Source organism: Streptomyces sp. NBC_01176 (genome assembly GCF_045039825.1).
Classification (GTDB): Bacteria; Actinomycetota; Actinomycetes; order Streptomycetales; family Streptomycetaceae; genus Streptomyces.
Genome location: NZ_CP108600.1, coordinates 9767462 through 9882804, shown reverse-complemented (window position 1 = coordinate 9882804; position 115343 = coordinate 9767462). Strand labels below are relative to the sequence as shown.

92 protein-coding genes and 3 pseudogenes (2 of these 95 running past the window's edge) are annotated in these 115343 nt (G+C 73.8%); 29 read left to right on the top strand and 66 right to left on the bottom strand.

From position 1 onward, the window contains the following. Window positions 1–56, bottom strand: partial view of an aminotransferase class V-fold PLP-dependent enzyme gene (locus tag OG199_RS43025; RefSeq protein WP_405827227.1) — the start only. Its footprint begins 1306 nt before the window's first position; 56 of the gene's 1362 nt are visible here — the first part of the coding sequence; it begins with the start codon at window positions 54–56; its stop codon lies off the left edge, out of view. A 393-nt stretch (window positions 57–449) separates the two neighbouring features. Here OG199_RS43025 and OG199_RS43020 point away from each other — a divergent pair, with 393 nt between their 5' ends. Both OG199_RS43020 and OG199_RS43015 read left to right on the top strand, forming a co-directional pair. Further along, window positions 450–851, top strand: a complete 402-nt coding sequence (locus OG199_RS43020) for a hypothetical protein (RefSeq protein WP_405827229.1) — start codon at window positions 450–452, stop codon at window positions 849–851. A gap of 239 nt (window positions 852–1090) precedes the next feature. Then, window positions 1091–1414 carry an acyl carrier protein gene (locus OG199_RS43015; RefSeq protein ID WP_351725100.1) on the top strand — a complete coding sequence of 108 codons (324 nt, stop codon included), beginning with the start codon at window positions 1091–1093 and terminating at the stop codon, window positions 1412–1414. Window positions 1415–1579: 165 nt separating this feature from the next. On the opposite strand, the gene OG199_RS43010 is transcribed toward OG199_RS43015, so the two are convergent. From OG199_RS43010 to OG199_RS42980, 7 genes are all read right to left on the bottom strand, one after another. Then, window positions 1580–2461 (bottom strand): aminoglycoside N(3)-acetyltransferase, encoded by an 882-nt coding sequence (locus OG199_RS43010; RefSeq protein ID WP_401808848.1) that lies wholly within the window; start codon window positions 2459–2461, stop codon window positions 1580–1582. 50 nt (window positions 2462–2511) lie between these two features. Next, a complete protein-coding gene (locus OG199_RS43005) occupies window positions 2512–3771 on the bottom strand; it encodes an MFS transporter (protein ID WP_405827231.1) in 1260 nt (419 codons plus the stop codon). Window positions 3772–3849: 78 nt separating this feature from the next. Further along, window positions 3850–4383, bottom strand: coding sequence for a GNAT family N-acetyltransferase (locus OG199_RS43000; RefSeq protein WP_405827233.1), 534 nt, complete (start codon window positions 4381–4383; stop codon window positions 3850–3852). Window positions 4384–4388: 5 nt separating this feature from the next. Continuing rightward, complete coding sequence (locus OG199_RS42995; RefSeq protein ID WP_401808843.1) at window positions 4389–5366, bottom strand: JmjC domain-containing protein; 978 nt, start codon at window positions 5364–5366, stop codon at window positions 4389–4391. Next, window positions 5363–6208 (bottom strand): JmjC domain-containing protein, encoded by an 846-nt coding sequence (locus OG199_RS42990; protein ID WP_401808840.1) that lies wholly within the window; start codon window positions 6206–6208, stop codon window positions 5363–5365. Before OG199_RS42990 ends, OG199_RS42995 begins: the two co-directional genes overlap by 4 nt. 112 nt (window positions 6209–6320) lie before the next feature. Beyond that, window positions 6321–6458 carry a hypothetical protein gene (locus OG199_RS42985; protein ID WP_168500444.1) on the bottom strand — a complete coding sequence of 46 codons (138 nt, stop codon included), beginning with the start codon at window positions 6456–6458 and terminating at the stop codon, window positions 6321–6323. 884 nt (window positions 6459–7342) lie between these two features. After that, window positions 7343–7954 (bottom strand): ATP-binding protein, encoded by a 612-nt coding sequence (locus OG199_RS42980; RefSeq protein ID WP_401808836.1) that lies wholly within the window; start codon window positions 7952–7954, stop codon window positions 7343–7345. 225 nt (window positions 7955–8179) lie between these two features. Between OG199_RS42980 and OG199_RS42975 the strand changes: the two genes are divergently transcribed. From OG199_RS42975 to rfbD, 7 genes are all read left to right on the top strand, one after another. Next, window positions 8180–8776 (top strand): TetR family transcriptional regulator, encoded by a 597-nt coding sequence (locus OG199_RS42975; protein ID WP_405827237.1) that lies wholly within the window; start codon window positions 8180–8182, stop codon window positions 8774–8776. A 463-nt stretch (window positions 8777–9239) separates the two neighbouring features. After that, window positions 9240–14624: an amino acid adenylation domain-containing protein gene (locus OG199_RS42970; protein WP_405827239.1), complete on the top strand. Its 5385-nt coding sequence runs from the start codon at window positions 9240–9242 to the stop codon at window positions 14622–14624. An 84-nt stretch (window positions 14625–14708) separates the two neighbouring features. Next, on the top strand, window positions 14709–15761 hold the full coding sequence (gene gntD / locus OG199_RS42965; protein WP_405827241.1) for a guanitoxin biosynthesis L-enduracididine beta-hydroxylase GntD: 1053 nt from the start codon (window positions 14709–14711) through the stop codon (window positions 15759–15761). 66 nt (window positions 15762–15827) lie between these two features. Further along, the gene (locus OG199_RS42960) at window positions 15828–17060 is read left to right on the top strand and encodes an ATP-dependent carboxylate-amine ligase (RefSeq protein ID WP_356803255.1); all 1233 of its coding nucleotides are present in this window, start codon (window positions 15828–15830) and stop codon (window positions 17058–17060) included. Next, a complete protein-coding gene (locus OG199_RS42955) occupies window positions 17057–19201 on the top strand; it encodes a hypothetical protein (protein ID WP_405827243.1) in 2145 nt (714 codons plus the stop codon). The genes OG199_RS42960 and OG199_RS42955 overlap by 4 nt, the downstream gene beginning before the upstream one ends. Before the next feature lie 10 nt (window positions 19202–19211). After that, window positions 19212–20531 carry an MFS transporter gene (locus OG199_RS42950; RefSeq protein WP_405827245.1) on the top strand — a complete coding sequence of 440 codons (1320 nt, stop codon included), beginning with the start codon at window positions 19212–19214 and terminating at the stop codon, window positions 20529–20531. Between the two features lie 385 nt (window positions 20532–20916). Further along, window positions 20917–21795: a dTDP-4-dehydrorhamnose reductase gene (gene rfbD, locus OG199_RS42945; protein WP_405827247.1), complete on the top strand. Its 879-nt coding sequence runs from the start codon at window positions 20917–20919 to the stop codon at window positions 21793–21795. A 75-nt stretch (window positions 21796–21870) separates the two neighbouring features. On the opposite strand, the gene OG199_RS42940 is transcribed toward rfbD, so the two are convergent. The 3 genes from OG199_RS42940 to OG199_RS42930 are packed head-to-tail and all read right to left on the bottom strand — an operon-like array spanning window position 21871 to window position 22774. After that, entirely contained in the window at window positions 21871–22404 is a 534-nt protein-coding gene (locus OG199_RS42940) for a hypothetical protein (protein ID WP_405827249.1), read from the bottom strand. Then, window positions 22398–22640 (bottom strand): hypothetical protein, encoded by a 243-nt coding sequence (locus OG199_RS42935; protein WP_356803246.1) that lies wholly within the window; start codon window positions 22638–22640, stop codon window positions 22398–22400. The genes OG199_RS42940 and OG199_RS42935 overlap by 7 nt, the downstream gene beginning before the upstream one ends. Continuing rightward, entirely contained in the window at window positions 22637–22774 is a 138-nt protein-coding gene (locus tag OG199_RS42930; RefSeq protein WP_168525281.1) for a hypothetical protein, read from the bottom strand. Before OG199_RS42930 ends, OG199_RS42935 begins: the two co-directional genes overlap by 4 nt. A gap of 197 nt (window positions 22775–22971) precedes the next feature. On the opposite strand from OG199_RS42930, the gene OG199_RS42925 reads away from it, so the two are divergent. Then, window positions 22972–23433: a DUF2871 domain-containing protein gene (locus OG199_RS42925; protein ID WP_266708779.1), complete on the top strand. Its 462-nt coding sequence runs from the start codon at window positions 22972–22974 to the stop codon at window positions 23431–23433. Window positions 23434–23605: 172 nt separating this feature from the next. Here OG199_RS42925 and OG199_RS42920 read toward each other — a convergent pair whose 3' ends face one another. Further along, complete coding sequence (locus OG199_RS42920; protein WP_405827252.1) at window positions 23606–24232, bottom strand: TetR/AcrR family transcriptional regulator; 627 nt, start codon at window positions 24230–24232, stop codon at window positions 23606–23608. A 184-nt stretch (window positions 24233–24416) separates the two neighbouring features. Here OG199_RS42920 and OG199_RS42915 point away from each other — a divergent pair, with 184 nt between their 5' ends. Further along, window positions 24417–26057, top strand: a complete 1641-nt coding sequence (locus OG199_RS42915; protein WP_405827254.1) for a condensation domain-containing protein — start codon at window positions 24417–24419, stop codon at window positions 26055–26057. 349 nt (window positions 26058–26406) lie between these two features. Here the strand turns inward: OG199_RS42915 and OG199_RS42910 are convergent, their stop codons facing one another. Then, a complete protein-coding gene (locus OG199_RS42910) occupies window positions 26407–27585 on the bottom strand; it encodes a nucleotide disphospho-sugar-binding domain-containing protein (RefSeq protein ID WP_356803241.1) in 1179 nt (392 codons plus the stop codon). Window positions 27586–27871: 286 nt separating this feature from the next. Between OG199_RS42910 and OG199_RS42905 the strand changes: the two genes are divergently transcribed. Together OG199_RS42905 and OG199_RS42900 are read left to right on the top strand one after the other, a co-directional pair. Further along, complete coding sequence (locus OG199_RS42905; RefSeq protein WP_405827256.1) at window positions 27872–29272, top strand: NDP-hexose 2,3-dehydratase family protein; 1401 nt, start codon at window positions 27872–27874, stop codon at window positions 29270–29272. Between the two features lie 17 nt (window positions 29273–29289). Next, window positions 29290–30258 (top strand): Gfo/Idh/MocA family protein, encoded by a 969-nt coding sequence (locus OG199_RS42900; protein WP_405827258.1) that lies wholly within the window; start codon window positions 29290–29292, stop codon window positions 30256–30258. Between the two features lie 152 nt (window positions 30259–30410). Here OG199_RS42900 and OG199_RS42895 read toward each other — a convergent pair whose 3' ends face one another. After that, window positions 30411–30830, bottom strand: a complete 420-nt coding sequence (locus OG199_RS42895) for an ester cyclase (RefSeq protein WP_405827260.1) — start codon at window positions 30828–30830, stop codon at window positions 30411–30413. 191 nt (window positions 30831–31021) lie between these two features. Here OG199_RS42895 and OG199_RS42890 point away from each other — a divergent pair, with 191 nt between their 5' ends. After that, complete coding sequence (locus OG199_RS42890) at window positions 31022–32089, top strand: glucose-1-phosphate thymidylyltransferase (protein WP_405827262.1); 1068 nt, start codon at window positions 31022–31024, stop codon at window positions 32087–32089. Then, window positions 32086–33078 (top strand): dTDP-glucose 4,6-dehydratase, encoded by a 993-nt coding sequence (rfbB, locus tag OG199_RS42885; protein ID WP_401808808.1) that lies wholly within the window; start codon window positions 32086–32088, stop codon window positions 33076–33078. The genes OG199_RS42890 and rfbB overlap by 4 nt, the downstream gene beginning before the upstream one ends. Before the next feature lie 586 nt (window positions 33079–33664). Here rfbB and OG199_RS42880 read toward each other — a convergent pair. The 20 genes from OG199_RS42880 to fabD form a co-directional block, all read right to left on the bottom strand. Next, entirely contained in the window at window positions 33665–34291 is a 627-nt protein-coding gene (locus tag OG199_RS42880; RefSeq protein ID WP_351726601.1) for a dTDP-4-dehydrorhamnose 3,5-epimerase, read from the bottom strand. A gap of 136 nt (window positions 34292–34427) precedes the next feature. Next, window positions 34428–35915 carry a DHA2 family efflux MFS transporter permease subunit gene (locus OG199_RS42875; RefSeq protein ID WP_405827265.1) on the bottom strand — a complete coding sequence of 496 codons (1488 nt, stop codon included), beginning with the start codon at window positions 35913–35915 and terminating at the stop codon, window positions 34428–34430. Window positions 35916–36156: 241 nt separating this feature from the next. Next, the gene (locus OG199_RS42870; RefSeq protein ID WP_356806408.1) at window positions 36157–36627 is read right to left on the bottom strand and encodes an ester cyclase; all 471 of its coding nucleotides are present in this window, start codon (window positions 36625–36627) and stop codon (window positions 36157–36159) included. Between the two features lie 114 nt (window positions 36628–36741). Then, on the bottom strand, window positions 36742–37311 hold the full coding sequence (locus tag OG199_RS42865; RefSeq protein WP_356806410.1) for a cupin domain-containing protein: 570 nt from the start codon (window positions 37309–37311) through the stop codon (window positions 36742–36744). 42 nt (window positions 37312–37353) lie between these two features. Next, window positions 37354–38841, bottom strand: coding sequence for an MFS transporter (locus OG199_RS42860; protein ID WP_401808801.1), 1488 nt, complete (start codon window positions 38839–38841; stop codon window positions 37354–37356). 82 nt (window positions 38842–38923) lie between these two features. Next, entirely contained in the window at window positions 38924–39832 is a 909-nt protein-coding gene (locus tag OG199_RS42855; RefSeq protein WP_356806413.1) for a TauD/TfdA family dioxygenase, read from the bottom strand. After that, window positions 39829–41448, bottom strand: coding sequence for an AMP-binding protein (locus OG199_RS42850; protein ID WP_405827269.1), 1620 nt, complete (start codon window positions 41446–41448; stop codon window positions 39829–39831). Before OG199_RS42850 ends, OG199_RS42855 begins: the two co-directional genes overlap by 4 nt. Next, window positions 41438–42094 carry a thermostable hemolysin gene (locus OG199_RS42845; protein WP_356806417.1) on the bottom strand — a complete coding sequence of 219 codons (657 nt, stop codon included), beginning with the start codon at window positions 42092–42094 and terminating at the stop codon, window positions 41438–41440. Before OG199_RS42845 ends, OG199_RS42850 begins: the two co-directional genes overlap by 11 nt. Before the next feature lie 43 nt (window positions 42095–42137). After that, window positions 42138–43334 carry an FAD-dependent oxidoreductase gene (locus OG199_RS42840; RefSeq protein ID WP_356806418.1) on the bottom strand — a complete coding sequence of 399 codons (1197 nt, stop codon included), beginning with the start codon at window positions 43332–43334 and terminating at the stop codon, window positions 42138–42140. 31 nt (window positions 43335–43365) lie between these two features. Next, window positions 43366–44358 (bottom strand): aldo/keto reductase, encoded by a 993-nt coding sequence (locus OG199_RS42835; protein ID WP_356806425.1) that lies wholly within the window; start codon window positions 44356–44358, stop codon window positions 43366–43368. Window positions 44359–45590: 1232 nt separating this feature from the next. Next, the gene (locus tag OG199_RS42830) at window positions 45591–46460 is read right to left on the bottom strand and encodes an ester cyclase (RefSeq protein WP_401808796.1); all 870 of its coding nucleotides are present in this window, start codon (window positions 46458–46460) and stop codon (window positions 45591–45593) included. Between the two features lie 69 nt (window positions 46461–46529). After that, the gene (locus tag OG199_RS42825; RefSeq protein ID WP_356806422.1) at window positions 46530–47660 is read right to left on the bottom strand and encodes a 3-oxoacyl-[acyl-carrier-protein] synthase III C-terminal domain-containing protein; all 1131 of its coding nucleotides are present in this window, start codon (window positions 47658–47660) and stop codon (window positions 46530–46532) included. Between the two features lie 2 nt (window positions 47661–47662). Further along, on the bottom strand, window positions 47663–50023 hold the full coding sequence (locus tag OG199_RS42820; protein ID WP_356806424.1) for a beta-ketoacyl-[acyl-carrier-protein] synthase family protein: 2361 nt from the start codon (window positions 50021–50023) through the stop codon (window positions 47663–47665). Window positions 50024–50238: 215 nt separating this feature from the next. Beyond that, window positions 50239–51528 (bottom strand): beta-ketoacyl-[acyl-carrier-protein] synthase family protein, encoded by a 1290-nt coding sequence (locus OG199_RS42815; RefSeq protein WP_356807815.1) that lies wholly within the window; start codon window positions 51526–51528, stop codon window positions 50239–50241. After that, on the bottom strand, window positions 51525–52013 hold the full coding sequence (locus OG199_RS42810; protein ID WP_401808792.1) for a 3-hydroxyacyl-ACP dehydratase FabZ family protein: 489 nt from the start codon (window positions 52011–52013) through the stop codon (window positions 51525–51527). Before OG199_RS42810 ends, OG199_RS42815 begins: the two co-directional genes overlap by 4 nt. Further along, a complete protein-coding gene (locus tag OG199_RS42805) occupies window positions 52010–53287 on the bottom strand; it encodes a beta-ketoacyl-[acyl-carrier-protein] synthase family protein (protein WP_356807819.1) in 1278 nt (425 codons plus the stop codon). The genes OG199_RS42810 and OG199_RS42805 overlap by 4 nt, the downstream gene beginning before the upstream one ends. Next, on the bottom strand, window positions 53284–53736 hold the full coding sequence (locus OG199_RS42800; protein ID WP_356807821.1) for a 3-hydroxylacyl-ACP dehydratase: 453 nt from the start codon (window positions 53734–53736) through the stop codon (window positions 53284–53286). The genes OG199_RS42805 and OG199_RS42800 overlap by 4 nt, the downstream gene beginning before the upstream one ends. Before the next feature lie 32 nt (window positions 53737–53768). After that, window positions 53769–54536 carry an SDR family NAD(P)-dependent oxidoreductase gene (locus tag OG199_RS42795; protein ID WP_266708833.1) on the bottom strand — a complete coding sequence of 256 codons (768 nt, stop codon included), beginning with the start codon at window positions 54534–54536 and terminating at the stop codon, window positions 53769–53771. 189 nt (window positions 54537–54725) lie between these two features. Continuing rightward, a complete protein-coding gene (locus OG199_RS42790; RefSeq protein ID WP_401808788.1) occupies window positions 54726–55148 on the bottom strand; it encodes an acyl carrier protein in 423 nt (140 codons plus the stop codon). A gap of 207 nt (window positions 55149–55355) precedes the next feature. Beyond that, a complete protein-coding gene (gene fabD, locus OG199_RS42785) occupies window positions 55356–56324 on the bottom strand; it encodes an ACP S-malonyltransferase (protein ID WP_401808785.1) in 969 nt (322 codons plus the stop codon). A 285-nt stretch (window positions 56325–56609) separates the two neighbouring features. Here fabD and OG199_RS42780 point away from each other — a divergent pair, with 285 nt between their 5' ends. After that, window positions 56610–57203: a TetR/AcrR family transcriptional regulator gene (locus OG199_RS42780; RefSeq protein ID WP_356807823.1), complete on the top strand. Its 594-nt coding sequence runs from the start codon at window positions 56610–56612 to the stop codon at window positions 57201–57203. Between the two features lie 887 nt (window positions 57204–58090). On the opposite strand, the gene OG199_RS42775 is transcribed toward OG199_RS42780, so the two are convergent. Further along, entirely contained in the window at window positions 58091–59314 is a 1224-nt protein-coding gene (locus OG199_RS42775; RefSeq protein WP_405827276.1) for an FAD-dependent monooxygenase, read from the bottom strand. Between the two features lie 233 nt (window positions 59315–59547). Here OG199_RS42775 and OG199_RS42770 point away from each other — a divergent pair, with 233 nt between their 5' ends. Next, window positions 59548–60021, top strand: coding sequence for a DUF1772 domain-containing protein (locus tag OG199_RS42770; protein ID WP_356807827.1), 474 nt, complete (start codon window positions 59548–59550; stop codon window positions 60019–60021). 123 nt (window positions 60022–60144) lie between these two features. Here the strand turns inward: OG199_RS42770 and OG199_RS42765 are convergent, their stop codons facing one another. Both OG199_RS42765 and OG199_RS42760 read right to left on the bottom strand, forming a co-directional pair. Next, window positions 60145–60321, bottom strand: coding sequence for a hypothetical protein (locus tag OG199_RS42765; protein WP_356807828.1), 177 nt, complete (start codon window positions 60319–60321; stop codon window positions 60145–60147). A 347-nt stretch (window positions 60322–60668) separates the two neighbouring features. Further along, on the bottom strand, window positions 60669–61880 hold the full coding sequence (locus OG199_RS42760) for a helix-turn-helix domain-containing protein (protein ID WP_401808781.1): 1212 nt from the start codon (window positions 61878–61880) through the stop codon (window positions 60669–60671). 626 nt (window positions 61881–62506) lie between these two features. Between OG199_RS42760 and OG199_RS42755 the strand changes: the two genes are divergently transcribed. Continuing rightward, window positions 62507–62710, top strand: a complete 204-nt coding sequence (locus tag OG199_RS42755) for a DUF817 family protein (RefSeq protein ID WP_405827279.1) — start codon at window positions 62507–62509, stop codon at window positions 62708–62710. A gap of 345 nt (window positions 62711–63055) precedes the next feature. Here OG199_RS42755 and OG199_RS42750 read toward each other — a convergent pair whose 3' ends face one another. The 8 genes from OG199_RS42750 to OG199_RS42715 form a co-directional block, all read right to left on the bottom strand. Next, window positions 63056–63799: a response regulator transcription factor gene (locus OG199_RS42750; protein ID WP_356807332.1), complete on the bottom strand. Its 744-nt coding sequence runs from the start codon at window positions 63797–63799 to the stop codon at window positions 63056–63058. A 546-nt stretch (window positions 63800–64345) separates the two neighbouring features. Continuing rightward, complete coding sequence (locus tag OG199_RS42745; RefSeq protein ID WP_405827281.1) at window positions 64346–66130, bottom strand: class I adenylate-forming enzyme family protein; 1785 nt, start codon at window positions 66128–66130, stop codon at window positions 64346–64348. A 120-nt stretch (window positions 66131–66250) separates the two neighbouring features. Then, window positions 66251–67195 carry a 4'-phosphopantetheinyl transferase family protein gene (locus tag OG199_RS42740; RefSeq protein ID WP_405827283.1) on the bottom strand — a complete coding sequence of 315 codons (945 nt, stop codon included), beginning with the start codon at window positions 67193–67195 and terminating at the stop codon, window positions 66251–66253. Further along, window positions 67192–69420, bottom strand: a complete 2229-nt coding sequence (locus OG199_RS42735; RefSeq protein WP_405827285.1) for a beta-ketoacyl synthase N-terminal-like domain-containing protein — start codon at window positions 69418–69420, stop codon at window positions 67192–67194. The genes OG199_RS42740 and OG199_RS42735 overlap by 4 nt, the downstream gene beginning before the upstream one ends. 18 nt (window positions 69421–69438) lie before the next feature. Continuing rightward, on the bottom strand, window positions 69439–70293 hold the full coding sequence (locus tag OG199_RS42730; protein WP_405827287.1) for a phosphopantetheine-binding protein: 855 nt from the start codon (window positions 70291–70293) through the stop codon (window positions 69439–69441). 706 nt (window positions 70294–70999) lie between these two features. Further along, window positions 71000–71824 carry an AfsR/SARP family transcriptional regulator gene (locus tag OG199_RS42725; protein WP_356807323.1) on the bottom strand — a complete coding sequence of 275 codons (825 nt, stop codon included), beginning with the start codon at window positions 71822–71824 and terminating at the stop codon, window positions 71000–71002. 396 nt (window positions 71825–72220) lie between these two features. Continuing rightward, on the bottom strand, window positions 72221–73807 hold the full coding sequence (locus OG199_RS42720; RefSeq protein ID WP_405834378.1) for an acyl-CoA carboxylase subunit beta: 1587 nt from the start codon (window positions 73805–73807) through the stop codon (window positions 72221–72223). Window positions 73808–73842: 35 nt separating this feature from the next. Continuing rightward, on the bottom strand, window positions 73843–74040 hold the full coding sequence (locus OG199_RS42715) for an acyl-CoA carboxylase subunit epsilon (RefSeq protein ID WP_356365402.1): 198 nt from the start codon (window positions 74038–74040) through the stop codon (window positions 73843–73845). 689 nt (window positions 74041–74729) lie between these two features. Between OG199_RS42715 and OG199_RS42710 the strand changes: the two genes are divergently transcribed. Next, window positions 74730–75551, top strand: coding sequence for an AfsR/SARP family transcriptional regulator (locus tag OG199_RS42710; RefSeq protein WP_168525349.1), 822 nt, complete (start codon window positions 74730–74732; stop codon window positions 75549–75551). 805 nt (window positions 75552–76356) lie between these two features. Here the strand turns inward: OG199_RS42710 and OG199_RS42705 are convergent. The 8 genes from OG199_RS42705 to OG199_RS42670 form a co-directional block, all read right to left on the bottom strand. Then, window positions 76357–78567 carry a condensation domain-containing protein gene (locus OG199_RS42705; RefSeq protein ID WP_405827290.1) on the bottom strand — a complete coding sequence of 737 codons (2211 nt, stop codon included), beginning with the start codon at window positions 78565–78567 and terminating at the stop codon, window positions 76357–76359. A gap of 357 nt (window positions 78568–78924) precedes the next feature. After that, on the bottom strand, window positions 78925–80082 hold the full coding sequence (locus OG199_RS42700; protein ID WP_405827292.1) for a 4'-phosphopantetheinyl transferase superfamily protein: 1158 nt from the start codon (window positions 80080–80082) through the stop codon (window positions 78925–78927). Beyond that, a complete protein-coding gene (locus OG199_RS42695; RefSeq protein ID WP_405827294.1) occupies window positions 80076–81638 on the bottom strand; it encodes a hypothetical protein in 1563 nt (520 codons plus the stop codon). Before OG199_RS42695 ends, OG199_RS42700 begins: the two co-directional genes overlap by 7 nt. Window positions 81639–81660: 22 nt before the next feature. Then, window positions 81661–82638, bottom strand: a complete 978-nt coding sequence (locus OG199_RS42690; RefSeq protein WP_405827296.1) for an SRPBCC family protein — start codon at window positions 82636–82638, stop codon at window positions 81661–81663. A gap of 674 nt (window positions 82639–83312) precedes the next feature. After that, a complete protein-coding gene (locus OG199_RS42685; protein WP_405827298.1) occupies window positions 83313–84191 on the bottom strand; it encodes a BTAD domain-containing putative transcriptional regulator in 879 nt (292 codons plus the stop codon). Between the two features lie 731 nt (window positions 84192–84922). After that, window positions 84923–85600 (bottom strand): ScbR family autoregulator-binding transcription factor, encoded by a 678-nt coding sequence (locus OG199_RS42680; RefSeq protein ID WP_405827300.1) that lies wholly within the window; start codon window positions 85598–85600, stop codon window positions 84923–84925. Window positions 85601–86209: 609 nt separating this feature from the next. Continuing rightward, on the bottom strand, window positions 86210–86896 hold the full coding sequence (locus tag OG199_RS42675; protein ID WP_381240001.1) for a ScbR family autoregulator-binding transcription factor: 687 nt from the start codon (window positions 86894–86896) through the stop codon (window positions 86210–86212). Between the two features lie 1729 nt (window positions 86897–88625). After that, window positions 88626–89867: a cytochrome P450 gene (locus tag OG199_RS42670; RefSeq protein ID WP_405827303.1), complete on the bottom strand. Its 1242-nt coding sequence runs from the start codon at window positions 89865–89867 to the stop codon at window positions 88626–88628. Between the two features lie 1468 nt (window positions 89868–91335). Here OG199_RS42670 and OG199_RS42665 point away from each other — a divergent pair. Together OG199_RS42665 and OG199_RS42660 are read left to right on the top strand one after the other, a co-directional pair. Beyond that, window positions 91336–92469, top strand: a complete 1134-nt coding sequence (locus OG199_RS42665) for a ScbA/BarX family gamma-butyrolactone biosynthesis protein (protein WP_405834359.1) — start codon at window positions 91336–91338, stop codon at window positions 92467–92469. A 774-nt stretch (window positions 92470–93243) separates the two neighbouring features. After that, the gene (locus OG199_RS42660) at window positions 93244–93963 is read left to right on the top strand and encodes an SDR family oxidoreductase (RefSeq protein WP_405834358.1); all 720 of its coding nucleotides are present in this window, start codon (window positions 93244–93246) and stop codon (window positions 93961–93963) included. 149 nt (window positions 93964–94112) lie between these two features. Here OG199_RS42660 and OG199_RS42655 read toward each other — a convergent pair whose 3' ends face one another. Beyond that, a complete protein-coding gene (locus OG199_RS42655; protein WP_405834852.1) occupies window positions 94113–94706 on the bottom strand; it encodes an NADPH-dependent FMN reductase in 594 nt (197 codons plus the stop codon). A gap of 113 nt (window positions 94707–94819) precedes the next feature. On the opposite strand from OG199_RS42655, the gene OG199_RS42650 reads away from it, so the two are divergent. Further along, a complete protein-coding gene (locus OG199_RS42650; RefSeq protein WP_405834356.1) occupies window positions 94820–95656 on the top strand; it encodes a helix-turn-helix domain-containing protein in 837 nt (278 codons plus the stop codon). Between the two features lie 101 nt (window positions 95657–95757). Here OG199_RS42650 and OG199_RS42645 read toward each other — a convergent pair whose 3' ends face one another. Continuing rightward, window positions 95758–96747 carry a helix-turn-helix transcriptional regulator gene (locus OG199_RS42645; protein ID WP_401808061.1) on the bottom strand — a complete coding sequence of 330 codons (990 nt, stop codon included), beginning with the start codon at window positions 96745–96747 and terminating at the stop codon, window positions 95758–95760. A 90-nt stretch (window positions 96748–96837) separates the two neighbouring features. Between OG199_RS42645 and OG199_RS42640 the strand changes: the two genes are divergently transcribed. After that, window positions 96838–97236, top strand: a complete 399-nt coding sequence (locus OG199_RS42640; RefSeq protein ID WP_405834354.1) for a VOC family protein — start codon at window positions 96838–96840, stop codon at window positions 97234–97236. A gap of 163 nt (window positions 97237–97399) precedes the next feature. On the opposite strand, the gene OG199_RS42635 is transcribed toward OG199_RS42640, so the two are convergent. Further along, on the bottom strand, window positions 97400–99619 hold the full coding sequence (locus tag OG199_RS42635) for an MMPL family transporter (protein WP_356807956.1): 2220 nt from the start codon (window positions 99617–99619) through the stop codon (window positions 97400–97402). A 231-nt stretch (window positions 99620–99850) separates the two neighbouring features. Between OG199_RS42635 and OG199_RS42630 the strand changes: the two genes are divergently transcribed. Then, a complete protein-coding gene (locus OG199_RS42630; RefSeq protein WP_405834353.1) occupies window positions 99851–100642 on the top strand; it encodes a TetR/AcrR family transcriptional regulator in 792 nt (263 codons plus the stop codon). Between the two features lie 106 nt (window positions 100643–100748). On the opposite strand, the pseudogene OG199_RS42625 reads toward OG199_RS42630, so the two are convergent. Beyond that, a pseudogene (locus OG199_RS42625) lies at window positions 100749–101914 on the bottom strand (epoxide hydrolase family protein). A 483-nt stretch (window positions 101915–102397) separates the two neighbouring features. On the opposite strand from OG199_RS42625, the gene OG199_RS42620 reads away from it, so the two are divergent. Both OG199_RS42620 and OG199_RS42615 read left to right on the top strand, forming a co-directional pair. Further along, window positions 102398–103225 (top strand): SAM-dependent methyltransferase, encoded by an 828-nt coding sequence (locus tag OG199_RS42620; RefSeq protein WP_405834351.1) that lies wholly within the window; start codon window positions 102398–102400, stop codon window positions 103223–103225. Window positions 103226–103804: 579 nt separating this feature from the next. After that, window positions 103805–104143, top strand: a complete 339-nt coding sequence (locus OG199_RS42615) for a thioredoxin family protein (RefSeq protein ID WP_401808075.1) — start codon at window positions 103805–103807, stop codon at window positions 104141–104143. Window positions 104144–104270: 127 nt separating this feature from the next. Here the strand turns inward: OG199_RS42615 and OG199_RS42610 are convergent, their stop codons facing one another. From OG199_RS42610 to OG199_RS42600, 3 genes are all read right to left on the bottom strand, one after another. Beyond that, the gene (locus tag OG199_RS42610) at window positions 104271–104843 is read right to left on the bottom strand and encodes a hypothetical protein (RefSeq protein WP_405834349.1); all 573 of its coding nucleotides are present in this window, start codon (window positions 104841–104843) and stop codon (window positions 104271–104273) included. After that, window positions 104843–107365 (bottom strand): DnaB-like helicase C-terminal domain-containing protein, encoded by a 2523-nt coding sequence (locus OG199_RS42605; RefSeq protein ID WP_405834347.1) that lies wholly within the window; start codon window positions 107363–107365, stop codon window positions 104843–104845. Before OG199_RS42605 ends, OG199_RS42610 begins: the two co-directional genes overlap by 1 nt. A gap of 496 nt (window positions 107366–107861) precedes the next feature. Continuing rightward, complete coding sequence (locus tag OG199_RS42600) at window positions 107862–108572, bottom strand: hypothetical protein (protein WP_405834345.1); 711 nt, start codon at window positions 108570–108572, stop codon at window positions 107862–107864. A 74-nt stretch (window positions 108573–108646) separates the two neighbouring features. Between OG199_RS42600 and OG199_RS42595 the strand changes: the two are divergent. After that, a pseudogene (locus OG199_RS42595) lies at window positions 108647–108739 on the top strand (HNH endonuclease); the annotation flags it as partial. Window positions 108740–108777: 38 nt separating this feature from the next. Continuing rightward, entirely contained in the window at window positions 108778–109062 is a 285-nt protein-coding gene (locus OG199_RS42590; RefSeq protein WP_405834343.1) for a hypothetical protein, read from the top strand. Window positions 109063–109219: 157 nt separating this feature from the next. Here the strand turns inward: OG199_RS42590 and OG199_RS42585 are convergent, their stop codons facing one another. Further along, entirely contained in the window at window positions 109220–110689 is a 1470-nt protein-coding gene (locus OG199_RS42585) for an oxygenase MpaB family protein (protein ID WP_405834341.1), read from the bottom strand. After that, a complete protein-coding gene (gene uppS, locus OG199_RS42580; RefSeq protein ID WP_405834850.1) occupies window positions 110686–111372 on the bottom strand; it encodes a polyprenyl diphosphate synthase in 687 nt (228 codons plus the stop codon). The genes OG199_RS42585 and uppS overlap by 4 nt, the downstream gene beginning before the upstream one ends. A gap of 776 nt (window positions 111373–112148) precedes the next feature. On the opposite strand from uppS, the gene OG199_RS42575 reads away from it, so the two are divergent. Continuing rightward, window positions 112149–112637 (top strand): hypothetical protein, encoded by a 489-nt coding sequence (locus OG199_RS42575; RefSeq protein ID WP_405834339.1) that lies wholly within the window; start codon window positions 112149–112151, stop codon window positions 112635–112637. Between the two features lie 333 nt (window positions 112638–112970). Here the strand turns inward: OG199_RS42575 and OG199_RS42570 are convergent. The 4 genes and pseudogenes from OG199_RS42570 to OG199_RS42555 form a co-directional block, all read right to left on the bottom strand. Beyond that, window positions 112971–113263: pseudogene (locus tag OG199_RS42570) on the bottom strand (DUF1330 domain-containing protein). 33 nt (window positions 113264–113296) lie between these two features. After that, window positions 113297–114730 carry an MFS transporter gene (locus tag OG199_RS42565; protein ID WP_405834337.1) on the bottom strand — a complete coding sequence of 478 codons (1434 nt, stop codon included), beginning with the start codon at window positions 114728–114730 and terminating at the stop codon, window positions 113297–113299. Further along, entirely contained in the window at window positions 114727–115089 is a 363-nt protein-coding gene (locus OG199_RS42560) for a MarR family transcriptional regulator (protein ID WP_356798038.1), read from the bottom strand. The genes OG199_RS42565 and OG199_RS42560 overlap by 4 nt, the downstream gene beginning before the upstream one ends. A gap of 120 nt (window positions 115090–115209) precedes the next feature. Next, window positions 115210–115343: the 3' portion of a hypothetical protein gene (locus tag OG199_RS42555; RefSeq protein ID WP_405834336.1), read on the bottom strand. It continues 112 nt past the right edge of the window; 134 of the gene's 246 nt are visible here — the last part of the coding sequence; its start codon lies beyond the right edge, outside the window; it ends in the stop codon at window positions 115210–115212.

The following is a 115343-nucleotide window of genomic DNA, read 5'->3' as shown; positions in this document are numbered from 1 at the left end:
GTGGGCGTGCAGTCCCTTCGGTCCTTCTGATCCGTGGATGACGGCGTCGCGTTCATTTCCGGGGCCTCCCCCCGCTGTCGGGGCCATCGGCTGCCAGGACGCGGGGGCCGCTGTGCGCGAACCCCACGAGCAAGCATTGCCAACGTGCTTGGCAATATGTTGCCTAGCGGGGGGTCGTGGTGGCAACGTCGGCTCCGGCGGCGCTCTAGTGAAGGGGCCGCGAAAGGGCCGCGAAAGCGCTGTTCACCCCTTCGGAACCGGGCCCGACCAGGCCCGGAAACAGGGCCGTTGACAAACTTTGCCAGGCATCCGTGCAGGCAGGTCCCCCTCTCTCGTCGGTCTCCAGCTCATCTCCAGCGAATGCCGAGCGGATCCCGAGTTCGCGTTGCCAAGCTTCTTGGCAAGAAGTTACCAACGCAGATTCGCTTCATTGCCACGGAGGAGCCGTCATGAAGAACCTCGCCCGCATCGCCGTCACCACCGCCGCCGTCGCCTCCGCCGTCCTCACCGTCGGCGGCGTCAGCAGCGCCGCGCAGAGCATCGGCCGGCCGCAGTCGGCGGGCACCACGGTCTCCTCCGCCATCGGGTGGCCGGCCGCCGCCGTCACCTACGCCGACAACACCGACATCGGCTGGCCCAAGACGGCGACCGTCGCGGCCGACTCCGCGGACAACACCGACATCGGCTGGCCCAAGGCGGTCACCGTCGCGGCCGACGACACCAACATCGGCTGGCCCAAGGCCACCTACGCCACCGCCACGGGCGACATCGGCTGGCCCAAGGCGGACACCGTCGCGGCCGACGACACCAACATCGGCTGGCCCAAGGCGGACACCGTCGCGGCCGTCTGACGGGCACGGATGCCGTATCCGACCACAGGTCCGCCGCAACCCGGCGCACCCACCGAGCCCACCGAACCAACCGAGTCTTGAGGCCCCCGCCGGCAGCGCCGTGGCGGGGGCTTCGGTCGTGTGCCGGGCGATCGCGGCGGCCGGCCTGAGCAGGCGTCCACGGCGGCTCGAGCGGGATCCGGCACGGTGCTGCTCGGAGCACCGCTCCCCCTCTCCCGTGTCCGGAAGGAAGTCGCCCGATGGCCCACGTACCGTGGAACGCGAAATTCGAGGACGTACTGCGCCAGGGCCTGCCGGGGCTCGGCAAGGACAAGGAGCCCGCGGCCGACGTTCCGATGGAGGCCTACGGGCTGGACTCGATGGCACTCATCGGCATCGTCGGCGCACTGGAGTCGGCGTTCCGGGTCAGTCTGGCCGGCCAGGTCGTCATCCCCGTGCACACCCTGACCGCCGGTCAGCTGTGGGGCATCCTCTCCGCCGCGCTGCAGCCGGCCTGGGACGAGAGCCGGCCCTCGGCAGCCGGTCGGCGTACACGGGACCTGGGTCCCTGGGCCGTCGCCTGACCGTTGCCGCACACCCCGGCGCCGGCCGCAGCACCACTCCCCCGGACACTCCCGAGGACATGTGCGGCGGCCCCTTCGACAGCACTTCCGCCCTCGACAGCGTCCCGGCGCCGGTGACGGTGCCGGGAACAGCCGGGAACAGCCGGAATACCAGGCCCCCGCCGGTCACAGTGCCGTGGCGGGGGCCTCCCGTACGCCGGTCATGTTCGGTGCCACGCCCCAGGCGCTCAGGTCGCGGTGCCGCTCCAGCCAGCCGCAGGCCAGGTCCACGAGGTCGGCGACCGGGCACAACAGGGCGCGGGCGGCGGCGAGGGGGCCCTCCCGGACCAGACCGGCGCGGGCGGCCCGGTCGCCGATGCGCGCGTAGTCACCCTCGTACATGACGAGTTGGTCGCTGCCCTGCCAGACGGTGGCCCCGTCGTGTCCCGCGCGGGGCACCCGCATGCGGTGGACGCGGCGCCCCGGGTAGGGGGTGAGGTGTTCGGCCAGGTGCAGGACGGTGCACTTGTCCCAGCCCACCCCGATCAGCAGGACCTTCGCGGCCGCACCGCCCAGCGCGCTCAGCGGGCTGCGCGCGCCCAGGCCGTAGGGCAGCGGGTGGGCGGCGAGCAGGGCGGGCGCGGCGGGGCCGGAGGCGGCCAGCGAGTAGAGCGGGTGCGTGGAGCGGTGGACGCCGGGCAGGGTCCGTACGAACTCGGGGAAGCGGCCAAGGCGTGGCTGGACGGGGTGCACGTCCGGGTCGAACGGGGGCAGGGACGCCCTGATGTGGGGCCACCACGTGGGGGGCACGGGCCGCTGGACCCAGGTCGCCGGGTCGGTCAGGTAGGTGGTGAAGGCGGGCACCACGAGGGTTCCCGACGCCCCGACGGCCTCCCGCAGGGCCCGCAGGAGGGCGACGGGCCCGCCCACCGTCCAGCCCAGGGCGCTCAGCGAGGTGTGGACCATGACGACGTCACCGCGCTCGACGCCCAGGGCCCGCAGGTCCCGGGCCAGTTCGCGGCCGTCGTAGGGGCCGGGGGTGCGGGCATCGGCGGCGGGGTGCAGCATCCGTGCCTCCGGTATCTGCGGTGTCTTTGACCTCTTCGGTCTCTTCGGGGTCAGTCCAGGGCGGGCTGGTCCGCGGTGGGCCGGGGTGCCGGCGCTTCGGCGGCTGAGGCGGCAGCGGCGGCAGCGGCGGCGGCGCGTACGGCGGGCTGGACGAGGAGGGCCGCGGCGGTGAACAGGACCGCGGCCGCCGTCCAGCCGAGCCCGGAGCCGTGGCCGATGAACGCGGTCAGGATCAGCGGGCCGAGGATCGACTGCAGGCCGTGGTGGAGCTGGAAGGCGCCGAGGTACTCGCCGCGCCGGTCCTCGGGGGCCAGGCCGATGCCGATGCCGAAGGACCCGGCCGCGTGCCACAGTTCGGCGCCGGTCATCACCACGAAGGCGGCGCACACCAGGAACCCGGCGGTGAGGGTGTCGAGATGGCCGGTGGGGATCAGGAGCAGGCAGGACGCGGCCCCGGCGAGGCCCGCGCGGCGGGCGAGGCGGGCGGCGCCGGGCAGGTCGTCGCTGCCCCTGGCCGCCCGGACCTGGAGCAGTACGCACAGCACGGTGTTGAGTCCGATGAGCAGGGGGGTGAGCACGGTGGGCAGACCGGTGCCGACGACGATCCACAGCGGGATGGCCACCGCCAGCACGGAGTCGTGCAGCGACAGCGCCGCGTTGACCGCGACGACCCGCAGGAACGGCCCGTCGCGCAGCGCCGTGAAGCGTCCCGCGGCGGGCGGGGCGGGGCGGGCGGCGGCCGCGGGCAGCCGGTGCACCAGCAGGCCCGCCACCAGGAACGTGACGCCGTTGGCGAGCGGGATGACCTGGAGGGCGCCACGGGTGCCGACGGCGAGCAGGACCGCGGCGGCCAGGGTGCCCAGGCCCATGCTGGCGTTGCCGACGGAGCGGATGGCGGCGCGCGCGTTCACCCGGTCCTGGCCGGGGGCGAGTTCGGCGATCAGGGACATGAAGGAGGGGCCGGTGCCGAACTGCAGGGCGCCCACCGCCACCGCCAGGACGACGAACTGCCAGGCCGCGTGCACGGCGGGCAGTGCGAGGTAGCCGCAGCCCAGCCCGATCAGCAGCCAGGTCAGCAGCGGGCGTGCCCCGGTGCGGTCGGCGACCATGCCGAACAGCACCGAGGCCAGCAGCCCGGTCAGTCCGGCGGCGGACAGCGCCATGCCGATCTGGGCCGGGCTCAGGCCGGTGACCTGGGTGAGGTAGACCGCGGAGCCGGACATGTACAGGCCCACGCCGATGCCGTCGATGCCGTGCAGGACGGCGAGCTGCCGTGCGGGGCCTTGCAGACTGGCCGGGAACAGGGGCATGCGCGCTCTCCGCTCGGTCGTACGGCTACGGCTACGGCTACAGCTGCAGCTACGGGGTCGGGGTCGGGCGGTGGAAGGTCAGGGGGCGGGCGGGCCGAGGGGGCGCAGGACGGAGTAGAGGAGCTGGTCGTGCCAGGTGCCGGCGCGCCACTGGGCGCGGCGGACCCGGCCCTCCAGTGCGAAGCCGGCCTTCTCGGCGGCGCGTTGTTCGGCGAGGTTGCCGGCGTCGGTGCACACCTGGACGCGTTCGGCCCGGGTGTGGGTGAAGAGGTAGTCCACGAGCAGGCGCTGCGCCTGGGTTCCGATGCCCTGGCCGCGGTGGGCGGCGAACAGGCCGATCGCGATCTCCCAGCAGGCGGAGGTCTCCACGCGTCCCCACGCGCGGCGGAACCACTCGACGCGTCCGGCGAGGGTGTCGTCGACGGTGACGGACAGCATGTTCTCGTCACCGCCGAGCAGGCCTCGCTCGTCGAGCAGTCGGCGCAGCCGCAGGGTCGGCGTGTGCCCGAACCACTGGTAGGGGCCCGGTCCGTCGGGCCCGGCGAACTCCGTGTCGAACCGGTCGAGGTCCGCGGAGGTCACCGGGCGCAGCACGGTCGCCGGGCGCAGCACCGGTCTCATCCGAGGTGCCCGGCCTTGAGGCGTACGGCCTGTTTGAGCACCTGGGTCCCGTCCGCCGCGTCGAGGGTGCGGGTGAGCAGGGCGCGCAGCCGGGTGAGGCGTTCGGCCAGGGACAGTTCGTGGTGGTGCCGGGTGAGGGCCTCGAACTCGGGCAGGCCGAGGAGTTCGGCGAGGAGGACGTTGGCGAGGTCCTGGGGGGTGGGTTCCTCGATGGTGACGGCGATGTGGAGGGAGGTGCCGATGCGGGCGGTGGCGGAGTGCGGGGTGCCGTGCGGCATGTAGAGCACGTCGCCGGGGCGCAGGGTGACCTCCATGCGCCGGTCGTACGGGATGACGCCGCCGGTGTAGCGGTCGGAGTCGCTGGTCGAGGTCTCGTCGAGCCGGCCCACCACCCAGTCCTTGACGCCGGCGATCTGCAGGACGAGGACGTGGGAGCCGTCCATGTGGGCGGCGATGGCGGTCTTGCCGGGTGGGCTGAGGAAGACGAACGACTCGAGTTCGGCGCGGAATTCGGGTGCCAGTGCCTGGACGAGGGCGCGCAGGCGGGGGTGCCAGTGTTCGGGCTGGCTGAACTTGAAGGTGCCGCCGGCGGCGAAGTCCGCCTTGATCTGGGCGGGGTTGATGTAGCCGGGGACGTGGTGGCCGACGATGGTGCGTGAGCGTGTCATCTCGGAGACGGCGGTGCGCACGCCTTCGTCGAAGGCGGTGAAGTAGGGGCGGATCAGCAGCCCGCAGTCCACCTCCTCCCACATCTCCTGCTCGGTGATCAGGCCGGTCAGGTCGGCCGAGGCGCGGAAGACGGCGGGCTGGGTGGCCCAGTGGTCGCGGAAGAACGCGTCGGTGTCGCCGACCAGGTCCTTGAGGGTGATCCGGGTGGCCGGGGCGTCCGGTGCGGACGAAGTGGTCTGTGCGGCCCGGGTGTTGGGGGTGCTGGTGGCGTCGGGGGTGTGCTGGCTCTTCTGGGTGGTGGTCATCCTGTCACCTCCCGCATGGCGGTGAGGGCGGCGTGGGCCCAGGTGTCGTCGTCGAGGTGGCGGGTGTGCGCGAGCAGGGCGGTGCGGACCTGCTCGGTGCGCTGTTCGAGGGTGGTGGTGTGGAAGCGGTGGGCCAGGTCGGAGTCCGCGTCCAGGAGGTGGCGGCCGAGTGCTTCGAGGAGGTCGTCGGGGGTGGGTTCGGTGAGGGTGAAGGTGAGGTGGAGGGAGTCGCCGTCGCGGGCGATGGCGTCGTGGGGCCAGCCGTGCGGCAGGTAGAGCACGTCACCGGGTTCCAGGACGAAGGTGTGGGTGGGGTGGGCGGCGTCGACGTCGAGGCCCGCGTCGGCACGGACCTGCTGCGAGCCGGCGTACAGCTGCCATTCCTTGCGGCCTTCGAGCTGGAGGGCCACGACGTGGGAGGCGTCGCGGTGCGGGAGCATGCCGCGGCTCTCGGGCGGGGTCCAGAAGACGTAGGAGGCCACCGCGACCGGGGCGGCGGCCTGGAGCTGTTCGACGACGGTGCGGGTGGGGCGGTGCCAGTCGGAGAGCTGGTTGAGCTTGAGGGTGCCGCCGGCCGACATCAGCCGGCGGACGGCCGCGGCGTCGGGGAAGCCGGGTCGCTGGTGCCCGATGACGTCCCGGGAGCGGGTGTAGGCGCTTTCCGGCGGTACGGCTCCGTGGCGCAGCACCGAGAAGTAGGGCCAGCGCAGCAGGCTGGCGTCCAGCTTCTGTTCGATGAAGGCGGAGGAGAGGTGGTCGGCGGGATCGACCGCGCCGCGGAGGATCCTGAATTCCTTGTTCCATGCGTCGGCGAAGATTCCCTCGCCGCGCAGAGTGTCCACGAGCGACGTGTTCAACCCGACCCCCAGGGCTCTGGTGTCTTCGGTGTCCGGGCGCCGGCCGGAGCGCTCGGCTGAGTGCGGGCGTTCCGGCCGGGCAGAGCCGTCTGGCGTGTCAGGCGTTGGAGATCTGGTTCATGATCGTCTTCGGGGAGTCGAAGGCGTCCTCCTCCTCGGCGCTGATGTTCGTCTGCGCCAGCTCCTCCGGGTTCTCGGAGTTGTCGATCGCGTTCTTCGTGTCGCGGATACCCATGTCAGCCTCCACAGGCGGCGGGGTTCTCACCGCGGTGGTGCGGTGAGCTGCCCTGGAGCATGCCAGCGGGGCCTCGCGCGGTCCTTGACCGCGCTCGGGTGCGACGGTCGAGCCCCGCCGGGGCGGGCGGGGCGGGGGCGGGGCGTTGGCGAACGGGGGCCGGTGAGCGGCGAGTTGAGGGGAGGGGGTTCGCGGGGGCGGGACTGCGGATCGGGGATCCCGGGCGGAGCAGTGACGAACAGGGGCCGGTGAGCGGTGGGTTGAGGGGAGGGGGCACGCAGGGAGGGGGGTCTGCGGGTCGGGGATCGCGGGCGGGGCGGTGAGCGAACGGAGGCCGGTGGACACGGAGTTGCGGGGCGAGGGTTCGCATGGGCGAGGCCGCGGGTCACGGACCGGTCCGTCGGCGAACAGAGGCTGGTGGAAACCGAGTTCACGGGTGGGGGTTCGCGGGAGCGGGGCCGCGGATCGGGGGATCGCGGGCCGGTCCGTGGGCGAACGGAGGTTGGTGGACGTCGAGTTGAGGGGCGGGGGCGCGCGGGGAGTCAGGGGCCGCGGATCGGGGATCCAGGGCCGGTCCGTGGGCGAACGGAGGCTGGTGGACGCCGAGTTGACGGGCGGAGGTTCGGGAGCGGGGTCGGGGATCGCGCGGCTTGCGGCGTCATGGCCGTGTGGACGCACCGTGCCGGGGGCTGCCGCAGAATTGCACGAGAACGGCTCGAGACGGGGCCCGGACCGGGGGCGATGACGGAAAGCACCCGGTGCGGCCGACACGATGCGGCCGCTGCCGGTGTGCGGTGGGCACGGTCACGCGCCTCCTTGCGTTGCCCGGGTCCGTTCCCCGGCGGCGGCCCGGAGGCGTGCGGCGACGCGCGGTGCCCCCTGGGTCAGAGCGTCTGCGTGGGCATCTCGAACCACATGGTCTTGCCGGTGGCCGTACGGGTGCTGCCCCAGCTCTCGGTGAGCAGATCGAGCAGTTCGGTACCGCGTCCGCCCTCCGCGTCGGCGTCGACGAAGCGGCGTACGGGGCCGGTGGGGTCGGTGTCCTCCACTTCGCACCGCAGGTGGGAGCCGCGTGCGTACAGGTTGAGCCGCAGCGGGCCGCGCGTGTGCCGCAGGGCGTTGGTGACCAGCTCGCTGACCAGGAGTTCCGCGGTGTCGGCCAGGTCCTCCAGATCCCATTCGCTCAGCTGGGCGGTCGCCAGGCGCCGGGCCCGGCGGACCGAGGTCAGCTCCCTCGGCAGGGGCCAGGAGGCGTCCCAGGCAGTGGCCCGGGCGCGCGGCGCGTCGAGCGGCCGCAGGGGCTCCAGGGAGCGCGACCACAGGGCCTGGCTCCGGGTGATCCACGAGGAGGTGGGTGCGCCCTTCTCGGACCGGTCCTCGTCCTGAGCGTGGTCCGCGGCAGCCTTCCGCCCGGGCCCCTCCGTCCGACCGCGGGAGAACCAGGCGAGGCACCCCCGTCGTGAGATCGAGGCGAGGTCGATGGCCCAGGCGGCCATGGGAATCAGTCCCTTCCGTACTGCCGGCGACGATGACCGTCGGGAACGGCGGAGGTCCGACGTCCGGGGCGGCCTGCGCCAGGTCCCACATTCACATTCACGTAGCGGTCGCTACGCCAATAAATATACATGTAGCGAGTGCTACGGTAAATACCTGGACGAAGATTAATGAATCGGACATGCTGGGTTCGTTCGGCCCCGCATCACTGCAGGTAGGAGCCCTTCATGTCACGGCCGCCCGACCCGGCCAAACGACGCGACCTCCTGGAGCAGGTCCGCAAATACATGATCGACAACGGTGTGGCCGACCTGTCCCTGCGCCCGCTCGCCCGGGCCCTGGGGACCAGCGACCGCATGCTCCTGTACTACTTCGGGACCAAGGAACGCATGATCGCCGAGGCGCTCACCGTGTACGAGAGGCGACCGCTCCTGCGCGCCCGGAGCCTGCTCGACCCCGCCGGCTCCCCCCGGGACGCGGCGGGGGTGCGCCGCTTCATGGAGGAGACCTGGCAGCAGTTCAGCAACCCCGACCTGCGCGCCACACTCCCCCTCTATCTCGAGGTCATGGCCGCCGGCCTGCTCCACCCCGAGCGGTACGGGCCCGTCATGCGCGACGTGCTGAGCGGGTGGACCGGCCTGCTCACCTCCGTCTTCCGCGACCTGGGCATGGCCGAGGCCCGGGCCGGGACGGAGGCCTCCCTCCTGGTCGACGCCTCCTTCGGCCTGCTCCTCGCACCCCTGACCGACGGCGACTGGGACCGGGCCGGCGCGGCCTTCCACACCCTCCTCGACCGCCTCGAAGCCGGCTGGCGGGACGTCTAGGCGGTCACCGGAGAGGGTCCGCCGCCCCGCTCCGCCTCGCGGCCCGGGACGGGACGCACGCGGGCAGTGCCGTGGGCGGCGGCGCCCGGTCACCGGCGCGTGCCGCGCGGGCAGTACACATCGGCCGACGGGGGGCGGGGGAGGCATGTCGCCGCCCGGACGCCTGAGGCACTGCGCCACCTGTCACTGAGCACCGTGCCGGCCCATGAGCACCGGCCCGGCCGAGCGGTCCGGATCAAGGCCGGTCCAGATGACGGTCCTGGTCCGGCCGGGCACAGGGGCCCTTGCCGCCGGGCCCGCCAACCGCCCCCGCCCAAGCGCCCGTCGGCCGTCGCCCGCGGCTCCAGCGGTGCTCCAGCGGTGCGAGACGCACTCTCAAGATCCTGTTGCCAACATCTTGGCAAGGTTTTGCCAAGGCGGAGTCGTCCGTCCTTCCGAGCCGCTGTCGAAGGAGCGAGCCCGTATGTCACTCTCCGGCCTGATCGAGCAGCACGTCCGTACGCGGCCCGAGGCGACCGCCGTCACCTACCCCTCGGCCGGCGGCCGCGACGTCTCGCTGACCTACCGGGAGCTGAGCGGGGCCGCCAACCGTCTCGCCGCCCATCTGCGGGCGCTGGGGGTCGGTCCCGGGGACCGGGTGGTGACCGCGCTCGGGCCGGGCCCGGGTCTGGTGACCGCCTTCCTGGCCGTGGTGCGGGCCGGTGCGGCGTACGTGCCGGTGGACCCGGCCCATCCGGGCCTGCGCCGCCGGCTGATCGTGCGGGACAGCGCGGCCCGCGCCGTGCTGACCGAGGGGGCCGGGGCCGGGGAGTACGCGGGACTGGACGCGGTGGCCGTCGACCTGGACGCGGACGCCGCCCTGATCGCGGCCCGGCCCGGGAGCCTGCCGGCCGTGCGGCCGGGGCCCGAGGACGCGGCCTACGTCTGCTACACCTCCGGGACCACCGGCACCCCCAAGGGCGTCGTCGTCCCGCACCGCGCCGTCCTGGACCTCGTCGCCTCCACCGACTACGTGCGTCTGACACCGGACGACGTGGTCGCCCAGGCCGCCAACCCCGCCTTCGACGCGGTCACCTTCGAGATCTGGTCCGCTCTCGCCGCCGGTGCCCGTCTGGTCGGGCTGGCCAAGGACACCGTCATCGATCCGGCCCGCTTCGCCGCCGCGGTCCGCGAGCACGGCGTGAGCACCGTCTTCCTGACCACCGCGCTGTTCCACCAGATCGCCCGCGAGCGGCCCGACGCCTTCGCCCCGCTGCGCACCGTCCTGTTCGGCGGCGAGGCCTGCGACCCGCGCCGGGTACGGCAGGTCCTGGCGGCGGGCGGGCCCGAGCGGCTGCTGCACGTGTACGGGCCCACCGAGACCACCACGTTCGCCACCTGGCACGAGGTGACCGCGGTCGCGAAGGACGCGCGGACCGTGCCGATCGGACGGCCGCTGGGTGCCACCGTCGCCGTCGTGGTGGCCGCGGACGGCCGGCCGGCCGCGCCGGGCGGCAGCGGTGAACTCCTGCTGGGCGGGCCGGGACTGGCCACCGGCTACCTGGACCGGCCCGAGCTGACCGCGCAGCGGTTCGTCGAGGACCGCTTCACCCCCGGCGGGGGCCGGCTGTACCGCACGGGCGACCTGGTGCGGCTGCGCGAGGACGGGGCGATGGAGTTCACCGGCCGGGTCGACAACCAGATCAAGCTGCGCGGCTTCCGCATCGAGCTCGGCGAGATCGAGTCCGTGCTGACCGCGCATCCGGCGGTGTCCGAGGCGGTCGTGTCGGTGCACACCACCGCTGACAACAACGACCACAACGACGGCAACGACGGCAACGGCGCGGGCGGGGAGCGGCGTCTGGTGGCGCACGTGGTGCCGGCCGCGCACCGGGCCGCGGCGCGGGAGAGCGAGCAGCTCACCGAGTGGAAGGAGATCTACGAGACGCTCTACGACGACGCCGCCGGGGCCGCGTACGGGGAGAACTTCGCGGGCTGGAACAGCAGTTACGACGCCCGGCCCATCCCGCTGGAGCAGATGCGGCAGTGGCGGGCGGCGACGGTGGAGCGCATCCGTGAGCTCGGCGGGCGGCGCATCCTGGAGATCGGTGTCGGCACCGGTCTGCTCATGGCGCAGCTGGCCGGCGCGCCGGAGTGCGAGGAGTACTGGGCGACCGACTTCTCCGCCTCCGTCATCGAGGCGCTGCGCGCGCAGACCGGGGCGGACGAGCGGCTGCGCGGCAAGGTGCGGCTGAGCTGCCGGGGCGCCGACGACCTGGACGGCCTGCCGGCCGGGCACTTCGACACCGTCGTCGTCAACTCGGTGGTCCAGTACTTTCCCCATCTCGCCTATCTGCGTTCCGTCGTCGAGGGTGTGCTGCCGCTGCTCGCGCCCGGCGGCTCGGTCCTCCTGGGTGATGTGCGCAACCTCGACCTGGCGTCCTGCCTGCAGACCGGGGTCGAACTCGCCGCCCGCGCCGGGCAGCCGGAGCCGGGCGACGGCGCGGACGTGTGGCGCGCGGTCGAGCAGCGGGGGGCGCTGGAGACCGAACTGCTGCTGTCTCCGGACCTGTTCGCCGCCTGGGCGCGTGAACTGCCCGCCGTGCGCGCGGTGGACGTGCGGGTCAAGCGCGGCGGCGCGCACAACGAACTGACCCGTTACCGCTACGAGGCGGTGCTGTCCACCGCCGCTCCCGTCCTGGACCTCTCCCCCGCCTCCCGTGTGGTGTGGGGCCGTGACGCCGCCTCCCCGGCCGGTGTGGAGGCGTACCTGCGTGCGCGGCGGCCCGCCGCCGTGCGGCTGGCCGGGGTGCCCAACCGGCGGGTGCACGGCGAGTGGACGGCGATGCGCGCCCTGCGGGACGGCACGGCGGGCCCGGCCGGCGCGGTGGCCCTTCTGTCCGACGGCGGGAGCGCGCCCGACCCGGAGGAGCTGTGCGCGGCCGGGGAACGCGCCGGCTACCGGGCCCTGCCGACCTGGTCGGCCGAGGAGGGCCGGCTCCTGGACATCGTCTTCGTCGACCCCGTACAGGTGCCCGCCGGTCCCCTGACCGGTGTGTACGCGGGCCCCGAGGTGCCCGCCGAGGCCTGCGCCAACACGCCGACCGCGTTCGGAAGCACCGTCGACACCGAGGTCGTCCTGCGGGCCTATCTGCAGGAGCAGTTGCCGGACTACATGATCCCGTCGGCGCTGATGACCCTCGCGGCGCTGCCGCTGAACGCCAACGGCAAGGTGGACCGTGCCGCGCTGCCCGTGCCCGCGTTCAGCGCCGACCGGCCCGGCACGCCGCCCGGCACCCCGCTGCAGGAGATCGTCCGTGATCTGTTCGCCGAGGTGATCGGTGTGCCGCGGCGCACCGTCCACGCCGATTCCGACTTCTTCCGGATCGGCGGGCACTCGCTGGCCGCGGCCCGGCTGCTGGCCCGGGCGCGGGCGGTGCTGGGCGCCGATCCGGGCAGCCGTGCCCTGTACGAGGCGCCCACTCCCGCGCTGTTCGCCGCTCTCGCCGGTGACCGGCCGGCCGCTGCCACCGGTCCGGGCCGGGCCTGCGCCGGGGAGGGCTGCGCGGTGCTGCCGCTGCGACTGCGCGGTGCGCTGAGCGTACGGGCGCTGGAGGAGGCGCTCGGAGACCTCGGGCGGCGTCACGAGGCGCTGCGCAACAGCCGGCTGGGGTCGGCGGGCACCCGGCTGCGTACCCTGGCCGCCGACGACCATCTGCTGGAGCTCACGGTGCCCGCCGGCCTGGTCGACCTGTGGTCGCACACCCCGCTGGCCGCCGAACTCGCCCTGGCCTACGGGGCGCGGGCCACCGGTGACGCCCCGCACCGGGACGGCGGCGTGCCGGAGGCGGCTCCCCGGGCGGCGGCCGGTGATCTTTCGCCCACGGTGCTGCCGGGCAGCGGGCCGTCCCCGGCCGGCGGCCGGGACGGCGGCCGGCTCGACCTCGACTGGGACGCGGGCCTGCACGAGCGGCTGGTCCGGCTGGCCGCCGAGCAGGGCACCACCCTGTTCATGGTGGTGCACGCGGCGCTCGCGGCCCTGCTCGCCCGGCTCGGCGCGGGAGACGTCATCACCCTGGCCGCGCCGGTGCCGGCCCGCGACAGCGCCGCCCTGCGCCGCGCCGTGGGACCCTACGGGCGGGTGCTGGCGCTGTCCGTGGACACCTCCGGCGACCCGGCCTTCACCGACCTGCTGCGGCGGGTGCGCACCGCCGACCTGGCCGCCTACCGCTCCGGCGGCGCGGCCCTGGCCCGGCCCGGCGGCATCGCCCTGAGCGTCCTGGCGGAGAGCTGCGGCGAGTACGAGGCGGCCGGGCTCACCGTGCAGGCGGCCCCGCCGCAGCTCCCGGCGCAGGACGCCGACCTCGGCCTGACCCTGACCGAACGCCACACCCCCGCCGGTGCGCCGGCCGGCATCACCGTCAGCGCCGCCTTCGATCACGAGAGCGTCGGTGAGACGGCCGCCGCCCATCTGACCGGCCTGCTGACCGCGCTGCTCGAGGCCGCTCTGGACGCTCCCGCCACCGTCCTGAGCAGGCTGCGCACCGCGCCCGAATCCCTCGCCGGCGGTACGCGGCGGTGGGCGGGGCCGGCGCTGGAGCTGCCCGAAGAGGGGGTCGCCGCCCTGTTCGCCGCGCAGGCCGCCCGGGCCCCCGGCGCACCGGCCCTGGCAGGTATGGACTACGCCGAACTGGACGCCCGTTCCGACCTGCTCGCCCACGCCCTGCTCGCCCACCGGGCCGGCCCCGGCACCGCGGTGGCCACCGCGATCGCCTCACCGACCGGCTTCGCGGTCGCCGTCCTCGCCATCGCCAAGACCGGCGCGGCCTGCCTGCCCCTCGACCCGGCCCGCGCCCTGCCCGCCTCCGCCCGGCCCGCCGTACTGCTCCTCGACGAGGCCGCCGACCGCGCTCTGCCGCCCGTACCCGAAGCCGCCCGCCTGGTCCGCGACCCGGCCGCCGACCTGCTGCCCGCCATCCCCGCCCGGCCCGTCCGCCCACCGCACCCCGCGCACCCCGCGCACCCGGTGGTCCTGGCCCCCGCCACACCGGACACCACCGGCACGCCGGACACCACCACTACGGCGGACGTGGCCGCGGCGGCGGGCCCGCTGGTGGAGATCGGCTCCGAGGCCGTCGCCGCCGCCACCCTCGCCCCGGCCGCCGACGCGGCCTGGCTGAGCGCCGGTTACCCGGACGCGGACACCGCCCTCGGCCTGCTCGCCGCCCTCGTCCGCGGCGCCCGTGTCCATCTGCCCGCCGGCCCCCTGGAGGGTGCCGCACCCGCCGCCGTCCTGGACTGGCTGCGCGGCTGCGGCGCGAGCGTGCTGCTGGGCGCCGCGGGCGAGGCGCTCCTGGCCCGCGCCGCCGCCGAGCACCTCACCCTGAGCGTGCCCGGCGGCTGGCCGGAGGGCCGGCTGCGGATCGAACACACCCCCGCCGGGCCCCGGCCCGCCCCGGGCCACCGCGCCTACGTCCTGGACGCGCAGCTGCGGCCCGCCGCGGCCGGCCGCACCGGAAGCCTCTACATCGCGGGCGCCGGCGTCGCCCACGGCTACGCCGGCCGGCCCGCCGCCACCGGCGAGCGTTTCCTGCCCGACCCGCTGGCCGGCCCCGGCGAGCAGACCGCCCTCATGTGGCGCACCGGCCGGGCCGCCCGCATCGACGCCGACGGCCGGCTGACCGTGCTGGGCCCGCCCCCGGCCGACGACCCCTTCGCCGACGAGTACGGCACCTTCGTCGTCCTGTCCGACGCCCGCGACCGCCACGCCCTGTGGCCGGCCTCCGTACCCGCCCCCGAGGGCTGGCACGAGACCCACGCCGAGGACCTGTACGAGCTGTGCCTGGACCACCTGCAGACCACCCGCTGACCCGGCCCCGCGCCCGTCGGCGCCCACCGCACCGGCATTCGCACCCGCACCCGCACCCTCTCCTGTAGCCGTAAGGGACCCGCCATGACCGTCATCGCCCCCGCCCGCCCCACGAGTTCCGCCCGCCCGGCCGCCGCCGCGGGGCCCCTGCCCGCCCCGGAGCCGGCCGGCGACCCCCGCCACCACGTGCTCGACCTGACCGCCCGCGAGGCCCGCGCGGCGCACGCCCTGGCCGCGTCCTGCGCGCGGACGTTCAAGGCCGCCGACGACCCCCGGTTCGTCGACGAGGCCCCGGTGATCGCCCACGAACTGCCGCTCGCGGTGCGCCGCCACCTCAACTCCGCCCGCCGCGACGAGAACACCCACGCCACCCTGGTCCGCGGCCACCTCGTCGACCAGGCGGCCCTGGGGCCCACCCCCGGCCACTGGAGCGCGGCCGACACCGAGGCGAGCCAGGTCCACGGCTGCCTGCTGGTGCTGTACGCGGCGCTGCTCGGCGACATCACCGGCTGGGCCACCCAGCAGGCCGGCCGGCTGGTGACCGACGTTCTGCCCAGCAAGGGCTACGAACACAGCCTCGTCTCCGCCTCCAGCGAACTGGAACTGGCCTGGCACACCGAGGACGCCTTCTCCCCCCACCGGGCGGACTGGGTGGGCCTGTTCGCGCTCCGCAACCCGGGCCGGGTGCCCACCACCGTGGCCCACGTCGACGTGCGCCAGGTGCCCGCGGACGTGCGCGAGGTGCTGGCCCGGCCCCGGTTCGCCGCCCTGCCCGACACCTCCCACGAGTTCGCCGCCGACACTCCCCCGGCCGAGCCGGTCGCCGTCCTGTCGGGCCACCGCGACCTGCCGGTGCTCCGCATCGACCGGGACTTCTTCACCGCGCTGCCCGGCGACCGGGAGGCCGAACGGGCCCTGGCCTGGCTGGTGGCGCACCTGGACGCCAACCTCACCGACGTGCTGGTGCCCACCGGCGCCGTCTGCTTCCTCGACAACCGCAACGTGGTGCACGGACGGCGCCCCTTCAGCGCCGGCTTCGACGGATCCGACCGCTGGCTCAAACGCGTCAACCTCGTCCGCGACCTGCGGCGCACCCGGCCCGGCCGCCTCGACGGCGCCACCCGGGTCATCGGCTGACACCCCCGCCCGCACGGCCCCGCCCCCCGCCCGCCCCGCCGGCCCGCCCGACCTCTGGAGACCGCCATGCCCAGCACGCCCTCCCGTCCCGCCGTCCTGCTCGTCGAAAGCCGCCGGGCCACCTTCACCGACAGCGTCCTGGCCCGCGACGACGTGGACGTCGTCCTGCTGCGCTTCGACTCCGTGCCGCTGAGCGAGGACTACCTCCGGCGCACCGCGCACCTGCCCACGTTCACCCTGCGCACCGCCGCCCCCCTGCACGAGGAGGCCGCCCGCTACCTGCGCTGGATGAAGGGCACCCGGGGCCTGCCCCGGCCGCGGTTCTTCTGCAACCCCAACGAGGCGCTGCAGGAGCGCGCCCAGCGCTTCGCCGCCCTCGTCGACCTGCCGCACCTGACGCCCCGGCAGGTCGCCTGGGTGCGCAACAAGAAGACCATGAAGGACCGCTACGCCGAGCTCGGCATCCCGCACGCCGCCTACCGCGCCGTGCACAGCCTCGACGACGTCGCCGCGTTCGGCGACACCCACGGCTGGCCGGTCGTCCTCAAGCCCGTCGACTCCGACTCCTGCCTGCACACCTACCGCGTCGACTCCCCCGCCGCCCTCGCCGCGATCCCGCCGCTCGACCCCGGCCTGGACTGGATGGCCGAAGAGTTCGTCCGCGGCCGCGAGTTCCAGCTGTGCGCCGTCGTCGCCCGCGGCCGGGTCGTGGACGCCTACCTGTCGAAGAACCCCCGCCCGATCCTGGAGGTCCTCGACGGCGCGATCAACGCCAACATCACCTACGCGCCCGGCGAACACCTTCCCGTCGACGCGCGGGCCCTGGCCCAGCGGCTCACCGACGGCCTGGACCTGCCCTTCGGCTACCTGCACGGCGAGTTCTTCCTCACCGACGACGGCTCCTTCCGCATGAGCGAGGTCGCCGCCCGCCTCAGCGGCTGCGAAGTCCCCGTGAACCACTCCCTCGCCTACGGCTTCGACTTCCTGCACGTCATCCTCGACACCTACCTCGACCGGGTCCCGCACCCCGTCTACACCCGCGACCGGGCCGTCGGCGACCTGCTCCTGCCCACCCGGCCCGGCCGCGTCGTCCACATCAGCTCCGAGGAGGAACTGCTGCGGCTGCCCGGCGTGATCGGCGCCCACCTGGACGCCGCCCCCGGCGACGTCCTCGACCCGCCCCGCGCCTCCCACGCCTCCACCGGCTACGTCCACGTCGAGGGCGCCACCGCCGACGAGGTCGAACAGCGCATGCACGCCGTCCTCGACCACTTCGAGCTGAAGGTGGACCACCCGTGAACGCCGTGAGCACCCCCACCGCCCCGGCCGTCATGAGCACTTCAGCCGCCGTGAACACCCCCGCCGTCACGAGCCCCGCGAACACCCCGGCCGCCACAAGGACTTCGGCCACCGCGGACACCGGCCCCGGTACCGGGCGGCCGCCGCTGTTCGCCCCGTACACCTCGCTCGGCGACTACACGCGGGCCGTGGCCGGCGGCCGGGGCCCCCTGCCGGTGTTCACCGGCCCCCGCACGGACCTGCTGGACGGCATCGCCCTGGCCGAAGAGGTCTACAGCGGCCTGCGCACCCCCGAACCCTGCGACACCGGCGTCGTGGCCGGCGGCCCGCTGCCCGCCGCGCTGAACGCGCTGATCCGCCCGCTGGCCCGCCACTGGGTGGACGACCCCCACGACCTGCCGGACACCGGATCCGTGCTGCTGGTCGGCACATACGCCCACCTGCGCGCCGACGCCGTGCAGCACACCCTCGACGCCGCCCACGCCACCGGGCGCCCCCTGTCCCTGCTGACCGGCCGCGACGTGCACAGCCTCAGCTGGATGGCGGCCAAGCAGTACGCCCGCGTCACCGCGAACGCCCCGGTGGGTGTCCTGTCCGAACTCGACACCGCCGCCCCCGCACCGCAGGCCGACGTATGGCTCGGCGCCGGCGACGTCCACCGCCTCGACGTCCAGCAGATCGCGCTGGGCCGGGTGTGGCGGCGGGTCCTCTTCCACGGCAACGGCAAGGACGACCAGCTCAACCTCGGCCAGTTCACCCTGTGCGGAGCGAGCCCCGCCGCGGCCGCACCCGCAGGGCCCGGTCCCCGCTGCGCCTACGGCCTGGGCTGCACCAAACCGCAGGACAAACTCATCCCCGCCCGCGGCATCCGGGCCGCCGAACTGGTACTGGCCAACTGCTTCAGCGGCGCCCTCGCCGGCCACGCGATGTACGACCCGAAATACCTCATCCTCCTCAACGCGCTCGACGGGCCCGCGCAGACCGTCGTCGCCACCCTCACCGCCTGCGACGGACAGCGCCCCGAGAACCTGGCCTGGCTCACCGCCACCACGGCCGCCGGCAGCGCGGCCCTCGCCATGAACCGGCAACTGCGCGACATCAACCCCTACCCCGCGTTCGTCCAGGCCGGCCTGCAGTCCTCCGGCCTCGAACCGTCCCACCCCCACCCCCACTCCCCCGCCGGCACCGACGCCTTCGGACCCTCCGATTCCCCCAGCCCCCTCAACTCCACCGGCTCCACCGGCTCTTCCGGGTTCGCGGAACCCTCCGGCCCGGACCCGGCGGTCTCGGCGGACACGGCGGGCGGCGCCCGGGACGGGGCCGTGGACACGCACGCGGACACGCACGCGGACACGCACGCGGACGGGACCGGGAGCGGGGAGGAAGGCCCGGCTGCCCCGTACCCGCCGCTGCACCGGCTCGGCGCCCGCCTGTCGGGCCTGCTCGACAGCGGGCTGCTGGGCCCCGACTACCCCCTGCGCCCCCGGCTGCGGGCGCTGGCGGACACCGTGCTGCGCGACGCGGTGCGCACCGTGGCCCGGTCCGCACCGGACGCCGGCCCGGCACTGGCCGCGATCGCCGCCGAGACCAAGTCCCTCGACCTCGCACTGGCCCACCGCTTCGCCAAGCACCACGACGACCCCGCCCTCGCCTTCCCCACCTACTTCGGCGAGCGCAGCACCGCCGCAGCGCCCGTCGCGCTCGACACCCCGTGCGCCTGCGGCCGGCCGCTGCGCTCCTACCGCCGCCACGGCCGGGTACCGGCGATCGCCGACACCGTCCAGACGGTGTGCGCGCGCTGCGGCGACGTCGCCAACGCCCACACCGGCGCCGTCGAACTGCACGTGAAGGCACCCGCCGAGGCCGCCGCGGGCGGCACCCTGCACGTGGTGGTGGAGGCGGTGGCACCCCGCGACGGCACCCTCAATCTGGGCATCGTGCTGCCGCTCTACCTCGACGCCCGGGTGGGCCCCGTGCTGCGCCGCGTCGAGGCGGTCGCCGGACAGCGCGCCCACGCCGAGTTCACCCTCGACCTGGCCCCCCGAGCCGCCCCGCAGGCCTACTACTTCTGCCCCTTCGCCGTACAGGACCTGGGCATGAGCGTCTCCCGGGTGCACTTCACCGTCCTGCCCCGTCCGTAGGGAGCCCGCCATGAACCCCGCCACCGCCGCGCCCGGGCACGCCCCGCGTCTGCGCGGTCCGCTCGGCCACCGCTCGTTCCGCCGGCTGGCCGCCGGACGGGCGCTGGTGTACTGCGCCAACGCGATGGCCCCCGTGGTCCTGGCCTTCGCCGTCCTCGACGCCTCCGGCTCGACCACCGCCCTGGGCCTGGTCGTCGGGGCACGCTCGGTGGCCAACGTGGCGCTGCTGCTGGCCGGCGGGGTCGTCGCCGACCGGATACGGCGCACCCTGGTCGTACGGGGTTCCGCGCTGGCCGCGTGCGGAGCGCAGACGGCGATCGCGCTGAGCGTCCTGCTGGGTCTCACCTCGCTTCCCCTGCTGACCGCGCTCAGCGTCCTCAACGGCGCGCTGGCCGCACTGTCGCTGCCCGCCTCCGCCGCCCTGACCCCGCAGACGGTGCCGGCCGGCCTGATCCGCCCGGCCGGTGCGCTGATGCGGATGGGCACCAACCTCGGCATGATCGCCGGTGTGTCGCTGGGCGGCGCGGTCGCGGCCGGATGCGGGGCCGGCTGGGGACTGGCCTGCAGCGCGGCGGCGTTCGGCGCGGCGGCCTGGTGCTTCCTGGGAGTGCGCACCGCGCCCGCCGACACGCCCGGCCCCCCGCCCGGCCGCACGCATCCGCTGCGGGAACTGCGGGCGGGCTGGCGGGAGTTCACCGCGCGCCGCTGGGTGTGGATCGTGGTGGGGCAGTTCATGGTGGTCAACGCCGTCGTCGCGGGCGGCATCCAGGTGCTGGGACCGGCCGTCGCCGATGCCACGTTCGGGCGCGGTGTGTGGGGCGCGGTGCTGGCCGCGCAGATGGCCGGGGCGCTGCTGGGCGGTGTCCTCGCCGCCCGCTCCCAGGCCCGGCGGATCCTGCTGGTGGGCGTGGCGGCGGTGGCGGTGGAGGCGCTGCCGCTGGTGGTGCTGGCCCAGGGCGGCGGGGCGCTGCTGCTGGGCGCGGCGATGTTCGCCAACGGCATCGCGCTGGAACAGTTCGGAGTGGCCTGGGACGTGTCGCTGCAGGAGAACGTTCCCGCCGACCGGCTGGCGCGCGTGTACTCCTACGACGCGCTGGGCTCGTTCGTGGCCCTGCCGGTGGGCGAGATGGCCGCGGGTCCGATCGCCGCGCACACCGGGACGAGCGGCGCGCTGCTGGGCGGGGCCGCGCTGGTGGTGTGCGCGACCGCGGCGGCGCTGTGCAGCGCCCAGGTGCGCTCGCTGACCGCCGCCCCGGTTGTGGCGCACTCCGCCGGGCCCGACCAGTCCCCCCAGTCCGCCCAGTCCGCCCAACCCGCCCGGTCCGCCTAGCCCGTTGGCCTCCTGGCCCGTTGGGCCGCCGGGCCCGTTGGTCCGCCTGGCCCGCGCGGGCCGCCGCACGGCCCGTGTCCGGACGTCGCGGGTGTGCGGTGCGGGAAGTCGTGGCCGCCGGTGTGCCGGCGGGCCGGGTGCGGGAAGGTGTGGGCCGTGCGGCGGTGCCCGACGCGGGCCCGGGAACGCGGCCGAACATGCGAAACGTGCGGGACGTGCGGGACGTGCGGGACGGGCCGAACATGCGGGACGTGCGGGTCGGCCCGTGCGGGCGGCGCGCGCCGGACGCGGGGGCGGTGCGCCGTGCCGCCGCACGCCCTGGGCGCGGGACGTGTGTGTTTCCTCCCCGGCCCGGTGGCCGGGCCTTCCACGCGAGGAGCGGTCGATGACGCGCTGGCTGGTCACCGGGAGCGGCGGGGCGCTGGGCCGCGAGGTGCGGGCGCGGCTGGCCGGCGGACAGGTCACCGCGCTCGACCGGGCCGGCCTCGACATCACCGACCCGCGGGCCGTGCGGGCCGCGGTCGCCGGCCACGACGTGGTGGTCAACTGCGCCGCCTGGACGGACGTCGACGGCGCCGAGAGGGCCGAGGCCGCCGCGACCGCCGTCAACGGGACGGGCGTACGTCACCTGGCCCTCGCCTGCCGCCGCACCGGCGCCCGGCTGCTGCACGTCTCCAGCGACTATGTGCTGCCCGGAGACGGCACCGAGCCCTACCCCGAGTCGGCCCCGACCGGCCCGGTCAACGCCTACGGCCGCGGCAAACTGGCGGGCGAACGGGCGGTCACCGAACTCCTGCCCGACACCGGCTACATCGTGCGCACCGCCTGGCTGTACGGCGAACACGGGCAGAACTTCGTCGCCACCGTCCTCGGTCTCGCCGCCCGCAGGGACACCGTCGACGTCGTCGACGACCAGCACGGACAGCCCACCTGGTCCTACGACCTGGCCGGGCTGCTGGTCGCGCTCGGCCGGGCCGGCGGCGCCCCGCCGGGCGTCTACCACGCCACCGCCGCCGGCCGCACCACCTGGTACGGCCTGGCCCGGGCCGCGTACGAACTCAGTGGGCTGGATCCCGACCGGGTGCGCCCGACCACCTCGGCGGCCTTCGCCCGCCCGGCGCGCCGGCCCGCGTTCAGCGTCCTGGGCCACGCCCGCTGGGCCACGGCGGGGCTGCCCGCTCTCCCCCACTGGCGCACGTCGCTCGCCGAGGCACTGCGCCGGCCCGCCTTCACCGCCCTCACCACCTGCGACGTCCCCTCCTGAGCCGGGCCGGCCGGGGGCGCGGCGCAAGGCCCGGCGAACCAGGGCGCGGCGAACGAGGGCGCGGCGGACGGGTGTTCAGTCCTGGCGGGCGGCGGTCCAGGCGGCGAGCTGTTCGGGGGTGACGTCCGGGTCGGCGACCAGGGTGGCCAGTTCGTCGTCCGCGGGGTGGCGGGTGGCCAGTGCCGGGCAGCGCCGGCAGGCGTCGACCCCGGCCTGTGCCCACCACTGGCAGCCGGCCCGCAGATGGCAGCGCGGCACGGTGCCGCCCGCCGGCACCGGGTAGGCCGCCACCATCCGCTCCACCAGGGTGCAGTCACCGCCCCGGCGGTTGGCGCAGTCGGCGACGCAGTGCGAGGCGAACCGCAGGATCCGGCGCGGTTCGATGTCCGCGGGGATCTGGTCGAGCACCGCGGCGGCCGGGACCGCCTCGGCGAGGTACGTCACCTGTCCGTCGAGGCCGGAGCGCACGCCCAGGACCAGCGACTCCGGCGCGTGCGCCGCACCGCTGGGGCACCAGCTCGCAGGGGTGCCGGCCCCGGCGCCGGCCGGGCGCGCTGGCTCCCGGCCGGCGGCGGCCGCGTCCGGGCGCGCGGGGTCGCGCGTCAGCACGGCAGTACGGAGGAGACGTCGACGCTCATGCCCCGGGCCGCCGGGGACAACGGCACGCTCACGGCGGCCTGTTCCCGGGCCACGGCCCCGGCGATGCTGCGGGCCAGCTGCGCCCGTGAGGTGATGCGCTCCGGCCCGGCCGGTGTCTGCGCGGGTGCCGCGCCGGCGGCGGCCAGGACGAGTCCGGTGGCCGCGACGGCCGCCGCGACGCCCGTGACACTGCGGGGGTGCTTCATACCGCCTCCTCCGTGTCCCGGGGCGACGGCGGGGTGACGGGTCCGGGCGTGACCTGGGCGCTCGCCGCGCCCGCGGCGGCCAGGACCAGTCCGGTGACCGCGGCGACGGCCGCGACCGTACGGGAGTGCCTCATGCGGATGCCTCTCGTTGTGCGGGGACGAACCTCGACGCCCCAGCGTGGCCCGGAACTTCACAGAGGCCCTCGAGGCCCGCTGGAGGCCGGCTCGAACGATCTTGGGAAACGGGCGAAGGGTTCACGCCGGAGTGCTTCAATGGCCCCCGTGAAGGCCTGAATTGACCAGCAATGACCAGCAGGGAGCGGGCACGGGGATGCGGAAGTCGTATTACGCGGCACACGTCTACATGATCCTGGGAGTGATCTCCGGGCTGTATTACCGGGAGTTCACCAAAGCCAAAGATTTCGACGGTGAAACCCAGCTGGCGCTCATGCACACCCACCTGCTCGCGCTGGGCATGATGGGCTTCCTCATCGTCCTCGCCCTGGACAAGCAGTTCGCGCTGTCCGGGACGAAACTGTTCACGTACTTCTTCTGGTTCTACAACGCGGGCATCGCGATCACCGTCGCCATGATGTTCGTGCACGGCACCGAGACCGTGCTCGGCGACCATGTGCCCGAGGCGGTACCGCTCACCGCGGGTCTGGGGCACACCCTGCTCACGGTCGGGCTCATCCTGCTGTTCGTGCTGATCGGCAAGCGCCTGAACGAGCCCGCCGGGACCGGACCCGCCGAGCCGGAGCAGCAGGCCGAGACGGCCAGGACCCCGGTCTGAACCACCGGGCCCCCACCGCACCGCCTGCGGACCGGCCGGCATGCCCCCGGGCCACCGGCCCTGGAGCCACCACGCCCTGGAGCCACCACGCCTTGGAGCACCGAGCCTTGGAGCCACGGGGTGTCCGAGGCCGCGCGCGTGCGGCCCCGTGGGCCGGTTCGCCGTCGATTCGTCAGGCGGGCTGGGCCGCGGGGCCGAGCAGGACCTCGGTCAGCGCGGCCAGCCGCCGGCCGGTGAGGCCGGGACGCAGACGGCGGCCCCCGGTGAGGACGGCCAGGCCGTGCCAGGCGCTCCACAGGACCTCGGCCAGCAGTGCGCCGTCGCGGCCGGCCGCGAGGGGCGCGACGGCGAGGCCGATCTCGGCGAGGACGTCCGCGAGCGGCGCCGGCGTCTCCCCGGACGTGCCCCGCGGAGTGTCGTCGGGGGCGTCGTCGGGGGCGTCGTCGCCTCCCGGGTCGAGGGTGAGCATGGCCTGGTAGAGGACCGGCCCGCGTTCGGCGAAGTCGACGTAGGCGCGGGCCACCGCGTCCAGTGCGCCGCGCGGCTCCGCCTTGCCCAGGCGGGCGGCGCGCAGGGCGGCGGCGAGTTCGGCGAAGCCCTCCAGGGCGACCGCGTGGACGATGGCGTCCTTGTTCTTGAAGTGCTGGTACAGCACGGGCTGGCTGTATTCGATACGGTCCGCGAGACGCCGCGTGGTGACGTGGTCCCAGCCTTCGGCCTCGGCCATCTCGCGGGCCGTGGTGAGGATCAGGCGGTGGCGCTGGGCCTGCTCGCGCAGGCGTCGTTCTCGGAGCGTCATGGACCGACTTTAGCACTTTCAGCGATAATCGAGCTGTCAGTGATAGGCTTTCTGCCTTTGAAATTCGGGGGGTTGCCGTCCTGTCGTGCGGCGGGGCGGGTGCCGTCGTGCGGCCGCGTTCGAGCGGCCTTCGAGGCGCGGGCGCCAGCATCGGGGCACGACTGCCCACAGAGAGGGCCCGCCCATGCTGACGCCGACTCCCCTGGAGGAGCTGCTCGACCTGGCCGCGGACGTCATCGGCTGCGACCGGCGCGTCCTGCCGGCCGCGGCGGCGGGGTCCCCCTTCATCACGCTGGGCGGCGGCCTCGGGCAGGCCGTACGGCTCCAGGCGCGCGCCGAGCAGCAGTTGGGCCTGGCCGTGGACCTGGCGCAGCTGCTGGGGCCCGCCCCCCTCGCGGACGTACTGGCCCGGGCGCGTCCGGCGCCGGTGCGGGCGCCGGGGCCGGCCGCGGGCGGCGGGGGCGTACGGGCGCTGCTGCCGGGGCAGTCGGCGGCGCTCGCCGCCGAGCGGGTCGCCGGTGCCGGTGCGGTGGCCCGGATCGTCAGCGCCGAGCTGTCCGGCCCGCTGGACGCGGGCGCGCTGCGCCGTGCGCTGGCCGCGCTGGGTGCGCGGCACGAGGGCCTGCGGACCGCTTTCGCCACCACCCCGCGCGGCCCTGTGCGGCGGGTGCTCGCCGTCTGTCCCCCGCCGCTGGTCATGCTGGAGCCGCTGGCCGCGGGTCCGGGCGAGGACCTGGTGGCGGCGGCGCACGCGCGGCTGGCGGTGCGGGCGGGGCGGCTGGTGGGCCGGCCCGGCCTGCCGCCGCTGGTCTTCGCGCTGACGCCGCTGGCGGCCGGTGCGCAGCTGCTGTCGTTCGTCCACCACGACGCCGTGGCGGACAGCCGGTCGGCCGCCCTGCTGTGGCAGGAACTGCTCGCCGACTACGACCGCGCCGTCCGCCGCCGCCCGCTGGACCACACGCCCCGCCCCGGCCCGGACGCGCCGCACCGCACCCGGCCGGCCGCCCGGCCCGGCCCGGCCCGGGTGCTGCCGGCCGAACGCGCCGAGCAACTGCGCTCCCTGGCAGGCGGCCTGGACCTGGCGCCCGCGGCGCGGCCGGCGGCCGCCTTCGACTACCGCGGCGAGCAGCTGCTGTTCGGCCTCGGCACGCGGCTGCGGGACGCGGCCGACGCGACGGCCCGGCGGGCCGGTGTGCCGCACGGCACGGTGCTGCTGGCGGCCTGGGCACTGGCGGTGGGCCGGCGCGCGGGCCGCGAACGGCTGCTGGTGGGCACCGAGATGCCGCGCCGGCCCACCGCGGAGCTGCTGCGCACCGTCGTGCCCTGCTCCGCGACGGTGCCGGTGGCCTGCGAACTGGCGGGCGGCGTCGACTACTTCCTGCGCGGCATCGCCTGCGCGTTCAGCGAGGCCCTCCAGTACGCGGATGTCGACGACGCCGATACGGCGCGCGCCGCGGGGGTGCCCGTAGACCGCTTCCGCGCCGCCCTGACGCAGGTGACGTTCGCGGCCCGCGACGAGCTGCTGCCCGAGAGCATGCGGGCGGGCGGGCTGAGCGCGCGCTTCCATCACGGGCACCCGGGCGCCGTCACCGCGGACGCCGCCCTGACGGTGCTGCGCTGGCGCGAACACCCCCTGCTGAGCCTGGAGTTCGCCTCCGCACAGCTCACCCGTGCGCAGGCCGCACAGCTCGCCCGCGCGCTGCGCGCCGCCCTGACGGCACTGGTGACCTCACCCCCGCACACACCGGTCGAGGACCTGCCGGACACCCCGGCCGCGCGCGACGAGACGCCCGCCGGCCGCCCTCTCGCCCTCCCCCTGCCCTGACCCGCCCACCTCTTCCGCACTCCCCCACTCCGGCTCGCGGGCCCCGAACTCCGGCTTGCGGACTGCGGGTTGCGGACTGCGGGTTGCGGACTGCGGTTTGCGGACTGCCGGGCGGGCGCCTTCACCGCACGGCGGGAGGTCGTGGCGTGCGGCCGGGCAGGAGACGCGGGGGACGCAGGCGCGCACCGGCGTCGTACGGCAGGGAGGCGAGGGTGCCCCACGGCGGACGGGGGCATCCGGTGCGCGCGTACCGGGGGAGTGCACGCGCGCACCGGAGCCGGGGACCGGGCGGCCGGCGGATCGGCACCCGGAGGCGAACAGACCGAACAGGCCGGGCGGGTCGGGCCGGTCAGGCGGTGAACTGCGGGAGGCGGGCCGCGGTTTCGGCGGGGTCGGGCATCGCGGCGATCTCGGCGGCGACCTTGCGGGCCGCGTCCCGGTAGCTCTCGTCGCCCAGGATGCGGCGGGCCTGTTCGGTGACCGCGTCGGCCGACAGGTCACCGGCGAGGATCACCTCGCCGGCGCCCGCGTCGCGCACGGCGGTGCCGTTGGCGGGGCCGTCGGCGCCCTGCGGCAGGATCAGCTGGGGCAGGGCGGCCGCCAGTGCGGCCAGGGTGGTGCCCGCGCCGCCGTGCTGCACCACCAGCGCCGCCCGCTTCAGTGCCTCGGGCTGGGCCACCCACTCCACCGCCACCACGCGCTCGGGCAGTTCACCCAGGTCGGCGACGGCCACCACGGGTCCGGTCGCCACCAGGACCGGCACCTGGAGCGGCAGCAGCCCGTCGATGACCGTGCGCAGCACGTCCACCGAGCCCAGTGCGGTGCCCAGGGTCAGGTAGACGAACGGGCCGTCCGCGTCGCGGATGCCCGCGGGCAGTTCACCCGGCTCGCCGTAGGCGACGGGGCGCTGTTCGATGCGGGGCAGCGGGGCGGCCAGGAAGCCGGCGTCCTGCAGCGACGGCGGGCAGATGTCGATGTACGTGGCGGCGAGCGCCAGCAGCCGGCCGTAGGGCACGCTCACCCCGAGGTCGGCCGCGGTGGCCAGCAACTCCTCCTGGATCCGGGCCTCTTCGGGGCCCATCGCCATCACCCCGACGCCGTGCGCGACGGCGGGCACACCCGCCAGCCGTGCGGCGAAGGCGGCGCCCGGGTTCATCGCCTCGTAGACGACGAGGTCGGGGCGCCGGTCGGCGAGGACGGGCGCGAGGTCGGCGGCCACCCAGCGGGGCAGCACCGAACCGAACACCTTCACATGCAGGTCCGCCAGCACCTCCGGCGGCACGTCCTGGGCGCCCAGGTCGGCGCCGTCGTGCTCGAGGGAGGCACTACCGCGCACTGCTTCCATGAACGCCTCGGGGACCGAGCGGCCCGCCGCCACCGGCTCCAGGCCGGCGGCCCGCAGGGCCGGGTGGAGCTGCTCGCCGGTGGCGAACACCACCTCGTGGCCCGCGGCGCGCGCGGCCTTCGCCAAGGGAAGCAGGGGATAGACGTGCCCGAAGTTGCCCGCGCTGGCAAAGAGGATTCTCATACCGCCTCAGCGTAGGGACGCCTCACCCCTTTGTCTAGCAGTGACAATAAATCTAGCATTGAAAGAAACCGGGAAGGGGCGGCGGGAGGGGCGGCTGCTCCGAGCGGGCCGTCCCACGTGGGCGGCCCTCTCCGCCCCTCCCCCGGGCCGGGTGCCGGGGGATGCCTCGAGCGGGCGTGCGGGGCGTTTCGAGGCGCCCTCCAGCAACGGCCGATCGCCCTGCCGGATGGTCGTGGGCGGCGGCCTGGCCCTGGGCGCGCGGGACACGGCGAAGGAGTCATGTTTTATGACCATCACCCAAGCGGTGCCCCCGGGCGCCCTCACCGGCCTCGGGCGGCGCTTCACGCTGTCGGCCCAGACCCTGGACAGCCCGGTGACACCCAATCCGGTCTTCCGTGAGTGGTTCGCCGAGCAGCGCCGCACCAACCGCTACGAGGTGCGGCGCATCCCCTTCCGCGAGCTGGTCGGCTGGCGCTTCCAGGGCGCCACCGGGAACCTGGTGCACGACAGCGGCCGGTTCTTCTCCGTCGAGGGCCTGCACGTGCGCACCGAGTGGAACGGGCACGCCGCGTCCTGGTCGCAGCCGATCATCAACCAGCCGGAGATCGGCATCCTGGGCATCGTCGTCAAGGAGTTCGACGGCGTCCTGCACTGCCTGATGCAGGCCAAGATGGAACCCGGCAACATCGAGACCGTCCAGCTGTCCCCCACTGTGCAGGCCACCCGCAGCAACTACACCGGGGTGCACCGGGGCGCCCCCGTGAACCACATCGAGTACTTCGCGCCGCCGCGGACCGCCTCACGGGTGCTGTTCGACTCCCTCCAGTCCGAACAGGGCTCCTGGTTCCTGCGCAAGCGCAACCGGAACATGGTGGTGGAGGCGCTCGGCCACGTCCCCGAGCACGAGGACTTCGTGTGGCTGACGCTCGGCCAGATCCACCAGCTGCTGCACGAGTCGAACGTGGTCAACATGGACGCCCGTACCGTGCTGTCGCTGATCCCGTCCTTCGCCGACGAGGGACCCCCGCTGCACTCCATGGAGCACCTCCTCAACCGGCTCACCGAGATCAAGGCGCACCGGGAGCTGGTGCAGACCAGCATGCCGCTGTCGGCCGTACGGCACTGGCGGCGCACCGAGGACGGGATCTCCCACGACAGCGGCCACCACTTCACCGTCATCGCCGCGTCCGTGGCCGCCGCCAACCGCGAGGTCACCCGCTGGACCCAGCCGCTGCTCGCGCCGGCCGAACAGGGCCTGTCCGCGTTCCTGGTGCGCCGCATCGGCGGCGTGCCGCACCTGCTGGCGCACGCCCGCTCCGAGGCGGGCGTGCTGGACGTGGCGGAGCTCGGCCCCACCGTGCAGTGCCAGCCGGGCCGCGCGCTGACGCTGCCCGCACCGCGCCGGCCGCGGTTCCTGGACCTGGTCCTGCGGGCCGAGGCCGGCTCACTGCTGTACGACACCGTGCAGTCCGAGGAGGGCGGGCGCTTCCACCACGCGGGCAACCGCTACGTCCTGATGGAGGTGGGCGGCGACTTCCCCGTCGACGTGCCCGAGGACTTCCTGTGGGTGACGGTGGACCAGATGTCCGCGCTGCTGCGGCACAGCAACTACCTGAACATCGAGGCCCGTACGCTGCTGACCGGGCTGCGCGCGGCCTGGGCGCGCGGCGGGGCGTACGCCCGGTGAGCGCGCCGGGAGGACCCGTGCTGCGCGTCGGCGTGCTGGGCTGCGCGGACATCGCCGGACGGCGCATGCTGCCCTCGATGGCCCGCCAGCCGCTCATCCGGGTGAGCGCCGTGGCCAGCCGCAGCCTCGCCAGGGCGCGGACGTTCACCGACCGGTTCGGCGGCACGCCGGTGGCCGGCTACGCGCGGCTGCTGGAGCGCGAGGACGTGGACGCGGTGTACGTGCCGCTGCCGCCCGAGCTGCACACGGAGTGGACGCTGCGGGCGCTGGCGGCCGGCAAGCACGTGCTGTGCGAGAAGCCGTTCGCGCTGCGGCAGGCCGACGCGGACAAGGCGGTCGCTCTCGCCCGCGAGCGCGGCCTGCTGCTGATGGAGAGTTTCATGTTCCTGCACCACTCCCAGCACGCCCGCGTCCGCCGGCTCCTCGACGACGGGCTGATCGGCGAACTGCAGCTGTTCGGCTCCGAGTTCGGCATCCCGCTGCGCCGCGACGGCGACGGCGCCCTGCGGCGCGCCAGCACCCTGCCCGAGGTCGCCGCCTACCCGCTGCGCGCCGCGCAGCTCTTCCTCGGCCCCGGCCTGCGGGTGGCCGGCGCCCATGTGCGCCCGGCCGGCCCGCACGGGCCCGCTCCCGCGGGCGGCGCGCTGCTGACGGCCCCGTCCGGGGCGGCGGCCCAGCTCGCCTACGGTGTCGAGCACGCCTACCGCAGCGGTTACGACCTGTGGGGCAGCCAGGGGCGGCTGCGGCTGGACCGCGCCTTCAGCACCCCCGACGAGCACGTCCCGGTGCTGCACGTCGAACGCGGCGGCGCCGTCGAGGAGATCCGCCTCGCGCCGGACGCCCACTTCACCAACATCGCGGGCGTCTTCGCCCGCGCCGTCCTCGACGGCGAGGACTTCACCCCGCACACCGAGGCCGTCCTGGCCCACGCCCGGCTCGTGGACGAGGTGGAACAGGCCGCCGCCACCCGGCCGCCCGCCCCCTGACCGACCCCTCCCCCGCCCCCCCGGCCGGCCGCCACCTGACCGGCGGCCGTCGCCGCGACGGAAGCCGGGGGCGGGATGGGGTCGGGGGTATGCGGGCGGCCCGGCGCGCACCGCGTGCACGCCGGGCCGCCCGCCACCCGCCGGGGGCGCGGTTACGCGTCCTGGCCGACGTGGATGTCGACGCCGAGCTGACGGAAGAGGCCGGCCATGTCCAGCTGGTCCCAGTGCTCGGCCAGCAGGCCGTCCTCGACCCGCCAGAAGTCGATCGACTGGAAGCTGAGCGGACGCCCGGTGGCCTCGACCCCGAAGAAGGTGCCCCGGTGGGTGCCGGAGTACTCGAAGCGGCCGGCGATCCGGTCCCCCTCCACGACCACATCGTGGGTGACGACCTTGACGTCGGGGAACGCGGCGAAGATCTGCTCCCAGAACGCCGTGTTGGCCTCGATGCCGTCCTCGACGACCGGGTTGTGGTCGATGTGCCCGGGCGCGGTGTGCGCGCTCATGGTGCTCACGTCATGACTGTTGATCATGTCGACGAAGCGCTGGACGAGTTCACGGTGGTTGTCTGCCATGTCTGTGTGCCTCTCTGGGCTCGCGTCACTGGACGGGCGGGCGAAGGGGCCCCGCGGGTCCCCCCGCGAAGCTCGCCACCGGCCGCCGCCCACCGAGGATCCCCACCGCCTCTGGAGCCGCTCTGGAGGGCGCCTGTGGGCGCGGCCCATCCCCGATCCCGGCTCAAGTGCCCGCTCCTAGCGTCGAAGCCATGAAGGCTCTCGTACTCTCCGGCGGGGCCGGAACCCGCCTGCGCCCCCTCACCCACACATCCGCCAAGCAGCTGGTGCCCGTGGCCAACAAGCCGGTTCTCTTCTACGGCCTGGAAGCGATCGCGGACGCGGGCATCACCGAGGTCGGCATCATCGTCGGGGACACCGCCGACGAGATCATGCAAGCCGTCGGCGACGGCTCCAAGTTCGGCCTCGCCGTCACCTACATCCCCCAGTCCGCTCCCCTGGGACTGGCCCACGCCGTCCTCATCGCCCGCGAGTTCCTCGCCGACGACGACTTCGTCATGTACCTCGGCGACAACTTCATCGTGGGCGGCATCTCCGACCTGGTCGACGCCTTCCGCGCGCAGCGGCCCGCCGCCCAGATCCTGCTCACCCAGGTCTCCGACCCGCAGCAGTTCGGGGTCGCCGAATTCGGCCCCGGCGGACGGATCGTGGGCCTGGAGGAGAAACCGGAGCACCCCAAGAGCGACCTCGCGCTGGTCGGCGTCTACCTGTTCACCGACGCCGTGCACGAGGCCGTCCGCGCCATCAAGCCGTCCTGGCGCGGCGAACTGGAGATCACCCACGCCCTGCAGTGGCTGATCGACCAGGACCGCGACGTCCGCTCCACCACGATCTCCGGGTACTGGAAGGACACCGGCAACGTCGGCGACATGCTCGAGGTCAACCGGTCCGTCCTGGAACACGCCGAACCCCGCATCGAGGGCGACGTCGACGACACCAGCGAGATCATCGGCCGGGTGCGGATCGACGAGGGCGCCCGCGTCACCGGCTCACGCATCGTGGGCCCGGCCGTCATCGGCGCCGGCAGCGTGATCACCGGCTCCTACGTCGGCCCGTTCACCTCCATCGCCGCCGACTGCCGCATCACCGACAGCGAGATCGAGTTCTCCATCGTCCTGGACGGCTCCTCGGTGCACGGCGCCCGCCGTGTGGAGGCCTCCATCATCGGACGCAACGTGGAGGTGACCCCCGCCCCGCGGATCCCCGCCGCCCACCGGCTCATCCTCGGCGACCACAGCAAGGTGCAGATATCCTCATGACCACCACACGCATCCTCGTCACCGGCGGCGCGGGGTTCATCGGCTCGCACTACGTGCGCACCCTGCTCGGCCCGGCCGGCCCCGGCGACGTCCACGTCACCGTCCTCGACAAGCTCACCTACGCGGGCAACCCCGCCAACCTCGACCCGGTCCGCCACCACCCCGGCTTCCGCTTCGTGCACGGCGACATCTGCGACACCCGCCTGGTGGCCGAACTGGTCGCCGGACACGAGCAGATCGTGCACTTCGCCGCCGAGTCCCACGTCGACCGCTCCATCCTCGGCGCCGCCGAGTTCATCACCACCAACGTGCTGGGCACCCAGACCCTGCTCGACGCGGCGCTGCGCCGGCCCGGCCACCCCGCCCGCTTCCTGCACGTGTCCACCGACGAGGTCTACGGTTCCCTCGCCGAGGGATCCTGGCCGGAGAGCGACCCGCTGCGGCCCAACTCCCCCTACGCCGCCTCCAAGGCCTCCTCCGACCTGGTGGCCCTGTCCTACCACCGCACCCACGGCCTGGACGTACGGGTGACGCGCTGCTCCAACAACTACGGCCACCACCACTTCCCCGAGAAGGTCATCCCGCTGTTCGTCACCAACCTCCTCGACGGACACCGCGTCCCGCTCTACGGGGAGGGACTGAACGTACGGGACTGGCTGCACATCGACGACCATGTGCGGGGCCTGGAACTGGTGCGCACCGGCGGCCGGCCGGGCGAGGTCTACAACATCGGCGGCGGCACCGAGCTGAGCAACAAGGAACTGACCACGCTGCTGCTGGACCTGGCCGGAGCGGGCTGGGACAGCGTCGAGCACGTGCCCGACCGGCTCGGCCACGACCTGCGCTACTCGGTCGACTGCGGCAAGATCTCCCGCGAGCTGGGCTACCGGCCCCGCAAGGACTTCACCCAGGGCCTGGCGGAGACCTTCGCCTGGTACCGCGACAACCGTTCCTGGTGGGAACCGCTCAAGCACAGGGCCGCCCTGTGAGCGGGTGAGCCCCCGGCGGCCCGCACGCTCCCTAACGGTGCCCCGGAGACCTGTACGGGTCTTCGGGGCACCGGTGTGCCGGGCCGCCCGCGGACGACGGCACGGGGCGCGCCGCGGGCGGTGGCGAAAGGGAGGGTCGCGCACCTCGGGGCCGTCTGCTCCGCCGAGCGCGCCGCACCCGGGCGACCGCGACGACGCCGGCGGCCTCGCGAGGAACTCCCGGTGGGCGGTGGGGCGCTCCGCGACGGCACGGGGCGCACCGGGCGCCGCGGCCGGACGGAGGAGGAGGAGGAGGCTTCACCGGAGGACGGAGGGGGCCTCGCCGGAGGGCGGCCGGGACGCCCGGGCGGAGCCGGTACGGCCGGAGCCCCGCGCGGTGGGGACCGGCGGGGTGATGACGGCAACGGCCGGAGTCCGGCGCGGCGCGGCGGGGCCCGGCGGGGTGATGACCGGCGCGGCGGGGGCCGGTGTGGTGATGGCCCGCGCGGTGGCCGGGGCCGGGTGCGGTGTCCGGTGTCCCGGGTGCCCTGCCCAGGCGGTCACCGTGGTGCCGGGCGCGGTGCTGCCGCCGGGCCGCCGGGGGCGTTCAGCGGCCGAGGTGCTGGGGGTGCGGGAGCTGCCAGGAGGGGCCGTAGGAGGTGAGTGCCTCCTCGTAGGTGGGCAGCAGGCCGCGTGCGACGGCCTCGGACAGGCTCGGGGCGGCGGCGTCCTTCTCGGAGCGGATCAGGGAGGTGGTGGTGGGCCAGGGGATGCCGATGGCCGGGTCGAGGGCCTGGATGTCGACCATGGTGCCGGGGACGTACTCCTCGGAGCACAGGTAGTTCATGCAGGTGTCGTCGGTCAGGGCCAGGAAGGCGTGGCCGAGGCCGTCGGCGAGGTAGACGCCGATGCCGGAGCCGGCCTCCTGCAGGGTGGTGTCGAACATGCCGAACGTCGGGGAGCCGACGCGCAGGTCGACCACCACGTCCAGGGCGGCGCCGCGGACGCAGGTCACCAGTTTCGCCTGGCCGGGCGGCAGGGTGGTGCCGTGGATGCCGCGCAGGGTGTTGCGGTGGGAGACCGAGAAGTTGACCTGGCGGACGGTGAACGGCTGGCCGCTGCTTCCGGTCAGCTCACCCAGGCGCCAGGCCTCGAAGAACCGGCCCCGGTTGTCCGGCAGTTGCGACGGCGTGATCCGGAAGGCGTCGCGGACCTTCATCTCCTCAATGGCCATGCTTCCTCGGTTCGGGTCGTCGGGTCGTGGGATCGTCCGGTCGTGGCTGACGAGCCGCCGATGCACCGGTGCGTGGGTGGTGAGGGGTGCGGGGTCCGCGGCCGTCGGCGCCGCGGACCCCGGGTGGGTGTGCGGGTCAGTGCAGCGGGGCGGGGGTGCTCTCCCCCGCCGGTGTGTGCTGCCCGGCCGGGGCGGGCTGCGCGGCCGGGGCGCGGGTGGGCGCGGCGGCGGGGCGGCGGGAGGGGGCGAGCAGCATGGAGAAGGTCGCCAGGGCCACCGCGACGGCGCCGACCCACATGGCGGGGACGAGGCCGTCGACGAAGTTGCGGGGTGAGGCGTAGCCGCCGTTGGCGCTGAAGATGGAGGCGAGCAGGGCGACGCCGAGGGCGGCGCCGACCTCGCGGGTGGCGGCGGTGACGCCGGAGGCGATGCCCTGTTCGTGTTCGGCGACCGAGCCCATGGTGAGGTTCATCAGCGGGGCGTAGAACAGGGCCATGCCGGCGCCGCAGATCATCAGGGAGGGCAGCTGGGCGGCGTAGGAGACGTCCGGTTCGAGGACGAAGGCCCAATAGACCATGCCGGCGGTCATCATGGCGAGGCCGAGGGTGACCACGGGTTTGCCGCCGATGCGGTCGGAGACCATGCCGCCGATGGGGGCGACGACCATCGGCATGGCGGTCCAGGCCAGCAGGCGGACGCCGGCCTGCATGGCGGTGTAGCCCTGGATGTTCTGCAGGAACTGGGTCATCAGGAAGATCGCGCCGAACATGCCGACCGACATCAGGGCGCCGGCCAGGTTGATCGCGGTGAAGGCGCGGTTGCGGAACATGCGCATCGGCACCATCGGGTGTTCGGTGCGGTTCTCCCAGACGACGAACAGGGCCATCACGGCGGTGCCGCCGATCAGTGCGCCCAGGACCTGCGGGGACGTCCAGCCGTCTCCGTGGCCCTTGATGAGGCCGAGGACGATGCCGAACAGGCCGAGGCTGGCCAGGGCGGTGCCGACGGCGTCGAGGCGGGAGTGGGCGATACGGCTCTCGGCGAGCTTGCGGAAGGACAGCGGGGCCAGGGCCAGGCCGATCGGCACGTTCAGCCAGAAGATCCACTGCCAGGACAGGTGCTCGACGATGGCGCCGCCCACCAGCGGGCCGGCGGCGATGGACAGTCCGTTGACGGCGCCCCAGATGCCCAGGGCCGCGCCGCGTTTCTCGGCGGGCACGGCGGCGGTCAGCAGGGTCACCGACAGCGGCATGATGATGGCCGCGCCGATGCCCTGGACGGCGCGGGCGGCGACGAGTTCGTTGATGCCGGGCGCGAGGGCCGCGGCCGCGGAGGCGGCGGTGAACAGCAGCAGGCCCAGGCTGAAGACCTTGCGGCGGCCGAAGCGGTCGCCGAGGGCGGCGCCGAACATCATCAGGACCGCGAAGGACAGGGTGTAGGCGTTGACCGTCCATTCCAGGTCGGTGAGGCTGCCGCCGAGTTTCTCCCGGATGGTGGGCAGCGCCGTGATGATGACGAGGTTGTCCAGTCCCGCCATGAACGAGGCGAGGCTGGTGGTGAGAATGGCCCAGAAGACCACCCTCTTGGTTTCACCGCCCGGGGATGGGGGGTTGACGGTGCTCATCGAGCATCCTTTCTGGAGGCTGGTCAGTGCGAGATGCTCTTCGCCGTGACCTGTCCGGCCTGCGCCGGCGCACCCGTCGCCACCGGGCCGGTCCGGCGCCGACGACGCTACGGACGCGTACTCGACTCCTCCTCGAGCCCCGGTGGGCGCCGGTGCGGGGTGCGGGCACGGCGGCGCCGCGGGGCCCGCGTACCGGTGTCGGCAGGCGGGCGCCGCGGCGTGCGGGCGGCGGTGGGCCCGGTCAGGCGAGCTGGCGCTGGAAGGTGGCGATGTCGAAGTAGAGGGTCTCGTCGACGAGGACGTCGCCGTCGAAGTGGAAGAAGACGGCGACGGGGGCGTCGATGGACTTGCCGCGGTTGGGTATGCCGCGCCAGTCCGCGTGCTGCTTGCCGCGGGCCTGGGCCTCCAGGATCACCGCGGTGGGGGTGTGGTGCACGTGGTGCAGGTCGTGCTCCAGGTCGGGGAAGGCCGCCTTGAGGTCGGCGAAGTAGCCCTTCTTGATGGCTTCTTCGCCGATCAGCGGGCCCTCTTCGAAGGCCTGGATGCGGTAGACGCCGCCGCGCGGGAAGGTGGCCAGCACGCCGTCGATGTCCCAGGCGATCTCGGCGACCGTGTGCTGCAGGACGACCGCCTCGCGCTTCTTGCGCAGTTCGGCGTCGGGCTGCGGGAGATCCGCGCCGGGCAGAGTGAACTCGTGTGCTTCGGTGGCCATGACCATTCCTCCACGCATCGGCCTGTTCGGTTGCCGCCGACGCTAGGGCGGCGCGCTCGCTCGGCCCTCGTTTCCGGCTCGAACCGCCGGGCCCGGGGCGGGTGGTGGGGGTTGTCAGGCGGTGGGCTGCAGGCGGGCGGTGTCCTGGGGCGGGCGGTAGGTGGGGCGGTAGCCGCAGGCCAGGCCGAGCGGGGCGAGCAGCAGGCACAGGCCCATGTCGAGGGGGAAGGGGCGGCCGGTGACGACGCGGTACTCGTCGCGGAAGGCGAGGGCGAGCAGGGGCATCTGCAGGCGGGGGGTGCCGTCGGGGCGCAGCCGGCCTTCGTTGGTCAGTCCCCACAGGGTCTCGAAGACGGTTTCGGTCTGGTAGGCGGGGGTAGTGCGCCAGATGACCCGGGTGGTTTCGGGGCCGGGGTTCCACATGGAGTGGACGGCGCCCGGGGGGATGTGGAAGTCGGCGCCCTGGTCGTACTCGTGGAGGGTGCCGTCGAGCTGGAGGCTCAGGCGGCCGCTTTCCAGGCGCATGTGTTCGGTCTGGCGGGGGTGGTAGTGCTGGGGCGGTTTGATGACGGCGGGCGCGTATTCGACGGCGACCTCGACGTAGGCGCCGTCGGTCTCGGCGGCGGTGGTCAGGAAGGTGAGGGTGTCTTTTCCGAGGCGGAGGGTGTCTCCGGGGCGGGCCATCGGGTGCCTCTTCTCGTCCGGTGAGGGGGGTGGCGGGGTGGGTCAGGCGGTGCGGGTGCCGGCGGGGGTGGTGCGGTGGCGGGGCAGTCCGAAGTAGGCGGTGAGGAGGTTGAGGACGCCGATGCCGGCGGCGATCCAGAAGCCCAGGTGGAGGCCGTCCAGCCAGGCCAGGGCGGGGTCGGTGCGGGCGGTGAGTTCGCTGGTGGTGCGGGTCAGGGCGCTGGTGGCGACGGTGGCGACGCCCAGTGAGGCGCCGACCTGGAAGGCGGCGACCAGGACGCCGGAGGCGATGCCCTGCTGGTGGGGCGGGATGTCGGAGACGCCGTGCACGTTGACGGGGATGCCGCAGCACTGCATGGAGGCGCCCAGGATGAGCAGGGCGGGCAGCAGGTGCCGCAGGTAGTCGCCGTCGGCGGGGGCCTGGGTGAGCAGGAGCAGGCCCAGCAGGGAGCCGGCGGCGCCGGCCAGGTAGACGGGGCGGGGGCCGGCGCGGTGCATGACGCGGGTGGCGGGGGCGGTGACCAGGATGGCGACGATGCCCAGGGGCAGGAACGCGAAGCCGGACTTGAGGGTGGAGTAGCCCAGGGTGCGTTGCAGGTAGTAGCTGCACAGGAAGAGGACGGAGGCCTGGACGCCGCTGGTCAGGACGCGGCCGAGGCCGGCGGTGGCCAGGGAGCGGGTGGCGAACAGGTGCAGCGGCATCAGCGGGTCGGCGGCGCGGCGTTCGATGAGGACGAACGCGGCCAGCAGGACGAGGGCGGCGGCGGCCGGGGCGAGGACGTAGGGCGGTGAACCGGCGCCGTGGTCCTGGATGTTGACGATGGCGTAGACGAGGGCGGCCAGGCCCGCGGTGACGGTGGCGGCGCCGGCCAGGTCGGGGCGGGAGCCGCGGACGGCGGTGTCGGGGCGGCCGCGGGAGAGCAGCAGGACGCCGGCGACGGCGACGGCGCCGAAGGGGAGGTTGATGTAGAAGATCCAGCGCCAGCTGAGGCTGTCGGTGATCAGGCCGCCGGCGATGACGCCGAGGGTGCCGCCGAGGCCGGCCAGGGCGGCCCACACGGCGAGGGCGGTGGTGCGTTCGCGTCCGCGCGGGAAGGTGGTGGTGACCAGGGACATCGCGGCGGGTGAGAGGAAGGCGGCGCCGCAGCCCTGCAGGGCGCGGGCGGCGATGAGCAGGCCGGCGTCGCCGGACAGGCCGCACAGCAGGGAGGCGGCGGTGAACAGCAGCGCGCCGAGCAGGAAGGTGCGTCGCCTGCCCCAGCGGTCGGCGGTGCGGCCGCCGAGCAGCATGAGGCCGCCGAAGCACAGGATGTAGGAGGTCAGTACCCATTCGATGGCGGTGGGGCCGGCGCCGAGGTCGCTCTGGATGGCGGGCAGGGCGAGGTTCACCACGGTGGTGTCCAGGAGCACCATGAACTGGGCGAGGGCGACGAAGACGAGCAGGCGCCAGCGGCGCGGGTCGGCCGCGGCGCCGTCGGCGTCGGGTGTGCGGTTCCTGGTGCGGGCGGCGGCGGGGTGGTCGGTGGTCATGGCTCCCTCTCGGACAGGTCTGCCTCCCGCCCCCTTCCCGGCGCCGCCCTTGGGGCGGGTGGCCGGGAAGGGGGCGGCCCGGTCAGGCGGCGGGTGCCTCGATGTAGCTGAGGGCGTTGTAGATGGTGCGGTCGGGGTCGGTGATGGCGCGCCGGCCGTGCATGACGCGGGTGTTGTCGATGACGGCGGCGTCGCCGTCCTGCCAGTCGAGGTTCTCGGTGAGGCGGGCGGTGACCTCTTCGACCTCGGCGAGCAGGGGTGCGGGCAGTTCGGTGGTGTCGGCGAAGGTGATGGTGGGCTTCTCGTAGTTGAAGGAGGGGCCCAGGATGCTGTTGGCGAAGGAGGGGCGGGGGCCGAAGACGGTGGGGCCGGCCGCGGGGGTGCGGAAGGAGTAGCGCACGCCGCCGTCGTCCTGGGGGGTGATCTCGGTGCCGGGCAGTTGTCCGGCCAGGGCGAGGAGTTCGGCCACCTGGATCTGGTCGGCGGGCTTGGTGCGGCCCAGCAGGTGGTGGGCCATGGCCCGCCACTGCGGTTCGGCGACGTAGCGGCTGTAGACGATGTCCTGGGCGGCGAACGCGGTGCGGGCCTGGTCGCTGAGGGCGTCCCAGACGCGGTAGCCGTCGCAGACGGTGGTCTGGGAGCCGGCGGAGGCGGCCTTCTCGCAGAAGAACCAGGCGAGGTGGGAGCGGAAGGGGCTGTTGCCGTTCTCGGTGTGCAGGCCGACCTCGTCGAAGCCGGCGTCGACCTTCTGGGCGACCTCGGAGTAGAAGTCGCGGGCGGGGTCGAGGGTGGTGGAGGTGGAGGTGTTCTGGACGAGGGCGGTGAAGGCGTCCATGTCGGCGCCGAAGCCGCGCAGCAGCAGGAAGCCGGCCTGGGCGATGAGGTCGCGCAGTTCCTTGGGGTCGATGCCGTCGAGGCCGCCGGGGCCCGCGGGCTGGACCAGCAGGCCGCTGCCGGTGCCGTAGGGCGTGGTCTGCACAGCCGTACTCATGCCTTCTCCTTGGTCTGCTGGGGTGCCGCGGCCGCGGCGGGGGGCTGGTTGAGGACGTGGTGGCGGATGACGTCGCGGCGGGGGCGTCCGGTGACGGTGAAGCAGGTGGCGTAGGCGGGGTCGTCCTCGGACATGAGGTGGACGACGGCGGCGCGTTCGATGCCGGAGAGTTTGTGCCTGCCGAATTCGGTGATGCGGCTGCGGGCGGTGTCGGGGTCGAGGCCGGCGTCGATGACGAACAGGCCGTGCACGTGGTCGAGGCCGTCGGCGATGACGGCGGCCTCGCGGATGAAGCCGAGTTCGCGGTAGCGGGCCTCGACCCATTCGGGGGCGACGTTGCGGCCGCCGGCGGTGATGACGAGGTTCTTCTTGCGTCCGGTGATGCGCAGGTAGCCGTCGTCGTCGATCTCGGCGAGGTCGCCGGTGTGCAGGCGGCCCTGGTCGTCGACGACGACGCTGGAGGGGTCCTCGCGGGTGTAGCCGGCGAACAGGGAGGTGCTGCGGATGAGGAGTTCGCCGTCGTCGGCGAGTTCGGCGTGGACGTGGTCCAGGGGGCGGCCGACGGTGCCGAAGCGGACTTCGCCGGGGAAGTTCCAGGACACCACGGAGGAGTTCTCGCTCAGTCCGTAGCCCTCGTGGACGGTCAGTCCGTGGGCGTGCAGGCGCTGGAGGATCTCGGGCGGGACGGGGGCGCCGCCGCAGGCGATGAAGACGGGGCCGTCGTGTCCGAAGATCCGCCGGTGGCGTTCGGTGACGCTCTCGGCGGGCTGCTGGTCGCACAGGGCGAGGAAGAGGCCGGCGACGGTGGGCGGGACGACCAGGGCGGTGGGGCGGGCCTGGCGCAGCAGGGTGAGCATGCGGGGTGCGGCGTCGGCGGCGGTGCCGACCAGGGCGGTGCCGGGGGGCAGGAAGGACACCGAGCCGCCGGCGAGGAAGGGCATGTAGAGGCCGGCGACCTGTTCGATGAGCAGGCTGAGGGGGACGATGGACAGGTACCGCTCGAAGATCGCCGGGCGGGTGCGGGTGCGCAGCGAGGTGAGCAGGGCGTCCAGGCCGTGCCGGCGGATCTGCACGCCTTTGGGGGCGGAGGTGGTGCCGGAGGTGTGGATGACCTTGACGACGGCGTCGTGGTCGGGGACGGGCGGGTGGGGGGCGGGGGGCCGGGCGAGCAGGGCGGGCAGGTCGAGGGCGGTGGTGGGGCAGCCCGCGGGCAGGACGGGGTCGGGGGTGGTGGCCGTCCAGCGGGCCAGCGCCGCGCTGCCGGCGGTGTCGGTCAGGCACAGGTCGGCCGTCTCCAGGAGGGAGGCGGCCTGTTGGGCGGTGAAGGCGGTGGGTACGGGGATCTCGACGGCGCCGGCGAACAGGGCGGCGAGGTCGGCGGCGACCCATTCGGGGGAGTTCTCGGCGAGCAGTCCCACCCGGGCGGGCCGGCCCAGGGTGCGGGCCAGGTCGGTGAGGTCGGCGGCCAGGGCCAGGGCGGTGCGGATGAGGTCGCGGTAGCCGAAGGCGGTGCCCTCGCCGCCGTCGGCGGCCAGGACGCGGACCATGACGGCGTCGCTGTCGGCCTGCTGGAGCAGTCCGCGGGCCAGGGACAGGGGTGTGGTGTCAGGCGGCACGGGTGAGCACCCCCTGCCGGTCGGGGCGGTTGCTCAGCAGCCGCATGTCGACCGAGGTGAAGCAGTAGCGGCCGATGGCGGCCAGCAGCAGGGTGGACTGTTCGGCGGCCTCGGCGTAGCCGACGACGGGCCGGGTGTCGTAGTAGGTGCCCCAGGCGGCGCGTTCGTCGACGGGCAGGCGTTCGAGGGAGGCGTCGGCGAGGGGGTGGAAGACGCAGCCGAGGCGCTGCATGAGCGCGGCGAGCCGGCCGGTCATGGTCATGACGGCGTAGGGGCGGCCCAGGCAGGCCATGATCAGCGGGATCGCTTTGATGATCTCGGCGCCGGCGGCGGCCCGCACCGAGGCGATGGAGCCGATCTGCAGGACCTGGGAGCGTTTGACGGGGGTGCCGACGGCCTGGGTGATGACGTCTTCGACGGGAGCGTCGAGATAGCGTTCCAGCAGGATGGTCTCTTCCTCGGGGAAGGACAGGCCGGCGCAGGCGAGGACTTCCTCCTGGCCGTCGGCGGTGTCCTCGAAGAAGGCGAGGAAGCCGTCCGGGTCGGGGGTGATGCTGGCCCGGTACTGCTTGGCGAACACCAGCCGGGCCAGGTCCGCGGCGGTCTGCCAGTCCGGGGTGCCGCGCTCGGACAGGGTGATTCTCATGTGCTGCGCTCCCTAACGGGGTGGGGTGGGACGCGGGGCGGACTCATCGCCCGAGCACCGCGGAGCGGTGCGCGGCCGGCCGGGCGCTGAGGGCGAGTTCCGCGGCCCGCAGGGCGCTGTTGATGGAGGTCTCGGCGAGGATGCCGGGGGCGGCGACGCTGTCGCCGGCCAGGAACACCCCGTCCCCGCGGTCGACGGCGGGCCGGTCGCGCCAGCTGAGGCCGGGCAGGTCGAGGGCGCCGGTGCGGCCCCGGGAGACGCCTTCGCGGCGCCACAGGATGCGCTGCTGCCAGCCCGGTGTGGTCAGGTCGAAGAGTTTCTCCAGCCGGGCCAGCGCGTCGGCCTTCGACTCGCCGGGCCTGATCGGCATCTGTCCCTGGAACAGGGCCTGGCCTTCGGGGGCGAGGGAGGGGTCGTGGTCGGAGTACTGGGAGGTGAAGCCGCCCTCGTCCATGTCGAAGGAGACGTTGCCGTCCTTCTTGGAGTGGGTGACGGCCATGTCGAGCAGGGCGGCGGTGCCGCTGGGCCACTGCAGGGAGTCGTCGCCGAGCAGGCTGCGGGCGGAGGCCAGCGAGGTCGCGACGATGACCGGTCCGCCGGTGGGCAGTTCGGTCAGCCGGGAGCCTGTTTCGATGACCACGCCGCGGGCGCGGGCGACGCGTTGCATGCGCTCGATCAACGCGCCCCAGCCGCCCATGAAGTAGCGGCTGGGCAGCGGGAAGCGGGGGGTGCCCACGCGCAGCAGGCGTTCCCACACGAAGGCCGCCGAGAGGCGTCCGGGGTCGCCGTCGAAGAGGATCGGGCCGAGGAAGCCGAGGGCCTCGTCGACGGTCTGCTGGGCGAAGCGTTCGCTCGCCCAGTCCTGGAAGGAGCGGTCGACGGGGACGTCGATGCCGCGGTGCATCCAGGTCATCCTCATGTAGCCGCCGGGCAGCGTCATCCGCAGCCGGCCCTGGTGGCGGAAGCGCATCCGGGTCCACTCGTGGAAGGACAGCCGTACGTAGCGGCCGGCCAGTCCGCGCTGCAGCAGCCAGTGCCAGGCGTCGCCGTTGTCGAAGAAGGTGTGCGGCCCGTCGTTGGTGACGTAGGGGCCGGAGGCGGAGCGGGCGCGGCCGCCCGCGTGGGAGTGGGCCTCGTGGACGGTGACGCGGGCGCCCTGTTCGGCGGCGGAGATCGCCGCGGTCAGGCCGGCCAGTCCGCCGCCGATGATCGTGATGTTCGCCATGGTTGTCGCTCTCACTCGCCTTCGAAGGTCCGCGGCCGGTCTGGTCTCAGCCGTCGAGCGTGGCCATGGCGCCGACGGGATAGCGGTCCCCCACCGTGGAGCCGTGGGGGGCGATCTCGTCGAGCGCCGTGAGGTCGTCCGCACTCAGGACCACGTCGCTCGCGGCGAGGTTCTCCTGGAGGTACGGGACGCGCTTGGTGCCGGGGATGGCGACCACGTCGTCGCCCTGGGCGAGCACCCAGGCCAGGGCGAGCTGCCCGGCGGTGATGCCCTTGGCCGCGGCCAGGTGCTGCAGCCGTTCGACGACGTGCAGGTTCTGGTCGAGGTTGCCCTGCTGGAAGCGGGGCGCGATGCGGCGGAAGTCGTGTTCGGCCAGCCCGTCGAGGCTGCGGATGCGGCCGGTGAGCAGGCCGCGGCCCAGCGGGCTGTAGCCGACGAAGCCGATGCCCAGTTCACGGACGGTGGCGAGGACTCCGTTGACCTCGACGTCGCGGGTGGACAGGGAGTACTCGGTCTGTACGGCGGCCAGGGGGTGCACGGCGTGGGCGCGGCGGATGGTGGCGGCGGACGCCTCGCAGACGCCGAGGTGGCGCACCTTGCCGGCCTCGACCAGTTCGGCCAGGGCGCCGACGGACTCCTCGATGGGCACGGCGGGGTCGACGCGGTGCAGGTAGTACAGGTCGAGGTGGTCGGTGCCCAGCCGGCGCAGGGTGCCCTCGACGGCGGTGCGGATGTAGTCGGGGCGGTTGTTGAGGCGGCCGGTGATGGTGCCGTCCTCGGTGATCTCGTTGCCGACCTTGGAGGAGACGACGACGTCCTCGCGGCGGCCGGCGATGACGCGGGCGACGAACTCCTCGTTGCTGTGCGGGCCGTAGAAGTCGGCGGTGTCGAGGAGGGTGACGCCCAGCTCGAGTGCCCGGTGCGCGGTGCGCAGGGCCTCCTGGTCGTCGGCGGGGCCGTAGGCGAAGGTCATGCCCATGCAGCCGAGTCCCTGTTCGGAGACCGCCGGCCCCTGGCTGCCGAGTGTTCGTTGCCGCATCATCGGTTCCTTCCTGAGCCGTGCGCGCGGTTGTCGTCCCCGGGGGTGGCCGGTGCCGGCACCACCCGGGAATTAGCAGTGACAGTATTGATGCCCCTGCTAGAGAAGTACTGGGGCCGCGCTTCGCCGGCCGGCCCACGCCCCGTTCACCGGCGCCGACTCCGCCGGACGGCAGGCCCGTTCACAGGGGTTCGCTCCCCTGGGCCGGGGCCCGTACGCGGGGGGTGCTCTCCCGGGCCGGGGGCCGGGGGGCCGCTGCGCGGGGCAACTCTCGTGGGCCGGGGCCCCTACGCGGGGGGGTGCTCTCCCGGGCCGGGGGCCCGTACATGGAGCAGCAACTCCCGTACGTTGAGGGCTGGTTCAAGGCTCCGACTCCGGGCCCGTACACCTTGGCCCCGTACACCTTGGGACCGTTCACGGGTCCGGCCCCCCGTACGCCTTCGGCCCGTTCGCCGGCGCCGGCGCGCACGTGGGCCGCGAGCTCGTACGCGGGGTCGACTCCCCCGGGATGCGCAGGCCTGCGTCCGCAGCAACGCCCTTGCGGCGGGGGCCCGTTCACCAGGTTGCCGCGGGGCCGGAAGTCCCTCGTCCGCGGGGGCGCTCCCCTGGGCCGGAGGCCCGTGCACGGGTGTCGACGCCCGCGGGCCGGGGGTGCGCTCGTCGGCGTCGTTCCCGGACCGGAAACCCGTTCACCGACAGCGCCCCCTGGGCCGCAAGCCCGTTCCCGGTGCCGGCTCCGGCACGGACCCAGGCCTGTTCGCGGTGACAACGCCCCCGAGCCGCAGGCCCGTTCACCGGTGCCGGATCCGGCACGGACCGGAGGCCTGTTCGCGGTGACAACGCCCCCGAGCCACGGGCCCGTTCACCGACGCCGGCTCCGGCACGGACCGAGGCCCGTTCGCGGTGCCAACGCCCCCGAGCCGCAGGCCCGTTCACCGGCGTTGGCTCCGGCACGGACCGGAGGCCTGTTCGCGGTGACAACGCCCCCGAGCCACGGGCTCGTTCACCGGTGCCGGCTCCCTGGGTCCGAACCGTCGTCCACCGGTGTCGGCGCCTGTGGGCCCGTGCGCGGGCGTCAACGCCCCCCGGGCCGCAGACCCGTTCGCCGCCGGCCCTCGGCCGGTTCGCGGGGGCCGGCATGCGACCGGTTCGCGGGGGCCGGCCGGCGGCTCGTTCGTGAGGGGCGCCGGTCACCGGGCGCGCCGGGCGGCGGGCGGCGGGCGGTTCGCGGGTCAGCCGGCGGTAGCCAGTTCGCTGGTGACGGAGGCCCAGGTGTGGCCCGTGCCGGCGGTTGCGCTCTCGGCCAGGCGGGTCCACGGGTCGGTGCCGAGGACCTCGGTGGCCTGTTCGCGCAGCCACTGGTCGAAGGGGTCGGCGGAGGTGAGCAGGCGGCGGGCGGCGGCCTGCGGGTCGCGGGCCTCGATCTGGTGGACCAGGACGTCCTGGCCGTCGAGGGGGCGCAGGTCGAAGGACTCCTGGAGGATGCCGGCGCGGCGCCGGGAGGCCTCGTAGGCGTGCAGCCGCGGTCCGGCGAGCTCGGCCTGCAGGCGGCGCCAGCCCTCGGCCGCGCCGCCGGTCAGGGGCAGCAGGGCGCAGGCGCCGGTGACCGCCCGGCGGGCGGCGGCGCGGGCGGCGGTGCGGGCGGCGGGGGCCAGCCGGCGCAGGCCGAGCACGGCCAGCATGTTGGACTCCACGCCGATGCCCCAGCGTTCGGCGATCAGGCCGTTGTCCAGCAGCCGCCACACCACGACGCCGGTGAACTCGATGACCTGTCCGGTGGGGGCGGCGCCCAGGAAGTCGCCCAGGTGGGTGCCGCGCCAGGTGTTGTGGATGACGACGTGGTCGCCGTGGGCGCTCATGTCCTCGATGGTCACGTGCAGGTCGGGGAAGCCCTCGCGCAGGCCGGCGATGGTGTAGCGGACTCCTTCGAGTCCTTCGGGGGCTCCGGGCAGCGGCTGGTGGTCGACCATGTCGGGGCTGTAGATCTCGTCCACGACCGAGAAGTCGCCCTGGTTGACGAAGGCGTCGAAGACCCGGCGGATGGTCTTCTTGTTGCGCTCCTCCACGCTCTGTGCGGTGCGCACCGTCTCTTGTATCGACACGTTCCATCCTTATGGCGTCGGCGCCCGCGAGGGGGCGGGTCGGGGCGGGCGGGGGCGGGCGGGGGCCCGTCACCGGCCGGGGAAGGGGGCGTCCCAGGTGAGGGTGAGGCCCGCGTACACGTAGCGGCTGGCCTCGATGGCGAGCAGCAGGACGGTGTCGCCGGGGGTGATGCGGCCCTCGCTCCAGCCGGCGTCCAGGGCCAGCGGTACGGCGGCGGAGCCGGTGGCGCCGACGTCGGTGAGGTTTTCCACGATGGTCTTGCTGAGGGTGGTCTGGTCGGCGGCGGACAGTCCGGCGGTGCCGTACTCGCTGGCGAAGTACTCGGCGTTGCCCTCGGGCAGGACGCAGGCGTCGATGTCGTCGAGGGTGAGGCCGGAGCGGTGGAGCATGTCGTGGATGCCTTCGACGAAGACGCGGGGGCCGAAGCGGGCGGTGCCGGGGATGTCGAGGCGGATGTCCATGAGGCGGGGGCGGCGCTGCTGTTCGGCGAGGGGGGCGTCGGTGCCGCCGCCGATGATGTGCATGCCGGGTTTGCGGGTGCCGCCCAGGGAGCGGGTGGCGAAGACGGGGCGGGGGCGGCCGGCGGCGGAGCCTTCCTCGCCGGCGCGCAGCACCATGGCGCCGGCGCCGTCGCCGAAGGTGTAGACGGTCAGGCGGTCGCGCATCCGTACGCGTTCGGGTTCGCGGCCCAGGAAGACGGGGGCGAGCAGGGGGGAGACGGCTTCCGCGCCGATGACCAGGGCGGTGGTGTAGGTGCCGTCGGCGAGCAGGCGGCGGGCGATGTCGAGGGCCTGGACGGCGCCGACGCAGCCGGCGCGGACCTCGATGACGGCGCAGCGTTCCAGGCCGAGTTGTTCCTGGACGTAGGTGGCGGCGACGGGCAGCAGGTAGTCGGGGCTGGCGGTGGAGACGACGATCAGGTCGATCTCGTCGGGCGTGACGCCGGCCCGGTCGAGGGCCTGGCGGGCGGCGGCGGTGGCCATGGCGGAGGTGCTGGTGGTGTGGGCGCCGGTGGCGGGGTCGACCATCCAGTGCCGGCGCTCGACCTGGATGCCGTCCAGGACGTCGTCGGGCAGCGGTCCGCAGACGCGGGCGAGGGCGTCGTTGTCGAGGGCCTCGCCGGGCAGGTGGGCGCCGGTGGCCAGGACGGACACGTGGCGTTCGGCGGGTGCGGGGGGCGGGGCGGGGGTGTGGGGCATGGTCAGTTCTCCGTTGCGGGACGCAGGACGAGGCTGATGTGGGTGCCGCCGAGGGAGGAGCTGTTGATGAGGACCGGGCCGGCGGGGGTGCCTTCCTGCCAGCCGGTGACGGCGAGCAGGGCGGCGAGCTGCGCGCCGGCGCCGACGGGTTCGCCGAGGGTCTGCTTGGGGGTGTGCACGGGGCAGCCGGACTCGGCGGCGAGCCGGCCGGTGGCCCGTGCCTCGGGGGCGTCGGCGCGGGTGAGGCCGGCGGCGTTGGCGAAGATCGCGGTGACCTCGCCGGGGTGCACTCCGGCGTGGCCGAGGGCGGCGTGCATGGCGCGTTCGACGCCTTCGCCCCTCTCGTCCCAGCGGCCGACGCCGGCCGCGTCGCCGGCGGTGCCGTGGCCGGCGAACTCGGCCAGGATGCGGGCGCCGCGGGCGCGGGCGCTCGACTCGCGTTCCAGGACCAGGGTGATGCCGGCCTCGGCGAGGGTGTAGCCGGTGTCGGTGAACAGGGGCAGGCCGCGGTAGGCGGTCAGGACGCCCGGGGAGAGGTCTTCGACGGCCGGGCACAGGACGGCGTCGGCGCGGTGCTGGAGCAGCAGGTCGTGGGCGACGGTCAGGGCGGAGGCGCCGGCGGCGTGGCCGGTGGTGACGGTGGAGGTGGGGCCCTTGGCGCCGACGTGCATGGCGACCTGGCCGGCGGCGGCGTTGAAGACGGTGTTGGGGAAGACCGCCGGGCTGCCCTCGGCGGGGCAGCCGTCCAGGACGGGCAGCAGGAAGTCCTCGATGCTGCGCATGGGGCCGAGGCCGGTGCCCAGGACGACGCCGGTGTGCTCGTCCGCGTCCAGGCCGGCGTGGGCGAGGGCGGCGCGGCAGGAGGCGACGGCGAGCTGGGAGAGGCGGTCCATGCGGCGGCGGTCGCGGGCGCCGATGTGTGCGGCGGGGTCGAAGTCGGCGCGGGCGACGTGCAGGCCGTCCTCCTCGGCGCCCAGCCGTCCGCCGTGCCGCCAGGCCTCCCACAGTGCTTCCAGGCCTTCGCCGGCCGCCGTGATGGCGGCGCCGCCGGTGATGACGACCTTCTCCGCGGCGGGCGGGGCCGGTACGGAGAAGCGGCGGCCGGAGGGCCAGCCGAAGGCGACGCAGGCGTTGGCGCCGGCGAAGGCGAAGTTGTTGGACAGGGCGGCGTTCATGGCCAGTTCACGGCCGGTGTCGGGGACGGCGTCGAGTCCGCATTTGGGGTCGGTGCCGGTGAAGTTGGCGGTCGGCGGGGCGGTCTGTTCCACCAGGGCCTGGACGGTGACGATGGCCTCGACCGCGCCGGCCGCGCCGAGCAGGTGGCCGATCATCGACTTGGAGCTGCTGAGCGCGGTCTTGTCGGCGGCCTCGCCGAACGCGGCGCGCACCGCGTTGGACTCGGCGGAGTCGTTCTTGGGGGTGCCGGTGCCGTGGCCGTTGATGTAGCCGACGTCCTGCGGGGTGATGCCGGCGGCCTTCAGGGCGCCGCGGATGGCGCGGGCGGCGCCCTCGCCCTCGGGGTGCGGGGCGGTGGCGTGGTAGCCGTCGGCGGACAGGCCGTAGCCGAGGACCTCGGCGAGGATGGGGGCGCCGGCGGCGCGCGCCACGGACTCCTCGGCGAGGACCAGCATGCCGGCGCCCTCGCCGAGCGAGAGTCCGTCGCGGTCCTTGGAGTAGGGGGCGGCGGGCTTGGTGGACAGGGACTGCAGGCTGGTGAAGCCGGCGAACGCGGTCTCGGTGAAGGCGTCGCTGCCGCCGGCGAGCATCGCGTCCGCGCGGCCGGCGGAGATCGCCTCGGCGGCGTGCGCGATGGCGTGGGCGCCGGAGGCGCAGGCGGTGTTGACGCTCAGCGCGGGGCCCTTGAGACGGAAGGCGCTGCTGAGTGCCTCGGCGATGGCCTGCGGGGGGACCAGCAGGTAGTGCCGGCCGTCGTCGGGGGGCGCGGTGCCCTCGCGGCTGCGGCGGGCGAGTTTCTCGGCGGTGCGCAGGCCGCCGTTGCAGGAGCCGAAGGCGACGCCCCAGCGTTCGGCGGGCAGCGTGCCGAGGCCCGCGCCGGCCATCGCCTCCTGGGCGGCGGTCAGCGCGAAGTCCATCGCCGGTTCGCGCTCGCGGCCGCCGAAGGAGGCCAGGTAGTCGTAGGCGGGCCGGGAGGGGTTGGGCACCTCGCCGCCGATGGCCGTGCCGTAGCCGTCCATCGGCATGCCGCGGACCGGGCCGATGGCGGAATGCCCGGCCCGGATGCCCTCCCACAGCGCCGTGGCGCCCTCGCCCTGGGCGGTCACGGCGCCGACGCCGCAGACCACCACGGTCCGGGGCCGGGCCGCGGCGTCCGGCCGGGTGTCGTGGTCGTAGACGTCGGTCATGGCCGCACTCCTTTCGGGGATGCCGTGTGTTGCGGGCATTCCAGCTGCTGCGGGTATCGCGGGTATGGCGGGTGAACCGGGTGCTGCTGATGTGCCGGGCGTGTTGGGCGTGTTGGGCGTGTTGGGCGTGTTGGGCATGGTCGGCGTGCCGGGTGTGTCGGGCGGGCCGGGTGCGTCTGGTGTGCGGGGTATGGCGGGTGTGTCGGGCTGCCGGGTCACGAGGGCCGTCCCAGGGCGACGGCGACGGCCTGCCCCTCCAGGCCGCGGGCCAGGGCCAGGGCGCTGTCGGGGCGGGTGTGGCGGGGGCTGAGCGGGACGTAGTCGAGGTCGCACTCGGGGGCGGGGTGGTGCAGGTTGAGGGTGGCGGGCACGGTGCCGCTGTCCAGGGCGAGCGCGGCGACGGCCGCGTTCAGTGCGCCGGCGCCGCCGACCAGGTGCCCGGTCTGTGGTTTGACGCTGCTGATCTGGGCGGACTTGGCGGCGGTGCCGAGCGCGTCGTGCAGGGCGACGGTCTCGCTGGCGTCGCCCTGCAGGGTGGCGCAGCCGTGTGCGGCGATGTAGCCGCCGTCGGGGAAGGGGCGTTCGGCGTCGCGCAGGGCGCGGGTGATCGCGCGGGCCAGGCCGCGGGCGCGGGGCTGGGGGCTGGGCGGGCGGACGCAGTCGTTGCCGGCGCCGAATCCGGTGACTTCGGCGTAGCAGTGGGCGCCGCGGGCCAGGGCGTGGGCGCGTTCCTCCAGGACGAGCAGGGCGGCGCCCTCGCCGAAGACGGAGCCGGAGCGGTCGCGGTCGAAGGGGCGGAAGGCCTCCTGGCCGAGGTCGGTGCGGGTGCTCAGGACGCCGAGGCCGTCCATCTTGGACATCGCCCACCAGCCGGTGGCGTCGTCGTAGCCGCCGGCGAGGACCACGTCGGCCTCGCCGCGGCGTACGGTGCGCATGGCCCGGCCGATCGCCATCGCGCCGGAGTCGGCGGTGCCGGCGAAGTAGGCGTTGGCGCCGCGGATGCCGTACTTCTCGGAGATGTGGAAGGCGGCGGCGGGCTGCAGTCCCTCGACGAAGAACAGCGGGGCGATGACCGAGGAGGCGGTGCGTCCGAGGCGGTGCAGGTCGGGGGTGCCGTCGTCGGCGCGGACGGCCTGGAGCTGGGCGATGAGTTCGTCCATGCGGGGCATTTCCTTGTTGCTGCCGAGGAAGAGCCCGGTGCGCTGTCCCAGGTCGCTCTCGCCGTCCAGGCCCGCGTCGCGCAGGGCGAGGGTGGCGCCGGCCAGGGCCAGTTGGTCGCCGCGGCACAGCATGCGCAGGGTGCGCCGGCCGGCCCACCGGGTGGGGTCGAAGCCGTGGATCTCGGCGCCGATGCCGGTGCGCAGCGGGGCCGGGTCGTAGGCGCGCAGCGGGCCGATGCCGCAGCGGCCCTCCAGCAGGCTGTCCCAGGTCTCGGCGGCGCTCTGGCCGATCGCGGTCATCAGACCGATGCCGGTGACCATCACGCGGCGGCGCTGCTCGCTCATGCTGTGCCCTCCCGGGTCGTCGTGGCGCTGAGCAGGGTCAGGGCGCGGACGGTGGCGACCACCCGGCCCTCGACCCGGGCGGTGGCCCGGCATTCGGTGCGCTGCCGGCTGTGCCGGCTCACCTCGACGGTGAGGTGCACCTGGTCGCCGGGTCCGACGAAGTGCTTGAAGCGCACCCCGCGCACGCCGGCCAGGCGCCAGGCGCCCGGGCCGGCGGCGGTGCGGGCCAGGGCGGCCAGGCTCTCCAGCAGCAGCACGCCGGGCAGGACGGGGTGGCGCGGGAAGTGGGCGGTGAAGCACTCCAGGGTGGCCGGCACGTTGCGCACGGCCACGGCCCGTTCGCCCTCGGCGAGTTCCAGCAGCCGGTCGAAGGCCGGCAGTCCCCCGGTGCCGGCCGGCGCCTGCGCGACGGCGGCGGCCTGCGGGACGGTGGTGGCGGCGGGCTGCGGGACGGTGGTGGCGGCCTGCGGGGCGGTGGTGGTCATGTGTCCTCCCGCGGGGCGCCGATGACGAGGCTGGTGTTGCTGCCGCCGAACGCGAACGCGTTGATGAGGGCCGCGTCCACCGGCATCGGGCGGGCGGTGTGCGGCACGTAGTCGAGGTCGAGACCGCGGTCGGGCCGGTCGAGGTTGACGGTGGGCGGGACCAGGCGGTGGCGGATCGCGCCGAGTGCGGCCAGCACGCCCAGGCCCAGGCTGGCCGAGGTGAGGTGGCCGGCCATCGACTTGGGGGCGCTGACGACCAGGCGGTGGGCGTCGTCGGCGAACACCTTCTTGATGGCGACGGTCTCGGACTGGTCGTTGCCGTGGGTGCTGGTGCCGTGCGCGACGACGTAGTCGATGCCGCCGGTGCCCACGCCCGACTCGGCCAGGGCCGCCTGCATGGCCTGGATCGCGCCGGAGCCGTCGGGCGGCGAGTCGGTGATGCGCCAGGCGTTGAGGGTGGAGCCGTAGCCGAGGACCTCGCCGAGGACGGGTGCGCCGCGTTCGCGGGCGGCGTCCAGGTCCTCCAGGACGACGGCGACGGCGCCCTCGCCGACCACGAAGCCGGAGCGGTCGGCGTCGAAGGGCCGTGAGGCGTGCTCGGGGTCGTCGTTGTGACGGTCGGTCAGCGCGCCCAGCAGGCTGAAGCCGAGCAGGTCGAGCCAGGTGGTCAGGGAGTCGTAGCCGCCGGCGACCATCAGCTGGGCGTCGCCCTCCTGGATGGCGCGGAAGGCCTCCCCGATGGCGTGCCCGGATCCGGAGCAGGCGGTGGAGATGCCGATCATCGGGCCGGTCGCGGACATCATCCGGGCCATGGCGCTCAGCGGTACGTTCTGGTCGTCGGTCAGGGTGACGGCCGGCGGGTGGCACAGGAAGGCGTCCGGGCGGCCGGTGGTGGCGCGCAGGTGGCCGACGTCGAGGAGGGCCTGCAGTTCGGGCCGGCCGACGCTGGCGCCCATGGCGACACCGCGCTCGTCGAAGGGGTACACGTCCTCGCCGAGCTCGTCGGCGCCCGCGTCGCGCAGTGCCTCCCAGGCGGCCGCGACGCCGAACTGGCCGACCCGGGAGAGGTGTTTGCGTCCCACCCGGGCCGGGATCGCCGTGGCCGCGTCGAAGTCCTTGACCTGGGCGGCGATACGCACCGGGAAGCCGGAGGCGTCGAAGGTGGTGAGCGGGCCGACGCCGCTGCGTCCGGCGGCCAGCGACTGCCAGGTGCTCTCGGCGTCGTTGCCGAGCGGGGTGACGGCCCCCACTCCGGTGATGGCTACACGGGTCATCCCACCGGCCCTCCGCCCTGCAACTGGTGCGCCATGCGCCGGGTGTCGGCCGGGTCGTCGAGGCGCTCGGCGTCGATGAGCGCGCACAGGATGCCGCTCGCGCTCAGGACGTCCTCGCCGTCCGCGGTCACGGTGCCGTCCAGGAGGGCGGCCTCCTCGGTCATCGACTCGATGGTGGCCCGCATGCGCAGTACCTCCCCGGGGCGTACGGCGCGGTGCGCGGTGGCCTCGCCGACGGCGAGGAGCGCGGCACGCAGCCGGTGGTCGGTGGAGAGCATGATCAGCCAGGTCGCCGACTGGCACAGCGCCTCCAGGGCCAGCCCGAAGGGCAGTGCCGGTCCGCTCCCGGTGTCCTGCCAGTAGGTCTCGTCGACGGAGGTGACCTTGCGCGCGGTGATGTCCTCGCGCGGCGTCCAGGTCTCGATCCGGTCGATCAGATGGAATCGCATCGTCGTCTCTTCTTCCGTTCCCTCACGGTCCGTTACGGACGGCCGATGCCCAGCTGGGCGGAGAACCCGCCGTCGACGCAGAGCAGTTCGCCGGTGGTGTAGCCGGAGTCGGGTCCGGCCAGGAACACCGCTGCCGCGGCGACCTGCTCGACGGTGGCGAAGCGGCGCAGCGGTATCTGCCGCTTGATGCTGCGGCCGCCGTCGCGCTGCATCACCCCGTCCACCAGGTCGGTCGGGGTGAACCCGGCCAGGACCGCGTTGACCCGCACGCCGAAGCGGGCGAGTTCGATCGCCGCGCAGCGGGTGAAGGAGTTCAGCGCGCCCTTGGACGCCGAGTAGTTGGCCTGGCCGATCCAGCCGCGCTCGCCCATGGCCGAGGAGATGTTGACGATCGTGGCGTCGCCGTGGGCCATGAACTGCTCCATGACGGCGTGCGTGCAGTGGTACGCGCCGCCGAAGTTGACCTTCATGACGTTCAGCCAGGCGTCCGGCGGCGCGTCGTAGATGAGGCCGTCGTCGCTGGTGCCCGCGTTGTTGACGAGGACGTCGAGGGAGCCGAGGAGGCGGGTGGCCTCCTGCACCAGGCGGGCGGCCTGCTGCGGGTCGGCGACGTCGGCGCCGATCGCCACGGCCCGGCCGCCCGCGGTCTCGATCTCCTTGACGACCGCGGCGGCGTCCTCCTGCCGGGAGCGGTAGTTGACGGCGACGGCCGCCCCCTGCTCGGCCAGGGCCAGGGCGATGGCCCGGCCGATGCCGCGTGAGGCACCGGTGACCAGGGCGGTGCGGTCCTTCAGCTTCATCTGTCTCTTCCCGTTTCTGCTACGAGGCGGGCGGCGGCTGCCGGGCCCGCGCGGACAGGGGCCGCACCCGGCCGGCCGTCCGGCCGCCCGTGGGGCGGGCGGCCGGCCGGCCGCGGGTGGGCGAGGGGGCGGGAGGCACCAGGTGGTGCGCGGGACGCCGCCTGCCCGCACACCACCGGCCGGGTGGGGTCAGGCGGCGTTCTGTGCCGCGGCCCGCTCCGTCAGCAGGTCGGTGAGGTTCTGCACGGTGAACAGGCCCAGCACGCCCTCGGCGGTCAGCGGCTCGGCGAGCTGGCTGCGGTCGAACTGCGGCAGGACCTTCTCCAGGTGGGTGAGGCCGGTGTCGTTGACGACCTCGTTCTCGTCACCGAACTCCTCGTCGGGGATGCCGCCCTGGAGCAGCGCGGCGATGTCGGCCACGGTGATCTTCACCTTGGTGGCGCGCTCGATGCGGAAGAGGATGTCGAGCAGGTCGATCGACTCGGCGCCCAGCTGCCCGAGCAGGGTCGCCTCGGCAACCGCCTCGGACTCGTCGATGCCGAGGGCGTCGGCGATGGCGGCCTGGACCGCGTAGAAGTAGTCGGTCGAGGTGGAAGTCAGGGTTTCGGACACCGTTGGCTGCCTTTCGGATGGGTCGTTCTCCGGTGCCGGCGCCAAAGGCCGGCACCGCACGGACGGGAACGGGAGAGGGAAGAAGGAGAAGAGGGAACAGGACGGGAGGAACACGAACAGCACGGACGGGACGGACGGCGGGAGCAGGTGCGGGGGGCGGGAGGCGGGGCGGGGGCCCGTGGGACGGGGGCCGCCCCGCGCGGCGGGTCAGGCGGCGGCGTCAGGGGCGGACTCCTGCCTCAGCTCGCGCAGCAGCGCGGTGATGCGGCGCGCGTCGTGGGTGCTGCGCACCACGGAGTGGACGCCGGTGCGGTTGGCGAAGCCGCTCAGCACCCGGCCGGGGCCGGCCTCGAGGCAGCCGCCCGTCCCGTGCGCTCCCGCGGCGCCCAGCACGTCCACCCAGCGCACCGGCCCGGCCAGCTGACGGCGCAGCAGGTCACGGGCGTGGGCGCCGTCGCGCACCAGGGTGCCGGTGACCGAGCTGATCACGGGCAGCCGGGGCGCGGCGAAGGTGACGCGCTCCAGTTCGGCGGCGAACTCGTCCTCGATCGCCCGCATCAGCGAGCAGTGGAAGGGCGCCGAGACCTTCAGCGCCACCACCCGTTCGGCGCCGGCCGCCAGCGCGAGGCGGGCGGCCTCCTCGACCGCCGCGCGCTGCCCGGAGATCACCGTCTGGCCCGGCTCGTTGTAGTTGGCGATCTCCACCACGCCCAGCGGGGCGCAGCCCGCGCAGATCTCCTCGATCCGGGCGGGGCCGAGGCCCAGTACGGCCGTCATCGCCCCGCCGGCCCGGCGCGAGACGCCGGCCATCAGCTCGCCGCGGCGGCGTACCAGCCGCAGCGCCTCGTCGGCGCCCAGCACCCCGGCGGCGACCAGCGCCGTGTACTCGCCCAGGCTGTGCCCGGCCACCACGGCCGGCACGAACCCGGCCTCCTCGCGCAGCACTTCGAGCACCGCGAGGCTGGTGGCGACGATGGCGGGCTGGGCGATCTCGGTCGGGGCCAGCTCCTCCTCCCCCGCCGTGCTGCACAGCGCGGTCAGCGGCAGGCCGGTGGCGTCCTGCGCGCGCGCCAGGACGCGTCCGGCGGTGCGGGGGTGCTCACGCAGCAGATGCCCGGCCATGCCCGCGCGCTGCGAGCCCTGCCCGGGAAACATCGTGAAGAAATTGTCGATCATCCCCGTTCCTGCCTCACTGAGTTGACGAAAGCGCCGGAGAAAGGTCATCGAGCCGTCGGCGAGCGGATCTCGATTCTGTGAATCTGGCACGGAGTTCTGGCGCATTCCTCGAATGCGTCTGGACCGGCACCACCACGCTGGATTTCCTCCACCGGATTCCCCCCGTCCCGGCGGCGTCCTTTCCGCCCGGGGTCCGCCGGGATTCCACCCGGATTCCACCCGGGCCGGGCTTTTCCCGCCCCGCCCCCCTTGACCAAGTTAGTGATCAACCACTAACTTGCGGTCATGGTGAGGATGAGTGCAGACGAGCGGCGCGAGAGCGTCATCCGCGCGGCCCTGAGCGAGTTCGCCCGGGGCGGGTACGACGGCACCTCCACCGAGGCCGTCGCCCGGCGCGCGGGGGTGTCGCAGCCGTACCTCTTCCGCCTCTTCGCGGGCAAGCGGGCGCTGTTCCTCGCGGCGGCGCGGCGCTGCCTGGCCGACACCACGCGGCTGTTCGCCGAGGCGACCGAGGGGCTGACGGGCGAGGAGGCGCTGGGCGCGATGGCCAACGCGTACACCCGCGTCATCCTCAAGGAGCCGGAACGGCTGCTGATGCAGATGCAGGTGTACGTCGCGGTGGCGGCGTGCGAGGCGCAGGGCGACGCCGGGTTCGGCGAGGCGGTCCGCGCCGAGTGGCAGCGGCTGTGGGACACCGTCCATCTCCCGCTCGGCGCGGACACCGGCCGGACCACCACGTTCATGGCGTACGGGATGCTGGTCAACGTCCTGGTCTCCCTGGGGTTTCCGCCCGACCACCCGGTCTGGGACGGGCTGTACCCGGCGGCACGGGCCGGGGTGCGGCCGGGGGCGCTGCGGCGGGCGGCTCCGCCGGGCTGACCCGGGGGTGGGTGGGTGCGGAAGGTTCGGCCGGGGGTGTTTCCCGACAGAGCGTCCATGTCGTTGCTTCGGGTCCTGTTGCGGTTCGGTGCCGGGGAACCCGTCGAACCCGTCCTGCGGGCGGGCGTTCCGGGCGGGCGCCGACGCGCGGGCGGGGCCGGTACTGGGTGCGGCCGGTCCCGGCGTGGATCGTGAGCTGTGCCCTGCGGGGCGTGAACGCGGGCCGCGGCGGCGGGAAGTTGCGGATGCGGCCGGGGTGCCGGAGTGCCGCACCAGGGCGCGGTGGGGCGGGTCGGCGCGGAGGCCGGCCCGGGGCTTCGGGGACGGGCCAGGGTGCGCAGGCGGGGGTGCTCGGGCGGGCGGCCCCGCTCGACGGCTGCGGCAGGCGGGCACTCCGGACGCCGCCGCCCTCGCCGGCGGGAACGCGGCCCGGGACGATGCCCCGGCGGCCGACGCGCACGGGCGGCGGGGGCGCTCGGGTCCGGAGCGCTCGGGTCCGGAGCGCTCGGGCCCGGAGCGCTCGGGCGCGCCCCGGACCGGAGGCGGAGCCCGGACCAGGGGCGCACCCCGGACCAGGGTGCGCCCTGGAGCATGACGCGCCCCCGTCCGAGGTGCACCCCTGGCCAGGCACGCCCCGGACCGGGCGGGCCGGGGCCCGGGCCGGACGGGGGCGTTGGCCCACGACGGTGCGGGCCCGGGGCCGGTGCACGACGGTTCGGGCCCGGGACGGGTCCACGGCGCTGGCGGCCCGGCGTCAGCCCACCGGAGTTCGGTCCTGGCGTCAGCCCCCGGAGTTCGAGCCGGGGCCGGTCCACCGTGGTACGGGCCCGGGACCGGTCCGCGAGGGCACGAACCCGGGGCGGGGCCAACGGAGTTCGGGCCCGGGGTCAGTCCACGGTGGTGCGGGGGGCGGGGACCGGGCTGTCCGGGCGGGTCTCGCGGGCCCAGCGGGTGCCGTAGGCGACCTGGCCCTTCTCGGCCGCGGCGAAGGCCTTGGTGTTCCAGTTCTTGCGCATGAACGCCTCGCGCGCCCGGATCAGCAGCGGATTCTCCACCGCGCCCATCCGCCCGATCCGCCAGGCGATCCGCTGCAGCGGCGCGGTGCGGGCGCGGCGCTCCTGCTCGTAGCGGCGCAGCGCCGCGACCGGGTCGCTGCCGGCGTGTGCCAGGTGCTCGGCGAGCACGAGGGCGTCCTCCAGCGCCTGGCAGGCGCCCTGGCCGATGTTGAAGGTGATGGGGTGCGCGGCGTCCCCGAGGAGGGTGACGCGGCCGCGGCCCCAGCGGCGTTCGGGCCGGCGGCCCTCGACGTCGCCCCGGATGATGCCCTCCTCCGGGGTGGCGGCGAGGATGTCGGCGACCGGTCCGCCCCAGCCGCGGTGCCGGCGCAGCAGCATCTCGCGCACGCCGGGCTCGTCGCGTCCGCCGGCGGCCCCGTTGGCCACGCTCATCCAGTGCACCAGGCCGGGAGCGACGTCGTAGTAGGTGAACCGGACCCCGGGCCCGAACATCGCGTTGAAGGTCCCCGCCGGGATGTCGGGGTGCTGGAGGGGGGAGCGGCCGCGCCAGGCGATGTAGCCGCTGTAGCGGTTGTCGGCGGGGCCGAACAGGCAGTCGCGGACGGTGCCGTGGATGCCGTCGGCCCCGATGAGCAGGTCGCCCCGCTCGCTGCCGCCGTCCGCGAAGCGCACGGTGACCCCGTCCTCGTCCTGGTCGAAGCCGACCACGTGCGCCCCGGTGCGCACCGGGGAGCCCTGCAGGGCGTCGCGCAGCACACCGTGCAGGACGGAGCGCTCGACGGCGATCGTGGGCGCTCCGTAGCGCTCGACGAAGTCGCCCACCGGCCAGGCGCCCAGCACCTCGCCGCGGTGGGTGCTGAAGTGCGCGACCTGCTGCGCGGGGGCCGTCTCCAGGACCTGGCCGGCCACGCCCAAAAAGTCCAGCGCCAGCACTCCGTTGGTCCAGATGTGCAGGCCCGCGCCGCCGTCGCGCAGTTCCTCGGCCCGTTCGAAGACCACACACTCCACACCGCTGCGCTGCAGCGCGAGGGCCGCGGCCAGGCCGCCGATCCCTCCGCCGGCGATGAGTACGCGACGGGCACGTCCAATGGCCATCTGGGTGTCTCCTCGTGGCGGTGCGGGCGGATGTCCTCGCAGGGCGCGGTACGGCGGACCGCCGCGGCCGGGCCGTCCCACGTCCTCGCTAAATCCCTTGCGAACCAATGCAGTTATCAATGCTAGCATTCGAAGCACTGAACTTGATAGTGTCGGCAGGACATCTAGCATTGATATATCCACGGGGCGGCACGGTCCTTGTGGCAACCGGCAGACGGACAAGGGTGGTTGTGATGGAAACGCTCGTACAGACCCTGGCCGTGGTGGCCACGATGGCCAACGCGGTGGTCTACGGCACCGACGTCTTCTCCGCGATCGTCCAGCGGCCCGCCCTCGCGCACGTCGACGACGCGGTGCTGACCAGCACCATGGGGCAGATCCACCGCTTCGGGGACCGGCGGATGCCCGTCCCGGGCGTCTTCGGCCTGGTCGCCACCGTGGCCACGGCCGTCGCGGCCGGCTTCGGCGGCGAGACGGCGCCGGCCGTCGCCGCGGCGGTGGCGGCACTGGCCCTGGTGGTGTGGCTGGCCGTCTACAACAAGGTCAGCGCGCCGGTGAACAAGGAGCTCACCGGCGCGGCGCTGGACTGCCGCACCGCACCCGACGCGCGGGGCCTGCAGCGCACCTGGGACAGCGTCATCAACGCCCGGGTCGTGCTGCAGGCGGTGGCGCTGGGCGCGATGTGCGTGGCGCTCGTGACGTCCTGACGGCACCGGCGGCGGACGGGACGGGGGAAGCGGACGGGACGGGCGAAGACGAGGGGAGGGGACCCGCCGGGCGGGTCCCCTCCCCCGCGTCCGCCCGCCGTCCTGCGGCCGGGCGACGCCGCCCTACTGCAGGGCGATGCTGCCCAGGACGTCCGCCTCCGTGTCCTCGTCCAGACCGTCGGTGACCTCACTGCCGAAGGCGGGGATGAGCTCCGGCTCGGGTCCTGCGGGATTCCTCTTCTTGCTGACCACGATGGTGTCCCTTCGGGCGTGAACGGCCAGTACCGTAACGAGATTCACGAACCGGCACTCCACGCGTCAAGGCAACTTCCGCCCCGTCCACCGGAATTCGAGGCGCCATCGAGAAAAACCCGGAAAAGCCGGAAAGGCGGGAAAGCAAATCCCCCCGGGGCGGCGGGAAATCCGCCGCGCCGGCCACCCGAATTCCCCGCCGCGCCCCCGCCCCGCCGGCTGCCGACCCCGGGACCGCACCGCACGAGGGCGGATGTGCGGGGATGAGCGTGCGGGGGCGAGCGTGCGGGGCAGAGTGTGCGGGGCGGGGCGTGCAGGGCGGGGCGTGCGAGGTGGGGTGTGCGAGGTGGGGGGCGTGCAAGTTGGGGGTGTGCGGGGGTGTGCGGGGACGGCCCTCAGGCCGGCGGGGCGGGGGTGAGGGCGTCCGCGAGGGTGCGCCAGATCTCCGCCGCGAGGTCGATGTTGGCGTCGGCCTGGGCCTGCTGGGCCAGGGTGCGCAGCCCGTCCACGCCGGAGACGTCGCCGCCCAGGATCAGCAGCTGCTGGCGCAGGATCTCCAGCCGGACCCGGTCGCGGTAGGTCATCCTCGGCTCGTCCCCGGCCAGGCCGCCCAGCAGGGCGCGGGCATCGTCGTAGCGGCCGGTGGCGAAGGCCAGATCGGCTTTCAGCGCGGTCAGGTCCTGGCGCAGGGCGGGGGTGCCGACGAAGGTGAGAGCGGCCTCGGCCTGCTCGGCGCAGCGCTGTGCCTGTGCGGGGTCGGCGGGCAGTTTCTGCAGGTGCAGCCGGCCCGCGGCGAGCCGCAGTCTCAGCCACAGCACCAGGTCCTCCTGGCTGCTGAAGCGTTCCAGGGCCTGGTCGAGGCAGTGCTGCGCGCCGGTGTGGTCGCCCTGGCGCACCCGCACGGCGGCGGCCGTCCACATCGCCTCGGCCCACAGCGCGTCGCTGCGGCCCTCGACCAGGGCGGTGAGTTCGTCGGCGTGCACCCGGGCCTCCGGCACCTGCCCGGCCTCCGCCTGCACCGACACCAGGGCCAGCAGCGCGGCGGCACGGTCCTCGACGCCCAGGTCCTCGCCCAGGGCGAGCCGGTGGGCGGCGACGGCCGCGTCCAGGGCGGGGGTGATCTCGCCGAGGGACCGCAGACAGCGCGCCAGCCGGGTCAGGCCGCGCACCCGCAGCTCGGCCAGGCCCACCTCGTCGCCGAGCGCGACCAGTTGGCCGAGGTGGGCGCGCTCCGCGGCATGATCGCCCTGCAGGCGTGCGGCCCTCGCCAGCAGCCACAGCGCCTGCCAGCGCAGCACCGCGCTTTCATGGCCCTCGGCGGCGAGTGCCGCGCGCAGCGCCTCGATGGCGTCCGCGGAACCGGTGGAGGAGGCCAGGGTCAGCGCGTGGGCCAGCGAGCCGGTGACCGGCTCCTCGAAATCGGCGACCTCAAGGCCCAGCCGGTCGGCGAGGTAGCCCACGGCCCGGTCGGTGGGCTGACGCGCCCCGGACTCCAGACGGGAGAGGTAGCCGGTGGACATGCCCTCACCGGCCAGGGCCGTCTGCGACAGCCCCTGGGCCGTCCGGAGCTTCTTCAGGCGGTGTCCGAACGCGGGCTGTCGCAGCATGATTCGAATCCCCTGGGGTGAGCGGGCAAGAAAGTTTCGCCGGGAGCCGCCCCGAGCGTAGGGCGCCGGGCAACACGCGGGCAAACCTTTGCCAGGCCGGGGGCGGAAATCTCGTGCGGACCTCACGCCCGCCTCACGCCCCTCTCACGTCCGCCTCACGTCCGCCTCGTGCACTTCTCCAGCGTTCCTCCAGCGCGGCCGGGCACGCTCGGCATCATCCGGCCGGCACACCCCGCCGGCGCGGAGTCCTTGCGCATGTCAAACGTCCGGGAGTCGACGATGAGGCCATCGGTGTGCGCGCACCGGGCGGCGTGGACGGCCGCCGCGGGACACGGCGGCCGGGCCCGGGCACCGGGCACCGGAGAGGCGCCCGCCCCCTCCGACGAGGACATCGGCTGGCCCAGACGGTGCGCCCCGCCCGCCCGGTGACAGCGGCCCCCGCCACACCCCCGCACGTCCCCCGCCGCCCCGCGCCCGCACCGGGTCCCGCACAGCACGTGGGTGCGGGCGCGCTGCCGCGCGTTCTCCTGCGCGCTGCTGGGCGCTCTGGCGGTCTCGGGGCTGCTCCCGCCGCTGCCGGTGGCGCGCTACGACCTGCTGCCGGCGTACGGGTGGTGCTCACCGGCGTGGGTTTCGCGCCGGGGTGGGAGACCTCCCGTGAGGTGGCGGTCGTCGCCGTCTGCCCTGTCCTGGGGCTCGCCTTCGAGCTGGTGAAGGTGCGGGCCGGTTCCCGGAGTTACCCGGAGCCGGGGCTGACCGAGGTCGCCGGTGTGCCGCTGTACGGCGGGGGCATGTACGCCGCGGCGGGCAGTTGCGTCTGCCGGTCCTGACGGCTGGTGGACCTGGCCCTGACCGGCTACCGGCTACCGGCTACCGGGCCCGTGTCACCGCCGTCCTGGCCGGTGGCCTGTACCTCAACTTCCTGACCCGCGAACGGCTGCCGGACCTGCGCTGGCCGCTGGGCGGTCTGCTGCTGGCCGCGACCGCTGATCAGCGTCACCTTCGTCATCTGCCGGGCCCGTCACCCCGCCCGGCCCGGCGCTCCCGCGCCCGGCCTGCCCAAGACCGAGACCCCGAAGTCCGGTCTCCAGGGCCGGACTTGCGGGCCGGGCTCGGGACCGGACTTGAGGGCCGGGCTCGGGGGGCGAGCTTGCGGGCCGGGTTCGGGGGCCGGGTCAGGCGGTGGGGCGGGCGGCCGGGGGGCGCAGGCCGGATTCGAAGGCGTAGATGGCCGCGTGGACGCGGTTGCGCAGGCGCAGCTTGTGCAGCAGGTTCTGCACGTGGGTCTTGACGGTGTGCTCGGACAGGGTCAGAGCCTGGGCTATCTCGCCGTTGGACAGGCCGCGGGCCAGCAGGTCGAGGACCTCGCACTCGCGGTCGGTCAGCCGGTCGGGGCCGACCGGCGAGATCGGCGGGATGGGCGGGGCGGCGGAACGGCGTCCGGCCAGGTCCGGGGCGGGGCCGTGCGCGAGGGTGTAGCCGGCCGCGGCCAGCACCACGGCGGAGGCCAGCTGGCCCGCGGTGGCGGTGGCCGGCAGATGCCCGCCGGCCGGCCGGCCGGCCCGGTCGGTGCGGGCCGGGCCGCCCAGGACCAGCAGCGGCAGGTCCCCGCCGCCGAGGGCCGGGGCCTCGCGCGGGTCACCCGCGAACGCGCCGTGGGCGACCAGTACATGCGGCGGCCGGGCGGCCAGCGCGCGCAGCAGTTCCGGACCCGGTTCGCTCTCGCCGGTGACACGGATACCGGGGTGGCCCTCGAGCAGGGCCGTGATGCCGCGGCGGGCGAGCGGGTCCTCGCCGACCACGTGCACCCGCACGGCGGCCGGCGCGCCGGGCCGGGGGGCCGGGGCACGGCCGGCGTGTTCGTCGTGTGCGGGGGCCGGCGCGGGGAGCACCCGGAGTGCGGCGTGCCGCTCGTCCATGACGGTCTCCTCCCTGTCGTCCGGGGACGTCCCGCCGGATCCCGGGATGTCCCGCCAGGTCACCGTAGGCGGCGGGCGGCGCCGTGTCCGGTGCGCTCCAGCGGGCCACGACCGGTCCGCTACCACGTCTCACCCCGCCGGCCCGGCCCCCTCCTCCGGCCTCCCCAGCCTCCGTCTCCGGCCCCTGGCCTCTGGGCCTCCGGTCTCTCCGGCCCTGTGTCCCGGGCCCGTTGACCTCCGGGCGGGCGCCGGGATGCGCGGATCCGGCCCGGTCTCCTCCGGGCGGCGGGCGCGGGGCCGTCGCCCGCGGGGCTGTCCCCTGCCGGTCCCGTGTCCCCCGGCCCGCCGCTTGTCGGGGCCGCTGCTTGCCCGGCCCGCCGCTTGCCCGGCCCGGAAGCAGCGGGCCGAGGCGCCGGTGTGCTGTTCCCCGGGTTTCCTGTCCCGGGGTCCGTTGCCCTCAAGTCCCCTTGTCTGCAAGTCTCTTTGTCTTCTTGTCCCCGGGCTGGTTGTGCCGCGGCCCGTGTCGGGGTGCCGGCCGGGGTGGGGTCAGGCGGCGGCTTCCCCGGCGGCCAGGGCGTGCAGCCGCAGGCGCAGTTCACGGCGGGCGGGCCGGCCGCCCGGCCGGCGGGGGACGGCGTCGAGGGCCTCCAGGCGGCGGATCTGCTCGCCGGGACCGAGCCGGGCGTTGGCCTGTTCGGCGACGGAGTCGAGGACGTCGAGGAGATCGGGGGCATCACCGCCGGGCGCCTCGCGCAGCACCACGCCGGCCCAGACCAGGGCGCCGCGCGCCGGGTCGGGCCAGTCCGCGACGATGCAGTCGGCCACCCGCGGGTCCTGGCCGATGACCCGCTCCACCACGCTGGGCGCGACCAGCGCGTCGTCGCAGGTGAACACGGAGCGGTGCGCGTCCACGAGGTGCAGTCCGCCGTCCGCGTCGAGGTAGCCCGTGTCACCGGTGGACAGCCAGCCGTCCGCGTCCCGCGGTGCCGGGCCGGGGCTCAGCTGCGGTCCGCGGATCTGCACCTCGCCGGTCGACCACACCGGGGCGGCCCGGGTGCTGCCGGGCACAACGACCCGGCACTCGGTGCCCGGCAGCGGCACCCCGACCGCGCCGAGACCGGGGCGTGAACCGGGCGGCTGGTGGTGGGAGAGCGTGCAGACCTCGGTCAGGCCGTAGCCCTGCAGAACGGACACACGCAGCGCGTCGCGCAGCGCACGGGCCCGTTCCGGCGCCAGTACGCCGCCGCTGACATGGATGGCGCTCAGGTGCCGGCCGGGCAGGTGCGCCCGGCCGGCGGCCAGCCGGGAATCACCCGCCAGCCGGTCCAGCCGGGCGGGCAGCCCGTAGTAGTGGGTGGCTTCCGCCCGCTCGGCCTCCTCCAGCGCCCCGAAGGGGTCCGGGTTTGTGCACAGCACCTGCCGGGCCCCGGCGTGCACGGCCGAGTTGAGGTGCACGGCGTGGTACTGCGGCAGATGGTTGAGGACGACGGAGGCGGCACCGAGCCGGTGGGCCAGGGCGGTCTGGGCGGCGCCCGCGACGAGATTGCGGTGCGTCAGCCGCACACCTCTCAGCCGCCCGCCGCCGTCCGGCGCGAACTGCAGGCACGCCACCGCGTCCACACCGGGCCGCGCCCTGCGTACGGACCCGGTGGCGGGCACCGCCGCCAGAGCCGCGGACAGCGCCACCACCGCACAGGCCCCCCGACCACCGGACACCGCAACACCCGGCACCGCAACACCCGGCACCGCAACACCCGGCACCGCAACACCCGGCACCGGGAGACCGGATACCGGGAGACCGGACGGCTGGACTCCGGACGGCCGGCGGTCCGGCACCCGGCCGCCGGATACCTTGCCGCCGGATCCCTTGCCGCCCGGTGCGGGGCGCACGGGTGCGGGGCGGCCGGCGGGGTCCGTGGGGTCGGTCACCACGATGGTGTGCAGCCGGGGCAGCCGGTCCGCGAGTGCGGCGAGCGGCCCGGCCAGCGCTGCGGGTACGAAGGCGATCTCGGCCCCGGCCGCCGCGCACACCTCGTGCAGCGCGGCCGGCCCCATCCGCGGGTCGAGCAGGGCCAGCAGCCGGCCGCTGCGGACGGTGCCGTAGTACACGGCGGGGAAGGCGGTGTCGAGGGTGGTGGCCGCGGCGACGACGGCGTCGGCCCGGCGGACGGTGCGCCCTACGTAGTGGGCGATGCGGTCCGCCTCCCGGTCCAGGGCGGCGTACGTCACCGCGGCCCCGGCCGTGACCACGGCCGGGGCGTCGCCGTCACGGTCCGCGGCCCGCCGCAGCAGGTCGTCCAGCGGGCTCCGCGGATACCTGAGGATGGGCACGGTGGCCTCCTGGCTGCAGACAGCGGGAACAGCGGACGCCTCACGGTAGGTGTCCCGGCTCAAGAGGTCTTCGAAGCCCGCTGGAGATACTCCCCCGGGCCGCCGCACCGGCCCGGGGAGTCACGCGGGGACCGCGGCCAGGTGGCCCCCCACCGGCCGGGGCAGCGGGAAACTGCGAAGCTCCGAGCGGCTCCAGGGGAAGCCGTAGCCGAGGTGGAGCACCGGGTCCTGGGCCGCGTCGGCGGGCACGGCGACGGCCACCAGCACGCCGGGCACCGGCTCCAGTTCGACGAACCGCCACGGACGGGCCGTGTCGTCGGCGGGCGGCGTGAAGGCGCGTACGCCGCGTTCGTCGTCCAGGGTGAAGACGAACGCGTCGAAGGGCAGTCCGAGGCCGAGCCCGCGGGCCTTGGAATAGGCCTCCTTGAGCGTCCACACCCGCAGTGCCCGCCGGTCGCGGTCCGGGCCCTCGGCCGCCTGCTCGACCCACTCCCGCTCCGGGGCGGCGAAGGTGCGCACGATGGTGGTGATGGCCCGCTCGTCCCGGTCCTCCAGCCGCTCCACGTCCACACCGATGCGATGGCGGCGCACGATGCCCAGCAGGCTGTAGCCGCCCGCGTGGGAGAGGTTGAAGTCCAGCTGGGCCCCGCCGCGCGGCAGTTCACCCGGAGCGGGCCGCAGGAAGGGACGGCCCCGCGCGGAACGCCAGATGACCAGCTCGGCCTCGGCCAGACCCGCCTCCAGCGCCAGCGCGCGCCGCACCAGGGTGTGCGCGAGCAGGTACTGGCGCCGGTCGCGTTCGAACAGGAAACGGCTCGCGGTCTTCTGCTCCTGCGCGTCCAGCCAGTGCGCGGCGAGCAGACCGGCGACCGCGGGCGGCAGGCCGTCATTGGGACACAGCCACAGCTTGACCGGCTCGTCCGTGCCCGCGTCCGCACCCGCGACGCCCACCGGAACAAACGCCGGCACCGGGAACGAGGACGAGGGCGCGACCGGGAACGAGGGCGCGAGCGCGGACAGCGACGGCGGCGGTGACGGCGGCGGGGGTGTCAGGGATGCGGTCACCGCCGTACTCCGTCCGTGCCGCCATCGGGTGCGGACACACCCGCGCCGGACGCCGTCGCGCCCGGGCCGGACTCCACCGGCCTTGCCTGAGGCCCGCGTTGAGACCGCAACCGCACCTGAGACCGGGCGTGAACCTCGGACTCGGACTCGGACTCGGACTCGGACTCGGACTCGGGCTCGGGCTCGGGCTGGGGCTGAGTGTGGAGCTCGGGCTGGGGTTGGGGTTGGGGTCGGGGTCGGGGTTGCAGGACGGTGGGGGGCAGTTCGATCCCCGCGGGGCCGGGGTGCGCGGGCAGTACGGCGCAGATGTCGGCGCCGGCCAGCCACAGCCGCGTCAGCTGTTCGAGGCGGCCGCCCTGCCACAGGGCGGCCACGTAGGCGCGGGTCTCCGCGAGCCCGTCGAGCAGCAGCGGGTCGCCTGCGTCGCGCAGGTCGGCGCTGCGTACGCCCGCCGGGTGCCGGCCGGGGCCGGCGGGCTCGGCGAAGGCGGCCAGCTGTGCGGCCAGGCCGGTGACCGTGTGGGCGACCACCGCCAGACGGCAGCGCAGGGCCGCGCGTCCCAGGCGCAGTTCGTGCGCGACCGCGGCGAGGTCCGCTCCGGGCGGGCCGCCGTGCGCGGCGGCGCCGGTCAGCCAGCGGGCGAACTGCGCCGCGGTGGCGGCCAGCTGCCGGGGCGTGGCGGCGGACAGCAGCACCAGTTCCGCGTGTGCGGGGTGGCGGGCGGGCCGCGGCGGGCCCGGCCGTGCGGGGAGACGGTGGGCGGGGGGCGCCTCCTCCACGACCAGCACGGCGTCCGCGGCCCGCGGCCCGGACACGCCGACCAGGGCCCTGCGGGGCACCGGTGTGCCGTCGTCGCGGCGGGCCGGCTCCCAGACGGCGGGCGCCGCCCGGCCGGGCCCGGGCAGCAGCGTGGCGTGGCGCAACTGCCCCACGGCACGGGCCAGGGCGGCCGCACCGGCGACCACCCCCGCGTCACCCCCCGTGTCACCCGCCGGGCCCGCCGTCCGGGCGCTCTCCCGCACAGCGATGCCCAGCGCCTCCAGTCCGTCCGCCACCACCAGGCCCGCTCCAAGGCCCTCCGGACCGGGATCGGCGGCCGGCACCGACGGCGGCGAAGCGGTCTCATGCGGCCGCGGGCCGGTGCCCGGCCCGTGCGGATCGGCGGCCGGGGCGGTCAGACCCGCCGCGGCCAGGGCCCGGCCGACCAGCCGCGCGTGGTGCGCCACGGCTCCCAGACGGCCCGGGTGACCGGCCGCGCCGGCACGGATCACCGCGTACACACGGTCCCCGGCGGCACGGGCCGCGGACAGCGGCTTGAGCAGCACGACCACCACTCCCCCACCACCGGCACCGACGCCGGCATCCGCGCCGGCGTCAGTGCCGGTGCGGATGCCGGTGCCGGTGCCGGTGTGGATGCCGGTGCCGGTGTCGGTGTGGATGCCGGTGCCGGTGTCGGTGTGGGGCGGCTGATGTGCCGGACGCGGCGGCAGCTCGACCGCGCCGGCCAGCGCCGCCTCGCACTCCCCCGCGCGCAGCGCGCCGAGTGCGAGGTGCAGCGCGGTGAGGAAGGAGGACGCGCCGGTGTCGACGCTCAGGCTGGGCCCGCGCAGGTCGAGCAGCCGCGACAGCCGCCCGGCCGGTCCGGGCCCGCCCGGCGTGTACCCCGTCGGCGTGTGCCCGGTCGGCGTGTGCCCGGTCGGCGTGTTGTCTGCCGGGCCGGCGGCGAGGTAGACACCGACGCTGCGCCCCGCGTGGTCGGGGCCGGTGAGCCGGTCGGTCCGTGCTCCGGCGTATCCGGCGCTCTCCAGGGTCTGCCACGCGCTGCGCGCCAGCAGGCGTTCACGGGAGTCCAGGACGGCCGCGCCGGCGGTGTCGGGGCCGAACAGGGCGAGCAGGCCGGCGTCGAACTCCCGTGTGCCGTCCGTGAATCGGTCCCCTCCCCGCGGGGGTGATGCCGTGGGGGTGTGTTGTTCCAGGGCGTGGTGCCAGAAGGCGTCCAGGTCGTCGGCGTACGGGAAACAGCCCTGCATTCCCACGACGGCGCACGGCTCGGCGCCGCCGGCACCGGGGCCGGGCGGTGGCTCGCGGTCCGCCGCGGGCCGCACCGCGGGGCGAGGCCGCGCCGGCGTTCCGGCCGGCGATGCGGCGCCGCCCAGCAGGGCCACGGCGTGCTCGCGCTGCAGGGTGCCGCCTTTGAACCGCGTCAGGATCTCGCGGGTGTCCATCACCGTGTGCCCTTCGTGTCAGGCGGAACGGGCCGCCAGCAGGGCAGCCGCCTCGTCGATGCTGAGCACCTCGTCGCGCACCGCGTCCAGCAGGGCGTTCAGGTCGATCTCCACGGCCCGCGGCGGGTGCGCGGGGCCGGACGCGGGAGCAGACCCGGACGCGGACGCGGGCGCGGGGCCGGGTGCGGGCGCGGGGCCGGGTGCGGGGCCGGTGGTGCGGGTGTCCGTCACCTGCGCGGTGACGTGTGCGGCCATCGCCGCGAGGTCGGGGTGGTCGTAGAGCAGGTCGGTCTGCTCGCTGAGGCCGTAGGTGCGGTTGATGCCGGCCAGGAACTCCGCGGCCAGGATGGAGTCCAGTCCCAGCGCGGCGAACGGCGCGCTCACGTCGATGTCCTGCGCGGCGCAGTGCAGGATCCCGGCGAGCTGCGTACGCAGGGTGTCGGTGACGGTGTCCGGTCCCGCGAGGGGCCACGGGCCCGCACCGCGCACCGCAGCCGCAGCCGCAGCCGGGGACGGGGACGGGGACGGGGCTCTGGCCGGGTCGGGCCGCCCGTCACCGTGCCGCGGGGCGGGGCCGGGGTGCGGCAGGGGCCCGGGCGCGGCGAGTTCGGCCGCGACGTGCCGGGCCAGTGCCTCCGGGGTGGGGTGGTCGTACAGGGCGGTGGCCGCGACCTGGGTGCCGTAACGGGCGTTGAGCGCCGCGACGAACTCGAGGGACAGCATCGAGTCCAGGCCCAGCAGCCGGAAGGACTCCTGCGTGTCGAGGGTCTGCGGCTCGACCCGCATCATGCCCGCCAGTACCGCGGTGAGCTCGGCGAGCACGTCGGCCGCCGGCGTCGGCGAGGCCGTGTGCGGATGAGGGGCGGAGGTCATGAGGGGCGTCTCCAAGGGGTCGATCCCGGGTGGCCGTCCTGGCATTGTGGGCGCCGCCGCCCTCGCGCCACATCCCCGGCCGTGGTGATCCCGCCGAAGGCGACTGGCTCCCGGGAACCAGCCGGCGCCCGGAGCCTCCGCCCAAAGAGTGAGCCGCCGGCCCGGTTCCCCTCATCCCTGCCCGTACCCGCGGCGGCAATCAACGGCGGCTGCCGGCCCGCGCGTCGGTCTCCCGGCGGGCATGGGCGGGGTGCGCCCGCCGGGCCCGTCCGGCAGGCAACCCGCGGTCCGGGCAGGGGAGTCGCGCCACTGGTCCCGCGGGTAGGGGTGCCGTCCCTCCGGCCCGCGGACGCGGCGCGTTCGGCCGGCTCCCGCAACCGCGCGCAGCCCGCGCGCCGGCCGCCGGGCGGCACACCACCCGCCCCGCCGCACCACCCGGACGGCGGGGCCGCGCCGACCACCCGGCCTGCCCGGACCGCCCGAGCCGCGCGGACCATCCGGACCACCCGAGCCGCCCGGTCCGTCCGGACCACCCGGACCTCCCGGTCCGTCCGGAGCCGGCGAACCGCCCTTCGGCCCCGCGCAGTTGCTGCCGGCCGCCGCGCACGGCCGCCGCCCGCACGTCCGCCGCCCGCACGGCAGGGGCCCGCACGGCAATGACCCGCACGGCAGTGACCCGCGCCGCTGCCGCGTGGGCGGTGCGGGGTCAGCGGGCCCGTGCGGGCGCGGGGGGTCCCGCGCCGTCGAACGGTGCGGGCACCGCTGCCGTCTCCGGCGCCGCCGTCTGGATGGAGTGCTGCAGCCGCCGCAGCCGCGGCGAGGGCTCCAGGCCCAGGTCGTTGACGAGGGTGGCGCGCAGCTGGTGGTAGACGCTGAGCGACTCGCTGCGCCGGCCGGAGCGGTGCAGGGCCAGCATGAACTGGGCGTGCAGGTTCTCGTGGGTGCGGTAACGGCTGGTCAGCACGGTCAGTTCGGGCAGCAGTTCACGGTGGCGGCCCAGCCGCAGATCGGCCTCGATGCGCTGGTCCAGCGCGCACAGCCGGCTCTCCTCCAGCCGCCGGGTCTCCATCGCCAGCTGCGCCCCGGCCTGCACGTCGGCGAACGCGGCCCCCGTCCACAGCTGCAGCGCCCCGGCCAGGGTGCGGGCCGCCTCGGCGAAGGCCCCCTGGTCCATGGCCCGGTAGCCCTCCCCCGCCAGCCGCTCGAACTCGCGCACGTCGCTGCTGCCGCCGCCGGAGACGAGCAGATAGCCGCCCGGCAGGGTCATCAGGACGTCCTTGGCGCCGCTGCGGCCGTGCTCGAGCGCCTGCGCGATGAGCTCGCGCAGCTGCAGCACGTACGTCTGCAGGGTGGTACGGGCGCTGCGCGGCGGGGAGTTGCCCCACAGTTCCTCGATGAGGGCCGCGACGGGCACCACCTGGTCGGCACGGAGCGCGAGCAGCGCCAGGACCTGCCGCGGTTTCGGCGCCGTGGGGGTGATGGACACCCCGTTCTCCCGCACTGCCAGTGCGCCCAGTACGTCGATGTCCACGCCGTCTCCCCTGCTCGGTGTCCCGTGCCGCACCCCCGATTACAAAACAGCGCATCCGGTCTGTCAATACCCGACCGGTCATGCTGTTTTAATGGGGGTGGGGAGAGGCCGTCCGTCTGCGGCCCGTACGCCGCCGGGGAGGGGCGGCCGCCAGGCGTCCTGCGCAACTCCGGGCCGGTTCCGTCCTGTTCCGGCCTCCTCCGGTACGGCGGGGAGCGGCGGGGCGGGACCGGCCGGCGTCCCGCAAAGCAGACCGCAGGGTCTGCTCCTGGTGCGGAATACCGGGCGGAAAGCGGAGCGGCGGGAAGTGCGGGGGCGCCGGGGCGGTGCGGTGCGGGTGCCGGGGCGGGGCGTGGTGGGGCGGGGCGGTGCGGGTGCCGTGGGCGGTCCGCGGGGTTACTGAGGGGGGTTGCCGTGTTTGCGGGAGGGCAGGTCGGCGTGTTTGGCGTGCAGCATCGCCAGCGAGCGGATGAGGACCTCGCGGGTCTCGGCGGGGTCGATGACGTCGTCGACCAGGCCGCGTTCGGCCGCGTAGTAGGGGTGCATGAGTTCGGCCTTGTACTCCTTGACCATGCGGGCGCGCATGGCCTCGGGGTCGGCGGCGTCGGCGATCTGGCGGCGGAAGATGACGTTGGCGGCGCCCTCGGCGCCCATCACGGCGATCTCGTTGGTGGGCCACGCGTAGGTGAGGTCCGCGCCGATGGACTGGGAGTCCATGACGATGTAGGCACCGCCGTACGCCTTGCGCAGGATCAGCGAGATCCTCGGCACCGTCGCGTTGCAGTACGCGTACAGGAGCTTCGCGCCGTGCCGGATGATCCCGCCGTGTTCCTGGTCCACACCGGGCAGGAAGCCGGGCACGTCCAGCAGGGTGAGGATGGGGATGTTGAAGGCGTCGCACATCTGCACGAACCGGGCGGCTTTTTCGGAGGCCTCGATGTCCAGGACGCCGGCGAGGGTCTGCGGCTGGTTGGCGACGATGCCCACCACCTGGCCGTCCAGGCGGGCCAGCGCGCAGATGATGTTGCGGGCCCAGCGCTCGTGGACCTCGAGGTAGTCGCCGTCGTCGACGAGTTCCTCGATGACCTTCGTCATGTCGTAGGGCCGGTTGCCGTCCGCGGGCACCAGGTCGAGGAGGATCTCGCCGCGCCGGCCGGCCGGGTCGTGGGCGGTGGTGTGCGGGGGGTTCTCGCGGTTGTTCTGCGGCAGCATCGACAGGAGGTAGCGGACCTCGGCGAGGCAGGTCTCCTCGTCGTCGTAGGCGAAGTGGGCCACGCCGCTGGTCTCGGCGTGCACGTCGGCGCCGCCCAGCCCGTTCTGGCTGATCTCCTCACCGGTGACGGCCTTGACCACGTCCGGGCCGGTGATGAACATCTGCGAGGTCTCACGGACCATGAACACGAAGTCGGTCAGGGCCGGCGAATAGGCCGCGCCGCCCGCGCACGGGCCGAGCATCACCGAGATCTGCGGGATGACACCGGAGGCCTTGGTGTTGCGCTGGAAGATGCCGCCGTAGCCGGCCAGCGCGGAGACGCCCTCCTGGATCCGGGCGCCCGCGCCGTCGTTGAGGGAGACCAGCGGCGCACCCGCCGCGATGGCCATGTCCATGATCTTGTGGATCTTCGTGGCGTGCGCCTCGCCGAGCGCGCCGCCGAAGATACGGAAGTCGTGCGCGTAGACGAAGACCGTACGGCCCTCCACCGTGCCCCAGCCGGTGATCACACCGTCCGTGTACGGCTTCTTGGCCTCCAGGCCGAAGCCGGTCGCCCGGTGCCGGCGCAGCTGCTCGACCTCCTGGAAACTGTCCTCGTCCAGCAGCAGGGCGATGCGTTCGCGGGCGGTCAGCTTGCCCTTGGCGTGCTGGGCGGCGGTCGCCTTCTCGCTGGGGCCCAGCCGGGCCGCCTCACGGATCGCGTGCAGTTCCGCCACGCGGCCGCGGATGTCGGTCGGCCCCGGCTCGACGGGGGCGGGGGCAGTGGTCATTGCCATGTCAGGTCCCTTTCTGGACGAGGTCCGTATCACTGCCAGCCGCGCGGGCCGCGGTAGGCCCGGGGCCTCCTCCACCAGCGGGAGCCGTTGACCGGCCTGCCCCGGCGGGCGGGTGCGCCGCCCGCGCTGAGCGCGAGCAGCACCACGGTGAGTGCGGCCAGTTCCTCTTCGCTGGCCCGCCCGCGTTCCACGCGCAGGACGGGCTCGTACTGGTCCGGGGTGCCCATACCTCCTCCCTCCTCCTTCAGCCTTGGGGACACCATCGGTCACCGCGCTCAAGGACCGCTCTCACTGCGCTCGAAGAGCGCTCCACGCCGCCGCCCGCGACCACAGGACGGCCCGGGCACACCACGCCGCGGCCGCCGCGGCCGGACACGGCCCAAACGCGGCAGAACAAGGACAGGACGCGGCAGGGCAGGGCGGGACGGGGCAAGGCGAGGCGGGGCGGGGCGGGGCGGGGGGCTGGGCGGGGCGGGGCTGGGGGGAAACGCTTCGGCCAGTTGCGGTGGGGGCGGGGCGGGCGGGAGGTGCCCGGCGGGGCGGGCCGGGACGGCGGGGGCGGGTCGTGCGCCCCCGGTGCGCGGCGGGTGCGGGGCGGGGCGCGGACGTGATGTCTTGACGGCGCCCGCGGCGGTGATTACGGATGCCGCCGGCAGCGGCGCGGGCGCACGGAAAGGGCCGACGGTAACCGTCTGGAGTGCGGCGACGGCGGAATCAGGAGTTCGATTCGAGCCGCGCTGCGCGCGTCCTCCAGCGCCCCGGACGGCGTGCGTGAGACCGGACTTGGAAGTCCGCTCGAGAACGGCTCCAGGAAATCGCTGGCGAGGGACGGCCGCGGCTAGCGTGAGCGGCGGCGCGGATTTCTGGCCACAAAAAGGAACGGGACAAGGAGCTCGACGACATACGGAGGAGACCGGTGAGGATTCAGGTTCTGGGTCCGTTGAGTGCCGAGGTCAACGGGGGATCCATCGTTCCGAGCGCGGGCAAGCCGCGGCAGATCCTGTCGCTGCTGGCGTTGTATCCCGGACGGGTGATGCCCGTCCCGACCCTCATGGAGGAGATCTGGGCGACGCAGCCCCCGCAGAGCGCACTGACGACCCTGCAGACCTACATCCTGCAGCTGCGCCGGCGGCTGGGCACCGCGATGGGGCCCGGCGCGCCGGGCGGCGCCAAGGAGGTACTGGCCACCCGGCACGGCGGCTACCTGCTGCAGATCCCGCCCGACAGCGTCGACGTGCACCAGTACGACCGTCTGACACGGGAGGGACAGACCGCGTTCGAGAGCGGCGACGACGAGGTCTCCGCCGCCCGCTTCCGCGAGGCCCTGGGACTGTGGGAGGGCCCCGCCCTGGTCGACGTACGCCTGGGGCCGGTCCTGGAGATCGAGGTGGTCCGGCTGGAGGAGAGCCGGCTGGTCACCGTGGAGCGGCGCATCGACGCCGACCTGCGGCTGGGCCGGCACGCCGAACTCATCGCCGAGCTCATCGAACTGACCGCCCGTCACCCCCAGCACGAGGGGCTGCACTCGCAGGCCATGGTGGCGCTCTACCGCTCCGGCCGGCAGGCCTCCGCCCTGGAGGTCTACCGCAGACTGCGGGTCCGGCTGATCGAGGACCTGGGCGTGGAACCCTCCCCCCAGCTGCAACGGCTGCACCAGGCCGTCCTCACCGTCGACCCCCAGCTGGACGTACTGGCCGGACCGCGCCACAGCTCCACCTACGACCTGTTCACGGCCTGAGCCCGAACCCGCACCCGAACCCGAACACCGAGCCCGCGAGCAGGAGGGCGGAAACGGGAACGCGAGCGGGAGCGGGGACGGGAGCGGGAGACGGGCAGCACGGCCGCCGCCGGGCAGCCTGCGGCCCCCCGAAGACCCGGCCGGTGACAGCACGACAGGAAACCGGCCCGGGCCCGCCACCCCGGCCCCTGGCCCTGGCCCGGTTCGGCACCGGGCCTGGGCGGGGCGCGGGGGCCGCCTGCATTCCCGCCCGCCACGGGCCGGGGGCCGCGCAGGGCGCGGGGCGCGGGGGCCGCGTGAATTCCCCGCCGGTCCCGGCTCGGCCCGGTCCCGGGCGGTGCCGGGGCCGGGCCGTTTTGTGCGCGTGCGGACGCCGCCGCGGAACCGGTGCGCTCTCCCCGGCCCTTCAACTCCTCGACGGGAACGGGGTAGGGGCGCATCCGTGCGTGCGGGTCCGCCCACGGTCCCGAACCTGCCGCAACAGCGGCGGGCAACGACGGCGGGGATGGTCCGCCCCGGCGGTGTCCCGGCAGCGCCGCGCAGCGGTGGCCGCCGGGACACCGCCGTCCGCGTCCCGCCCGGCCCCGCGCGTGGCGGCCGGGCGCGAACACGCCGCCGCAACACCCTCCTTCGCGACCCCCTGCTTCGCGGGCCCTCTGCTTCCCTCGGGCGGCGGGGCCGCTGGTGCGCCCGCCCGGGCAACGCCCTGTCCCCGCCCTGACGCCCCGACGCCCCGACGCTGCTCTGCGCTCACCGGACTTGCGGGCGGCGCCGGCCCGGGGCCGGGGTTCGAAGGGGGCGGGGTTCAGGGGGGCGGGGTGAGGACGGAGCGGACGCCGCGGGCGAGGGCGGCCGCGCTGGCGGCGGCGTCACCGATGCCGGTCATGACCACGGCCGGGGCGGGGCCGGTGGCATACGGCATGTGCTGGGCGAGTTCGTAGGCCGCCCGCCCGCCGGGCCCGCACCCGCACAGCACCAGCCGCCGGCCCGGCCCCCGGGCCTGGTGCAGTACGGCCTGCGGCGCGCCGGGGGCGCCGTCGACGTGTACGGCCACGATCTTCTCCGGGCCCCGGTGGCCGCGGACGAACAGGTCGTAACTGCCCCTGGGCACACCGGGGACGACGACCAGGCAGATCACGTCCGCGTGGGGGTGTCCGGGCCGCAGCACGCTCAGCGCGGGACGCGGCGGGGGCGGGGCGGGGCGGGCCATCCGCGGGACCGCGGCCCGGGCCAGCACGTCCAGCAGCTGCCCGGCGGTGGCCGCGGCATCCCGGTATCCGGGCAGCGCGCCCAGCAGCCGCACGCACTGCGCGTGCAGGGCGGCGGCGTCCTCGTCGGCCAGACGGGCCCGGTCGTGGACGGCACTGAGGGCCAGACCGCCCTCGGTGTCGTGGCGCGCGGTGAGGGTCAGCGGCCGGCCGGTGGCGCCGGCCGCGGTGCGCGGGCTCTGCACGTCGATGCCCTGGGCGGCGAGTTCACCGCGCAGCGCCTGCGGCAGCAGGAGCGGGCCCTCGAACCGCACCAGGGTGTCGGCGCAGGGATCGGCGAACGTGTCCGGGTCCGTGTCGGTGAACAGACCGGACCCGGACACGGACACGGACCCGGACACGGACGGGGACACGGACGGGAAGGGTGGTCTGCCGCTCCACGCGCGGATCGACTCGGCGCCGGCCCACGGATAGGCGGCCAGGTCCAGGAGCGTGTCGCGGACCTGGTGCAGCAGGCCGGTGAGGGGTTCGTCGGGGTCGACGGTCACGGTCATCGGCAGCGGTCCGTCCAGCGGGCCGGGGATGCCCGCGGCGCCCGGCAGGGCGATGTCCCGGCCGGACAGCTGCACCCCGAAACTCACCGGCAGCGGACCGTGCACATCCGCCGCCCGGTACAGCAGCAGCGCCCACACCAGGTGCAGGGCACTGCTCTCCGCCGCACCGCGCAGGGCCGCCCAGGAACGCAGCCGGAAGGTCTGGGCCGCCCGCAGCCGGGTGTGCAGGAGTCCGGGCCCGTGCTGCCCGGTTCGCCCGCCCGGCCGGCCCGGACGGGTCGCCGTGTGCCGCGGCGGCACGGCCCGCGCCCACAACTGCCGTGCGGCGTCGGTGTTCTGGCCGGCCAGCCAGCGGGCGTGATCCCGCAGATCGGGGCGGCGTTCCCCGCCGGGCAGCACACCGCCCGCGGCGTAGGCGCGGTAGAACTCCCGCAGCAGCAGGTGCACGCCCCGCTCGTCCAGCAGCGCCGGGTGGTAGGTCAGCAGGACCCGCGGCGGCGGGGCCGGCGCCGCCGCCGCGGACGCCCCCCGCAGCAGGGTCAGGCGCAGCAGGCCGGGCCGGTGCAGCGCGAAGCCCCGCGCCCGGTCGCGCCGCAGAAGCTGCGCCCAGGTGACGGCGGTACGGGAGTGGACGGCGATGTCGGCATCGGCGCGGGCGTGCAGCACCAGACGCGGTGAGGCGACCCAGTCGAAACAGGCCCGCAGCACCGACTCCCGGTCCACGACCGACTGCCAGGCCGCGGCGAACCGGGCCACGTCCAGCGGCCCGGACCAGTCCCAGTACAACTGCTCCAGCTGACCGCCCCCGCCACCGGCGCTGTCCCTGCCGTCCCTACCGCCGGTGCTGTCCGTGCAGTCGGCGCAGTCGATGCGGCTGGTGTGGCTGGTGTGTTCGGTGGTGCCGGCGGGGGCGAGGGCCGCGAGCAGCAGGGTCTGCTGGTGTCCGGTGACCGGCAGGACCTCACCGCCCGGCGGAGGCGGGGCCAGCACGTCGGCCAGCAGTTCCGCGGGCAGCGGGACGGGGCCCGGCGCGGCGGGCGGGGTCAGGCGCAGGGTGTGACGGCCGGGCCGGTGACTGTCCAGCGCGACGTCGAAGGCACGGTGGCGCTGCGCGAGGCGGGCGGCGACGCCCTCCGCGTCGGCCGGGCCCAGCGGGCCGCACAGTTCCAGTACGAGCGGGCCCCCCGCCGGGGGCGTACCCGGCTCGTGGACCACGGCGAGAACGGCGCCCCGCGGCGCGTACCGGCTGCTCATCCGCCCTCCCGGGAACCAGGGACCACACCCGCGGCACACCAGCGGACCGGCCCCCCGCTCCCCCTACCGCACCTACCGCATCGGCCGGGCCGGCCCCGCGCGGTCAACAGACCCGGCACCACCGGCAGGACCGGCAGGACCGGCCGGGCGGACCGGGCGGGCTGTGCGGGCTGTGCGGGCTGTGCGGGTTGAGGGGAGCGTGGGGACACGCAGGATCGTGGTGCCCGGCCGGTGTCCGGCCGGGCGGCGGCGAAAGCTGCCGCCCGGCCTGCCGCCGGCGGCACGGGGCCGCGCGGGGGCGGGCGGGGCGGTGTGCGGTGGGGTGGCTGCACGGTGGTTCACGACGCCCGCCTCTCGTCATGTCGGCTGTGCGCCGGAGCTGCCCGGCAGCGGCCAGCCTAGCGTCGCCGCAGGTGGGAGGCCTGTTTCCTCGAGCGGGTGTGGAGCGGGCCGCGAAGGGGTCTCGACCGGGAGCAGCGGATGGTGGGCGGCGCTGACGAGATAGCGGTCGTGGACGAGGTGGGTGGCGAGAATCCACCGCGGCGCGCCGGCCGGTTCGTCGGCCAGGACCGTACGGCCCTGCTCGTCGCGGCTGAAGCCGAACGCAGCGAAACGGCGCCGCATGCCGTGCCCGAGTGCCTTGGTGTAGGCCTCCTTGAGCGTCCACAGGTGCAGCAGCCGCGCCGTGCGGTCGTCCTCGGGCAGCGCGGCGAGTTCGGCGGCCTCGGCGGGGGTGCACACGTAGGGGTGCAGCAGCTCGAAGGACGGCCGGCGGGTGACGGGCTCGGCGTCCACCCCGATCGGCCCGGTACGGCTGACGGCGACCACGATCAGCTCGTCGGTGTGGGCCAGGCTCACCTCGGTGCCGGCCAGGCCGCGCAGATGGGGGCGGCCGCCGGGCCGGTAGGCGAGGTCGAGGGCGTCCGCGGGCAGGTGCAGCGCGGCGGCCGCGGTGTGTTTGAGGACCATCCGCGAGGCGGCGAAACGCAGCCGGCCGGCCGGCGCGGCCGTCTGCCGGTAACGCGGCCAGTCACGGCCGAGCAGGCCCCGCAGTCCCGGATCCAGCAGCGCGGCCGCCAGCCACTGCCCCCAGGTGGTGTGCACCAGGACGTGACCGCGGCCGGTGAGCTGGTCGCGGACCTCCTCCCAGGGACCCTCGGGACCCGCCACGTGCAGCGGCGGCCCGAGCAGCCCCCCGCTCCCCCGCCCCTGCCCCTGCCCGCTCCCCGGACCCACCCGGCCCACCAGATCCCCCAGTTCCCCCAGATCCGCCGGTGCCGCCGATGCCGGCAGTCGCGCCGGTTCCGGCAGTTGCACCGGTTTCGGCAGTTGCGCCGGTTCCGGCAGTTGCACCGGTTCCGGGCCTCCCGTGCCCGCCCCGTCCGGGACGGGGATGTCCGGGGCGGGGATGTCCGGGGCGGGGAGGTCCGGGTGGGAGGGGTGCGGGCGGGACGACGGGTGGGGGCGGGCGGGGCCGGTGCCGCCCGGGGCGGCCGGGCCGTGTCCGGTCACCACAGCAGCCGGGTCGCGTAGATGTCGCAGTCCACGCCGTGCCGGACCCGGTCGGCGAGTTCCGCCCACACCTGTTCGCGCGGGTCGGCGGCCGGGCCGGGCAGCGGCACCCCGAGCCGTTCGGTGATGCCCGACAGTGCCAGCAGCGCCCAGTGCGGGCCGCCCAGGAACAGACCGCGCCCGTCGTCGGCCCCCTCCTGGACCCCGAGCACGGCGGCGGCCAGCCACAGCAGCGCCTGACGGTCCGCCAGCGCCCGTACGGCCGGACCGTCAGGACCGTCCTGGCCCGCCGCGCGGCACGGACGGCGCAGCGCGCGCTGCTCGCTCAGCAGCCGCCGGGCCGCACCGGCCAGCGCGGCACGGTCCGGATCACCGCCGGCCGCACGGCCGGCCGCACGCAGCAGCCCCGACAGCACCACACCGTCCCCGCCCCGCCCGTCCCCGCCCTGCCCGTCCCCGCCCTGCCGGTTCGCGGCGGGACCGGAGACCAGGTGGGTGTCGCAGGCAAGGTCGGGGTGGGTGTCAGGGTCGGGGTGGGTGTCGGGGTCGGGGTGGGGGTCGGCGAGGCGGAACAGGGCAGGGAGGGCGGCGGGGTGCGGGGGGCGGGGGCTCTCGGCCAGCGCCGGCAGAGCCCGTACCAGGTGGGTCTGCCAGGACCCGGCGGCTGCCGCGTCCACGCCGGCCGCCGGGAGGTCGCCGGCCAGTTTCGCCAGCATGCGGCCCTCGAGGCCGGCGGGCCCGTGGCCGCACTCGGTCAGGACCAGTTCGAGCTGGGCCAGTACGTCGGCCACTACCGTCGGCACCACGTAGCCGGTCACCGCGGGCAGCAGCGCACCGGACGCGGGACGCATCGGGCGGCGCAGCGCCACGCTGGTCAGGCTCTCGCAGGCCAGCAGGTCGGCGAAGACGGTGGCGAGCACCGGCCGCCACTGCCGCAGGGCCGGCTCGCTGTGGCAGCGGCCGGCCACGATCCGGGCGGCCTGGCGCAGCACGGTGCCGGTGGCGGCCAGCAGCGCGGCCGGCCCCAGCAGGGCGGCGGGCACCGGGCACGCCCGCGCGGCCGCGGCGCAGGCCTGTCCCAGGGCCACGTCCCGGCGCAGGACCGGCCGCAGGGCACGCACCAGCTGGTCGGCGGACCGTATCCGGCCAAGGCCTGCCGCCGCCAGGAGCCCGGCCCGGCCCTCCCCCGCACCGCCCGCACCGCCCGCGGTGACTGCGGTGATGCGGGCGGTGCTGCCGTTGATGCGGTCGGTGGTGCTGGTGGTGGTGAGGGCGGGCAGGCCGTAGGGGTTGGCGGCGTCCCGGGGGTCGCCGAGCAGGGCGTCCAGGCGCAGCGCGGCGAGTGCCACCTCCAAGGGCGGGGGCAGTGCGGCATAGCGGTGCGCGACGCCCCGGCGGGGCCCGGGTACCACCGCACCACTGCCACGGCCACTGCCACTTCCGCTGCCACTGCCGCTGCCGCTGCCGGGGCTGTGGCTGTGGCTGTGGCCGTGGCTGGTGGGCCGGTCGGGCGGGAGGGCGGCGGGGACGGTGCGGGGGGCGGGACGGGTGACGGCCATGGGCGGCCTCCTGTTCATCTGTTCATCGCAGACGGCGGACGGTGCTCTCCGCATGCCACTTGGCCAGGCCCAGTGCCTGTCTGTCGGCCCGGGACAGCCAGCCCTGCACATACCGGCGGGCCTCCAGGAGGCTGGTGTCCTCGCCGAGTTCCCGGGCGACGGCGTCCTGCCGGAGCATCACCCGGTGGGCGGCGACGACCGTCACCCCGGAGGCGTCCGGCAGCAGGGACCACTCGCCGCTGTGGGCGGCGAGCAGGCGGGGCGGGAGCGTCTCCTTGTAGACGATCCGGCCGGCGTGCGGGAAACACAGCCGTACCGCCCGGGTGGTGACGGTCCCTCCGCCCTCCGCGGCGCAGGTGTCCACCCGCACCACCTGGATGCCCGGCGCGTCCTCGCGCACGCGGGTCCCCTCGACGTGCGGCAGCCGCTCCTGCCAGTCCCCGATCCGGTAGAGGAAGTCGTAGACCAGCTCGGCGGGGCCCTCCACACGGATCCGGTCCTCGAAGGACAGCAGCAGCTCGTCGAGGTCCTCCCACTGTTCGGCCGCCCCGCGGACCTGGCCGAGCCGGCGCCCTACGTCGGCGGCCGCATCACCGCGCAGGCGGCTGTCGCCCGCGGCGAGCAGCACGGGCAGCAACCGTTCCTGACGCAGGCTCAGCACGCACCGTGTCTCACCCGCCGGGCGCACCGTCCACACCCCCGAGGTCACCATGCCCGGGCGGGCCTGGTCCTCCTCCTCGAAGACGACACTACGGTCCTGCGGCCGCAGGACGCGCCGGGTGTGCCAGGAGCGGACGTGGCCGCCCGGGGCACCGGCCTCGTCGGCCACCTCCCACACCAGCAGCCGTTCCCGCACGCCGTCGAAGTCCACCCGCTCGACGTGCACATGAGAGGGCAGGAACACCGGCCAGCGCACGGCATCGGCCAGCAGGCCGTAGACCACACCGGCCGGAGCGGCCACCTCCACGGCGTCCTCGCCGGCGTGCACGCGCGACGACATGCCTGCCCCTCCTCCTGCGGATACCCCCACCCTGCCCCACCCCACTCGAGCCCGACTCGCGCCCGCACCGACCCCCGCCACTCCCGGCCGGCACGCCACCCCGAACCCCCGAACAACCCCGCCGACCGGACAGCCCCGCCGACCCCGCCGACCCTGCCGACCCGCACGGCATGCACCGGCATGCACCGGCACGACGGGACGCGACAGGGGGCACGACAGGTACCGGCTTGGCACAGGCTGGCGAGTGGCTTCGCGCGGCCCGGCCCGGGTTCACGCCCGGCACCGCCGTACCGCACGCCCGGCGCGGCGCGGCGTGTCCAGGCCCCCGAGCGGGCGGCCCGCGCCGCACACCAGACCCCGCCGGGCCCCCGGCCAAAGCCCGGCCGGATGCCCGTACCCCGGGGGCCTGCGCCAGGTCCCGGACCGCCCGGCGTGGCTTGGCGCGGCTTGGCGATCCAGTCGGTCCGGGCGGACCGGGCTGCACCCTTCGGCGCCGGGCCCACACGGGGAGGAACAAGGAGCCCCGGGCCGGGGAGTTGGGGACCGCAGCCAGGGAAGTGAGGCCGGCGACCAGCGGGTTGAGGCCGGTGACCAGGAGATTGAGGCCGGTGACCAGGGTGCTGGGGCGGGGCCAAGTTGGGGGCGGGGCCAGGAGGTTGGGGGGGTGGGGTGGGTCAGCCGACCGGGGCGGCGAGCCGTCCGCTCCCGGCGGGGCCCGTACCGGGACCGGCAGCCCCGGATCCGGATCCGGATCCGGGCATGGCCGTTGCGGCGGGTGAGCCGTCCGGCCGGGCCATCAGGATGGAACGCTGCAGCTTGCCCAGTGCCGCCGACGGCTCCAGGCCCAGGCCGCGTACCAGGGTGGCCCGCAGCCGCTGGTAGGCGTCCAGGGCCTCGCCCCGGCGCCCGGAGCGGTACAGGGCCAGCATGTACTGCCCGCACAGGCTCTCGTGGGTGGGATACCGGCTGACCAGCACGGTCAGCTCGGCGAGCAGTTCACGGTGGCGGCCCAGGCGCAGATCGGCCTCGATGCGCTGGTCCAGCGCGCACAGCCGGCTCTCCTCCAGCCGTTTGACCTGGGTGGCCAGGTGCGGGCCGGCCTGCACGTCGGCCAGCGGCGGCCCGCTCCACAGCGCGAGCGCGGCCCGCAGGTGCCGGGCCGCCTCGGGGAAGTCCGCCCCGTCCATCGCCCGGTAGCCCAGCCCGGCCAGCCGCTCGAACTCCCGCACGTCACTGCTGCCCTCACCGCTCTTGAGGAGATAACCGCCCGGCACCGTCAGCAGCACGTCCTTGGCCGTACGCCGCCCGCCCGGATCCCGCTCCAGCGCCGCGGTGATCAGCTCACGCAGCTGCAGGATGTACGTCTGCAGGGTGGGCCGTGCACTGCGCGGCGGCTGCGCGCCCCACAGTTCCTCGCTCAGCATGCCCACCGGCACCATCTGGTCGGCGTGCAGGACCAGCAGCGCCAGCACCTGCCGCGGCTTGGGAGCGGTCGGGGTGATCGAGATGCCCTTCTCCCGCACAGCAAGTGTGCCGAGTATGTCGGTGTCCACGCCGTCTCCCCTGTCCGTTCGCTGCCATTTGCCAGAGCCCGCGACCACGCACGGCCACCGCCGCCCCGCCGCGAAAGCAGGCCGGCCCCGGCCCGGGCCCCGGTACCGGCCCACCGGCGTCAGATCCTCAGATCGTCCGCCCCGCCGGTCCGCCGGTCTTCAGGTGCGCCCGGCAACCGATCTGCCGGCCCGTCAGCAGGCCCTGTCCCGACGGGACTTGTCGGGGTCGCGGACCGACTGCCGTCTCCGTGCCTCCCGGCACACCCGAGTAAAAAACAGCATGGACGGTATGTCAATCTCAAACCGGTCGTCGTGTTTTCTCTCCGCCGGCACTCGAGACCCCCTCCAGGGAACCCGACTTTTGCCGCACAACGCCCCGGCCAGGCGGAACACGGGCCCTCCGGGCCCGCTCCCCGCACGACTTGACCTCTCCATTGCCGCACCATGCGGTCTGTTTACCCGGGTGCGGGTCCAGCCCCCGCACGGAACAGGCCGGATCCCGCCCCGCCGGACAGAACCGGTCCGCCGCACCGCACACGGAACCGGCCCGCCGCCGGAAGCCGGGGGCAAGGCCGCAGATCCGCCGCCGGGAACCGGCCTTGCCGCCGGCCGCCGCCAGGGGGACCGGAGATCCGCCGCCGGGGCGGAGCCGGTCCCGGCGCCGGTCCCGGCGGGGCCGGTCTCGGCGGCGGGGGGGGCGGGGCCAGTCTCGGCGGCGGGGGGCGGGGCTGTTAGCGGGGGGCGGGGCCGGTCTCGGCGGCGGGTATGCCCGGCCGGGCCGGCCGCCGGGGCGGGGGCGCGGCGAGGCCCGGCAGCAGCAGGGCCCAGAACTGTTCCACCAGATGCGGGGAGAGGTGGAAGCGGTGGCGGGAGGCGAGACCGGCCAGCCCGAGGGTGGCGGCGACCACGGCCACCGCGGCCGCCTCCGGGGAGACCCCCTCCGCCAGTTCACCCGCGCCATGGGCCTCGCGCAGCAGTGCGTGCACCCACTCGCTCCACCACCGGCCCGGCCCCTCACCGCCCTTGCGCGAGGGATCACCGCCCAGCCCGAACCCGGCCCGCAGCACCGGGTCGGCCGACAGCCCCAGCACCAGGTCACGGCTGACCTCCACCAGCAGCCGCAGCCCCGCACCCCCCGCACCCGCCCCGACGGGGCCGCCCGACACCCCGCCCGGCGGGGTGTCCTGCCGCGCGGCCAGCCGCTGCAGGGAGGCGGTCGCCGCCGCCTCCACCTCACGGGCCAGCAGATCCTTGCTCGGGAAATGGAAATGCAGCGCCCCGGTACTCACCCCGGCCCGCCGGCTGATCGCCGGCAGCGAGGCGAGGGCGTACCCGTCATCGGCAAACACCTCGGCCGCCGCCCGGACCAGGGCCTGGCGCGTACGTGCCGCCCGAACCTGCTTGACCATCCCGCCTCCTCCCGGGCCCGCACCGGCCGCCGCCACGGCGGACACCCCCGGGCACTCCGAGGCCACACCTTACCAAACCGCACGCGCGGTATGTTTCACGGGACGGGATACCCACCGACACCCCGCCCACCCCGGCCCGCAGACACCGGCCCCGCCCGCCACCAGCCACAACACCCCAGGCCACCGACCCCGGCACCCACCACGGCCACCCGCCCACGAACCCAGCCCGCACAACACAGAAACCGGCCGAACCCACCCCCGCCCGCACCCGCACCCTGTGCGGACAGCCGCACAAGCCGCACACACCAGCCGGCCCACCAGCCGGCCACGGGCCGGTGCGCGGACCGGTGCGCGGGCCGGGGGACGGTTGCGAGAGGGCCGTGCGGGACGGGCGCCGGCCTGCCGCCACGCTCCGCGGCGGCACTCGACGCCCGCTCGCACCCGCCCGGAGCCGAACCCCACCCGCCAGCCCGCCCGCCTCCCCGCCTGCGCGTCCGCCCGCCGGCCGGCCTGTGCGTCTGCGGGCCGGCGCGCCTGCGGGTCCAACGGGTTTGCAGGCCTGCGGGTTTGCAGGCCTGCGGGTCTGCAGGCCTGCGGGTGGGTCGGGTGTCAGGCGGGAGCGGCGACCTCGTCCAGGTCCCCCAGCTCCCCCGCCTCGGCGGCCAGCCGCTCGCCCTCGGCGGCGACCTCGGCGGCCCGGGCCGGGTCGGTGACCAGCTTGCCGAGCACCGCGGGCACCGCGATGCTCGGCAGCAGATGCTCGAACAGCGCGGAGACCCGCCGCTCCAGATCCTCCCGGCCCGCCAGCGTGTGGGAGTAGACCTGCACACCCGTCCACGCGGCCGAGAACACCCACGCACTCTCCGCCGGGTCCACATGCGGCAGCAGTTCACCCTGCTCCCGCGCCTCGCGCAGCACCTTCTCCGTCGCATCCAGCCAGGTCGTGATCGTCCAGGTGCCGAAGATGGCCCCCATCTCCTGGCCCAGCGAAAGTCTCGCCGAGGCACTGACCACCGGGTTGCGGCGCATCCGGTACGCCAGCGACAGCCCCATGTCCACCAGCTCCTGCAGCTTGCTCGCCCGGGGCGCCAGCGTGAAACCCGAGAACTGCTCCGCCAGCACCCCCTCCGCCAGCGCCTGCTTCGAGGGGAAATGGAAGTACAGGGCCCCCTTGGTCACACCCGCCCGGGTCAGCACCTCACCGATCGTGGCGGCCTCATACCCGCGCTCGTCGAAAACCGACGCCGCCGCATTCAAAATCGCCCGCCGGGTGCGAATCGCACGCTCCTGCCGCACCACGAACCCTCCAGTGGTCGTTCCTCACTCCATCGCAAGATGTTTTCCTTGCAACCACTCCAAACCAAACCAGGTAGTCCGTATTTTCACAAGGGCAGCGCCCCCGCCACCACCCCGCCCCGGCTCAAAACCCCGCCCCCGCCCACCCCCTCACCACCCCCGCCCGCCCGCCCCCTCACCGGGCCGGACAACACCTCCACCCCCCACCCGCCACCCCCCGCACCCACCCAACCGGAAGTCCGGATTCAACCGGTCCCCACCCCGCCCCCGAACCACCACACCCGCACACCCCGACCCCACCACAACCCCAGCCGCCACCCCCCACCCACACCCGACAACCCAACAACCCAACAACCAACACCCGGCACGACAGACCCCGGGAACACAGCAAGACGATCACACCACCACACCAGAAACAGACACCGCCCACACCCACCCGCACCCCCCGCCACACCCGCACCACCGGGCCCACGACCCGCACCGCCGAACCCACGCCGGGAAACCCCGGCGGCCGCCACCCAGCGGCCCGTCCGCCCGGCAGCAGACTCCCCGGGCAGGCCGGCATCCGGCAGAACACCCCCGCACAAGGCACCTGACCCGCCCGCCCGGACAGCACACAACAGCCGACAACCGCGGACCACCAGCAGGCCGGACACCGGACACCCGCACAACACCGGGCCCCATTTCCCGCACGGCCCCGCACACCGACGAAACCGCATCCGCCACGGCCTCGCACACCCACGAAACCCGATCCGCACACGGCCCGGCCGACGCTGCCTGCCACCCCGGCCCCACCGGCCCGCACCCCACCCAGACCACCCCGGCACCCCAGGCACCCCGGGCACCCCGGGCACCCCGGGCACCCCGGGCACCCCGGGCACCCGCATCCTGCCGGGACCGCACCCCAACACACCCCAGGCACCGACCGGTTCACACCGCAGAAAAGATCCCCTACGGCCACAACGTCACGCGGACAACGCCACGAAGGCCACCCGGCACCAGACCTCCGCACACCCGGACCGGCCGCACCCGATCAGGGCCTAAAAACCCTTCCCCCGGGTCTGCGAACCCCCAACCGGCCTCCCGGACCGGCCACCCACCGCAGACACCCCCCACCTCCCCCGCTCCCCGGTCTCCCGCGCACCGTCACGGCCGGCAGCACCCCACCACCAGCACCGGCGCCGGCTCCGTCCGAGCAGCACCGGCGAAAACCCTGCGCGAGACAGCCCGAAGGAAAGCGCCGGCGACCGCAGCGGACAACCACCCACCACAGCCGCCGAACCCGAGACAAGACAACACCGGACCCCGCAAGACGAGACGAGGCAAGGGCGAGGCGAGGCGAAGGGAGACGAGGCAAGGCAAGGCCGGGTGAAGGGACTTGACGCAGCCGACGCCCCCGGCCGGGACCATACCCGGCACCACCCAGCACCCAGCACGGTCCACCGCCCCAGGACACCCGGCACCACAAGACACACACCGCACCCGCAGAGCGACCCGGCCCGCGAAAACAGACAACACAACGCCCAGCACCAACTCCTGGCCGGTGCCGGCCGGCACCGGCACCACGGGCAGCACCCCGCTCAACCCACCAAACCCACCAAACCCACCGGGCCCACCGGGTCAACGGGGCCGGGCGGGCCTGGTGAACCTGATGGGCCAGGTGGGCCAGGTGGGTTTGGCGGGCCTGGGGGACCAGCCGGGCCAGGCGGAGTCCGGCAGACCCGGCGGCTCACCCGCCCGCTGCGGCCTGGTGAGCCGCCGGCCCCGGCACCACGGGCAGCACCCGCGGCCCATTCGAAATGAACGACTCCGTACGCGGCAACTCCCCCGGCACGAACGCCGCCCGCATCCGCGGGAAACGCCCGAACAACGCCCGCAACGCGATCTCCGCCTCCAGCCGCGCCAACGGCGCCCCCAGGCAGTAATGCACCCCATGACCGAACGACAGATGCTCCCGACGCGTCTCCCGCGTCACATCGAACACATCCGCATCCTCCCCGTGCACCCCCGGATCCCGCCCCGCCGCCGCGAACGACATCACCAGCGCATCCCCCCGCTCGATCACCGTCTCCCCCACCCGCACATCCTCCACCGCATACCGCAAAATCGCATTCGCCCCCGGCGCCTCCACCCGCACCGCCTCCTCCACCACATCCCCCCACGACACCCGCCCCGACCGCACCAACTCCAGCTGACCCAAATCCCCCAGCAACAACGCCACCGCATTGCCCAGCAGATTCACCGTCGGCTCACACCCCGCAGACAACAACATGATCAAGTTGTCGACCAGCTCCTTCTCACCCAACCCCCCACCCTCACCCGCACCCGCCGCGATCAGCGCACTGGTCAGATCCTCACCCGGACACCGCCGCTTGAACGCGACCAACTCCCCCATCGTCGAATACAACGCCCGGTAATTGGACTGCGCCTCCACCGACGACACCGCCGTATCGAAAAACCCGTCAATGATCTCCCGCAACGGCCCCCGGAACTCCTCCGGAATCCCGAACAACTCCAACATCACCCGCCCCGGCAACGGCAACGCGAACAACTCCCGCACATCCACCACCCCACCCCCGCCCCGCCCCGCCGCCTCCTCAACCCCATCCAGCAGACCCCCCGCGATCTCCTCCACCCGCGGACCCAGCAACGCCACCCGCCGCGCCGTGAACGCCGACGCCATCAACCCCCGCAACCGCCGATGCTCCGCCCCGTACGACGTCACCAGATTCTGCACCGACACCCACACCGCCAACGGCCAACTCCCCGACACCTCCCCCCGCCGCCACGCCGGCCAATGCCGATACGCATCCTTCGACACCCGCCCATCCATCAACAACCCACGCATCACCCCCGCATCCGTCACCACCCACGCCCCCACCCCACCCGGCAACACCACCCGCGACACCGCACCCCGCCCCCGCAACACAGCCGCCTCCCCCTGCACATCCCGCCCCAACACATCCAACACAAACGGACACCCCCCACCACCCACCCCACCCACACCAGCCACCCCGGCCTCAGCCACCCCGGCCGCCCCAACCGGACCAGCCACCCCGGCCACCCCAGCCACACCACCCAGCACCCCCACACCCGCCCCACTCCCCGCAAACCCCGCCAGCCCAGCCACCACCGCCGCCTCACTCCCCGCCAACCCAGCCGACCCGGCCACCGCCGCCCCACTCCCCGCCAACCCAGCCGACCCAGCCGACCCGGCCACCGCCGCCCCACTCCCCGCCAACCCAGCCGACCCAGCCGACCCGGCCACCGCCGCCCCACTCCCCGCCAACCCAGCCGACCCAGCCGACCCGGCCACCGCCGCCCCACTCCCGGCCGCCCCACCGGCCGCAGACCCGGCCACCGCCGGTTCGCTCCCGACCGGCCCGGCCACCCCACGCCCGGCCGCCTCGCCCCCGGCCCTCTCACCGCCCGCCGGACCTGCCACCGCCGGTTCGCTCCCGACCGGCCCGGCCACCCCGCCCCCGTCCAGCCCACTGCGACCCTGCTCACGCCCATCCAGCCGACGCACCATCAGACCCTCCCCGCAGACAGCGAAAACACCGGAAAAACCACAACGACACGAACCAACACAGCAATACGAACAACCACCAACAACACAAAACCGGCACAAAACGCCAACCCCCAGCACGGCACACCCGCACCAGCCGCCCCCCACCCCCGCACGAACCACCCGGCACCACACCACGAGCAACCCGGCACCACCCGCGAGCAACCCGGCACCACCCGCGAACAGCCCGGCACCACACCGCGAAGAGCCCGGCAACGCGCCACCTCCGCACCCCCACCAGGAACGAGACAGACACGGCACCCACGCCGGAACCAGACCCCCACACCCCCGCACGGCCACCCCCCAACCCGCACCCCCCAACCCCCGCACGACCACCCCCCGGCCGGCACCCCCCGACCCCCCACACCACCAGCACCGGACCACCCCGGCCCCCGCCACCAGCACCGCCACCGGCACCCGCACCCGCAGCACCGGCCCGAACCCTCACACCACCCGAACCCGAACCCGCACCCGCACCCGCACCCGCACCCGCGGCACAGGCCCGCACCCACCCAAAACAGCACCCAAACCAAACCGCTCAGCCGGTTTCACCATAGCCCCCGAACCCGCCACCCGCGAGAGCCCGACCCCCACCACCGCCACCGACCCCGAGCCTCGCACAGCACCCCGCACCCACGGAAGACACCACCAGAACGGAATACAACCCCCCGTTTACCCGGAAAGATCCCCACCCCACCCCGCCCCGCCCACCCCCGGACCCCGAACCCCCGGCACCCCGACCACCCGGCCCCACACCCGACCGCCGGCCGCGAAATTCCCCGCCCACCCTTGAAAAGAAAACCGGTAGGTTCGTATCTTATGACCCTGCACGGTCGATCCCAGCCCACCCAACGGCGCAACGGAGACACCCATGACCCTGCTCACCGTCCACCAGGACAACCACCCCACCCCCCACCCCACCCCCACCCCACCCGCAACCACCCCACCCCCACACCCCGCCCCCACCACCCCCATGCCCCGCCTCACCACCACCGTCCCCCGCGAATACGTCCACCGCTCAAGCCTCGCCGAGGTCTTCCTCACCGGCAGCGAAAAAACCGGCGACAACCACTACACCCTCACCGCCCAATGGCCCCGCGCCCACACCTTCTACACCACCCCCGACGGCACCCACCACGACCCCCTCCAAGCCGCAGAAACCATCCGCCAAACCGGCCTCTACCTCGCCCACGCCGAACTCGGCGTCCCCCTCGACCACCACTTCCTCATGTGGAACATCCACCTCACCACCCACCCCCAACACCTCCACATCGGCCCCACCCCCACCGACCTCACCCTCACCGCCACCTGCACCACCCTCCGCTACAAAGGCAAACGCCTCGCCGACTTCACCATGCACATCAACATCACCCGCAACGGCCACACCACCGCCACCGGCGGCGGCCAATTCACCTGCCTCACCCCCACCACCTACCAACGCCTCCGCCAACCCCACACCACCCACCCCACCCCCCAACCCACACCCCCACCCACACCCCCCACCGACCCCACCCCCTACGGACGCCACCTCCCCCTCGACCTCGTCCTCACCCCCACCCCCCAACCCCACACCTGGCAACTCACCCCCAACCCCCACCACCCCATCCTCTTCGACCACACCACCGACCACATCCCCGGCATGGTCCTCCTCGAAGCCGCCCGCCAAGCCACCCACACCCACACCCACCCCACCCCCACCCACCTCACCACCCTCCACGCCACCTTCCACCGCTACACCGAACACCACACCCCCACCTACATCACCACCCACACCACCAACGTTGACACCGACGTAGACACCCACACCACCAACACCGACACCCACACCAGCAACACCACCCACACCAGCGAACCCACCACCAACACCCCCACCGGCACCCACACCAGCGAACCCACCACCAACCCCCCCACCGGCACCCGCACCACCCACGTCACCGGCCACCAAAACAACCACACCGTCTTCACCGCCCACCTCACCACCACCCCCACCCACCACCACCCCTAACCCACCAGCCACCACACCAGCCCTAGCCAGCCAACCGGCCAACCACCCTGACCACAAACCACCCGGACCCGACCCCGCCAACCCCCACCCCCCCAGCCCTAGCCACCACCACACTCGACCAACCAGCCACTCAACGCATCGACACACCACCGGCCCCCAAGTAGCGCGACACGCTGAAGTCAGCAACGCACCGCCCCACCGGCACTTCACCACCCGACGGGCACTTCCCCTCGCCTGCACGGTGACAGTGACCGCACAGACGCGGGCACCAACCGCCTCCCCAGCAAAAGCCCTGCACCCCCAGGACACCTGGCGCGCGGCATCGAAACAGTGGACCCGATCGAGGCATCCGCAGCCGGCGCAGCGACCTGCACCCGCTCCGCCACCGGACAGCACGGCTCGCGCTTGGATCTGTCTGCGGCAGCGGCACCCCAGTCACGAACGCGGACCGCCGACCACCAGCCACCAACCGCCAACCGCCAACCGCTGGCGGATGCGGCCGCGGGCTGCCCACTGCAAGGTGGAGAGGAGCCGTGACATGCGGTTGAGTCGCCCCGCCAACAGCGAGCGGCCCAGCGCAGCCTAACCTTTCATTCGCGCGTGGCAGGTTATAGACTCGAAAGTCGGCACCAGAAGGAAGTAACCGCCAAAACCCTGCGGCTGCCTGCTTCGCACAGTCGGTGCCATCGCCGGTGCCGGGGGCTGACGGAGGGCGCGCACCCCTCGGAGAAGCCCCGCCCGGCACCGGGAGCTGCTCCTCGAAAGGACATCGCCATGACCGGACCTCTCAAGGGCAAAACCGCGCTGGTCATCGGTCGGGGCGGGGGCATCGCCCACGCTATCGTCATCGCTGCCCGAGACGCGGGAGCCGACGTCGTAGCCGCCGGCCGCGATAAGGAGTCCCTCGCCGGCGCCTACGCCGACGAGCCCGGAATCACGACCGAGGCCGTCGACCTCACCGACGAAGCTTCCATCGCCGCCCTCGGCGAGCGGCTCGGCACCGTCGACCACGTGGTCTCCACCGCCTCCGCCCGAGCGCGCGGCCTCATCGCCGACCTGGACCGCGACGCAGTGAGGCTCTCCTTCGACACCAAGGTCATCGGCCCGCTCATGCTGGCCAAGCACCTGTCGCCCCGCATCCCCGCGTCAGGGTCCTTCACCCTCTTCTCAGGCGTCGCCGCGGCGAAGATCGCGGTAGGCACACTGGCCGTGGCCATCACCAATGGTGCCGCGGAAGTCCTGGCCCGTTCCCTCGCCCTGGAGCTGGCCCCCATCCGCGTCAACGCCATTTCGCCGGGAGTGATCGACACCGGCGCCTGGGACGACTTCGGGGAAGAGGGCAAGTCGGAGTACTTCGCCCGCATCCGCGCCCGCAACCCGGCCCAGCGCATCGGTACCACGGACGACGTCGCCAACGCGGTGCTCTTCGCGATGACCAGCCCCTTCCTGACCGGAGAGACGGTGCACATCGACGGCGGCGAGCCGCTCAGCTGACCTCCACCACGCCAAGCCACGCCACGCACCGCCACACGCCTCCGTGCCACACCGCGCGCCTCCATGCCACACCGCTCCAGGCCACGCCACCCCACGCCCAGGCACCGCCACCCACCACGCAGAAGCCGGTGCCGACCCGGGGCGGCCTGTCACGCCGGGTAGGGAACAGTGTCCCGCGCCGACCGGAGCGCGGCCGCCCACCACGCCAACTGGTCGAGAACCGTCTTGGCGTACCCCGCGGCCTCAAGGCCGACGGGACGGCCGTCCTGCCATGCCGTGAAATAGTTCGGAAAGGTGAGACCGTCGCGAATCGTCACGGCATGCAATTCGGTCAGCACGTTCTCCAAGTGGAGCACCGCGTGCCGCCCGCCCGCTGCTCCGCCGTAGCTGACGAACGCCACGGGCTTGGCCGTCCACTGGGTGAAGTGCCAGTCGATGGCCGCCTTCAGCGACGCGGGATAGCTGTGGTTGTACTCCGGCGTGACGATGACGAACGCGTCAGCGCTCTCCAGGGCCGAGGTCAGCGCCGCCATTCCGGCCGGACGCGGGTACGCGTCGCCGGCGGACTTCGGCGACGCCGCGGGCAGCTCCAGGGGAATGTCGATCTCGGCCAGGTCGACGACGTGCACGTCGAAACCACCATGAACGACGGCTTGTTCGGCGACCCACGAGGCCACCACCGGGCCGAACCGTCCTTCACGAACGCTTCCGACGACGATCACGAGCTGGTGTCTGTTCTCCATGCCCACCACGATCGAGGCCCCACCACGGCTCCAGCCAGACCGCGCTCAGGCTGGCCCCCGCAGGGCCACTCTGAGCAGTCCACGATGAGCAGCCTGCGCCGTATGCTCGCGACATGGGCACGCCGTTGGGGGATTTCATCCGGGCCAAGCGCGATAGCATCCAGCCGGAATCACTGGGACTGCCCGATCGCGGCCGCCGCCGCTCACCGGGCCTTCGGCGCCTGGATCTCGCCACGCGGGCCGGCATCAGCGTCGAGTACCTGACCCGTATCGAACAGGGCCGTGATCGCAACCCCTCGGTGGCGGTGGTGAACGCGCTGGCCGATGCGCTCAGCCTCAACGCCCCGGAGCGCAACCATCTGCGCTACCTCGCGAAGATCACTGGCGGCGTGTGCTCCGCTCACGCCCAGCCCACACCACCACGCCGCGACGTCCGCCCACCCGTCCTGGAGACACTGCGCCTTCTTGAACCGGGGATCGCCATGGTGACCAACCGGCTGGGCGACGTTCTCGCCCACACCAGCGGCTACGCGTCGGTGACGCGCGGAACCGGACTGCTCGACACCGACACCCCGAACCTCACCCACTACGTCTTCACCGACGCCCGCGCCCGGACGTTCTTCGCGGACTGGGACGACGTGGCGGATGAGCAGGCCTTCGACCTCTGGCTCGGCCCCTCCATCGAGAACTCCGAATGGTTCAGCAGAGAACTCGCCCCCGCCGCCGGCCCCGACTTCACGCGTCGCCTGAACCGTCACGTGGTTCCGCGACGCGGGACTCTCCGCCTCAACCACCCGTCCGGATACGCCCTTCGCCTGCTCCGTGAGACCCTCACGCTCTCCCCGGACACACAGCAACTGGTCGTCTTTCTCCCCGCGGACGAGGGGACGGCCCGCGCCGTCGACCAGCTCCGTCACCGGCCCCACGGCCCACTCCGCGCCATCTCATAACCCCACCTGGCCATCTCAGCAGGAGGCCGGGCAGCGTGGAGGAGATGCCGTCCGCCTCCGCCGCAGGGACCGCGAGAACCGCCGATCTGTCATACGTGCGTCTAGGTCCGCCCTGCCGAGTTCATGAGGCGTTCGGCGAACGCCTCGACGAGGCCACGGAGTTCGTCCGGCCCCTCGATGACGAACGGCCTGTCCAGCGACGCGAGGACGGCAGGAAGCCAGTCGAGCCGGTCCACCCGCAGGTCGACGCGGGACCACGGCTCGGTCACCGGGTCCGCGCCGCTCGGGGACGGGAGTTCCTGCACGATCGCGACGCCGGCGGGAAGCCGGGTGTGGATCTCGTCGGCCGTCCCCTGGACTCGCAACGTCACCTCATGCTGGTACGGAGCCGTGGCGAGCCCTGTCAGGACGCGCTTCGCCGGGTCGAGTCCGGCGGGTGGTTCGAACGAGCCGGGCAGCGTCCTGACATCGGTGATGCGATCCAGCCGGAACGTCCGGTCGTCGTCGGCCGTGAGATCCGTGGCCGTCAGGTACCACTTGCCCGAATGAGCGACAACTCCGTACGGGTGCAGGGTCCGTTCGCTGCGCCGGCCGTCTGCCGCGGTGTACCGGATCGCGATCGGCCGGTGATGACGCACCGCGTCGGTGAGGGAGAGCAGGACCGTGGATTCCGCGGCGACCGCCTCACCGGGCGGGGCGGTGAAGGTGAGGGATCCGGATACGGCGTCGAGTCTGCGGCTCAGCCGCTCCGGCAGTACCCGCCGGATCTTGGCCGCCGCTGTCTCGCTCGCCGCGCCCATGGCTGTCGTCAGCCCGGCTCGCCGGCCCGCCATCAGTCCCAGGAGCACGGCGAGCGCTTCGTCGTCGCTCAGCATGAGCGGAGGCATGCGGTAACCGGTGGCGAGCCGGTAGCCGCCGTAGCGGCCGCGCACCGACTCGACAGGTACGTCGAGGTCGACGAGGTGGTCGACGTAGCGCCGTACGGTCCGTTCGTCGACGCCGACCCGGTCGGCGAGTTCGGCCGCGGTCCGGACGCCGCCCGACTGCAGGAGCTCCAACAGGGTGAGTACGCGAGCAATGGGCCGAGGCATGCTCAGAAGTCTCCCACTTATACCGGGCGGGTTCTGCCCGGTATAGGTCGTAGCCTGCACCAGGAACACCGACCGACCAGGAGAATTCCCATGAACTTCGTCTCCGTCCGCATCATCACGGGCGACGTCGCCCGCCTCGTCGACTTCTACGAGCGCGCCACCGGCGTACCGGCCGACTGGTCCAACGAGGACTTCGCCGAGATCAGGACGGCCTCGGCCACTCTCGCGATCGGCAGCACCCGCACCGTCCCTCTGTTCGCGCCCGGCTCGGCCCGTCCGGCCGACAACCACAGCGTCATCGTCGAATTCCTCGTCGACGACGTGGACCGAACGCACAGGAACCTGACCGACTTCGTGGAGGACTTCGTCAACGAGCCCACCACGATGCCCTGGGGAAACCGCGCACTCCTGTTCCGTGACCCCGACGGCAACCTGGTCAACTTCTTCACCCCCGTCACGCCGGACGCCCTCGCGAGGTTCGCTCGCTGATCACGCTGACAACACCGATCACACCGCGGCGACAGGCAGCCAACTCCTCGGCCGCAAGGGAGGGTTGTCCCCATGCCTTCCCCTGCGCGGCGGTGCCCGCCTCCATCGCGGAGACGGGCACACAGGGGGCCGTGGTCCGGAGCGAGCAGACCTCTGTCGATTTCTACGCGTACGGAGACTTGGCCGCTGGTTCCCCCACCACCGCGATCTCGGGGCCGCCTTCACTGAGTCCGTACCGCCCGTGGAACTTCCGCAGGAAGTGCGGCGCGTACCACGCCGAGCGGCCGAGCAGGCGCATCGCGGCGGGTACGAGGACGCCGCGCACGGCGACGGCGTCGATGAGGACGGCCAGTCCGCTGCCCAGTCCGAACATCTGCATGAAGCTGAGCTCGGCCGTCCCGAACGCGAAGAAGCTCACCGCGAGCAGGCAGGCCGCGGCGCTGACGATGCGCCCCGTGTGCCCGAGGCCGTTGGCCACGGCTGACTCGTTGTCCTCGCCCGACTCGTGGAGTTCCTTGATCCGGCTGGTGACGAACACCTCGTAGTCCATCGAGAGACCGAAGGCGATGCAGAACATCAGCACCGTCATCGACACCTCCATCGGCTGCGCGGTGAAGCCGAGCAGCGAGGAGAGGTGGCCGTCCTGGAAGATCCAGGTCATGACGCCCAGGGTCGCTCCCAGGCTGACCATGTTGAGGAGCAACGCGCGCAGCGGTTGCACGATGCTGCCGGTGAAAAGGAAGAGCAGGAGGAAGGTGGTGAGGACGACCAGGGTGACCGCGAGCGGGAGCCTGCCGGCGATGGAGTCCTTGGCGTCGACCAGGACGGCGTCGGTTCCCCCGACCAGGGGATGCGACCCGGCGGGCGGGGTGACCGCTCTCACCTCGTCGACCAGGCTCTGTGCCTCCGCCGACTTCGGCGGCAGGCCGCTCACCACGTTGATCTGCTGCGCGCCGGGGCGGCCGAGCGCGGCGCTGCCGGAGCCGGACGCCGTGGAGCGTCCGTCGGCGTAGGTGCCTGCGCTGGTCTCGACGTGAACGACGCCCTCGAGTCGGGACAGTGCGACCGCGTACGACTGCAGTGGGACCCCGCCCAGGGGCTTGTCGATGACGACGTGGAGGGAGGCGTCGTCGTTGCCCTTGAAGTTCCGCTGCAGTGCCGAGGCGACCTGGCGGCTGTGGGCGTCCTCGGGCAGCACGCGTTCGTCCGGTGTGCCGAAGGAGATCCCCAGCAGCGGGCTCGCCGCCAGCAGAAGTACCGCGAGCACGGGCAGCGCGGTGAGCGCCGGGCGCCGCATGACGGTGCGGGCCAGCCGTCCCCACAGCGGCACACGGACGTCCGGGCGGCGGGACTTCGCCCACGGCAGCCGCCCGCTGTTGACGCGGTGGCCCAGGACGACGAACAGGGCCGGCATGACGAACAGGGTGCTGACGGCCGCGATGGCGACGACACCGACCCCGGCATAGCCGAACGAGCGCAGGAAGTACTGCGGGAACACCAGGAGGGCGCCGAGCGCGGCGGCCACGGTCGCGGCGGAGAACGCGATCGTACGGCCCGCGGTGCTCACTGTGCGCCGGACGGCGTCGTCCACACCGGCCCCTGCCGCGAGCTGTTCCCGGAATCGGCTGACCATCAGCAGGGCGTAGTCGATGCCGAGGCCGAGGCCCAGTGCCGTGGTCAGGTTGACCGCGAAGACGGAGACATCGGTGACGCTGCCGAGGACGTAGAGCTCCGCGAACGTGCCCGTGATGGCGATGGTTCCGATCACCAGCGGCAGCAGAGCCGCCACCACGCTGCCGAAGACCACCAGGAGCAGCACGAGGGTGAGCGGTACGGCGATGGACTCGGCCAGTACGAGGTCCTCGCCCGACTGCTTCCCCATCTCGCTCGTGACGGCGGCGCCACCACCGGCTCGGACCGTGAGCGCGCCCTCGTGCGGTCCGGCGTAGGCGTCGATGACGCTCTTGGCGTTCTCGTCCCGCTCCGTGCCGTCGCCCTTCACGTGGGCGAGCACCAGGGCCTCGCGGCCGTCCTCGGATCGGAGATCGGCACTGGCCGTGTCCCAGTACGAGACCACGTTCCCCAGATTCCGCTCCTTCTTGAGGGCGGACACCAGAGCAAGGCCGCTCCGCTGGGCCGCCGGGGTGTCGACGCGGCCCTCGGATGCGCGGACCAGCAGGACCAGGTTCGTCTCCCCGCCGAACTTGTTGTCGATGACCTCCGCGGCACGGCTGGACGAGGAGGCCGGATCGTCGTAGCCGCCCCCCAGCAGCTTGCCGAAGGCCCCGGCGCCCGCGGCACCCATGAGGGCCACAGCCACGACAGCGACGACCAGTACCAGCCGGGACCGGCGGATCACCAGTTCGGCTATGCGTTCAAACACGCACGATCTCCTTTGCGTCCTTCGTGAAGACAAGGTCGAGCGACCGACGTCGAAGGGATGCCAACTCGGTTCCCCGCAACGCCTGTTCGTCGCGACAGGGACAGCTGTGATGGCGCACCTCGTCGCCGATACGACGCTAGTGAGACGGCGGAAGATTTGGCAGTGTCAGATTTTCTTCACAGTCCCCAACTTCGTGATGCGCGCGTCGAGTTGCCGTCGTACGGTCGCCGCATGCCCACTGACGAACACGCAGCCGCCCCGCTCTCCCTGCGCCAGCGGCGTCGGGCGGCGGCCGCCCGGGAGATCCTGGACGCGGCTGAGCGCCACATCACCGAAAACGGTCCCGCTGCCCTGTCCCTGCGCGCGATCGCCCGTAGCCTGGGTATGACCGTGCAGGCGCTCTACCACTACTTTCCGAGCCGCGACGACCTTGTCACGGCGCTCATCGCCAAGGCCTACGACGACTTGACCGACGCCGTGCAGGCCGCTGTCGACGCCACCACGGAGGACGCGGCGCAGGAGCGCGTGCTCGTCGCCGCCGAGGGGTACCGCCACTGGGCCATCGCCCATCCCGAGCGATTCCAACTCCTCTACGGAACCCCGCTGCGGTACTACACGGCTCCCGTCGAGGGCCCGACCACCCAGGCCGTGCGGCGGATGAGCGCGATCTTCGAGCGCGAGCTGTTCGACGGGTTCACCACCGCACAACTCGCCGCTGCCGACGCCCCCGGTCTCTCGGCTGCGCTCCTGACGTACCTGGACCAGTTGCCGCCGACCGGTCGGCGAGACCTGCCGCCCCCCGTGACCGCTCTGGTCCTGAGCGCGTGGGGGCACCTGCACGGCCTGGTCGTCCTCGAGGTGTTCGGGCACACCTCGTTCCTCGCCGACCACCAGGCCGAGATCTTCCGGATGGCGATGCGAAACCTGTTCCAGGACATCCACAGCCGGATTCCCCTCGCGGGACCAGAGACCGCCGCAGCGGATCCGCATCCGCAGGAACACACCTCTCCGGCCGGCCGATGACCTGCGTGGCGGAGGCTTGGGAGTCCCGAACGGTCCGTCAACTGGATGTACTCGTGCGGACGTTCCTACGTCCCCGGTCGGCCGCCGCGCCAGGGAGACGGCGTTCTCAGTCCAGCGCTGCCGCACGGTAGGGCCGGAAGAACGCCCGCAGTTCCTCCACGTACAGTTCGGGTTCCTCGAACGGCGCGAAGTGCCCGCCGCGCGCGGGTTCGTTCAGGTACACGACGTTCGCCGCCAGGCCCGCGGCGGGCGGACGATGTCGCCGCGGAACAGCGAGAACCCGGACGGCACCTCGACCCGGCGGGCAAGCTGCTGCGGCGGGACGGCGGAGTTCGCGTGATACATGCGCATCGACGAGCCGATGGTCCGCGTCAGCCAGTACAGCGTGACGTTCGTAAGGATCTCGTCCTTGGTGAAACTCCGTTCGATGTCGCCGTCGCAGTCGCTCCAGGCACGGAGCTTCTCGACGATCCATGCGGCGAGCCCGGCCGGTGAGTCGGTGAGCCCGACGGCGGCGGTCTGCGGCTTCGTACGGTGCATGGCACCGTAGGCACCCTCGCTCGCGCCCCAGGCCGCGACCTCGTCGAACCAGGCACGCTCCTCGGGGGCGAGATCGGCCGGATCACCGGTGAGGACGGGCAGGCCCCCGTCCATCCGGTGGACGGCCACGACCCGGTCGGGGTGGTCGAGCGCGAGATAGCGACTCACGTGGCTGCCGACGTCGCCGCCCGCCGCGCCGAACCGCGCGTATCCGAGAACGCCCATGAGCTCGGCCCACAGGCCGGCGACGGCGATGGAGTTCAGCGGCGGGCCGGTGGGCCGGTCGGAGTAGCCGTAGCCGGGCATGTCGGGCACGACCACGTCGAACGCGTCGGCCGGGTCGCCGCCGTGCGCGCCGGGATGGGTCAGGAGCGGGATCACCTTCGAGTAGCGCCAGAACGAGTCCGGCCAGCCGTGGCTGAGGACCAGCGGCAGGACGGGCCCGGTCGGCGCGACGGCCCGGGCGTGCACGAAATGAATCCCCAGGCCGCCGAGCCGGATGCGGAAGTGGGGCAGCAGTGCGAGCGCCGCCTCCTGCGCCGGCCAGTCGAACCCGTCCGCCCAGTAGGCGACGAGTTCACGGAGGTAGGCGACGTCGGTCCCGAGAGTCCACCCGGCGTCCTCGGGTGCGTCCGGCCAGCGTGTCGTACGCAGCCGTGTGCGGAGGTCCTCGAGCGCCGCGGGCTCGGTCTGCGGGGTGAGCGGCTCCAGGCGAGGCAGTGCGTCCGACATGGCCCGCATGCTAACGCTCCGGAGACGATCGCCGGATCGGGACCCGCGCGCGCCTGCCGAACGCGGCGTCCGACGGCGTCCCGCCGGGCGTCTACGTCGCCGCCGCCGGCCGCAGCAGCCCACTCCGCCGGCGCCGAGCCCCATGGATGGCATCCTGTCCCCCACCCCACCGATCCCGTCCGGACCTCCGACCCGGAAGACCTCGCGGCCCTGTACCGGTAGCTGCGCGCAGCGTTCGAGGACGCCAGGAACGCATCCGTCTCAGCCCTGCGGGCGGCCCTGGACCAGTGGGAGAGAGGCCGGAGGCCATGAGCCGACTGGTGCGGGAGACCACGTGCGATGGGAGCAACGCCCGTTGCGGACCTCGGTGGCGGGTGGTGACGAGGCGTTTGACAGCGAGCCCGGGCATCCGTGTCCTCGCGCCGCCCTCGATCAGCCGGAAGATCTCAAATTGAGGGTCCGCAGGCGACGTTGCGGGAAATAATGGCCGCCATGACGTACGAAGGCTCCTCCATCGACCCGACCAAGCCCAGCATCGCCCGCGTCTACGACTACCTGCTCGGCGGCAAGGACAACTACGCCGTGGACCGCGATATCGGCGACGTGTTCAAGCGCGACCTGCCCGGTTCGGTGGCCATCGCCTTCGCCAACCGCGCGGCCCTGACCCGGGCGGTCAGGGAGATCGCGAAGACCACCGGCATACGCCAGTTCATCGATCTGGGCAGTGGCCTGCCGACCGCGGACAACGTCCACCAGGTCGCGCAACGGCACGCCCCCGAGTCCCGGGTCGTCTACGTCGACATCGACCCCCAAGTGCTGGTCCACGGCCGCGCACTGCTGGAGAACAACGACCGGACCCGCGTCGTCGCGGTCGATGTGCGCAATCCCGAAGCCATCCTCACTCACCCCGACACCCTGGAAATCATCGATTTCACCCGTCCCGTCGCCGTCGTCCTCAGCGCCGTCCTCCACCACGTCAACGACGACGAGGATCCGGCGGGCATCGTCCGCTACTGGCGAGACCATGTCCCTTCCGGAAGTTACTTCTTCGTCAGCCACTTCCGTTCCGGCAACAACCCGGAGACCGCGGAGGCCGAGAAGGTCCTCCAGCAGACGTTCGGCCGCGGCCGGTGGCGCACCGACGCGGAGATCGCCTCCCTGCTGGACGGCCTGGAGATCCTCGACCCCGGGATCGTCCCCGCGTCCCTGTGGCGTCCCGACGAGAGCGACAACCCGTGGAACAGCGGCGACAGCCGAGAGCTCACGGTCTGGGAACACCTCATAGCCGCCGGACTGGCCCGGAAGCCCTGATAAGGCGGGCGTGGCTGGCGGACCTGTCTGAGCGTGTCGTCGTCCCTGTCCGGCGAGGGCGAGGTTGTGCCCTCGTGCCGGTCATCACTCCGGTCCGGGTGACCGACGTGCCGTCCAGGGCGTGGGCGGTGCCGAAGGCCGGCACCCGCGGCCCGTCCGGCGCCAGGATGACGTTCCCCGGCTTCCCATCGCGGTGTACCACCCGGCTGCGTGGGCTGCCGCCGGCGCGGCCGCGGCCCCGACCGCCGGCGCGTACAGCCTGGCCCCCGGACATCGGGCCGTGTGCGGCGATGTGCTCGCCGAGCGTGAGGCCGGGCACGTACGCGGCAGCCAACCCGGGAACAGCCCGCCTGGGTCCGTAGCGAGCAGCGGCACCAGACAGGGCCCCGTGGCCTGTCGTGACACCTCGACTTCCCGCTTGAATCGGGCTCGGAACTCTTCGTCGCCGGCCTGCGCAGGATGAACACGCTTGGACGACAACGCGCCCATCGGCCGGCCAGACGGCCGACCGGACCAGCCTGCCGCACCGCTCGGGGGAAGATGGGGAGGGAATGACGGAACGCTAGGTCAGGAGCTTCCATGGCGAAGCAGGTTCACCAACCGCGTGAGGACGCGGAGTTCGACTTCATCCTCAAGATGAGCGCAGTACCGGTCCTCGCATACTTCACCGGCACCTGGCCCAAGGCAATCGAACCCTGCCGGGCGATGGACCTCGTCGTGGGCGGGATCGCCGACGAGTACACGGGCCGCCTGACCGCCGTCCGCACCGACATCACACGCTGTCCGTCCGCGACCAAGCGATACGGGATCACCGGAGCCCCCTCCTACATCCTGCTGAAGGACGGGGAGGCGGTGGCGCACGGCACCGGCCCCATGACCGTCGCCGAGGTACGGCAGTTCCTGGACAGCCACCTCTGAGCGGCCGCCGTGGCGTGTGTGGAAGCGATCAACGCTGTACACGCGGCGGAGTCCGGTTTGGTCGTGGTCGATGTGGCTGGTCGCCGAGCCCGAGGACGCTCTGCCGGACGGTCGTGCCGGCCGTACGTCATCTGAGTTCGACCGAGTAGGTGCTGCCGGAGAATTCCCAGCCGTCGGTGCCTTCGCCGATGTCGGCGACGATGACGTCGTCGATGAAGCGGTCCTCGAAGTCGTCGTCGCGCAGGTCGCCGGCCAGCCAGAGGGCCTCGATGTCGTTCCAGTCGCCGCGGCTCGCGTCGATGCGCAGGGGGGCCGCGCGGCGGGTGCCGCGTTCGCGTTCGTCGGCGCCGGTCCTGACGAGGCCGCTGATCTCGAACTGCCCGTCCTTGACGGTGTCGGGGATCGGGTCGGCGGGGACGATCGCGACGTTTTCGTACGCGGTGTGGATGAGGTCCCGGTAGCTGAGGCGCACGTTGTGCTCGGGATCCGACAGCCACTTGAACAGGGTGTCCGGCCGGACGTCGAGGCCGGCGGTCTCCATGGCCTCGTAGCCGCGGCGGGTGCCGGTGAGCTGGCTGAGCTGGGCGTGCCAGTGCTTGGCGCTGTAGGAGGACAGGCGGTGGCGGGGGGTGACCTGGGCGCGCAGGAGGTCGTTCAGGGCGGCGCCGAGGGAGTTTCCGTGTCCTGTGGGTCCGGCCATCAGTCGTCACCTTCGGGGATGAACTCGCCGGGCTGGATGAACTTGGCCTTCACCTGACCGAAGCCGGTCCCGATCCGGTACGTGCCGGGCGGGGTCTCGTCGGGGGTCCAGAAGATGGCGGCGTCGACGTTGCGCAGAGCGACGAGGGTGTGTCCTTCCTGGACGGCCTTGAAGGCATTGAGCCAGTGCCGGACGGATGCTTCGGCGACCATGCTCATGCGCCAGTCCGGCCGCCAGAACGGCGACCGCGACTCGGGCCGCTTGGGCCACAGCAGGCGCAGTGCGATCGACAGACGGGTCTTGTAGTTCTTGTACGGTTCGCCGCCGGCCTGGATGAGCTCGGTGCGGGCTTCGCGGGCCGCGGTGTAGAACGGTTTGAACAGCGACTCGTTCGCCTTGCCCGTCCAGGAGTCGTGGATGGTCAAGGGAGCGGTGAGGTGGCCTTCGCGGTGCAGGCGCTCCAACTGCTTGATGTGCGGGGTGGTCACCCATACCCGGCCCTGGTCGTCGGGCCGGTCGATGAGCCGACCGAGCGGGTGCGGCATGCCCGGGAAGTTCCACTCCGGGATGTCGATCTGGTAGATCCCGGCCTGGCCTCTGTCGAACGCGTCGAGGGGGCCGGTGTGCAGGAGCTTGTTCGGGGCGAGGGGGACGGCCGAGCAGGCGGAGGGAAAGGAGCCGTTGCGGTCGATCAGGCACAGCACGCCGTCCCCGAACGATGGGGGCACGTCGAGCTGGTCGCGCCGGACGCGCTTGCCGTTGTCGCGGGTGTGGGCGACGCGGGTGCTGGTGACGTCGGGGTGGACCCAGCGGGGCTCGCCGTCCATGTCCTCACTGATCAGCGGCCACGGACCGTCCTCCCGGTCCTCGATGCGGATGACCGGGACCGGGTGCATCTTCGAGCGCGTCACCGAGTCCTTGAGGATCCGCAACGCCGGGAAGACCGCTCCCTGGGGCTCGTCCTCCTCGTCGCCCGGGACCAGGCCGTCATCGTCGTCCCGCCGGACCTCGTCGTCCGCGTCCGCGACGGCGCCACTGCCGGCGGCAGGCCGGGCGGGTTCCGGGGCAGCAGGGCGCGCGACGGAGTCGGTCGGTGCGGGTGGGGGCGCGTTGTGGGCGTGCAGCGCGGCGGCGAGGCGCCGCCCTTCGTCGGTACCGGGGAGCCGGAGCCCGGCGGCGGCCAGGGCCCGCAGCGGGACGCGGAGTTCGTCGAGGTCCTTGATGTTGCCGGCGGCGAGCGCGGTGCGCAGCGCGGCCAGCAGATGCGTTGCCTCGGCGGGCAGACCTTGCAAGGCGCCGGAGGTGAAGGGCAGGGCGGCCGCCGCCAGTTCATGGTCGGTGTCACTGCCCACGATGTCGCGGACGGCGCTGTCACCGGCGGCCGCTGTGGTGGCGTGGGCTGTGGCGGTGGTGTCGAGGAATCGGGCGTGCGCGAGGTCGGGGCGCAGGCGGGCGCTGCCGATGACGCCCAGATCCCGTTCGGCGACGGTCACGTTCGTCTCCCCGTCGGGGTGCGCGGTGAGGGTGAGGATGACGTCGGCGTCGAGCAGGTTCACGATGGCCGGGTCGTCGGTGTCCACGACCGCGAGAACCGGGATGTGCTGGGTGCGGGCCAGTTCCCGCAGGACCTGGCTGGCGGCCGGGAGGTGTTCTCCGGACATCGGCAGGCGGGGGTTACGGGCTCGCTGCAGTCGGTCGACGACGACGAGCGCCAACTCCCCGGCCACGGGGACGGTCTCGGCGATGGCCTCGGCGGTCAGGTCGCTGCCGTCGTCGATGAGCAGCGGCGCGTTGCGGAGTCGCTGGACGACTTCCTGTTCGTGCGGGGTGAGGGTGCCGGTCTTGAGGCGGGCGTAGTCGCCACCGGCTTCCGCGGCGATGATGCGGCGGGTGATGTCCGCGCGGTTGGGGCCCGATGCCGCGTACAGGACACGGTGGTTGAGGGCGAGCGCGGTGTGCCGGGCCGCTGCGAGGCCGATGAGGCTTCCGCCGACCTGCGGTGGGGCGGCGACCAGGACCAGGCGTCCGGGGTGCAGGCCGCCGGTGGCCGCGTCCAGGGCCGCCAGGCCGAAGGAGAGACCCCGCGCGGAGCCCGGGGTGATGACGTCGCCGAGGGCGTCGCCGAGCGTGGCGAGCCGGCGTCCGGCATCACGGCTGGGGGTGGGCTGGCTGGTCACCGCGCCTCCTGCGGTTGCCGCAGCGTGCGCGGCCGTGTCGGATGGGGTGCTGCTGATCGGTCCGTCTGCGGGTAGCAGCACCGCGACGGGTGTGCTGTTCCTGCGGAGTACCTGGGGCTGGCCGCCGGCTGCCCGGCCGATCAGGGTGCCGAAGTCCTTCTGCGCCGCACTCAGGACCCAGGAAGGAAAGGCGCCGGCCTTCCGCGCGGCCGGGAACCGGTCGAGCGGGGCAAGGAGAACACGGGCTTCCTGCTTCGAACCACGGTGGATCAGGGTGGTGACCCCGTCGTCGTTGGCGCGTTTGACCAAGGCGTACAGGTCCCTGCGGGCGTCACTCGCGTTCATCGCAGACTCTGCTTGTGGTGGCTGACTCACTCACCCTCCCGGCACTCAACTCCCCCACAGGGTACCAAGAGTCACACATTGAATTAAACAAAGTCACACCCTTGTTGGTGCGATTTCACTGAAGTGGAAGGTGTACGGGCGTTGACCCCTGCGGCCTGCGGGTGTGCAGACCGCGGCCTTTGTCGCGAGCCGTGTCACGCGACGTCCCGCGGCCCGATCGCCAGCGACGGTCATCGGGTCGTGCAGCTGAGATACGGCCTCGTCATGGCCCGAAGCAAGGGAGCCGAGGACGCCACGACGAACAGGCCGAACAGCGTGATCGGCAGCAGCCCGACCGGACGCAGCAGCCCCATTTCACCCAGGTTGGTTGTCCACTCGGCGGCCGCCAATGGCTGTTCCCGGCGCCCCGGACGAAACCCGACGGCGCGTCGCAGTCCAAAGTGTCACCCCGCGCCCGTTCGAACGGATCGGAGCCCAGCGCCCGCTGTCCTGTCGCTTACTGCTGATGGGCAACTGGTTGCGCGCCAGTGAGTCCAGTCCACTGTTCCAGCGCCTCCGCGTGGCTGCCGACCGCCGTCGCCCGGGCAACCGTCGCACCTTCCTCCGGCGTCGGCTCACCATTGCGGGAGAGCAGAGCCAGTGGCCAGGCCGGGGTTCCCGAATGCTCACCGTCGAAGGGGTGCCAGTCCCAGGCCGCGTCGAACCGCCAGACACGCCCGTTCCGGTCGGCTACCTCATCGCCTGGTTCAAGGAATGCGTACGGGCGGAAAAGCAACTTGATGCGGATCGGTTCGCCGCCAGCGGGATCGAGCGCGTAAGCCTGGTCCTCAAGCTCGGGGTCATACGTGTCACCCCGCCGCAGGAGGTCGAGATAGGCCGCTGGCCGCGGCAGCATGCCGGTGACCTGGGGCGGATCGAAGTGATGGACCGCCTGGACGTGTACCACGGTCGCTGGGATCCCTACGAGGCATGTGTCACCCACCCCAACTACGCTCTCCGCCGGTTGCGTTCGAAAGATCTCCCACTCGCCGGCCTCAGGCGTTGGAAGCGCCCGCTGGCCGTTCCACCTGATGTTCTTGGCCTGCGGGTCCACCTCCAACCACGGCCACCGTACGGAAACGTAGTAGCGGGAGACTTCGGTGACCGTGGCCTCGGTGAACGGGCACTCCAGCATCAGCACATCACCTGCCCGGTAGTCGTCAACCATGGACGCATTCTGCATGCCCCGCTGGTACGTGACCGAACGGTGTACCCGGGGCATTGGAATGACGCTCCCCGCCAGCTGGCGCCGGCGCATGGAGTGCGTCCCGCCGCGAGGCGTGCGCCAACGATCTCGACGCGAACCGGTCGCTGGTCGCGGTCACCGCGAAGACGCTGGGGTACGCGCGGGTTCCTTCAAGGTCCCGGCCGACGTGTCAGTGGCGGCCTTGCCCGCGAACCTGGTGACACAGCAACGGCGGCGCCAAGCCCGGATCACGGTGCACGGCAAGGAGAGCTTCTGCCTCGACACGCTGTCCGAGTACCAGTCCGCGCGCGACGCCGCAGGTCTGGCACCCGTGACGCTGGACGGGGTCATCAGGCCGGTGATCGAGGTCTGCGAGTTCTACGGCACCGTGCCGTGGCAGCTGGCCTCCCGCAAGGTCGACCGGTACTTCGCCGGACCGGGCAAGCGGGCCCAGTCGACCTTGCGCGGCTAGATCAACAAGCTCGACGCGTACTTCGCGTCCTGGAACAGCGCTACGCCGGCGAGATCACGCGCGCTTCGGCGCCTCCGTCAAGTCGCCGATCAACCCCTGGAAGGGACGCAGGCGGAGGAGAGTGCCGGCGTGGCCGCCAACCCCATGCACGAGCTCGTCAGGCGTCGGCGAGGAGGGGGTCGTACGGAGAGCCTGTGCGGCGGCCCGCCATGAAGGAGAGGAAGTCGCCCACGAAGGCGCTTTGGCCGTAAGCGCCGTCAGTGGTGGTGAGGTCGCGGTGGAAGGCGGTGCGGAACAGGGTTCGGTATTCGTCCGCGTCGATGCTCCCGTTGCCGTCCTTGTCGGTGGCGTCGAAGAGGACCTCGGCAACGCGGATGAGCGCGGGTCCGGCGAGGGAGGGGACGGCGGTGGCGTACTCCTCGGCGCTGACGCGGCCGTCGCCGTCCGTGTCGAGGGCGGCCTGGAGCTCGCGCCACCAGGCGGCGAAGGCGTCGTAGAGCCGGGTCTCCTCGGGTTCGTCCAGGTCGAGGCGGGTGGAGAGTTCGCGTGCCATGGCTGCGAGGTCAGGCCAGTCGAGGTGGCCGTCGCCCGTCTGGTCCAGCACTCGGCGGAAGAAGTCCTCCGCGGAGCGTCGGTTCTCTTCTGTGCCTGCCGAAGGGGCCGGGTCGGGGTTGGGGTTGGTGTAGCCGCCCAGTGGTGTGAGGAGGCGGAGCAGGGCCGATGCCCGCTTCATGCGGGTGCGCAGGGCGGTTACGGTGCGGGCGCGGGGGTCGTCACTGTCGGGTGAGAGTGAGAGGGCTTCGATGATGCTTTCGGCGTTGATCCAGCCTTCGGGCAGGAATCGGGTGAGCCCGGCTGCGAGGTAGGCGCCCTGCATGAGGGTTGGGGCGCCGGGCATCTCGGGCAGGCCGGCCCGGCGACGGTAGGGCTCGGGGAGCGAGGCGACGGTGATCGCGCCGAGGAGCGGACCGGCGACGGCGCGGCCGGCCGCCCACAGTGTCGGCGCGCCGTCGAGCAGCGCAGGGGCGGGCAGGTGGTCGAAGAGCCGGTAGAGGATGACGCGGGCCGCCTCGGTGTTCTCCAGCTCGTTTTCGACGACCCGGTCGAAGTATCGCCAGAAGTCGTTCAGGTCCTCGGGGAGTTCCGCGGCGTCGCCGTCGAGCGCGGCGAGGAACGCGCGGTACTCGGCGTACATCCGCTCCATCGTGTCCTGGTCGAGCGGCTGACCGCTCAGCCGGAACATGGTGACGGCGCTCTCGAAGAGGGTGGCGACCACCCAGGCGCGGGTCGCGCGGTCCATCGCGTCGTAGGCGCGGCCGCGGGAGTCGGAGCCGCTCACGCGGGCGTGCAGCCGGTTGAGTCGGGCGGCCTCCCGTTCGCGCACCGCGAGGTCGGTGCTGAACATGCGCCGCATGCTGACGAAGGTGTTGCGCAGTCGGCGCCAGGGATGGGCGACGAAGGTGGAGTTGTCGACGAGGGCGGCGCCGATCTGCGGGTGAGCCGCCTCCAGTACGGTGGCGCGGATCACGGCCAAGGCCCAGCGCGGGTCGTCGAAGAAGCCGCTGAACTGCGATTTCGGGCCGAACAGGGAGGCGTCGTCGGCCGTTCCCGTGGTTTCGGTGGTCATGATGGGTCTCCGTTCGTCCGGGCGGGCACGCCGCCGAAGCGGCGGTCGCGGTGCCGGTAGGTGTGCAGGCAGGCGAGGAAGTCGGGAGCCCGGAAGTCCGGCCAGAGCGCCTCGGGGAAGATCCACTCGGCGTAGGCGACCTGCCAGAGCATGAAGTTGGAGATGCGCTGCTCACCGGAGGTGCGGATGACCAGATCCACATCGGGGGTGTCGGGGAAAGGCAGGTGGTCCGCGAAGAGCCGCTCGGTCACCTCGTCGGCGGGCGTCCCGCTGCGGATCAGCGACCTTGCGGCCTCGACGATGTCCCGGCGGCCGCCGTGGTCGAAGGCGACGGTCAGCGTCATCCCCCGGTTGTCGGCGGTCAGCGCCGCCAAGTCGTCGAAGTCCTGGGCCAGTTCACGGGGGATGCGCGGGTCGCTGACCCCGAGGAAACGGCAGCGGATGCCGCGCGCGAGCAGCAGCGGCGCATGCTTGCGCACAACCCGGCGCACCAGACGCATCAGGAATTCGACCTCGGTGCCAGGGCGGTTCCAGTTCTCGGTGGAGAAGGCGTACAGACTGAGCCACTCCACGCCGGCGGTCCGGGCCGCCTCGATGACATCGATGACGGCGGTCTCCGCGGACCGGTGACCCGCCGTACGAGGAAGTGAACGCCGCTGCGCCCAACGCCCGTTGCCGTCCATCACGCAGGCCACGTGCCGCGGCCCCGCACGCGCCACCTCGTCGTCCTGCCGCTGCCCGCCGGGTCCGCCACCGCGCCGTCGCCCGCCCGGCCGGTCCTCCGTCACCGCGCGTGCGCGCGGCACGCCATGGTCCGTCACTCCCGGCCCCCCCGTCCGGAGCGGCACGACCGGCCGCACCGCGCTCGGTCACGCCCACCCTGCCCCGCCGCTCCCGCCTCGCCCACGCCCCACTGGCGCGTTCCCTCCCGGGAGTCTGACAGCGCGAAAGGGCTCCGCCCGGCCGAACGAGTGGGCGTCACCTTTGACTCGTACGATCGAATCCGTTGTCCGAGTGCTAGAGCGGCGAACTCACGCACACGTCCTTTCAAAGCTCCAATCGATACGCGGGCTGGAGCATGACCGCATCCGAGAATCCGCGAACTCCGCGCGCTCCCGACCGGTCCAAGGCCGATCAGGACCCGCCGATCGGTTGCCGCCACTCGCGGATGCCCGCTGCGCCTACACCGCGGACTGGGTGGCGACGAAGCTCCCGCTGGCAGCTGACCGTCGATGACCGGGAACACGCCGCTCTGCTGGTCTGGCCAGTGAGTGCGCGCAGCAGCCGGTGGAGTACGAACCGGCGCACCAGCTCGGCGTCATGGGCCGCGTAGCCGGGTCGCGCGACGGCGTGCCGGGTGGTTCCCGCGGCGATTTCGACGACAGCCATCCCGTGGGGAACGACGGTCTACGGCTGACCGGCGCTGGTGCGCCCTGTCGGTCCTGGCCCGGCGGCCGCCATGAGCGGGCCGATCCTCGCGGCGAGCGGCGCGGCGAGTTTCTGGGTCAGCGTGGTACGTCCGTCGGGGGGCAAGGGCTTCGTTCTCTCCAACGGGCAGCACGACAAGTATCCGAACGAGGACACCGTGCCGCTTGAGGAGGCGTTCAGGATCCTCAGCCACATCTTGAGTGTGGGTTCCTGGCCTCCTGATACGTCATGGATTGATCATCTAGGTCTCAAGGCGGCGTGGGAAACGTGGAAGAACCACCGCGACGGTGAAGACGCGGACGAGGTAGAGGCGAAGGAGGGCGGCCGCAGCTCCTTGGAGGTCGCCGCAGTCACCTCCGCCAACGGCGGTGACGACATCGGTGTCTACGTCCCGGTGATTGCCGCCCTTCGGCTGCGTAGTCGGTGTGCTGCGGCAGGGGGTGGTCGGCGATGGTTTTGGATCCACGTCGCTGGTCGGAACTACGTTGATTTCGAGGGCTGTTGGAGTCCGGGGCAATGAGCCTGCCGGAGATCGCCCGAGCTACCGGCTCAAGAGCCGTCTCCAGACCAGCGAGCGCGAGAACCAAGTGGCCCAACAGCCGGGGACGTTCGCCCACCCACAGCTGGGGAGAGAACCTCGTACGCCCACAGCCGGGGCGCCGCACCTGCTCCGCGCTCTGCTCATCCTGACGAACCTCGCACTCGGCCGCTGACAGACGATCAAGACCGAAGGCAGCCGCCCACGACCAGCAAGTAGCACCCGCGTACCCCGCATCACCAGCAGCCGCACCAGCAGCCGCACCTACGAAAACCAAGAGGGTGGATCTTCAGTGACCATCCGACTGGACCTCGGTCAGTCGATGCCTTCGACGATGCGGAAGTCGCGCTCGACGCCGTCGGAGAGGGCGACCAGCGCCTCCTGGTAGGCCGCACTCTCGTGCGCCGCGACGGCCTGCTCGAAGCTGTCGAACTCGATCAGGACGGTGCGCTCGGCGATTCCGGCGTCATGCGCCACGACCCGACCGCCACGGACGAGGATCCGACCGCCCCGGCCTTGACGGCCGGACCGGCCAGCTTGTTGTAAGCAGCCAGCTTCTCAGGATCTGAAATGGTGCGGTACGCGCTGACCCAGTAACCCTTGGGCATGGAACCTCCAGTGTTCGGATGAGTGCATCTGACTTACGGGGTGGTCTCGGACGAGCGTCGGCGGGCGAGAGCGAGGCTTGTCAGCGTCGTGATCGCCATGGCGCCGATGCCGGCCAGCGCCGCGGTGGTGTAGGCGCTGTCGTCGGGGAAGAGGTGGCCGGGGCGAGTGCCCGCGGCGAGGATCAGGCCGCCGATGGCACTGCCCAGGGAGTACCCGACGCTGCGGACGACGTAGTTGAAGCTCATGGCGCTCGACGTCTGGCTCCTGGGGGTGACGGCCAGGATGACGCCGGGCATCGCGGCCGAGAAGCCGCCGACGCCGAAGCCGAGCACGCCCATCGCCGCGAACAGTTCGACCAGGTCCGACCTCGCCGCCGCGAACAGGGCGAACCCGCCGCCGACCACGACGGCGCTGCCGGCCAGGAGCAAGGGGTCGGCGATCCGCGTCCGGACCCGCGGCGTGAGCTTGCCGGCGACGAACCCCAGCACCGAGAACGGGATGAGGACCAGCCCGGCGACGAAGGTCGTCAGCCCGAAGCCGTAGCCGGCGCCGTGCGGCGTCTGCGCGTACCGGGTGATGAGCGTGAGCAGGAGGTACATGCCGATCCCGCCGACGAACATGGCGAGGTTCGCCCCGGCGACCGCCGGGTGCCGCACCGCCCGCACATCGACCAGGGGCGTCGTGCTGCGCAGCTCGATGACGGCCCAGACGCAGAGCAGCACCACCGCGACGACGGCGAGGCCTGCCGCCACGGCGAGGTGCCGGCTCCACAGATTCCGTTCGCCGGCGAGGAACAGCACCAGGAGCAGCGCAGCGGCCAGGACGAACCCGCCTGCCACGTCCACGTGGGCGGAGCGGCCTTCGGGGGCTTCGGGCATGGAGCGCCACGCGGCCAGGAGGGCGACGGCGGTGACGACCAGGCCGAGGCCGTAGGCGGCCCGTACCCCGCCGAGCTCGGCGAGCAGTGCGGCCAGCGGGTAGCCGACGCCGGCCCCGATGATCGAGACCACCGAGATCAGGGCGATCACAGCCGCGCTGCGCTCCTCGGGAAGGTGGTCCCGGGCCACGCCCATCATCAGTGCCGTCAGCCCGAGCCCGACGCCCTGGGCCGCCCTGCCGGCCAGCAGCCACGCGAACGGCAGCGGCAGCACGGTGAGCGCGCTGCCGGCGACGACGACCGCCAGCGTGGCGAGGATCGTGGCCCGCCGGTGCGGGCCGGCTCCGAGCCGGCCCAGGACCGGCGTGGCGACGGCGCCGCTGAGCAGCGCGACGGTCAGCGTCCACTGCGCGCTGCCGAGCGAGACGTGGAACGAGGTCGCCACGCTGGTGATGAGCGGCGTACCAAGGCTGGCGACCGCCGCCACGACCAGAGCGATGAACATCAGGGCGGGGACCAGCAGCCGCGCCTCGGAACGCGCCACCGGGAACGCCTTCCCCGCGACCCCGCCGACCGGCTGCCCGGTCACTGCTTCGGCCCTTCGCGGTCCTGGCTTTCGAGCTCTGCCAGATGCTTCAACGCCGGAAGGGCCGCCACCAGCGCCTCGACCTCGTCGCCGGTGAGCTCGCCGGTCAAGCGCTCGAACGCCTGGACGCCCGCCTGGCGCCGCGTCCGGACATAGGAGGCGCCGGCCTCGGTCAGGCACACCAGCGTGACCCGCTTGTCGGACGCGTCGCCCCGCCGCTCGACCAGGCCGGACTCCTCCATCACCCGGACCAGGGTGGTCATCGCGGGCTGGGTGACGCCCTCGACCGCGGCCAGATCGGTGATGCGCCGCGGGCCGGTCCGGTCCAGGGTGGCCAGGGTGGCGGCGGACGTCAGGCTCATGTCCCGGGGCAGACGTCTCGCGGCCCTGGTGGCCAGGCCGTAGAGGGCTGCCCCGATGGCGGCGGACGCGCCAGGAGCGGCGTCTTGACGACTCATGCCCGAAGCATAGCATTTTTATATTCATAGCTTATGTAAATGGCGGCCAGCCCGTGCAGCTTCGCCCGCAGCGGCCCCAGCTTGCCCCTCGACCGGCAGTCCGAACACCTCGCCGACGGCCCGGACCGTGACCGGCCCGGCCGCCTCCCGCACGATGG

What these genes read in the sequence shown, in the direction of transcription:
- OG199_RS42995 (WP_401808843.1), bottom strand. Translation starts at nt 5,366, where the DNA reads ATGACCACCACCCAGAAGAGCCAGCACACCCCCGACGCCACCAGCACC.
- OG199_RS43015 (WP_351725100.1), top strand. Translation starts at nt 1,091, where the DNA reads ATGGCCCACGTACCGTGGAACGCGAAATTCGAGGACGTACTGCGCCAG.
- OG199_RS42985 (WP_168500444.1), bottom strand. Translation starts at nt 6,458, where the DNA reads ATGGGTATCCGCGACACGAAGAACGCGATCGACAACTCCGAGAACCCG.
- OG199_RS42920 (WP_405827252.1), bottom strand. Translation starts at nt 24,232, where the DNA reads ATGACGCTCCGAGAACGACGCCTGCGCGAGCAGGCCCAGCGCCACCGC.
- OG199_RS42910 (WP_356803241.1), bottom strand. Translation starts at nt 27,585, where the DNA reads ATGAGAATCCTCTTTGCCAGCGCGGGCAACTTCGGGCACGTCTATCCC.
- OG199_RS42680 (WP_405827300.1), bottom strand. Translation starts at nt 85,600, where the DNA reads ATGGTCAAGCAGGTTCGGGCGGCACGTACGCGCCAGGCCCTGGTCCGG.
- OG199_RS42780 (WP_356807823.1), top strand. Translation starts at nt 56,610, where the DNA reads ATGGTGAGGATGAGTGCAGACGAGCGGCGCGAGAGCGTCATCCGCGCG.
- OG199_RS42690 (WP_405827296.1), bottom strand. Translation starts at nt 82,638, where the DNA reads ATGTCGTCGCGCGTGCACGCCGGCGAGGACGCCGTGGAGGTGGCCGCT.
- OG199_RS42930 (WP_168525281.1), bottom strand. Translation starts at nt 22,774, where the DNA reads ATGAGGCACTCCCGTACGGTCGCGGCCGTCGCCGCGGTCACCGGACTG.
- OG199_RS42665 (WP_405834359.1), top strand. Translation starts at nt 91,336, where the DNA reads ATGACCCTGCTCACCGTCCACCAGGACAACCACCCCACCCCCCACCCC.
- OG199_RS42615 (WP_401808075.1), top strand. Translation starts at nt 103,805, where the DNA reads ATGGCGAAGCAGGTTCACCAACCGCGTGAGGACGCGGAGTTCGACTTC.
- OG199_RS42980 (WP_401808836.1), bottom strand. Translation starts at nt 7,954, where the DNA reads ATGGCCGCCTGGGCCATCGACCTCGCCTCGATCTCACGACGGGGGTGC.
- fabD (WP_401808785.1), bottom strand. Translation starts at nt 56,324, where the DNA reads ATGATCGACAATTTCTTCACGATGTTTCCCGGGCAGGGCTCGCAGCGC.
- OG199_RS42650 (WP_405834356.1), top strand. Translation starts at nt 94,820, where the DNA reads ATGGGCACGCCGTTGGGGGATTTCATCCGGGCCAAGCGCGATAGCATC.
- OG199_RS42795 (WP_266708833.1), bottom strand. Translation starts at nt 54,536, where the DNA reads ATGAAGCTGAAGGACCGCACCGCCCTGGTCACCGGTGCCTCACGCGGC.
- OG199_RS42620 (WP_405834351.1), top strand. Translation starts at nt 102,398, where the DNA reads ATGGCCGCCATGACGTACGAAGGCTCCTCCATCGACCCGACCAAGCCC.
- OG199_RS42640 (WP_405834354.1), top strand. Translation starts at nt 96,838, where the DNA reads ATGAACTTCGTCTCCGTCCGCATCATCACGGGCGACGTCGCCCGCCTC.
- gntD (WP_405827241.1), top strand. Translation starts at nt 14,709, where the DNA reads ATGACCGTCATCGCCCCCGCCCGCCCCACGAGTTCCGCCCGCCCGGCC.
- OG199_RS42600 (WP_405834345.1), bottom strand. Translation starts at nt 108,572, where the DNA reads ATGGTTGACGACTACCGGGCAGGTGATGTGCTGATGCTGGAGTGCCCG.
- OG199_RS42890 (WP_405827262.1), top strand. Translation starts at nt 31,022, where the DNA reads ATGAAGGCTCTCGTACTCTCCGGCGGGGCCGGAACCCGCCTGCGCCCC.
- OG199_RS42915 (WP_405827254.1), top strand. Translation starts at nt 24,417, where the DNA reads ATGCTGACGCCGACTCCCCTGGAGGAGCTGCTCGACCTGGCCGCGGAC.
- OG199_RS42870 (WP_356806408.1), bottom strand. Translation starts at nt 36,627, where the DNA reads ATGGCCACCGAAGCACACGAGTTCACTCTGCCCGGCGCGGATCTCCCG.
- OG199_RS42610 (WP_405834349.1), bottom strand. Translation starts at nt 104,843, where the DNA reads ATGGCCGGACCCACAGGACACGGAAACTCCCTCGGCGCCGCCCTGAAC.
- OG199_RS42730 (WP_405827287.1), bottom strand. Translation starts at nt 70,293, where the DNA reads ATGACCTCCGCCCCTCATCCGCACACGGCCTCGCCGACGCCGGCGGCC.
- OG199_RS43010 (WP_401808848.1), bottom strand. Translation starts at nt 2,461, where the DNA reads ATGCTGCACCCCGCCGCCGATGCCCGCACCCCCGGCCCCTACGACGGC.
- OG199_RS42905 (WP_405827256.1), top strand. Translation starts at nt 27,872, where the DNA reads ATGACCATCACCCAAGCGGTGCCCCCGGGCGCCCTCACCGGCCTCGGG.
- OG199_RS42810 (WP_401808792.1), bottom strand. Translation starts at nt 52,013, where the DNA reads ATGACCACCACCGCCCCGCAGGCCGCCACCACCGTCCCGCAGCCCGCC.
- uppS (WP_405834850.1), bottom strand. Translation starts at nt 111,372, where the DNA reads ATGGACGGCAACGGGCGTTGGGCGCAGCGGCGTTCACTTCCTCGTACG.
- OG199_RS42835 (WP_356806425.1), bottom strand. Translation starts at nt 44,358, where the DNA reads ATGCGGCAACGAACACTCGGCAGCCAGGGGCCGGCGGTCTCCGAACAG.
- OG199_RS42880 (WP_351726601.1), bottom strand. Translation starts at nt 34,291, where the DNA reads ATGGCCATTGAGGAGATGAAGGTCCGCGACGCCTTCCGGATCACGCCG.
- OG199_RS42560 (WP_356798038.1), bottom strand. Translation starts at nt 115,089, where the DNA reads ATGAGCCTGACGTCCGCCGCCACCCTGGCCACCCTGGACCGGACCGGC.
- OG199_RS42660 (WP_405834358.1), top strand. Translation starts at nt 93,244, where the DNA reads ATGACCGGACCTCTCAAGGGCAAAACCGCGCTGGTCATCGGTCGGGGC.
- OG199_RS42605 (WP_405834347.1), bottom strand. Translation starts at nt 107,365, where the DNA reads ATGAACGCGAGTGACGCCCGCAGGGACCTGTACGCCTTGGTCAAACGC.
- OG199_RS42855 (WP_356806413.1), bottom strand. Translation starts at nt 39,832, where the DNA reads ATGAGTACGGCTGTGCAGACCACGCCCTACGGCACCGGCAGCGGCCTG.
- OG199_RS42800 (WP_356807821.1), bottom strand. Translation starts at nt 53,736, where the DNA reads ATGCGATTCCATCTGATCGACCGGATCGAGACCTGGACGCCGCGCGAG.
- OG199_RS42950 (WP_405827245.1), top strand. Translation starts at nt 19,212, where the DNA reads ATGAACCCCGCCACCGCCGCGCCCGGGCACGCCCCGCGTCTGCGCGGT.
- OG199_RS42655 (WP_405834852.1), bottom strand. Translation starts at nt 94,706, where the DNA reads ATGGAGAACAGACACCAGCTCGTGATCGTCGTCGGAAGCGTTCGTGAA.
- OG199_RS42695 (WP_405827294.1), bottom strand. Translation starts at nt 81,638, where the DNA reads ATGGCCGTCACCCGTCCCGCCCCCCGCACCGTCCCCGCCGCCCTCCCG.
- OG199_RS42860 (WP_401808801.1), bottom strand. Translation starts at nt 38,841, where the DNA reads ATGACCACCGACCACCCCGCCGCCGCCCGCACCAGGAACCGCACACCC.
- OG199_RS42895 (WP_405827260.1), bottom strand. Translation starts at nt 30,830, where the DNA reads ATGGCAGACAACCACCGTGAACTCGTCCAGCGCTTCGTCGACATGATC.
- OG199_RS42845 (WP_356806417.1), bottom strand. Translation starts at nt 42,094, where the DNA reads ATGAGAATCACCCTGTCCGAGCGCGGCACCCCGGACTGGCAGACCGCC.
- OG199_RS42970 (WP_405827239.1), top strand. Translation starts at nt 9,240, where the DNA reads ATGTCACTCTCCGGCCTGATCGAGCAGCACGTCCGTACGCGGCCCGAG.
- OG199_RS42630 (WP_405834353.1), top strand. Translation starts at nt 99,851, where the DNA reads ATGCCCACTGACGAACACGCAGCCGCCCCGCTCTCCCTGCGCCAGCGG.
- OG199_RS42820 (WP_356806424.1), bottom strand. Translation starts at nt 50,023, where the DNA reads ATGACCGACGTCTACGACCACGACACCCGGCCGGACGCCGCGGCCCGG.
- OG199_RS42775 (WP_405827276.1), bottom strand. Translation starts at nt 59,314, where the DNA reads ATGGCCATTGGACGTGCCCGTCGCGTACTCATCGCCGGCGGAGGGATC.
- OG199_RS42750 (WP_356807332.1), bottom strand. Translation starts at nt 63,799, where the DNA reads ATGGACGAGCGGCACGCCGCACTCCGGGTGCTCCCCGCGCCGGCCCCC.
- OG199_RS42735 (WP_405827285.1), bottom strand. Translation starts at nt 69,420, where the DNA reads ATGGACACCCGCGAGATCCTGACGCGGTTCAAAGGCGGCACCCTGCAG.
- OG199_RS42875 (WP_405827265.1), bottom strand. Translation starts at nt 35,915, where the DNA reads ATGAGCACCGTCAACCCCCCATCCCCGGGCGGTGAAACCAAGAGGGTG.
- OG199_RS42720 (WP_405834378.1), bottom strand. Translation starts at nt 73,807, where the DNA reads ATGACCACTGCCCCCGCCCCCGTCGAGCCGGGGCCGACCGACATCCGC.
- OG199_RS42715 (WP_356365402.1), bottom strand. Translation starts at nt 74,040, where the DNA reads ATGGGCACCCCGGACCAGTACGAGCCCGTCCTGCGCGTGGAACGCGGG.
- OG199_RS42770 (WP_356807827.1), top strand. Translation starts at nt 59,548, where the DNA reads ATGGAAACGCTCGTACAGACCCTGGCCGTGGTGGCCACGATGGCCAAC.
- OG199_RS42805 (WP_356807819.1), bottom strand. Translation starts at nt 53,287, where the DNA reads ATGACCCGTGTAGCCATCACCGGAGTGGGGGCCGTCACCCCGCTCGGC.
- OG199_RS42705 (WP_405827290.1), bottom strand. Translation starts at nt 78,567, where the DNA reads ATGAGCAGCCGGTACGCGCCGCGGGGCGCCGTTCTCGCCGTGGTCCAC.
- OG199_RS42935 (WP_356803246.1), bottom strand. Translation starts at nt 22,640, where the DNA reads ATGAAGCACCCCCGCAGTGTCACGGGCGTCGCGGCGGCCGTCGCGGCC.
- OG199_RS42960 (WP_356803255.1), top strand. Translation starts at nt 15,828, where the DNA reads ATGCCCAGCACGCCCTCCCGTCCCGCCGTCCTGCTCGTCGAAAGCCGC.
- rfbB (WP_401808808.1), top strand. Translation starts at nt 32,086, where the DNA reads ATGACCACCACACGCATCCTCGTCACCGGCGGCGCGGGGTTCATCGGC.
- OG199_RS42825 (WP_356806422.1), bottom strand. Translation starts at nt 47,660, where the DNA reads ATGCCCCACACCCCCGCCCCGCCCCCCGCACCCGCCGAACGCCACGTG.
- rfbD (WP_405827247.1), top strand. Translation starts at nt 20,917, where the DNA reads ATGACGCGCTGGCTGGTCACCGGGAGCGGCGGGGCGCTGGGCCGCGAG.
- OG199_RS42925 (WP_266708779.1), top strand. Translation starts at nt 22,972, where the DNA reads ATGCGGAAGTCGTATTACGCGGCACACGTCTACATGATCCTGGGAGTG.
- OG199_RS42760 (WP_401808781.1), bottom strand. Translation starts at nt 61,880, where the DNA reads ATGCTGCGACAGCCCGCGTTCGGACACCGCCTGAAGAAGCTCCGGACG.
- OG199_RS42865 (WP_356806410.1), bottom strand. Translation starts at nt 37,311, where the DNA reads ATGGCCCGCCCCGGAGACACCCTCCGCCTCGGAAAAGACACCCTCACC.
- OG199_RS42585 (WP_405834341.1), bottom strand. Translation starts at nt 110,689, where the DNA reads ATGACCACCGAAACCACGGGAACGGCCGACGACGCCTCCCTGTTCGGC.
- OG199_RS42645 (WP_401808061.1), bottom strand. Translation starts at nt 96,747, where the DNA reads ATGCCTCGGCCCATTGCTCGCGTACTCACCCTGTTGGAGCTCCTGCAG.
- OG199_RS42975 (WP_405827237.1), top strand. Translation starts at nt 8,180, where the DNA reads ATGTCACGGCCGCCCGACCCGGCCAAACGACGCGACCTCCTGGAGCAG.
- OG199_RS43005 (WP_405827231.1), bottom strand. Translation starts at nt 3,771, where the DNA reads ATGCCCCTGTTCCCGGCCAGTCTGCAAGGCCCCGCACGGCAGCTCGCC.
- OG199_RS42575 (WP_405834339.1), top strand. Translation starts at nt 112,149, where the DNA reads ATGAGCGGGCCGATCCTCGCGGCGAGCGGCGCGGCGAGTTTCTGGGTC.
- OG199_RS42815 (WP_356807815.1), bottom strand. Translation starts at nt 51,528, where the DNA reads ATGAGCGAGCAGCGCCGCCGCGTGATGGTCACCGGCATCGGTCTGATG.
- OG199_RS43020 (WP_405827229.1), top strand. Translation starts at nt 450, where the DNA reads ATGAAGAACCTCGCCCGCATCGCCGTCACCACCGCCGCCGTCGCCTCC.